111 protein-coding genes and 5 pseudogenes (2 of these 116 cut by a window edge) are annotated in these 111,468 nt (G+C 70.0%); 62 read left to right on the top strand and 54 right to left on the bottom strand.

The genetic code is table 11. The features are described 5' to 3' along the window. Positions 1-500: the 5' portion of a D-alanyl-D-alanine carboxypeptidase family protein gene (locus OG700_RS18985; protein ID WP_405615091.1), read on the bottom strand. Its footprint begins 445 nt before the window's first position; only the first 500 of its 945 coding nucleotides appear in the window; its start codon is at positions 498-500; the stop codon falls past the left edge of the window. 253 nt (positions 501-753) lie between these two features. Between OG700_RS18985 and OG700_RS18980 the strand changes: the two genes are divergently transcribed. Together OG700_RS18980 and OG700_RS18975 are read left to right on the top strand one after the other, a co-directional pair. Next, the gene (locus tag OG700_RS18980; protein ID WP_405615089.1) at positions 754-1,416 is read left to right on the top strand and encodes a GntR family transcriptional regulator; all 663 of its coding nucleotides are present in this window, start codon (positions 754-756) and stop codon (positions 1,414-1,416) included. A gap of 212 nt (positions 1,417-1,628) precedes the next feature. Continuing rightward, a complete protein-coding gene (locus tag OG700_RS18975; protein WP_405615087.1) occupies positions 1,629-2,870 on the top strand; it encodes a nitrate/nitrite transporter in 1,242 nt (413 codons plus the stop codon). A gap of 21 nt (positions 2,871-2,891) precedes the next feature. On the opposite strand, the gene OG700_RS18970 is transcribed toward OG700_RS18975, so the two are convergent. After that, positions 2,892-3,716: a maleylpyruvate isomerase family mycothiol-dependent enzyme gene (locus OG700_RS18970; protein ID WP_405615085.1), complete on the bottom strand. Its 825-nt coding sequence runs from the start codon at positions 3,714-3,716 to the stop codon at positions 2,892-2,894. 177 nt (positions 3,717-3,893) lie between these two features. Between OG700_RS18970 and OG700_RS18965 the strand changes: the two genes are divergently transcribed. Further along, complete coding sequence (locus tag OG700_RS18965) at positions 3,894-4,706, top strand: carbon-nitrogen family hydrolase (protein ID WP_405615083.1); 813 nt, start codon at positions 3,894-3,896, stop codon at positions 4,704-4,706. Between the two features lie 85 nt (positions 4,707-4,791). Here the strand turns inward: OG700_RS18965 and OG700_RS18960 are convergent, their stop codons facing one another. Beyond that, the gene (locus tag OG700_RS18960) at positions 4,792-5,286 is read right to left on the bottom strand and encodes an LURP-one-related/scramblase family protein (protein ID WP_405615081.1); all 495 of its coding nucleotides are present in this window, start codon (positions 5,284-5,286) and stop codon (positions 4,792-4,794) included. Further along, positions 5,283-6,539 (bottom strand): MFS transporter, encoded by a 1,257-nt coding sequence (locus OG700_RS18955; RefSeq protein ID WP_405615079.1) that lies wholly within the window; start codon positions 6,537-6,539, stop codon positions 5,283-5,285. Before OG700_RS18955 ends, OG700_RS18960 begins: the two co-directional genes overlap by 4 nt. 81 nt (positions 6,540-6,620) lie before the next feature. On the opposite strand from OG700_RS18955, the gene OG700_RS18950 reads away from it, so the two are divergent. Further along, on the top strand, positions 6,621-7,628 hold the full coding sequence (locus OG700_RS18950) for an ArsR/SmtB family transcription factor (RefSeq protein ID WP_405615077.1): 1,008 nt from the start codon (positions 6,621-6,623) through the stop codon (positions 7,626-7,628). A 34-nt stretch (positions 7,629-7,662) separates the two neighbouring features. Here OG700_RS18950 and OG700_RS18945 read toward each other — a convergent pair whose 3' ends face one another. Beyond that, positions 7,663-8,391 (bottom strand): hypothetical protein, encoded by a 729-nt coding sequence (locus OG700_RS18945; RefSeq protein ID WP_405615075.1) that lies wholly within the window; start codon positions 8,389-8,391, stop codon positions 7,663-7,665. A gap of 74 nt (positions 8,392-8,465) precedes the next feature. Here OG700_RS18945 and OG700_RS18940 point away from each other — a divergent pair, with 74 nt between their 5' ends. Continuing rightward, positions 8,466-10,346, top strand: coding sequence for an NHL domain-containing thioredoxin family protein (locus tag OG700_RS18940; protein ID WP_405615073.1), 1,881 nt, complete (start codon positions 8,466-8,468; stop codon positions 10,344-10,346). Between the two features lie 54 nt (positions 10,347-10,400). Continuing rightward, positions 10,401-11,426 carry a DUF6301 family protein gene (locus tag OG700_RS18935; protein ID WP_405615071.1) on the top strand — a complete coding sequence of 342 codons (1,026 nt, stop codon included), beginning with the start codon at positions 10,401-10,403 and terminating at the stop codon, positions 11,424-11,426. Between the two features lie 35 nt (positions 11,427-11,461). Here OG700_RS18935 and OG700_RS18930 read toward each other — a convergent pair whose 3' ends face one another. From OG700_RS18930 to OG700_RS18920, 3 genes are all read right to left on the bottom strand, one after another. Next, positions 11,462-11,671 (bottom strand): DUF6458 family protein, encoded by a 210-nt coding sequence (locus OG700_RS18930; protein WP_405615069.1) that lies wholly within the window; start codon positions 11,669-11,671, stop codon positions 11,462-11,464. An 88-nt stretch (positions 11,672-11,759) separates the two neighbouring features. Beyond that, positions 11,760-13,070, bottom strand: coding sequence for a M18 family aminopeptidase (locus OG700_RS18925; protein WP_405615067.1), 1,311 nt, complete (start codon positions 13,068-13,070; stop codon positions 11,760-11,762). A gap of 135 nt (positions 13,071-13,205) precedes the next feature. After that, complete coding sequence (locus tag OG700_RS18920; RefSeq protein ID WP_405615065.1) at positions 13,206-15,032, bottom strand: acyl-CoA dehydrogenase; 1,827 nt, start codon at positions 15,030-15,032, stop codon at positions 13,206-13,208. A gap of 223 nt (positions 15,033-15,255) precedes the next feature. Here OG700_RS18920 and OG700_RS18915 point away from each other — a divergent pair, with 223 nt between their 5' ends. The 3 genes from OG700_RS18915 (at position 15,256) to OG700_RS18905 (ending at position 18,147) form a co-directional block, all read left to right on the top strand. After that, positions 15,256-15,720 (top strand): SseB family protein, encoded by a 465-nt coding sequence (locus OG700_RS18915; protein WP_242575068.1) that lies wholly within the window; start codon positions 15,256-15,258, stop codon positions 15,718-15,720. Positions 15,721-15,901: 181 nt separating this feature from the next. After that, entirely contained in the window at positions 15,902-16,855 is a 954-nt protein-coding gene (locus OG700_RS18910) for a pirin family protein (protein WP_405615063.1), read from the top strand. A gap of 155 nt (positions 16,856-17,010) precedes the next feature. Further along, entirely contained in the window at positions 17,011-18,147 is a 1,137-nt protein-coding gene (locus OG700_RS18905; protein WP_405615060.1) for an AI-2E family transporter, read from the top strand. Here the strand turns inward: OG700_RS18905 and OG700_RS18900 are convergent. Continuing rightward, positions 18,123-20,267, bottom strand: a complete 2,145-nt coding sequence (locus tag OG700_RS18900) for a SpoIIE family protein phosphatase (RefSeq protein ID WP_405615058.1) — start codon at positions 20,265-20,267, stop codon at positions 18,123-18,125. The two genes, OG700_RS18905 and OG700_RS18900, sit on opposite strands and share 25 nt — an antisense overlap. Before the next feature lie 196 nt (positions 20,268-20,463). Between OG700_RS18900 and aspS the strand changes: the two genes are divergently transcribed. Next, complete coding sequence (gene aspS / locus OG700_RS18895) at positions 20,464-22,227, top strand: aspartate--tRNA ligase (RefSeq protein WP_405615056.1); 1,764 nt, start codon at positions 20,464-20,466, stop codon at positions 22,225-22,227. A 247-nt stretch (positions 22,228-22,474) separates the two neighbouring features. On the opposite strand, the gene metG is transcribed toward aspS, so the two are convergent. After that, the gene (metG, locus tag OG700_RS18890; protein ID WP_405615054.1) at positions 22,475-24,088 is read right to left on the bottom strand and encodes a methionine--tRNA ligase; all 1,614 of its coding nucleotides are present in this window, start codon (positions 24,086-24,088) and stop codon (positions 22,475-22,477) included. A gap of 213 nt (positions 24,089-24,301) precedes the next feature. Between metG and OG700_RS18885 the strand changes: the two genes are divergently transcribed. The 3 genes from OG700_RS18885 to OG700_RS18875 all read left to right on the top strand — a co-directional run bounded on the left by OG700_RS18885 (position 24,302) and on the right by OG700_RS18875 (position 26,703). Next, complete coding sequence (locus tag OG700_RS18885) at positions 24,302-24,961, top strand: response regulator transcription factor (protein WP_405615052.1); 660 nt, start codon at positions 24,302-24,304, stop codon at positions 24,959-24,961. Further along, entirely contained in the window at positions 24,958-26,091 is a 1,134-nt protein-coding gene (locus OG700_RS18880; RefSeq protein ID WP_405615050.1) for a sensor histidine kinase, read from the top strand. Before OG700_RS18885 ends, OG700_RS18880 begins: the two co-directional genes overlap by 4 nt. A gap of 93 nt (positions 26,092-26,184) precedes the next feature. Next, positions 26,185-26,703: a hypothetical protein gene (locus tag OG700_RS18875; protein WP_405615048.1), complete on the top strand. Its 519-nt coding sequence runs from the start codon at positions 26,185-26,187 to the stop codon at positions 26,701-26,703. Between the two features lie 142 nt (positions 26,704-26,845). Here OG700_RS18875 and OG700_RS18870 read toward each other — a convergent pair whose 3' ends face one another. Then, positions 26,846-27,577: an Eco29kI family restriction endonuclease gene (locus OG700_RS18870; protein ID WP_405615046.1), complete on the bottom strand. Its 732-nt coding sequence runs from the start codon at positions 27,575-27,577 to the stop codon at positions 26,846-26,848. Between the two features lie 112 nt (positions 27,578-27,689). Beyond that, positions 27,690-28,469, bottom strand: coding sequence for an Eco29kI family restriction endonuclease (locus OG700_RS18865; protein WP_405615044.1), 780 nt, complete (start codon positions 28,467-28,469; stop codon positions 27,690-27,692). A gap of 123 nt (positions 28,470-28,592) precedes the next feature. On the opposite strand from OG700_RS18865, the gene OG700_RS18860 reads away from it, so the two are divergent. Continuing rightward, positions 28,593-29,888 (top strand): DNA cytosine methyltransferase, encoded by a 1,296-nt coding sequence (locus OG700_RS18860; RefSeq protein ID WP_405615042.1) that lies wholly within the window; start codon positions 28,593-28,595, stop codon positions 29,886-29,888. Next, positions 29,885-30,679, top strand: a complete 795-nt coding sequence (locus OG700_RS18855; protein WP_405615040.1) for a very short patch repair endonuclease — start codon at positions 29,885-29,887, stop codon at positions 30,677-30,679. The genes OG700_RS18860 and OG700_RS18855 overlap by 4 nt, the downstream gene beginning before the upstream one ends. A gap of 5 nt (positions 30,680-30,684) precedes the next feature. On the opposite strand, the gene OG700_RS18850 is transcribed toward OG700_RS18855, so the two are convergent. Continuing rightward, a complete protein-coding gene (locus tag OG700_RS18850; protein ID WP_405615038.1) occupies positions 30,685-31,041 on the bottom strand; it encodes a MazG nucleotide pyrophosphohydrolase domain-containing protein in 357 nt (118 codons plus the stop codon). A 163-nt stretch (positions 31,042-31,204) separates the two neighbouring features. On the opposite strand from OG700_RS18850, the gene OG700_RS18845 reads away from it, so the two are divergent. Beyond that, positions 31,205-32,140 (top strand): aldo/keto reductase family oxidoreductase, encoded by a 936-nt coding sequence (locus OG700_RS18845; RefSeq protein ID WP_405621805.1) that lies wholly within the window; start codon positions 31,205-31,207, stop codon positions 32,138-32,140. A gap of 34 nt (positions 32,141-32,174) precedes the next feature. On the opposite strand, the gene OG700_RS18840 is transcribed toward OG700_RS18845, so the two are convergent. The 3 genes from OG700_RS18840 to OG700_RS18830 are packed head-to-tail and all read right to left on the bottom strand — an operon-like array spanning position 32,175 to position 33,666. Further along, complete coding sequence (locus OG700_RS18840) at positions 32,175-32,642, bottom strand: NUDIX hydrolase (protein ID WP_405615036.1); 468 nt, start codon at positions 32,640-32,642, stop codon at positions 32,175-32,177. Further along, positions 32,639-32,842, bottom strand: a complete 204-nt coding sequence (locus tag OG700_RS18835) for a DUF397 domain-containing protein (protein ID WP_405615034.1) — start codon at positions 32,840-32,842, stop codon at positions 32,639-32,641. The genes OG700_RS18840 and OG700_RS18835 overlap by 4 nt, the downstream gene beginning before the upstream one ends. Next, the gene (locus OG700_RS18830; protein WP_405615032.1) at positions 32,821-33,666 is read right to left on the bottom strand and encodes a helix-turn-helix domain-containing protein; all 846 of its coding nucleotides are present in this window, start codon (positions 33,664-33,666) and stop codon (positions 32,821-32,823) included. The genes OG700_RS18835 and OG700_RS18830 overlap by 22 nt, the downstream gene beginning before the upstream one ends. Before the next feature lie 122 nt (positions 33,667-33,788). Between OG700_RS18830 and OG700_RS18825 the strand changes: the two genes are divergently transcribed. The 5 genes from OG700_RS18825 to OG700_RS18805 all read left to right on the top strand — a co-directional run bounded on the left by OG700_RS18825 (position 33,789) and on the right by OG700_RS18805 (position 35,923). Continuing rightward, positions 33,789-33,998, top strand: a complete 210-nt coding sequence (locus OG700_RS18825) for a hypothetical protein (protein WP_405615030.1) — start codon at positions 33,789-33,791, stop codon at positions 33,996-33,998. After that, positions 33,995-34,273: a hypothetical protein gene (locus OG700_RS18820; RefSeq protein ID WP_405615028.1), complete on the top strand. Its 279-nt coding sequence runs from the start codon at positions 33,995-33,997 to the stop codon at positions 34,271-34,273. The genes OG700_RS18825 and OG700_RS18820 overlap by 4 nt, the downstream gene beginning before the upstream one ends. Positions 34,274-34,354: 81 nt before the next feature. Next, entirely contained in the window at positions 34,355-34,825 is a 471-nt protein-coding gene (locus tag OG700_RS18815; protein WP_405615026.1) for a hypothetical protein, read from the top strand. 40 nt (positions 34,826-34,865) lie between these two features. Further along, positions 34,866-35,309 carry a hypothetical protein gene (locus OG700_RS18810; RefSeq protein WP_405615024.1) on the top strand — a complete coding sequence of 148 codons (444 nt, stop codon included), beginning with the start codon at positions 34,866-34,868 and terminating at the stop codon, positions 35,307-35,309. Beyond that, the gene (locus OG700_RS18805) at positions 35,306-35,923 is read left to right on the top strand and encodes an RraA family protein (protein ID WP_405615022.1); all 618 of its coding nucleotides are present in this window, start codon (positions 35,306-35,308) and stop codon (positions 35,921-35,923) included. The genes OG700_RS18810 and OG700_RS18805 overlap by 4 nt, the downstream gene beginning before the upstream one ends. 26 nt (positions 35,924-35,949) lie before the next feature. Here OG700_RS18805 and OG700_RS18800 read toward each other — a convergent pair whose 3' ends face one another. Then, entirely contained in the window at positions 35,950-36,207 is a 258-nt protein-coding gene (locus OG700_RS18800) for a hypothetical protein (RefSeq protein WP_405615020.1), read from the bottom strand. A 9-nt stretch (positions 36,208-36,216) separates the two neighbouring features. Further along, complete coding sequence (locus OG700_RS18795) at positions 36,217-36,624, bottom strand: MerR family transcriptional regulator (RefSeq protein WP_405615018.1); 408 nt, start codon at positions 36,622-36,624, stop codon at positions 36,217-36,219. A gap of 59 nt (positions 36,625-36,683) precedes the next feature. Between OG700_RS18795 and OG700_RS18790 the strand changes: the two genes are divergently transcribed. Next, positions 36,684-37,616 carry an NAD(P)-dependent oxidoreductase gene (locus OG700_RS18790; RefSeq protein ID WP_405615016.1) on the top strand — a complete coding sequence of 311 codons (933 nt, stop codon included), beginning with the start codon at positions 36,684-36,686 and terminating at the stop codon, positions 37,614-37,616. An 83-nt stretch (positions 37,617-37,699) separates the two neighbouring features. On the opposite strand, the gene OG700_RS18785 is transcribed toward OG700_RS18790, so the two are convergent. Beyond that, complete coding sequence (locus tag OG700_RS18785; RefSeq protein WP_405615014.1) at positions 37,700-39,052, bottom strand: VWA domain-containing protein; 1,353 nt, start codon at positions 39,050-39,052, stop codon at positions 37,700-37,702. Between the two features lie 371 nt (positions 39,053-39,423). On the opposite strand from OG700_RS18785, the gene OG700_RS18780 reads away from it, so the two are divergent. Next, complete coding sequence (locus tag OG700_RS18780) at positions 39,424-41,496, top strand: PhoX family protein (RefSeq protein ID WP_405615012.1); 2,073 nt, start codon at positions 39,424-39,426, stop codon at positions 41,494-41,496. A 95-nt stretch (positions 41,497-41,591) separates the two neighbouring features. Here the strand turns inward: OG700_RS18780 and OG700_RS18775 are convergent, their stop codons facing one another. Both OG700_RS18775 and OG700_RS18770 read right to left on the bottom strand, forming a co-directional pair. Beyond that, positions 41,592-42,263: a response regulator gene (locus OG700_RS18775; RefSeq protein WP_405615009.1), complete on the bottom strand. Its 672-nt coding sequence runs from the start codon at positions 42,261-42,263 to the stop codon at positions 41,592-41,594. Continuing rightward, entirely contained in the window at positions 42,260-43,609 is a 1,350-nt protein-coding gene (locus OG700_RS18770; protein ID WP_405615007.1) for a histidine kinase, read from the bottom strand. The genes OG700_RS18775 and OG700_RS18770 overlap by 4 nt, the downstream gene beginning before the upstream one ends. Positions 43,610-43,722: 113 nt before the next feature. Here OG700_RS18770 and OG700_RS18765 point away from each other — a divergent pair, with 113 nt between their 5' ends. The 6 genes and pseudogenes from OG700_RS18765 (at position 43,723) to OG700_RS18740 (ending at position 49,452) form a co-directional block, all read left to right on the top strand. After that, complete coding sequence (locus OG700_RS18765) at positions 43,723-44,520, top strand: ABC transporter ATP-binding protein (RefSeq protein WP_405621803.1); 798 nt, start codon at positions 43,723-43,725, stop codon at positions 44,518-44,520. Next, a complete protein-coding gene (locus tag OG700_RS18760; RefSeq protein ID WP_405615004.1) occupies positions 44,505-46,289 on the top strand; it encodes a hypothetical protein in 1,785 nt (594 codons plus the stop codon). Before OG700_RS18765 ends, OG700_RS18760 begins: the two co-directional genes overlap by 16 nt. A 336-nt stretch (positions 46,290-46,625) precedes the next feature. Further along, positions 46,626-47,207, top strand: a pseudogene (locus OG700_RS18755) (ATP-binding cassette domain-containing protein); the annotation flags it as partial. A gap of 24 nt (positions 47,208-47,231) precedes the next feature. Then, on the top strand, positions 47,232-48,332 hold the full coding sequence (locus OG700_RS18750; protein WP_405621801.1) for an ATP-binding cassette domain-containing protein: 1,101 nt from the start codon (positions 47,232-47,234) through the stop codon (positions 48,330-48,332). Between the two features lie 10 nt (positions 48,333-48,342). Beyond that, entirely contained in the window at positions 48,343-48,741 is a 399-nt protein-coding gene (locus OG700_RS18745; RefSeq protein WP_405615002.1) for an RNA-binding S4 domain-containing protein, read from the top strand. Positions 48,742-49,023: 282 nt separating this feature from the next. Next, on the top strand, positions 49,024-49,452 hold the full coding sequence (locus tag OG700_RS18740) for an ATP-binding protein (RefSeq protein ID WP_405614999.1): 429 nt from the start codon (positions 49,024-49,026) through the stop codon (positions 49,450-49,452). Between the two features lie 43 nt (positions 49,453-49,495). On the opposite strand, the gene OG700_RS18735 is transcribed toward OG700_RS18740, so the two are convergent. Together OG700_RS18735 and OG700_RS18730 are read right to left on the bottom strand one after the other, a co-directional pair. Then, complete coding sequence (locus OG700_RS18735) at positions 49,496-51,529, bottom strand: FUSC family protein (RefSeq protein ID WP_405614997.1); 2,034 nt, start codon at positions 51,527-51,529, stop codon at positions 49,496-49,498. A gap of 33 nt (positions 51,530-51,562) precedes the next feature. Continuing rightward, on the bottom strand, positions 51,563-51,835 hold the full coding sequence (locus OG700_RS18730) for a hypothetical protein (protein WP_405614995.1): 273 nt from the start codon (positions 51,833-51,835) through the stop codon (positions 51,563-51,565). Between OG700_RS18730 and OG700_RS18725 the strand changes: the two genes are divergently transcribed. Together OG700_RS18725 and OG700_RS18720 are read left to right on the top strand one after the other, a co-directional pair. Continuing rightward, complete coding sequence (locus OG700_RS18725) at positions 51,825-52,148, top strand: hypothetical protein (RefSeq protein WP_405614993.1); 324 nt, start codon at positions 51,825-51,827, stop codon at positions 52,146-52,148. The two genes, OG700_RS18730 and OG700_RS18725, sit on opposite strands and share 11 nt — an antisense overlap. Positions 52,149-52,276: 128 nt before the next feature. After that, positions 52,277-52,918, top strand: coding sequence for a histidine phosphatase family protein (locus OG700_RS18720; protein WP_405614990.1), 642 nt, complete (start codon positions 52,277-52,279; stop codon positions 52,916-52,918). Between the two features lie 273 nt (positions 52,919-53,191). Here the strand turns inward: OG700_RS18720 and OG700_RS18715 are convergent, their stop codons facing one another. After that, positions 53,192-53,770, bottom strand: coding sequence for a DinB family protein (locus OG700_RS18715; protein WP_405614988.1), 579 nt, complete (start codon positions 53,768-53,770; stop codon positions 53,192-53,194). 186 nt (positions 53,771-53,956) lie between these two features. On the opposite strand from OG700_RS18715, the gene OG700_RS18710 reads away from it, so the two are divergent. Next, a complete protein-coding gene (locus tag OG700_RS18710) occupies positions 53,957-54,352 on the top strand; it encodes a PPOX class F420-dependent oxidoreductase (RefSeq protein WP_405614986.1) in 396 nt (131 codons plus the stop codon). 225 nt (positions 54,353-54,577) lie between these two features. On the opposite strand, the gene OG700_RS18705 is transcribed toward OG700_RS18710, so the two are convergent. The 6 genes from OG700_RS18705 to OG700_RS18680 form a co-directional block, all read right to left on the bottom strand. Further along, complete coding sequence (locus tag OG700_RS18705) at positions 54,578-55,981, bottom strand: ankyrin repeat domain-containing protein (protein WP_405614984.1); 1,404 nt, start codon at positions 55,979-55,981, stop codon at positions 54,578-54,580. A gap of 72 nt (positions 55,982-56,053) precedes the next feature. Continuing rightward, positions 56,054-56,443, bottom strand: a complete 390-nt coding sequence (locus tag OG700_RS18700; RefSeq protein WP_405614982.1) for a hypothetical protein — start codon at positions 56,441-56,443, stop codon at positions 56,054-56,056. A gap of 44 nt (positions 56,444-56,487) precedes the next feature. Next, positions 56,488-57,480: a CehA/McbA family metallohydrolase gene (locus OG700_RS18695; RefSeq protein WP_405614980.1), complete on the bottom strand. Its 993-nt coding sequence runs from the start codon at positions 57,478-57,480 to the stop codon at positions 56,488-56,490. A gap of 64 nt (positions 57,481-57,544) precedes the next feature. Further along, positions 57,545-57,757, bottom strand: coding sequence for a DUF397 domain-containing protein (locus tag OG700_RS18690; protein ID WP_405614978.1), 213 nt, complete (start codon positions 57,755-57,757; stop codon positions 57,545-57,547). Positions 57,758-57,826: 69 nt separating this feature from the next. Then, on the bottom strand, positions 57,827-58,039 hold the full coding sequence (locus tag OG700_RS18685; protein ID WP_405614976.1) for a DUF397 domain-containing protein: 213 nt from the start codon (positions 58,037-58,039) through the stop codon (positions 57,827-57,829). Then, a complete protein-coding gene (locus OG700_RS18680) occupies positions 58,036-58,887 on the bottom strand; it encodes a helix-turn-helix domain-containing protein (protein WP_405614974.1) in 852 nt (283 codons plus the stop codon). Before OG700_RS18680 ends, OG700_RS18685 begins: the two co-directional genes overlap by 4 nt. Positions 58,888-59,088: 201 nt before the next feature. On the opposite strand from OG700_RS18680, the gene OG700_RS18675 reads away from it, so the two are divergent. From OG700_RS18675 to OG700_RS18650, 6 genes are all read left to right on the top strand, one after another. Beyond that, positions 59,089-59,277, top strand: a complete 189-nt coding sequence (locus tag OG700_RS18675; RefSeq protein WP_405614972.1) for a hypothetical protein — start codon at positions 59,089-59,091, stop codon at positions 59,275-59,277. 380 nt (positions 59,278-59,657) lie between these two features. Continuing rightward, on the top strand, positions 59,658-60,167 hold the full coding sequence (locus OG700_RS18670) for an SDR family NAD(P)-dependent oxidoreductase (protein ID WP_405614970.1): 510 nt from the start codon (positions 59,658-59,660) through the stop codon (positions 60,165-60,167). Positions 60,168-60,273: 106 nt separating this feature from the next. Continuing rightward, a complete protein-coding gene (locus tag OG700_RS18665; RefSeq protein ID WP_405614968.1) occupies positions 60,274-60,891 on the top strand; it encodes an NADPH-dependent FMN reductase in 618 nt (205 codons plus the stop codon). Between the two features lie 113 nt (positions 60,892-61,004). Further along, complete coding sequence (locus OG700_RS18660; protein WP_405614966.1) at positions 61,005-62,033, top strand: ATP-binding cassette domain-containing protein; 1,029 nt, start codon at positions 61,005-61,007, stop codon at positions 62,031-62,033. Then, entirely contained in the window at positions 62,030-62,899 is an 870-nt protein-coding gene (locus tag OG700_RS18655) for an ABC transporter permease (RefSeq protein WP_405614964.1), read from the top strand. Before OG700_RS18660 ends, OG700_RS18655 begins: the two co-directional genes overlap by 4 nt. Positions 62,900-63,121: 222 nt before the next feature. Continuing rightward, a complete protein-coding gene (locus tag OG700_RS18650) occupies positions 63,122-64,225 on the top strand; it encodes a MerR family transcriptional regulator (RefSeq protein ID WP_405614962.1) in 1,104 nt (367 codons plus the stop codon). A 141-nt stretch (positions 64,226-64,366) separates the two neighbouring features. Here the strand turns inward: OG700_RS18650 and OG700_RS18645 are convergent, their stop codons facing one another. The 3 genes from OG700_RS18645 to OG700_RS18635 all read right to left on the bottom strand — a co-directional run bounded on the left by OG700_RS18645 (position 64,367) and on the right by OG700_RS18635 (position 70,237). Beyond that, entirely contained in the window at positions 64,367-65,797 is a 1,431-nt protein-coding gene (locus OG700_RS18645; protein WP_405614960.1) for a WD40 repeat domain-containing protein, read from the bottom strand. A 135-nt stretch (positions 65,798-65,932) separates the two neighbouring features. Next, positions 65,933-66,706 (bottom strand): hypothetical protein, encoded by a 774-nt coding sequence (locus OG700_RS18640; RefSeq protein ID WP_405614958.1) that lies wholly within the window; start codon positions 66,704-66,706, stop codon positions 65,933-65,935. Positions 66,707-66,751: 45 nt separating this feature from the next. Further along, positions 66,752-70,237: an ATP-binding protein gene (locus OG700_RS18635; RefSeq protein ID WP_405614955.1), complete on the bottom strand. Its 3,486-nt coding sequence runs from the start codon at positions 70,235-70,237 to the stop codon at positions 66,752-66,754. Between the two features lie 279 nt (positions 70,238-70,516). On the opposite strand from OG700_RS18635, the gene OG700_RS18630 reads away from it, so the two are divergent. The 7 genes and pseudogenes from OG700_RS18630 to OG700_RS18600 all read left to right on the top strand — a co-directional run bounded on the left by OG700_RS18630 (position 70,517) and on the right by OG700_RS18600 (position 76,539). Beyond that, positions 70,517-71,122 carry a GrpB family protein gene (locus OG700_RS18630; RefSeq protein WP_405614953.1) on the top strand — a complete coding sequence of 202 codons (606 nt, stop codon included), beginning with the start codon at positions 70,517-70,519 and terminating at the stop codon, positions 71,120-71,122. Between the two features lie 335 nt (positions 71,123-71,457). Further along, the gene (locus OG700_RS18625; protein ID WP_405614951.1) at positions 71,458-71,652 is read left to right on the top strand and encodes a hypothetical protein; all 195 of its coding nucleotides are present in this window, start codon (positions 71,458-71,460) and stop codon (positions 71,650-71,652) included. An 82-nt stretch (positions 71,653-71,734) separates the two neighbouring features. Next, positions 71,735-72,166, top strand: coding sequence for a nuclear transport factor 2 family protein (locus OG700_RS18620; protein ID WP_405614948.1), 432 nt, complete (start codon positions 71,735-71,737; stop codon positions 72,164-72,166). A gap of 231 nt (positions 72,167-72,397) precedes the next feature. Next, complete coding sequence (locus OG700_RS18615; RefSeq protein ID WP_405614946.1) at positions 72,398-72,538, top strand: hypothetical protein; 141 nt, start codon at positions 72,398-72,400, stop codon at positions 72,536-72,538. A gap of 212 nt (positions 72,539-72,750) precedes the next feature. Beyond that, positions 72,751-72,837 (top strand): annotated as a pseudogene (locus tag OG700_RS18610) (hypothetical protein); the annotation flags it as partial. Between the two features lie 424 nt (positions 72,838-73,261). Next, entirely contained in the window at positions 73,262-73,888 is a 627-nt protein-coding gene (locus OG700_RS18605; protein ID WP_405614944.1) for a tyrosine-type recombinase/integrase, read from the top strand. Continuing rightward, on the top strand, positions 73,885-76,539 hold the full coding sequence (locus tag OG700_RS18600; protein ID WP_405614942.1) for a site-specific integrase: 2,655 nt from the start codon (positions 73,885-73,887) through the stop codon (positions 76,537-76,539). The genes OG700_RS18605 and OG700_RS18600 overlap by 4 nt, the downstream gene beginning before the upstream one ends. Positions 76,540-76,655: 116 nt before the next feature. Here OG700_RS18600 and OG700_RS18595 read toward each other — a convergent pair whose 3' ends face one another. Next, entirely contained in the window at positions 76,656-77,285 is a 630-nt protein-coding gene (locus tag OG700_RS18595; protein ID WP_405614940.1) for a class I SAM-dependent methyltransferase, read from the bottom strand. A gap of 4 nt (positions 77,286-77,289) precedes the next feature. Between OG700_RS18595 and OG700_RS18590 the strand changes: the two genes are divergently transcribed. From OG700_RS18590 to OG700_RS18565, 6 genes are all read left to right on the top strand, one after another. Then, a complete protein-coding gene (locus OG700_RS18590) occupies positions 77,290-77,760 on the top strand; it encodes an alpha-lytic protease prodomain-containing protein (protein ID WP_405614938.1) in 471 nt (156 codons plus the stop codon). Between the two features lie 166 nt (positions 77,761-77,926). Beyond that, positions 77,927-78,154 carry a hypothetical protein gene (locus OG700_RS18585; RefSeq protein WP_405614936.1) on the top strand — a complete coding sequence of 76 codons (228 nt, stop codon included), beginning with the start codon at positions 77,927-77,929 and terminating at the stop codon, positions 78,152-78,154. A gap of 10 nt (positions 78,155-78,164) precedes the next feature. Continuing rightward, positions 78,165-79,574 carry a DUF2201 family putative metallopeptidase gene (locus tag OG700_RS18580; RefSeq protein ID WP_405614934.1) on the top strand — a complete coding sequence of 470 codons (1,410 nt, stop codon included), beginning with the start codon at positions 78,165-78,167 and terminating at the stop codon, positions 79,572-79,574. Between the two features lie 286 nt (positions 79,575-79,860). After that, positions 79,861-81,621 carry an AAA family ATPase gene (locus OG700_RS18575; protein ID WP_405621799.1) on the top strand — a complete coding sequence of 587 codons (1,761 nt, stop codon included), beginning with the start codon at positions 79,861-79,863 and terminating at the stop codon, positions 81,619-81,621. Positions 81,622-81,742: 121 nt separating this feature from the next. Further along, positions 81,743-84,301, top strand: a complete 2,559-nt coding sequence (locus tag OG700_RS18570) for a hypothetical protein (protein WP_405614932.1) — start codon at positions 81,743-81,745, stop codon at positions 84,299-84,301. A 90-nt stretch (positions 84,302-84,391) separates the two neighbouring features. Then, positions 84,392-86,905: a hypothetical protein gene (locus OG700_RS18565; RefSeq protein ID WP_405614930.1), complete on the top strand. Its 2,514-nt coding sequence runs from the start codon at positions 84,392-84,394 to the stop codon at positions 86,903-86,905. An 89-nt stretch (positions 86,906-86,994) separates the two neighbouring features. Here the strand turns inward: OG700_RS18565 and OG700_RS18560 are convergent, their stop codons facing one another. Next, the gene (locus OG700_RS18560; RefSeq protein WP_405614928.1) at positions 86,995-87,423 is read right to left on the bottom strand and encodes a protein-tyrosine phosphatase family protein; all 429 of its coding nucleotides are present in this window, start codon (positions 87,421-87,423) and stop codon (positions 86,995-86,997) included. A 125-nt stretch (positions 87,424-87,548) separates the two neighbouring features. On the opposite strand from OG700_RS18560, the pseudogene OG700_RS18555 reads away from it, so the two are divergent. Continuing rightward, positions 87,549-87,893 (top strand): annotated as a pseudogene (locus OG700_RS18555) (MFS transporter); the annotation flags it as partial. Between the two features lie 255 nt (positions 87,894-88,148). Beyond that, positions 88,149-88,946 (top strand): alpha/beta fold hydrolase, encoded by a 798-nt coding sequence (locus OG700_RS18550; RefSeq protein WP_405621797.1) that lies wholly within the window; start codon positions 88,149-88,151, stop codon positions 88,944-88,946. Here the strand turns inward: OG700_RS18550 and OG700_RS18545 are convergent. Then, positions 88,936-89,736 (bottom strand): SAM-dependent methyltransferase, encoded by an 801-nt coding sequence (locus OG700_RS18545; protein ID WP_405614926.1) that lies wholly within the window; start codon positions 89,734-89,736, stop codon positions 88,936-88,938. The genes OG700_RS18550 and OG700_RS18545 overlap by 11 nt on opposite strands. Continuing rightward, entirely contained in the window at positions 89,733-90,617 is an 885-nt protein-coding gene (locus OG700_RS18540; protein WP_405614924.1) for a helix-turn-helix transcriptional regulator, read from the bottom strand. The genes OG700_RS18545 and OG700_RS18540 overlap by 4 nt, the downstream gene beginning before the upstream one ends. Before the next feature lie 251 nt (positions 90,618-90,868). On the opposite strand from OG700_RS18540, the gene OG700_RS18535 reads away from it, so the two are divergent. Then, positions 90,869-91,387 (top strand): hypothetical protein, encoded by a 519-nt coding sequence (locus tag OG700_RS18535; protein WP_405614922.1) that lies wholly within the window; start codon positions 90,869-90,871, stop codon positions 91,385-91,387. A 151-nt stretch (positions 91,388-91,538) separates the two neighbouring features. Beyond that, positions 91,539-92,441: a hypothetical protein gene (locus tag OG700_RS18530; RefSeq protein WP_405614920.1), complete on the top strand. Its 903-nt coding sequence runs from the start codon at positions 91,539-91,541 to the stop codon at positions 92,439-92,441. 28 nt (positions 92,442-92,469) lie between these two features. On the opposite strand, the gene OG700_RS18525 is transcribed toward OG700_RS18530, so the two are convergent. From OG700_RS18525 to OG700_RS18510, 4 genes are all read right to left on the bottom strand, one after another. Continuing rightward, positions 92,470-94,173 (bottom strand): protein kinase domain-containing protein, encoded by a 1,704-nt coding sequence (locus tag OG700_RS18525; protein WP_405614918.1) that lies wholly within the window; start codon positions 94,171-94,173, stop codon positions 92,470-92,472. Between the two features lie 100 nt (positions 94,174-94,273). Continuing rightward, entirely contained in the window at positions 94,274-96,169 is a 1,896-nt protein-coding gene (locus OG700_RS18520; RefSeq protein WP_405614916.1) for a P-loop ATPase, Sll1717 family, read from the bottom strand. A 181-nt stretch (positions 96,170-96,350) separates the two neighbouring features. Then, positions 96,351-97,013, bottom strand: a complete 663-nt coding sequence (locus OG700_RS18515; protein ID WP_405614914.1) for a CatB-related O-acetyltransferase — start codon at positions 97,011-97,013, stop codon at positions 96,351-96,353. 17 nt (positions 97,014-97,030) lie between these two features. Next, positions 97,031-97,411 (bottom strand): hypothetical protein, encoded by a 381-nt coding sequence (locus OG700_RS18510; protein WP_405614912.1) that lies wholly within the window; start codon positions 97,409-97,411, stop codon positions 97,031-97,033. A 78-nt stretch (positions 97,412-97,489) separates the two neighbouring features. Between OG700_RS18510 and OG700_RS18505 the strand changes: the two genes are divergently transcribed. After that, complete coding sequence (locus tag OG700_RS18505) at positions 97,490-98,173, top strand: TetR/AcrR family transcriptional regulator (protein ID WP_405614910.1); 684 nt, start codon at positions 97,490-97,492, stop codon at positions 98,171-98,173. A 30-nt stretch (positions 98,174-98,203) separates the two neighbouring features. On the opposite strand, the gene OG700_RS18500 is transcribed toward OG700_RS18505, so the two are convergent. Together OG700_RS18500 and OG700_RS18495 are read right to left on the bottom strand one after the other, a co-directional pair. Further along, positions 98,204-98,815: a hypothetical protein gene (locus tag OG700_RS18500; protein WP_405614908.1), complete on the bottom strand. Its 612-nt coding sequence runs from the start codon at positions 98,813-98,815 to the stop codon at positions 98,204-98,206. A 200-nt stretch (positions 98,816-99,015) separates the two neighbouring features. Then, positions 99,016-99,969 (bottom strand): NADP-dependent oxidoreductase, encoded by a 954-nt coding sequence (locus OG700_RS18495; RefSeq protein ID WP_405614906.1) that lies wholly within the window; start codon positions 99,967-99,969, stop codon positions 99,016-99,018. 83 nt (positions 99,970-100,052) lie between these two features. Between OG700_RS18495 and OG700_RS18490 the strand changes: the two genes are divergently transcribed. Continuing rightward, positions 100,053-100,625, top strand: coding sequence for a TetR/AcrR family transcriptional regulator (locus tag OG700_RS18490; RefSeq protein ID WP_405614904.1), 573 nt, complete (start codon positions 100,053-100,055; stop codon positions 100,623-100,625). Between the two features lie 288 nt (positions 100,626-100,913). After that, the gene (locus OG700_RS18485) at positions 100,914-101,453 is read left to right on the top strand and encodes a VOC family protein (RefSeq protein WP_405614902.1); all 540 of its coding nucleotides are present in this window, start codon (positions 100,914-100,916) and stop codon (positions 101,451-101,453) included. Between the two features lie 114 nt (positions 101,454-101,567). On the opposite strand, the gene OG700_RS18480 is transcribed toward OG700_RS18485, so the two are convergent. Next, positions 101,568-102,680 (bottom strand): ABC transporter substrate-binding protein, encoded by a 1,113-nt coding sequence (locus tag OG700_RS18480; protein ID WP_405614900.1) that lies wholly within the window; start codon positions 102,678-102,680, stop codon positions 101,568-101,570. Between the two features lie 306 nt (positions 102,681-102,986). Here OG700_RS18480 and OG700_RS18475 point away from each other — a divergent pair, with 306 nt between their 5' ends. After that, a complete protein-coding gene (locus tag OG700_RS18475) occupies positions 102,987-103,745 on the top strand; it encodes a calcium-binding protein (protein ID WP_405614898.1) in 759 nt (252 codons plus the stop codon). Between the two features lie 25 nt (positions 103,746-103,770). Here the strand turns inward: OG700_RS18475 and OG700_RS18470 are convergent. Beyond that, positions 103,771-104,670, bottom strand: a pseudogene (locus OG700_RS18470) (IS481 family transposase); the annotation flags it as partial. Continuing rightward, on the bottom strand, positions 104,671-105,036 hold the full coding sequence (locus OG700_RS18465; protein ID WP_055548848.1) for a VOC family protein: 366 nt from the start codon (positions 105,034-105,036) through the stop codon (positions 104,671-104,673). It lies immediately after the preceding pseudogene. A gap of 95 nt (positions 105,037-105,131) precedes the next feature. On the opposite strand from OG700_RS18465, the gene OG700_RS18460 reads away from it, so the two are divergent. Then, a complete protein-coding gene (locus tag OG700_RS18460) occupies positions 105,132-106,097 on the top strand; it encodes a helix-turn-helix transcriptional regulator (RefSeq protein ID WP_405614896.1) in 966 nt (321 codons plus the stop codon). A 49-nt stretch (positions 106,098-106,146) separates the two neighbouring features. Here OG700_RS18460 and OG700_RS18455 read toward each other — a convergent pair whose 3' ends face one another. The 3 genes from OG700_RS18455 to OG700_RS18445 are packed head-to-tail and all read right to left on the bottom strand — an operon-like array spanning position 106,147 to position 106,927. Continuing rightward, entirely contained in the window at positions 106,147-106,359 is a 213-nt protein-coding gene (locus OG700_RS18455) for a DUF397 domain-containing protein (protein WP_405614894.1), read from the bottom strand. After that, a complete protein-coding gene (locus tag OG700_RS18450; protein ID WP_405614891.1) occupies positions 106,356-106,538 on the bottom strand; it encodes a hypothetical protein in 183 nt (60 codons plus the stop codon). The genes OG700_RS18455 and OG700_RS18450 overlap by 4 nt, the downstream gene beginning before the upstream one ends. Then, complete coding sequence (locus tag OG700_RS18445) at positions 106,538-106,927, bottom strand: DUF5753 domain-containing protein (protein ID WP_405614889.1); 390 nt, start codon at positions 106,925-106,927, stop codon at positions 106,538-106,540. Before OG700_RS18445 ends, OG700_RS18450 begins: the two co-directional genes overlap by 1 nt. Before the next feature lie 97 nt (positions 106,928-107,024). Between OG700_RS18445 and OG700_RS18440 the strand changes: the two genes are divergently transcribed. Continuing rightward, positions 107,025-107,810 carry a DUF1963 domain-containing protein gene (locus tag OG700_RS18440; RefSeq protein ID WP_405614886.1) on the top strand — a complete coding sequence of 262 codons (786 nt, stop codon included), beginning with the start codon at positions 107,025-107,027 and terminating at the stop codon, positions 107,808-107,810. A 93-nt stretch (positions 107,811-107,903) separates the two neighbouring features. Here the strand turns inward: OG700_RS18440 and OG700_RS18435 are convergent, their stop codons facing one another. The 3 genes and pseudogenes from OG700_RS18435 to OG700_RS18425 all read right to left on the bottom strand — a co-directional run bounded on the left by OG700_RS18435 (position 107,904) and on the right by OG700_RS18425 (position 109,635). Then, positions 107,904-108,656 (bottom strand): hypothetical protein, encoded by a 753-nt coding sequence (locus OG700_RS18435; RefSeq protein WP_405614884.1) that lies wholly within the window; start codon positions 108,654-108,656, stop codon positions 107,904-107,906. Between the two features lie 27 nt (positions 108,657-108,683). Further along, positions 108,684-108,899 carry a DUF397 domain-containing protein gene (locus OG700_RS18430; protein WP_405614882.1) on the bottom strand — a complete coding sequence of 72 codons (216 nt, stop codon included), beginning with the start codon at positions 108,897-108,899 and terminating at the stop codon, positions 108,684-108,686. After that, positions 108,896-109,635, bottom strand: a pseudogene (locus OG700_RS18425) (DUF5753 domain-containing protein). The gene OG700_RS18430 and the pseudogene OG700_RS18425 overlap by 4 nt, the downstream one beginning before the upstream one ends. A 172-nt stretch (positions 109,636-109,807) precedes the next feature. Here OG700_RS18425 and OG700_RS18420 point away from each other — a divergent pair. Then, entirely contained in the window at positions 109,808-110,005 is a 198-nt protein-coding gene (locus tag OG700_RS18420) for a hypothetical protein (protein ID WP_405614880.1), read from the top strand. Positions 110,006-110,324: 319 nt separating this feature from the next. Here OG700_RS18420 and OG700_RS18415 read toward each other — a convergent pair whose 3' ends face one another. Beyond that, a complete protein-coding gene (locus tag OG700_RS18415; RefSeq protein ID WP_405614878.1) occupies positions 110,325-110,777 on the bottom strand; it encodes a PPOX class F420-dependent oxidoreductase in 453 nt (150 codons plus the stop codon). Positions 110,778-110,807: 30 nt separating this feature from the next. After that, positions 110,808-111,468, bottom strand: partial view of an NAD(P)-dependent oxidoreductase gene (locus OG700_RS18410; RefSeq protein WP_405614876.1) — the 3' portion only. Its footprint extends 239 nt past the window's final position; 661 of the gene's 900 nt are visible here — the last part of the coding sequence; its start codon lies beyond the right edge, outside the window; the stop codon is at positions 110,808-110,810.

The raw sequence follows: 111,468 nt of genomic DNA, 5'->3' as shown, positions 1-111,468 counted from the left end.
TTGGCCTTCGTGTTCATCTTTCCGATGAACGACTTCGTGCGGGCCGCGACCGTCGAGCCGGTGCCGATCGCGTCCGCGAGGGCGTACGCCGCGTCGCAGCCGGACGGGAGCATCAGGCCGTAGAGGAGCTGGCGGATCGTCACCTTGTCGCCGGTGCGCAGGTCGGCGGTGCTCGCGCCTTCCCGGACGACGTAGTCGCGGTAGGTCTGTTTGATGGTGACCTTGCGGTTGAGGTCGATGCCCTTGGTGTTGAGCACGACGGCCGCGGTCATGATCTTCGTGGTGCTCGCCATCTGGCGGCGGATGTCCGCGCCCTTGCCGTACCGCTTGGCGCCGTTGGTGTCGTCCAGCAGGAAGGCGCCCTTGGCGGAGAGCGTCGGCAGTGCCGCGGCGGCCTTGGCGGCGGGCGCGGACTCGGCCGCGATGGTCGCGGGGGCGACCAGGACTGTGCCCGTCAGCAGGGCACCGGCGGTGAGGGCGACCACTGTGGTTCTACGCATGGTGCCGCGCACGGCCGGGAGACTGGTTATCAAAGGAACACTCCGATGTCGCGAATGCGTTGGTCTGAAGTGAATTGGACTCGCGCCCGTACAGGGGGAGTCGACTGAAAGACACGCGAGCGACCTGAAGGGATGTACGGGACGGCCGGGAAATCTGTCGTTCCTCGAAATCGTTCCGCGAAGTTGTTCCGTGGAGCCATTCCGCGATGTGGACGCATTCCCTTCGTATCTCTGTTGTATCTATGCTGTGCGCATGCCTGCCGCACCCACTGTCCCCCTGAAGCAGCCGCCCGCCGCCGACCGTGTCTACAGCCACATCAAGCAGGGCGTGCTCGACCGGCACTACCAGGGCGGGACCCTCCTTACGGAGGGTGAACTCGCCGAGGCCGTCGGGGTGTCGCGTACCCCCGTACGCGAGGCGCTGCTCAAGCTGGAGGTCGAGGGGCTGATCAAGCTCTATCCCAAGAAGGGCGCCCTCGTCCTCGCCGTCTCCGCGCAGGAGATCGCCGATGTCGTCGAAACGCGCCTGCTGGTCGAGGAGTTCACCGCCCGCAAGGCCGTCCCCGCGTCCGCGCGGCTCGTCGCCCGCCTGGAGGAGCTGCTCGAAGAGCAGCGCCGTCTCGCCGGTGAGGGAGACCTGGCCGCCGTCGCCGTCGCCGACCGGTGCTTCCACGCCGAGATCGTGCGCAACGCGGGAAACGAGATCCTGTCGAAGCTCTACGACCAGCTCAGGGACCGGCAGTTGAGGATGGGCGTCGCCGTCATGGAGGCGCACCCCGAGCGGGTCCGGACGAGCATCACCGAGCACGCCGAACTGCTCGACGCCATCCGGGCCGGTGACGCCGAAGCCGCCGCGCGGTGCGTGCGCGCCCACGTCAGCCGGGTCAAGGTGCTCATCCGGGGTGAGGCCAGGTGAGTACGGGCTCAGCGGGCTCAGCGGGTTCAGCCGGCTCATCGGGTTCATCAGGCCGCTCGGGCCGTTCAGGCGGCTCCGGACCCTCCGGACCCTCCGGACCCTCCGGACCCTCCGGACCCTCCGGACCCTCCGGACCCTCCGGACCGTCGTCCGGCCGTCGTCCCGCCCTTGCCCTTCCCGGTGATCCGCCCGGCGGCCGGCGCGCCGTCGCCGTGTGGAGCATCGGGGTCGCCGTCTACTTCGTCGCCGTCATCTTCCGTACGAGCCTGGGCGTCGCCGGGCTCGACGCCGCCGACCGCTTCGACGTCAACGCCTCCGCCCTCTCCACGTTCTCGATACTCCAACTCCTCGTCTACGCCGGGATGCAGATACCCGTCGGCCTCATGGTCGACCGGCTCGGCACCCGAAGGGTGCTCACCATCGGCGTGACGCTTTTCACCATCGGCCAGCTCAGCTTCGCCCTCGCCCCCACGTACGGCATAGCGCTCGCCGCCCGCGCCCTGCTCGGCTGCGGTGACGCGATGACCTTCATCGCCGTACTGCGCCTGGGCGCCCACTGGTTCCCCGCCCGACAGGGTCCGCTGATCGCACAGTTCACCGGGCTCTTCGGGATGGCGGGCAATCTGGTCTCCACCCTCGTCATCGCCCGGCTGCTGAGCGACCTCGGCTGGACCACGACGTTCGTCGGCAGTTCGATGGCCGGTGTCGTCGTCCTCGTACTGATGCTGTTCTTCCTCAAGGACCACCCCAAGGGCCACGAACCGCCGCCGGCCGAGCACGCCGGCGCGGCCTATGTACGGAAGCAGATCGCCGAGTCGTGGCGGGAGCCCGGCACCCGGCTGGGGCTCTGGGTGCACTTCACCACCCAGTTCCCCGCCATGGTCTTCCTGCTGCTGTGGGGCCTGCCGTTCCTGGTCGAGGCCCAGGGGCAGTCCCGGGCCACGGCGGGTGATCTGCTCACCCTGATCGTCCTCGTCAACATGGTGATCGGCCTCGTCTACGGGCAGATCATCGCCCGCCACCACGCCGCCAGGGCCCCGCTGGCCCTCGGCACGGTCGGGGTGACCGCGCTCGTGTGGGCGTCGACGCTCGCCTACCCCGGCCCCCAGGCGCCGATGTGGCTGCTCATCACGCTCTGCGTCGTCCTCGGCGCCTGCGGGCCCGCCTCGATGATCGGCTTCGACTTCGCGCGGCCCGCGAACCCGCCGGCCCGTCAGGGCACCGCCTCCGGCATCGTCAACATGGGCGGTTTCGTGGCCTCGATGACGACGCTGTTCGCGGTCGGCGTGCTGCTCGACGCGACCGGCGGCAACTACCGCGTGGCGTTCTCGTCCGTCTTCGTCCTCGAAGCGCTCGGGATCGTGCAGATCCTGCGGCTGCGGGCGCGCACGGCGCGGCGGGAGCGGGAGCGGCTGGTGGCGAGCCGGGTGGAGGCCGTGCACGTACCCGCATGAGCGCGGTGGATACGGGACCCGTTACGGCGTGACCGCGAACTCCCGCAGGATCGCCGCCGCCAGCTCCGCGTCCCCGTCCGTCTTGATCCGGTCCGGCACCGCGGCGGCCCGTACCCGCCCGCACGCCAGCCGGAAATACGTCTCCCAGTCCATCATCAGCGTCACCGCGGGGCCGAGTGAGGGCGAGCCGTCGATCGTGCCGCGGCCCTCCGCGTCGACCCGGATCGTCCGCAGGAATTCGAGGGGGCCGTGCACGTCGAGCACGATCGCCGTGTTCGGCGGCGCGCCCGCGTCCTTCGCGACGACCTTCGGGAGGGCTTCGAGGAGCACGTCACGGGTGACCTGCGCGCCGGCCGTGTCGAGGTTGCCGGGCTTGCTGAGGGTCGTACGCAGATCCTGCTCGTGCACCCAGATGTCGAACGCGCGGTTCCGCATGGCCTGTTCGAGCGTCTGCTCGGTGCCGAGCGGGGCGCGGACCATGGTGCTCGGCTGGCGGTTCTCGTTCCGCAGCTGGCGGTTGCGGCGGATGATCGTGTATTCCAGCTCGGAGGTCATCTCCGGCGCGGTGTGGTGGCGCCGTACGTCCACCTGCATCTCCATGTAGCGGGAGATCTCGCTCTGTACGTGGTACAGGTCGCGTGGCAGCGAGTGGATGGGGCGTGGGTCCCCGAGCATCTCGCACTCCAGACCGATGACGTGCGAGACGATGTCCCGCACCGACCAGCCGGGGCACGGCGTGCGCCGGTTCCACTCGCCCTCGACGAGTGGCTGTACCAGCTCGGCTATGGCTTCAATGGAGTGGGACCAGGCATCGGCGTAGGTTTGAAGGCTGGGATGGACGGTCACGGGACCCCTCGACGGTTCTGCGGTTAGCGGGCTGGGCTGCTGGCTGCGGGCGGCGGGCTGTGGGCTGCGTGGGAGGTTCGAGAGCCTAAGTTACGCTGCCCGTTGGCACCCCGGCAGTGCTTTCGTGTGACGATCGTAGGCCCGTGTAGACGGCTCGAATGCCAGGACGGTGGTAGTGTGCGCGCCTCCCTCATCCAGATCGCAGTAGACCCGGACGAATCGGTCAATTCCCGTAGGCAGCGCGCCGCTTCCTTGGTACGGCAGCAGCGCGGCGCCGACCTGGTGGTCCTGCCCGAGCTGTGGCCGGTGGGCGCTTTCGCGTACGAGTCGTTCGCCGCCGAGGCGGAGACGCTGGACGGCCCGACGTTCCGGGCGATGTCGGAGGCGGCGCGCGACGCGGGCGTCTGGCTGCACGCCGGATCCATTGTGGAACGCGCCCCCGAGGCCGTCCTGGACGGCGCGGCCGACCTCTACAACACCGCGCTCGTCATCGCGCCGGACGGCGCCCTCGTGCGCTCGTACCGCAAGATCCACCGCTTCGGCTTCGACAAGGGCGAGGCGACCCTGATGGGCGCGGGCGACGAACTGGTCACCGTCGCGCTGCCGGACGCGGTACTGGGCCTCGCCACCTGCTACGACCTGCGGTTCCCCGAGCTGTTCCGGGGGCTGCTCGACGAGGGCGCGCAGGTGTACGTGGTCCCGGCGGGCTGGCCGGCCCGCCGCCGCGCGCACTGGACGCTGCTGGCGCGGGCGCGCGCCGTGGAGAACCAGGCGTACGTACTCGCCTGCTCGACGGCCGGGACGCACGCCGGGGTGGAGCAGTCGGGGCACAGCGTCGTGGTCGACCCGTGGGGCGAGGTGCTGGCGGAGGCGGGGCCGGGCGAGGAGGTCCTGAGCGTCGAGTTCGACCCGGCGAAGGTGGCGACGACGCGCGAGCAGTTCCCGGTGCTGAAGGACCGCCTGCTGGGGGTGACGGCGCCCCGGCGCTGAGCCCGCCCGCGAGCCGGTGCGTCCCACGCCGGGCGGCCGGCCCCGGCGCTGAGCCCGGGGCCGCCGGGGTGAGCGGGGCCGCCGCTCAGTCCTCCTCGCGCTCCTTCTCCGCCATCCGGATCACGCACACCGCGACCGCGATCAGCAGCGACGGATCCGCGTCGTCCCTGATCACGTCCACGGCGTAGGTCTCCCGCACCCGGAACCACCGGCGCGAGACATGCGCCAGCAGTTCGCCGTCGTACTCGATCGCGAACTCGCGGTCCAGGATCCGCCCGCTCACATCCAGCTCGGTGCCCTCGGCCAGGGTGACCCGGTAGTGGTTACGGAGCAGCGACAGCTTCTTCTTACGGATGGTGGCCAGCGGCTCACCGTCCCGCTCGATCGTCATCGCGTCCCGCAGGCTGAGGAGCTTCTGGCGGAGCGTGACCAGGACGCGTCCCTGAGGGTCCTTCAGCTCCAGCGTGTCGCGCAGCCGCAACGCCTTTCCGTCGACGAGGAAGGCCTGGCGGCCCTGCTCGTCCTCGATCCAGTAGTCGTCGCCGATGGCGAAGATCTTGTCGCGCACCAAGTACTTCATGCCGTATCCGTACCCACCGGGCTGCCGGGGGACGGTGGTACGGCGTCAGCTGTACGCGTACGGACGACAGAGCCCGCCACGTCCGCCCCCACGTCCGCCCGCGCCCGCAGCCCGCGCGCCAGCGCGAGGGTGACCGTCATCGAGGCCGCCGCCAGCACCGCGATGCCCGTGGCCGGCGAGGTCAGCTCGGCGACGGCGCCCGCCAGGAGCGCGCACACGCCCTGCATGGCCATCATGCCCGCGGAGTGCAGCCCCAGCGCGTGCCCGCTCAGGTCCCCCGGGGTCAGCTCCATCAGGCGCTCCTGGAGCACCAGGCTCGCGGCGTAACCGACGGTGGCGACCATGACGGCGGCCAGGGCGAGCGGCAGCGGCGGCCCCAGGACGAAGAGCAGGTGCGGGGCGGCGAGCAGCAGCAGCATCGGGACGGCCAGGTGCGTGCGCCAACGGCGGGGCACGAAGCGGCCGATCAGGATGTCGCCCGTCAGCATGCCGGCCGCGCCGGCGGCGAACAGCAGGCCCGCGTGCTGCGGCGCGTACGGCACGTACAGGGACTCGCAGCCCACCACCAGCCCGTTGGGCACCCACAGGCCCAGGAACACGCGGCGGCGGGGCGGGGACGCCCACAGGAGCGCGTTGTTGCGCCATGTCGCGGCGATCGACGGGCGCCCGGCCGACCGCGGCGGCCTCCTGCCGAGGCCGAACCGCGCCACGACGGCGGAGGTGAGATACAGGGCGGCGCCGGTGAGCAGGGTGCCGCGCGGGGACAGGACCAGCAGCAGGACGCCGCCGGTCGCGAAGCCGCCGATCTGCATCAGGCCGCTCGACATGTTGAGGGTGGAGCGGCCGAGCAGATAGCCCTCCGTGGAAAGGATCTCGTTGAGGAGTCCGAGCCGCACCCCGCCGCCGAGCGCGGAGACCACGCCGAGGCCCAGGACGATCGCGAGGGCGGCGCCGATGGGCAGTCCGGGCAGGGCCGTGACGGCCGTACCGAGGGCGAAGACGAACGCGACGATGGTCAGGGTGGCGCGTGGCGGCAGCCGGTCGGCGGCCGAGAGCAGCGTCGTCGCGCCGACCACCTGTGCGAGGTTGGGGCCGAACATGGCGAGGGCGGAGAGCAGGGGCGAGCCGGTCGCGGTGAAGACGAGCGTGCCCAGGGCGAGTCCGCTCACGGTCTGGGCTGCGATGTGTGCGGCGGAGGTCAGGAAGAGCGGGGTGAACTCCTTCGTACGGAAGAGCTCGCGGTAGGTACGCATGTCGCGGAGTCTCGGCGGGGTCGCGGGCGGCGCGTTAGTGTTTCGCGGTGCGGCGAAACGTGAGGCCGCGAGGAGGGCCGCATGGGCTGGTGGCAGATCGACGCGGACACGCTGGCGGGCAGCCGGTTCGTGGTCTCACCCCTGGCCGAGACCATCGCGAGCCTGAAGGCGCTGGAGCGCGGCACGGCCGCGCACGCGGGCGCGCACCCCGGCGAGCGCGCCTGGCTCGACGCGCACCTGCCGGCCTACCGGGCCCGGCAGGCGGCCGACCCGGTCACGGCGCTGCTCGTACGGTCGGCCTTCGGCCGCGCCTGGAACGCGGACTTCATCACGCCGACGCCGTCGCCGCCCGGCGGCGGTGACAGTGATGGCCGGCCCGCTTTCGAGGACGAGATCGTACGGGTGCGGGAAACCCCGCCCGAGCGCGTCCGCGACGATCTGCTCCTCTCCTTGGAAGGCCCCGTCCCCGCCGCCCTCCACCGCTCGGACCTGGGGGAACGTGCCGCCACCGTCCTGGAGTGGGTGTGGACACAGGCCGTGCTGCCGTACTGGCCGCGCCGCCGCCGTCTCATCGAGGCCGATGTCGTCGCCCGCACCGCCCAGTTGAGCCAGGGCGGCTGGGCGAGCGCGCTGAGCGCCATGCGCCCCGGCATGCGCTGGCTCGGCGGCAGCCGCCTCCAGATCAACACGCACGGCGGCCGCTCGCAGGTGATCCCCGGCGTGCGGCTGATGTTCGTACCCGTCACGCCGCACACGGGCTGGGTGTCCTGGGACGCGAACCGATACGCCGTGGTGTACCCGTGCGCGGGCGCACTCGCCGACACGGGCCGGGCGCGGGTGCCCGAGCCGCTGCGCGCGCTGCTGGGTCCCGCGCGGGCGGGAGTCCTCGTCCTGCTCGGCGCCCCCAAGAGCACCACCCAGCTGGTGGCCCTGACGGGACAGGGCCTCGGCTCGGTGGGCCGCCACCTGAAGGTCCTGCTGGACGCGGGCCTGATCCGCCGCCGCCGCGCGGGGCGGTCGGTGCTGTACTTCCGTACGGAGGCGGGGGAGGCACTGGTACGGGCGGGCGGTCCGGAGACGGGTCCCTGACGGCGGCCCGGTCGCTGGGGTGCCCGCGGGGGGATCAGTCGCCGATCTGGTGTTCCACGCGGTGGCGGATGTATTCGTCGGGGTGGGACCGGGCGATCGCCACCGCCGCGTCCACCAGATCGCGCAACGCGGGCGGGTAGGCCGACCTGCGGAGCGCCAGACCCGGCAGGACGCAGCGCCGTACGTCCAGGTGCTCGTTGTTCACGAACGCGCGCAGCGCGGCCTCGTTCCACTCGGTCACGACGGTCGCCACATCCGAATCGCCGTCCGAATCGCGGTCCGAATCGCCGTCGCCGGCCTCCGCCGCCCGTACGAGAGGCATCCGCAGGGGCAGCGCCGACCAGTACCAGGCCCGCGCGGCGCCCGCCCGCTCAGGGTCGGTGCCCGTCCGCAGGTACCCGAGCAGCGCGGCTTGGACGCGACGGCGCCCGAACGCGTTCAGAGCGGGCTCGACGAACTGGCGGTTGAAGCTCGGATCGGGGTCGTGGACGGCCGCCCTGACGAGTGCGTCGAACGCTGCCCCGGACAGGTCCATGCCTCGGCGGCAAGCCTCACGCAGCGCCGCCCGAGCGCGGTGCTCCCAGGTCGGGGGGCCACCCGGCTGAGGTTCGGGAGCGACGGTGAGCCCGAGGATCCGGACGACCTCCGCCACACACCCGAGGAACGGCTCCCGCCGGTCCTCGGCGCGCCCTGGCAGCGCCATGAAGCTCCGCGCCGTCGCCGCCCCGCTCTCATTCCCGTCCCGGTCCTTGTCCGCAGCCATCCGTCGCTCCCCCGTCGTGGACCCCGCGGTACGCGTGTGATCCGCCGTTCATACCAGGATGGCAAGCTTGAAGCATGAACGATCCCGCCCCGGTGCCCGCCCCCGCACCCCGCCGCCGTGCCCGTCTCCGTGCCCCCGAGCTGATCGGCAAGGGTGGCTGGCTGAACACCGGTGGTAAAGAACTCACCCTCGCCGACTTGCGAGGTAAGTGCGTTGTTGTTGATTTCTGGACCTTCTGCTGCGTCAACTGCCTGCATGTCCTGGACGAGTTGCGTGAGCTGGAGCAGAAGCACAGCGACACCGTGGTGATCATCGGGGTCCACTCGCCGAAGTTCGTCCACGAGGCCGAGCACGCCGCCGTGGTCGACGCCGTCGAGCGGTACGAGGTGCACCACCCCGTCCTGGACGATCCGGAGCTGGCGACGTGGAAGCAGTACGCGGTACGGGCCTGGCCCACGCTCGTCGTCATCGACCCCGAGGGGTACGTCGTCGCCCAGCACGCGGGCGAGGGCCACGCGCACGCCATCGAGAAGCTGGTCGAGGAGTTGGAGGCCGAGCACGCCGCGAAGGGCACCCTGCGGCGCGGCGACGGCCCCTACGTCGCGCCCGAGCCCGTCGCCACCGACCTGCGCTTCCCCGGCAAGGTGCTCGCGCTGCCCTCGGGGAACTTCCTGGTGTCCGACTCCACCCGGCATCAGCTGGTCGAGCTGGCGGCGGACGGCGAGAGCGTCGTACGGCGGATCGGCACCGGTGAGCGGGGTTTCGGTCCGGAGTCGTTCAACGAGCCGCAGGGGCTCGCCCCGCTGCCCGACGGCCGGATCGCGGTCGCCGACACCGTCAACCACGCGGTCCGCGCGTACGACCCGGCGACCGGCGCCGTCGAAACCCTCGCAGGCACCGGCCGGCAGTGGTGGCAGGGCTCACCGGCCCACGGGCCGGCGCTCGACGTGGCGCTCTCCTCGCCGTGGGACGTGGCCTGGTGGCAGGACCGGCTGTGGATCGCGATGGCCGGGGTGCACCAGCTGTGGACGTACGACCCGGCGACCGGCACCGTCGCGGTCGCGGCCGGAACCAGCAACGAGGGCCTGGTCGACGGCCCCGCCGCCGAGGCGTGGTTCGCGCAGCCGTCCGGGCTCGCCGCGAGCGGGGACCGGCTGTGGGTCGCCGACTCCGAGACCAGCGCGCTGCGTTACGTGGAGCGCGACGGGGACGGCGGCGGGGACGGCGACGAGGACGGCGACGAGGACGGCGACGAGGACGGCTTCGCCGTACGGACCGCCGTGGGCACCGGGCTCTTCGACTTCGGCCACCGCGACGGCCCCGCCGCACAGGCCCTGCTCCAGCACCCGCTCGGTGTGACCGCGCTGCCGGACGGCTCGGTGGCCGTGTCGGACACGTACAACCACGCCCTGCGCCGCTACGACCCCGCGACCGGGGAGGTCACGACGCTCGCGACGGATCTGCGGGAGCCGTCCGACGCGGTGCTCGTCGGTGACGACATCGTCGTGATCGAGTCCGCGCGGCACCGGCTGACCCGGCTGCGGCTGCCGGATGAGGCCGTGCGCGTCGAGTCGGTCGCGCACCGCACGCGGCGCGCCGCGACCGATGTCGCACCGGGCGCGCTGCGGCTCGATGTCGTCTTCGAGGCGCCCAAGGGGCAGAAGCTGGACACCCGTTACGGTCCCTCGACCCGGCTCCTGGTCTCCGCCACCCCGCCGGAACTGCTGGCGGAGGGAGCCGGTGCCGGCACGGACCTGGGCCGGGACCTGGTGCTGGCGGACGGTGTCACCGAGGGGGTGCTGCACGTCTCGGCGATGGCGGCGTCCTGCGACGACGCGCCGGAGACCGAGTACCCGGTGTGCCATGTGCACCAGCAGGACTGGGGGGTGCCGGTGCGGGTTTCCGCGTCGGGGGTGGGGCGGCTGGGGCTGGTCCTGGCGGGGCTCGACGCGTAGGCGGAGAGACGTGCCCGGGCTGTGCCACCATGGCTCATGATCGTTTCCGCTCGTGTGTCCGACGCCCGCATAGGTGATCTGATCCGTTCGTTCTCGGCGCTCGACCTGGGAAGCTGGGAGCGTCCGGATATCGAGCGCGTTCTTGCCGAGTGCGGGTGGTCTCTCGTCGAGGAGCGCGGCGGGTCCCTGTCCTTCTCCACCGGGCTGCCGACGGGCGTCGGGTACGCCTCCACAGATCTGGACGACTCGCCCGCACTCACGCTCACACTGGCTCGCGGCCTGGGCCACGCGGAGGCGGCAGAGGTGTTCCACACCGCCGCGGGGCATGCCGAGGACGTGCTCGGCGTACCGCCGTTGCGGGGTGGGCCCGGACCGTGGCTGCGATGGCGTCGACCCGGTACGACACCTCGTCTGCGGTTCAGGCACGGATCCGCGAACGAGGCGACGGCCGGTGTCGTGCTCGAACTCCTGGCGACCGATCGCTACGAGAACCAGGAGACGCGGGCGGCCCAACACCTGGGCAAGCAGCCCTCCTCCTGGTTCCGGACCGTTCATACGGCCGCGACGGACGGCATGTTCACCCCGGGGAACGACGTCGCCGAAGACTGGGCGGACTTCGAACACCGTCTGGCCCGGACCCTTCACGCCCTGGTGCGCGATGTACCCATGCTCGGCGAACTCCCGCTGAGCCTGGTGATCGACGAGCGCGACGACGGGGAGCGTACGCCGGCGGAGATCCCCACGTGCTTCGTCAGACTGGCCGACGGCGTGCTGAGAGTCGAAAGCCCGGCCGACCCGAAGCCGGACCTGGTCCTGACGTTGACAGAGCTGGGATGGACACCGCCGAGCAAGGAGTGGATCACCGTACTGACGACCGATGACTGGAGCAACGCGCCGGACGACGGCAGCCCGAGCTTCTTCCGAGACTGGCCGATGACTTCCCGGACCGCCGCCGACGACGCCGCGCGGCTCGTGGTCGGAGCACTGCGCGCTGTCGGAGCGTCGCTGCCCGCGCTGACCTACTGGGTCGGCAGGAATGGCGACAACACGGGTGTCCGACTGCCCGAACTCGGCATCTGACAGCCACGTCGCTCCGCCGGCGGGCTCAACAAGGCCTACCGGTGGTCGCGTTCGATCACCGTCGGCGAGGTGACGACCGCGCGGCGGCGCTTCGCGATGCTCGTGAATGTCGCGATGCCGATGAGGCCGACGGCCATCAGGATCACCCCGACCAGGTCGAGGTTGACGCTCTCGGCCTCCCAGTCCGTCGCGAACGTGAGGATCGCCCCCACCGCGATGAGTGCGATGCATCCGCCAATGCCCATGAATCCCGCCTCCTGATATGGATGATGGCCATTCCCGGGCCGCTATGCGGGTACCCGGCCCGGGAACACCCATGCAGGAGAGGGGAGTTCAGCTTTCCAGGAACGCGGCCACCGCGTTCGCCAGCAGGAACGGGTCGTCCGCGCCGCACAGTTCACGCGCGCTGTGCATCGACACGATCGCCGCGCCGATGTCGACCGTCTTGATGCCGTGCCTGGCCGCCGTGATCGGGCCGATCGTCGTGCCGCAGGGCATCGAGTTGTTCGAGACGAACGTCTGCCACGGCACGCCCGCCCGCTCGCACGCCGCCGCGAACACCGCGCGCCCGCCGCCGTCCGTGGCGTACCGCATGTTCACGTTGACCTTGAGGATCGGGCCGCCGTTGGCGCGCGGGTGGTGCGTCGGGTCGTGGCGCTCCGCGTAGTTGGGGTGTACGGCGTGCCCGGTGTCGGAGGAGAGGCAGACCGTGCCCGCCAGCGCCCGCGCCCGGTCCTCGTACGAACCGCCGCGAGCCAGCACCGAGCGCTCCATCACCGTGCCCAGCAGCGGCCCGTCGGCGCCGGTGTCGGACTGGGAGCCGCTCTCCTCGTGGTCGAAGGCGGCGAGTACCGGGATGTACGGCAGGGCCGTGCCCGTGCCGGCGGATTCCGCGACGGCGGCCAGCGCGGCCGTACCGGCGTGCACCGACAGCAGGTTGTCCATCCGCGGCCCGGCCAGCAGTTCGCGGTCGCGTCCGAGGTAGGCGGGCGGCTCGACGGAGTGCGCCATCAGGTCCCAGCCCGTGATGTCGGACGCCTCAAGACCGCCCCCGGCCTCCTCGGCGACGAAGCGGATCAGGTCGCCCTCCTCGACCTCGCCGAGACCCCAGATCGGCTGCATGTGCCGCTGCGGGTTCAGCTTCAGACCGTCGGTGTTGACGCCCCGGTCCAGATGGACGGCGAGCTGCGGTACGCGCATCAGGGGCCGGTCCACGCTGACCAGCCGGTGTGTGCCGTCCCGCAGCGAGATACGGCCGGCCAGCCCGAGGTCCCGGTCCAGCCAGGTGTTGAGCAGCGGCCCGCCGTACACCTCGACGGCGACCTGCCGCCAGCCGTACGCGCCGGTGTCCGGCAGCGGCTTCACGCGGAGGTTGGGGGAGTCCGTGTGCGCGCCGACGATCCGGAACGGCGTGTGCGGCGTGGCCCCTTCGGGGACGTACCAGGCGATGAGCGCCCCACCGCGCAGGAGGTACTTGCCGCCGGTGGCCCCGTCCCACGCGTCGGTCTCCTGGACCTGCCGGAAGCCGGCCTTCTCCAGGCGCTGGGCCGCGTTCGCCACCGCGTGGTACGGCGTGGGGCTGGCCGCTAGGAAGGTCATCAGGTCGTCGGTGTGGCCGCGGTCGAAGCGGGCGGATGTGGTCATGAGATCACCATAACGAGCCATAACGAGTCACGGTTTGGCCTGTCCTCGGTGAGGCCTGTCCTCGGTTGTGCCCGTCCGGCGAACGAGGACGAACCGGCCACCGGACGGACCCGGTGACCAGCTCCGGTCACCGCGTCAGAACGCCGCCTCGTCCAGCTCCATCAGGGAGTTGTCCACCGACTCGGCGACCGCGAGCTCCGCCGAGACCCCCGGCAGGACGCTCGCCGCGAAGAACTTCGCCGCCGCGATCTTGCCTTCGTAGAAGGGCACGTCCTTCGCGGAGGCCGTCTCCAGCTTCTCCACGGCCACCGCCGCGCCGCGCAGCAGCAGATAGCCGACGACGACGTCGCCCGAAGCCATCAGCAGGCGGGTGGTGTTGAGGCCCACCTTGTAGATGTTCTTGACGTCCTCGGCGGTGGCGGTGAGGTCGGTCAGCATCTTCCCGACGATCGCCTCCAGGTCGACGGCCGCCTTGGCGAGCGCGTCGCGGGCCGGGGCCAGTTCGGCGCCGCCGGTGGCGACGGCGAGGAACTGCTTGATCTCCTCGGAGAGGGTGTTCAGCGCCTGGCCCTGGTCGCGGACGATCTTCCGGAAGAAGAAGTCCTGGCCCTGGATGGCGGTGGTGCCCTCGTACAGGGTGTCGATCTTGGCGTCCCGGATGTACTGCTCGATCGGGTACTCCTGGAGGTACCCCGAGCCGCCGAGCGTCTGGAGCGACTGGGCGAGCTGTTCGTACGACTTCTCGGAGCCGTAGCCCTTCACGATCGGCAGCAGCAGGTCGTTCAGCGCGTGCCCCGCCTTGGCGTCCTCGCCCTCCGCCTCGTTCTTGGCGATCTCGTCCTGGACGGAGGCGGTGTAGAGCACCAGCGCGCGCATGCCCTCCGCGTACGCCTTCTGCGTCATGAGCGAGCGGCGTACGTCCGGGTGGTGCGTGATGGTGACCTTGGGCGCGCTCTTGTCCATGAACTGCGACAGGTCCGGGCCCTGGACGCGCTCCTTGGCGTACTGAAGCGCGTTCAGATACCCCGTCGAGAGCGCGGCGATGGCCTTCGTGCCGACCATCATCCGCGCGAACTCGATGATCATGAACATCTGGCGGATGCCCTCGTGCTTGTCACCGACCAGCCAGCCCTTGGCGGGGTGCCGGTCGCCGAAGGTCAGCTCGCACGTGTTGGACGCCTTGAGGCCCATCTTGTGCTCGACGTTCGTCGCGTAGACGCCGTTGCGCTCGCCCAGTTCGCCGGTCTCCCAGTCGAACTCGTACTTCGGTACGAGGAAGAGCGACAGGCCCTTGGTGCCCGGTCCGGCGCCCTCGGGGCGGGCCAGCACGTAATGGAGGATGTTCTCGGACATGTCGTGCTCACCGGAGGTGATGAAGCGCTTCACGCCCTCGATGTGCCAGGAGCCGTCCTCCTGCTTCACGGCCTTCGACCGGCCCGCGCCCACGTCGGAGCCCGCGTCGGGCTCGGTGAGCACCATCGTGGAGCCCCACTGCTTCTCGACGGCGATCTCGGCGATCTTCTTCTGCGCCTCGTTGCCCTCCTCGAAGAGGATGCCGGCGAATGCCGGGCCCGAGGTGTACATCCAGATCGCCGGGTTGGCGCCCAGCAGCAGCTCCGCGTAGGCCCAGATCAGGGAGCGCGGGGAGGTGGTGCCGCCGATCTCCTCGGGGAGGCCGAGGCGCCAGTACTCCGAGTCCATGAAGGCCTGGTAGCTCTTCTTGAAGGAGGCGGGCACGGGAGCGGTGTTCGTCTCCGGGTCGAAGACGGGCGGATTGCGGTCCGCGTCGGCGTAGGAGGCGGCCAGCTCCGCCTCGGCGAGCTTGCTGACCTCGGAAAGGATGGTCCTGGCGGTCTCGACGTCCATCTCCGCGAACGGGCCCGTGCCGTACAGCTTGTCGCGCCCGAGGACCTCGAAGAGGTTGAACTCGATGTCGCGGAGATTCGACTTGTAGTGCCCCATGGCGACGGCTCCGTAAGCGGTAGGGAGGCAAATTCCTCGTACGCGGGTCAGCAGCGCGTATCGGTCGCGCGTATCTGTAGTAGCTCCGATGATGCTACCCGTCGGTAATAAGATGCAACCCCCACCGGACATCTGTGACGAGGACGACGGCGAGGACGACGGCGAGGGCGGCGAGGCGCGCATGCGTCCCATCGGCGGGCCTTTCCTCAGTAGTCTTGGGGCCATGTACGGCTACGACCAGAACGCTGGCGCCCAGCAGCAGTACGCACCCCCGCAGCAGCCGATGGGCGGCGGCGGATACGGGGAGCAGCCGCTGTACCCCGAGCCGTCCCCTCCGTCGCTGGCGGACGCGGTGCGGGCGTTCACGACCGGGTCGCTCTCCGCCGAGGACTTCCAGCAGATCTTCGCGACGTCGAAGGTCTACTGCCCGCGCGGCGACAACCCCGGTTTTCTGGCCCTGCACAACACCCAGCAGCCGGTCATCCCGATGTTCAGCACGCTCAAGGAGCTGCGGCGGTACGCGGGCAAGGAGTCGAAGTACTTCGTGATCACGGGCGCGGAGGTGATCGATCTGCTGCCGACGGGGTACGGCTTCGTGATCGACATGGAGGGCGACCACCGCATGGTCTTCGACGCGAAGGCCGTGGAGCAGATGGTGGACTTCGCGATGCGCCGGATGTACGGCTGAGCCCGACCTTCCGGGCAGTCCGAAGAGATCGCCGGAGGGGCCGCACACGCGGCCCCTCCGGCGATCTCTTTATGAGGGGGGCGGTTCCGCGCCGCGGCCGTTCCCAGGCCCGGGAATACCTCGCCGCTTGCAAGATGTTCACCATTCAACTAAATTGGAGCCAAAGCCGAGGAGGCCCCCGATGCCCGCTGTGACCGTCGAAAACCCGCTGACCCTGCCCCGCGTCGCGGCGACCGACGACGCCGTCGCCCGCCCCGTGCTCGCCGTGTCCACCGCGCCGGGCGGCTTCGAGGGCGAGGGATTCCCGGTGCGCCGGGCGTTCGCGGGGATCAACTACCAGTACCTCGACCCGTTCATCATGATGGACCAGATGGGCGAGGTGGAGTACGCGCCGGGCGAGCCCAAGGGCACTCCCTGGCACCCGCACCGCGGCTTCGAGACCGTGACGTACCTGATCGACGGCACCTTCATCCACCAGGACAGCAACGGTGGCGGCGGCACGATCGGCAACGGCGACACGCAGTGGATGACGGCGGGCTCCGGCCTGCTGCACATCGAGGCGCCGCCGGAGTCGCTCGTCACGTCGGGCGGCCTCTTCCACGGCCTCCAGCTCTGGGTCAACCTGCCCGCCGCCGACAAGATGATGGACCCGCGCTACCAGGACATCCGCGGCGGCCAGGTGCAGCTCCTGACGTCGCACGACGGCGGCGCGCTGCTGCGGGTGATCGCGGGCTCGCTGGACGGGCACGAGGGTCCCGGCATCACGCACACGCCGATCACGATGATCCACGCGACGCTGCGGCCGGGTGCCGAGGTCACGCTGCCGTGGCGCGAGGACTTCAACGGCCTCGCGTACGTCCTGGCGGGACGCGGCACGGTCGGCACCGACCGGCGGCCCGTCCACACCGGGCAGAGCGCGGTCTTCGGGGACGGGTCGTCGCTGACGGTCCGCGCGGACGAGTCCCAGGACTCGAACACACCGGACCTGGAGGTCGTCCTGCTGGGCGGGCGTCCGATCCGCGAACCGATGGCGCACTACGGGCCGTTCGTGATGAACAGCCACGCCGAGCTGAAGCAGGCCTTCGAGGACTTCCAGGCCGGCCGGCTGGGCACGGTGCCGGCGGGCGCGGCGTAAGTCGGGGCCGGGCCGGAGGTGGGGCCGCAGCCGCCCCACCCCGCCCCGCCCGGGCCTCACCCCACCCCGCCCGGCTCCCCCTCTGAGTGACACCCCGTCACCCACCCGGCCCCTTCCGTGGGACAGCGGCGTGAACGCCGTGGTCGGGTGGGTGGATGGAGAACTCGCGCGGGGGGACGCCGGGGAGCACGCCAGCGGAATCGTCCGCGGATTCGTCCGCGTTGCTGCCCCGTGAGGTGCGGCGGGTCGGGGCCTGGTGCGCGGTACTGCTGCTCGCCGCCGGGGTCGTCGGCGTCGGGGTGTGGATCGTCATCACCTTCAAGACCGCCGTCACCCCCGTCCTGCTCGCCATCCTCGGCACCGCGCTGCTCGGCCCGCTCCACCAGCGGCTCGTCGCGATGAAGGTGCCGAAGTCCCTGGCCGCCGGGCTGACCTGTCTGGCCGTGGTCGCCGTCGTCGGCGGCGCCGGGTACATCGTCGTCAGCGCGCTCATCGAGACCGGCGACCAGATCGTCTCCTCGCTCAAGCAGGCGGGGCGGGATCTCAGCAAGCACCTCGGGGCGGCCGGGACCTCCCTGGACGATCTCGCGACGAACGCGAAGAGCCTGCTCGACAAGTTCGGCGGCACCGCGGCGTCCGGGGTGATCACCGGGATCAGTGTCGTCGGCGAGATGATCGCCACCGCCGTCCTCGCGCTGCTGCTGATCTTCTTCTTCCTCAAGGACTCCGACCGGGTCGCCGGCGCCCTGCGCTCCGTAGCGCCGCGCCGTACCGGTGACATCGTCGAGGCGATGGCGCGGCGCGCGTACGGGGCCGTCGAGGGGTTCATGCGCGGGACGACCTTCATCGCGCTCATCGACGCGATCTGCATCACGGTGGGCCTGCTGATCCTGCGCGTGCCGGGCGCCGTGGGGCTCGGGGCGCTGGTGTTCGTGGGGGCGTACATCCCGTACCTGGGCGCGTTCCTGTCCGGCGCGGTCGCGGTGCTCGTCGCGCTCGCCGACCGGGGGGTGGTGATCGCGCTGTGGGCGCTCGGGGTCGTACTGGCCGTGCAGGTGCTGGAGGGGCATGTGCTCCAGCCGATGATCCAGAGCCGTACGGTGCAGATGCATCCGGCCGTGGTGATGCTGGCGATCACGGCGGGGGCGAGTGTGGCGGGGATCCTGGGGATGCTGCTGGCGGTGCCGCTGACGGCGGCGGCGTTCGGGGTGGTGGCGGAGGTCCGGGAGCGGTACGAGGTGGGTGCGCCGGACGGCACACAGCCGGATCAGCCCGCGTCGCCCTCCTCGTAGATCTCGAACCAGATCGACTTTCCCTCCCCCCTCGGGTCCACCCCCCACGCGTCCGCCAGCATCTCCATCAGCAGCAGGCCCCGGCCGCTCGACGCCAGTTCCCCCGGGCGGCGCTTGTGGGGGAGTTCGTCGCTCGCGTCCGCGACCTCCACACGCAGGCGGCGTCTGCCGCGCTCGCCCGCCGCCTCGGCGAGCAGCACCGCGTCGCCGTCCGTGTGGACGAGTACGTTCGTGGCCATCTCGGAGAGCATCAGCACCGCGGAGTCGACCTGTTCCTCGTCCGCCCAGTCGTGCAGCAGGTCCCGCAGTTGCCGCCGGGCGTCCGCGACCTGTTCGGGCTCGGCCTGGGCGATCGTCAGGACCGTACGGCGCGGGGGCCGGCGTGCCGGTGTGCTGTCGCGGGAGAGCAGCAGCAGCGCGATGTCGTCCTCGCGGCGGTCGGCGAGCGGGCCGGTCGTGTGGTGCGAGTAGGGGCCGTGGACGGCCTCGATCAGTGCGTCGGCCAGCTTCTCCAGCGACGCGCCCACGGTGTCCTCCAGTACGGGCCGCAGCCGAGTCCAGCCGCTCAGCATGTCGTGCCCGCCGGTCTCGATCAGCCCGTCGGTGCAGAGCATCAGCGTGTCGCCCGGCTCCAGGACGACGCGGGTCGTCGGGTAGTCCGAGTCCGCCTCGATGCCCAGGGGCAGCCCGCCCGCCGTCTGCCGGATGAGGGCCGTGCCGTCCGCCGAGCGGATCACCGGGTCGGGGTGGCCGGCGCGTGCGATGTCGAGGGTGCCGGAGTCCGGGTCGACCTCCATGTACAGGCAGGTCGCGAAGCGCGGCACGGTGTACGCGTCGTGGTCGGGGGCCTCCTCCTCGTCGCCCTGGTCGGGGTGCGTGCGACCCCGGGTGGTCGAGAACTCGTACATGCCGTGCAGGAAGCGCGAGGCGCGGGACAGTACGGCGTCGGGCCGGTGGCCCTCGGCGGCGTACGCGCGCAGGGCGATCCGCAGCTGTCCCATCAGGCCCGCGGCCCGTACGTCGTGCCCCTGGACGTCCCCGATGACCAGCGCCACCTTGCCGCTGCCGGGCAGCGGGATGATGTCGTACCAGTCGCCGCCCACCTGGAGCCCGCCGCCGGTCGGCACATAGCGCGCGGCGACGCTCATGCCGGGGATGTCCGGCCCCAGCGTCGGCATCATCGAGCGCTGGAGGCCAAGGGACAGCTCGCGCTCGGTCTCCGTGACCTCGGCGCGCGCCAGCGCCTGCGCGAGCATCCGGGCGACCGTCGTCAGTACGGAGCGCTCGTCGGGCGTGAAGGTCACCGGGTTCTTGAAGGCGGCCATCCAGGCGCCCATCGTGCGGCCGGCGACGATCAGCGGCACGTAGGCCCAGGACTGCCGGCCGAAGCCCTTCACCATCGACCAGGTGGCGGGGTAGCGGTCCTGGTACTCCTCGGCCGTCGGCAGGTAGATGGCCCGGCCGGTCCGTGCGACCTCGGCCGCCGGGTAGTCCGTGTTCACGGACATGTCGGTGAACAGTTCCTCCGCGCCGTCCGGGTTCCCGTGGTGCCCGATGACCGTCAGCCGCTCGCCTTCGACGCCGAAGACGGCGAGCCCTTCGGGGGAGAAGCCCGGCATCGACAGCGACGCCGCGACCCGCAGCACCTCGGCGGTGGAGCGTGCTTCGGCGAGCGCCCGGCCGGCGTCCAGGAGGAACGCCTCGCGGGAGCGCCGCCAGTCGCCGGCGACGGGGCCGCGGCCGGTCAGCGCGTCCGCCCGCGGGTCGGTGATCTCCTGGATGGTGCCGATCAGCTCGTAGTCGTCGCCGTGCTCGTGGTGGGTGACGAGCGGCTTCGAGCGGGACCTGATGGTGCGGACGACCCGGCCGTCCTCGCTCACGACCCGTACGTGCGCCTCGGCGAGCGTCCCATCGGCGACGGCGAGGCGCACGATGCCGTAGGTCTCGTTCCAGTCGACCGGGTGCAGGCGTGCGCGCATGGCCGCCTCGCTGAGGACGGTGGGCTCGGCGGGCAGCCCGAGCAGCCGCGCCCCCTCCGCGTCGAGGGTGACGAGCCCGGCCGCGTTGTCCCAGCGCCACAGACCGGTCGCGATCGCGGCCAGTACGTCCTCGGTGCGCATTGCACCACTTTAGACCGGTACGGGCGGGGAGTGCGGTGTCAAGCGGGCGTGCGGGTGGCCGGGTGCGCGGACGGGGACCCCGTAAATACGGGGAAAGCGCCACCGGCCCTGCCGGTAACCTGGTGCGGGCCACGCACGGCCCAGGCCACCACACGGCCGAGCCCACCCGCCAAAAGCTAAGACTGGATGAACGACGATGCATCGGTACAGGTCCCACACCTGCGGCGAGCTCCGCGCCTCTGACGTCTCCACCGACGTCCGGCTGAGCGGCTGGCTGCACAATCGTCGAGACCTGGGCGGCATCCTCTTCATCGATCTCCGCGACCACTACGGTCTCGTCCAGCTCGTCGCCCGCCCCGGCACCCCCGCCAACGAGGAGCTGTCGAAGCTCACCAAGGAGACCGTCGTCCGGATCGACGGCAAGGTCTCCGCCCGTGGCGCGGACAACGTGAACCCGGAGCTGCCGACCGGCGAGATCGAGATCGAGGTCACCGACGTCGAAGTCCTCGGCGCCGCCGGGCCGCTGCCGTTCACGATCAACACCGAGGACGGCGTCAACGAGGAGCGGCGGCTCGAATACCGCTTCCTCGACCTGCGCCGCGAGCGCATGCACCGCAACATCCTGCTGCGTACGGCCGTCATCTCCGCCATCCGGCACAAGATGACCGCCCTGGGCTTCAACGAGATGGCGACCCCGATCCTGACGGCGACGTCCCCCGAGGGCGCCCGCGACTTCGTGGTCCCCTCCCGGCTGAACCCCGGCAAGTTCTACGCGCTGCCGCAGGCCCCGCAGCAGTTCAAGCAGCTGCTGATGATCTCCGGCTTCGACCGGTACTTCCAGATCGCGCCCTGCTTCCGCGACGAGGACGCCCGCGCCGACCGCTCGCCCGGCGAGTTCTACCAGCTCGACGTGGAGATGTCGTTCGTCGAGCAGGAGGACGTCTTCCGGCCGATCGAGAAGCTGATGACGGAGCTGTTCACCGAGTTCGGCGGTGGCCGCGAGGTCACGTCCCCCTTCCCGCGCATCCCGTTCCGCGAGTCGATGCTCAAGTACGGCAACGACAAGCCGGACCTGCGGGCCAAGCTGGAACTGGTCGACATCTCGGACGTCTTCGCGGGCTCCGAGTTCAAGGCCTTCGCGGGCAAGCACGTGCGCGCGCTGCCCGTGCCGGACACGGCCGGCCAGTCGCGGAAGTTCTTCGACGGCCTTGGTGACTACGCGGTCGAGCAGGGCGCCAAGGGCCTGGCCTGGGTGCGGGTCGGCGAGGACGGCGCGCTCGCGGGCCCGATCGCCAAGTTCCTCACCGAGGACAACGTCAAGGTGCTCACCGAGCGCCTGTCGCTCGTGCCCGGCCACGCGGTCTTCTTCGGCGCGGGCGAGTTCGGCGAGGTCTCGAAGATCATGAGCGCGGTCCGCGTCGAGGCGGCCAAGCGGGCCGGTCACTTCGAGGAGGGCGTGTTCCGGTTCTGCTGGATCGTGGACTTCCCGATGTACGAGAAGGACGAGGAGACCGGCAAGATCGACTTCTCGCACAACCCGTTCTCCATGCCGCAGGGCGGTCTTGAGGACCTTCAGACGAAGGACCCGCTGGACATCCTGGCGTGGCAGTACGACATCGTCTGCAACGGCATCGAGCTGTCGTCCGGCGCGATCAGGAACCACGAACCGGAGCTGATGCTCCAGGCGTTCGAGATCGCGGGCTACGACCGCGAGACCGTCGAGCACGAGTTCGCGGGCGTGCTGCGCGCGTTCCGCCTCGGCGCCCCGCCGCACGGCGGCATCGCGCCGGGCGTCGACCGCATCGTGATGCTGCTCGCGGACGAGCCCAACATCCGCGAGACGATCGCGTTCCCGCTCAACGGCAACGCGCAGGATCTGATGATGGGCGCGCCGACGGAGCTGGACGAGACGCGGCTGCGGGAGCTGAACATCCAGCTGCGCAAGCCGGTCGTGAAGTAGCCGGGTCGCTCCGACCGGGTCCGCCCGGTGGCCGGCTTCGTCCTCGATCGCCGGACGGGCTGGAAGTGCCGGCCGGACGGGCGGTGCCCGCCGGACGGGCTTGATCGCCGGCCCGGCAGGGTTGACGTAGCCGTGGGACGCGGTTGAAACGCCCGCAGGGCGGGCTTCGTATGAAGCCCGCCCCGCGATCGAGGACAAGCGCGGCCGCGAGCCGCGCGACGCCGTCGACGTCTGTCGCGCCAAGGGCTTACGCCGGCTTCTCCTCCAGGCGCGGGAACAGCACCGCGCCCTTCGTCACCGTCGTGCCCGCGGGCAGCAGCCCCCACGTGCCCGCGTCCCGCACCCGCTGGTCCGCCAGCGCGCCCAGCGCGGCGTCCGCGCCCAGCGAGTCCCACAGCTTCTGTGACGTGTCCGGCATCACCGGGTTGAGCAGCACCGCGACTCCGCGCAGCGCCTCCGCCGCCGTGTACAGGATCGTCGCGAGCGCCGCCCGGCCCTCCGGGGACGTGTCCTTCGCGACCTTCCAGGGCTCCCGCTCCGTGATGTAGCCGTTGACCTGCTTCACGAAGTCGAAGATCGCCAGGATGCCGCCCTGGAAGTCGACCTCCTCGCCGATCTTGCGGTCGGCCTCGGTGACGGCCTTCGCCAGCCCGTCCCGTACGGCCTGTTCGGCGGCCCCGCCGGGCGTCGCCTCCGGCAGCGTGCCGTCGTAGTACTTGCCGACCATCGCCGCGACGCGCGAGGCGAGGTTGCCGTAGTCGTTGGCCAGTTCGGAGGTGTACCGGGCGGTGAAGTCCTCCCAGGAGAACGAGCCGTCCTGGCCGAACGTGATGGCCCGCAGGAAGTACCAGCGGTACGCGTCCACGCCGAAGTGCGAGGTCAGATCCTGCGGCTTGATGCCGGTCAGGTTCGACTTGGACATCTTCTCGCCGCCGACCATCAGCCAGCCGTTCGCGGCGATCTTCCCGGGCAGCGGCAGGCCCTGCGCGAGCAGCATCGCCGGCCAGATGATCGCGTGGAAGCGCAGGATGTCCTTGCCGACGAGGTGGACGTCGGCGGGGAAGGTCTCCGCGAACTTCGCCGGGTTCTCGTTGTAGCCGACGGCGGTCGCGTAGTTCAGGAGCGCGTCGATCCACACGTAGATCACATGCTTCTCGTCCCACGGCACCGGCACGCCCCAGTCGAACGTCGACCGGGAGATGGACAGGTCCTGAAGGCCCTGCTTGACGAAGTTCACGACCTCGTTGCGCGCGGACTCCGGCTGGATGAAGCCGGGGTTGGCCTCGTAGTGCGCGAGGAGCTTGGGGCCGTACTCGCTGAGCTTGAAGAAGTAGTTCTCCTCCTTGAGGATCTCCACCGGCTTCTTGTGGATCGCGCAGATCTTCTGACCCGCGAACTCACCTTCGCCGTCGAGCAGTTCGCCCGGGAGTTTGTACTCCTCGCAGCCCACGCAGTACGGGCCCTCGTAGCCGCCCTTGTAGATCTCGTCCTTGTCGAACAGATCCTGGACGAACTCCTGGACGCGGTCGGTGTGCCGCTTCTCCGTCGTACGGATGAAATCGTCGTTCTTGATGTCCAGGTGTTCCCACAGAGGCCGCCACGCCTCGTCGACGAGCTTGTCCGCCCACTCCTGCGGGGTGACACCGTTCGCCTCGGCCGTGCGCATGATCTTCTGACCGTGCTCGTCCGTGCCGGTGAGGTACCACACCTTCTCGCCCCGCTGGCGGTGCCAGCGGGTGAGCACGTCGCCTGCGACGGTCGTGTAGGCGTGGCCCAGGTGAGGAGCGTCGTTGACGTAGTAAATGGGGGTGGTGACGTAGTACGCCCGCCCACCCTGCTCTTCGGATCCAGTGGCGGCCATGGCCGAAATCCTAACGGCCCGCCGCAGGTGTCTTCACACCGATAAAACCTGAGAGTGTGCTTAAAGAGTGTGGATTCGGCACAACCTCTGCCCCCGGTGCGCGCATCTTAAAGAGGAGAGGGGCGCAAGCCGTGCGCTCCTGGTACGGGTCGGGTCGGTCCGGACCGGGTAGATCGGTCGGACCGGGACAGTTCGGGGCGGGAAGGTTTCATCATGCGGGTGCTGGTCGCCGAGGACGAGGAAATCCTGGCCGAGCTGATCGCCACGGGGCTGCGGCGGGCCGGTTTCGCCGTCGACACCGTCTACAGCGGAGACGCCGCCCTCGCCTATCTGGGACTGCACGACTACGACGTGGTGGTCCTCGACCGCGACCTGCCCCGCGTGCACGGCGACGACGTCGCCCGCCGGCTCGTCGCGCAGGAGGCCCGCACCCGGATCCTGATGCTCACGGCGTCCACCTCCATGGAGGAGCGCGTCAAGGGGCTCGACCTGGGCGCGGACGACTATCTGGGCAAGCCCTTCGAGTTCCCCGAACTGGTCTCGCGGGTGAGGGCGTTGCGCCGGCGCAGCTCGCGGGCGTTACCGACGACGCTGGAGCGGCGCGGCGTGCGGCTGGACACCGTGGGCCGTACGGCGGTCCGTGACGGACAGGCCCTGGACCTGTCCGTGAAGGAGCTGACCGTGCTCCAGATACTGCTGGAGGCCGACGGCAAGGCGGTGACGGCCGAGCAGTTGCTGGAGCGGGCGTGGGACGCGCAGACCGACCCGTTCTCCGGTGTCGTACGGCTCTGTGTGGGGCAGCTCGGCGAGAAGCTGGGTGACCCGGCGCTGATCCGGACGGTGGACGCGGACGGCGGGGGCTACGTCTTGTGACGGGCGCGATCAGAACACGGATCGCCCTCGTCTACGGCGCGGTCTTCCTCGTCCTCGGCGGCTGTCTGCTCACCGTCGTCAACCTGCTGTCCAGTGCCGGTACGGAGACGGAGGCCGCCGAGATCGCGGCCCGCGTCGTACCGGCGTCCCCGCCGTCGTCGGGCAACGGCTACTTCCTTACGGAGGAGGGCCGCCGCGCGCCCGTCACCGTCTACCAGCTCACGGACAACGTCAGCGACGCCGCGTCGGACGAGCTGATGTTCTGGTCGGTGGGCGCGCTGCTGGTGACGGCGCTGTGCGCGGTCGGCGTCGGCTGGTGGACGGCGGAGCGGGTGCTGCGGCCTGTGCACGCCATGACGGCGAAGGCGCGGCTGCTGTCCGAGCACAACCTGCACGAGCGGATCGGGACCACCGGCCCCGACGACGAGTTGAAGGAGCTGGGCGACACCCTCGACGAACTGCTCGGCCGGCTCCAGAAGGCGTTCGACAGCCAGAGCCGTTTCATCGCGAACGCCTCGCACGAGCTGCGGACGCCGCTGGCCACGCAGCGCACGGCGATCCAGGTGGGCCTGGCGGGCGCCAACTCGCCCCAGGAGCTGGCCCGTACGAAGCAGATGCTGCTCGACAACAACCGGCGCAGCGAACGGCTCATCGAGGGTCTGCTGGTCCTGGCGCGCAGCGAGCGCGAGGTCGAGGACCAGGAGGAGATCCGGTGGGGCGAGCTGGTGACGGAGGAGGCGGCGCGGCACGGTCTGCCGGTGACGGTGACGGAGCCCGGCGGCATACGGGGCAACCGGGCGCTGCTGGACCGGCTGGTCGGCAATCTGCTGGCCAACGGGCAGGCGTACAACCTGGCCGACGGGACGGGGACGGTGGACGTGTCGGTGTCGGGGACGGTGCTGACCGTACGCAACACCGGCCCCCGGATCGCCCCGGAGGAGATACCGGCCTTCTTCGAACCGTTCCGGCGCGGTGAGGGCCGCGACCGGATGGGGCCGGGCGCGGGCCTGGGCCTGTCGATCGTCCGCTCGATCGTGACGGCGCACGGGGGCACGGTGACGGCGGTGCCGGGCGGGGAGGGCGGGGGATTGTCGGTACGGGTGGAGCTGCCGGCGTCGGCGGGGGTGTGAGCGGGGCCGTGAGCGGCGGGCGTCAGAACCGGTGGACCTGGTTCCCGGGTGGCCCCCAAGGGGCGCTCTGATTTGTACTGGACAATGAGGAGCATGAAGAGGAACAAGATCCTGATCGTCGTGGCCGGTGCGTGCGTCGTCCTGTGGGCCGTCGGTTCGCTGCTGACTCCGGTGCTCAAGAAGCACGACGAGCACTTCCCGGACGCGTTCAACGATGTCGTGCTCGGCGAGCGGGTGAAGACCTTCCCGACGGTGGCCGACGCGCCGGAATCGGGCGACGGCGAAGGGCTCTTCGTCCTGCCCGCGTGGGTCCCGGACGACGCCACGGACGTCACGGTCAAGGTGCGGACCACGGGCAACGCGAAGCTCGTCCGCTTCACCCTCGGAGACACCCCGCTGAAGCTGGGCGACGAAAAGGCTTGCACGGAGGGTGCGTTCACGGACGGCCCGAAGCTTGAGGCGAACTGGTTCGCGGACGACTCGGGCGACGCGGACGACGCGGCGAACTGGGACGGGGTACGGACGGACTGCTCGGAGCAGTACCAGTACCGGGTCGCGGTGAAGGACCGTGAGGTCTACGCGTGGAGCAACGGGGACCTCACGCAGGCGTAGACCTCACGGGCCCGCGTCCTGCTCCCCGGGCCGGTTCACGCGGACCAGATCCATCTCCACGGGCGGCGGCCTCACTTCGGGGAGAGCTGGGCGCTCCCGAAACGACGGGCAGACTCGGGCAGGCCTATTGGGTTGTGGATGTCTACTTGTCGTCAGCGTCGGTCTCGGCGTCGGATTCGATCTCGACCTCGATTGTCTCGATCTCCGACGCGGACAGCTTTCCTGAGAGAAGGTCGCGAACACGCTTCCGGGAGAGGCTCGCGGGAGTCTTGCTGGGTGTCGGCATGTTGTCCGGGTGGGACCACCAGCGTCCGGGATGCAGCTCGTCCCAAGCCGGCCGTTTGCTCTTCGGGCGGCGGTTGGCGCCGGGGTCGTGGTTCCCGAAGCCGTCGACGATACTGTTCCAAACCGGGTGATAGTGCTTGATTATCACGCGCTCGGCCAGGCTGACAAATGCTTCGATGGCCACGAGGTAGCGCACCTGGAAGTCGTCGACTTCGAGATCGTGCGCCTGGGAGATCGATCGGCGGTGCTCGTAGAGACGATCCCAAAGGACCACGCTGTCAGGGTTCTCAAGGGCCCTGCCCTTGCGAACTCCGGTCACGCGCGCCTGACCGACGTACACCGGGTGCTCGCAGTTCGGTGAACTGATCTCGGAGTACAGAGTGTTGGGGCCGGTGTAGTAGAGCGCGTAGATGCCGCTTCCGTATACCGGTCCTACATCGGCCAGTGACTCCGGAGTGCACAGCATGAGTTGAGCTTCCATGCTCCGTCCCAGACTCTCCAGTTCCAGAGGGTTGTACGGGAGGTGGCGGCCCGCTGCCGCCTTGGCGTGCCAGCTCTTCGTCTTCCCCGGCTTCTTGGGCGGTTTCACGGCGGCGGGCAGGGCGGTAGCGCTCGACGGCTGGGATTGAGCCGACAACTGTCCTCCGGTCGATCTGGTTCGTACGGCTGAGTGCGATGGTCCGTGAGTATGTTCCGCGGTTCTACTCGGTCACGTCTATTACGGCGTCCTCGCGGTAGTACCTACGGGCGCTGGGGTACTCCTCCTGCTTCCTGTACATGATCACGTATCCGGGAAGCGCCGTGATCTGCCAAGGGTTCGGCAGGTGCGAAGCCGCGATGCGGAGTACCTCGTCGGCGGTGATGCCCTCGTGAGGCCAGGGCACTCGGATGTCCTCGAACTCCTTTGAGGGCTCGTAGCGGAACACATAGGGGAGCGCGGTCTTCATCGATGACAGCAGCAAGGCGAGCGAGATGGTGTCGTCCATCGCCGGCTCCGTCCCCAGGAGCTCCGCGAGCTTGAATTCGAGGTCGATCGGATACGCACGGTCGAAGTGGGCGACGTCGACCTCGGTCGTGTCCCGTCGCTTGCCAGGGTCGTTGTTCCCGAACCCGTTGTAGTTCCATGGGACTTCGCCCAAGCCGCGGTGCTTGTTGATCAGGAGCCGTTCCGGTGCGACCGCGCCGAAATCCTCATCGACGTAGAGGCACGTGAACGCCATTTCGGCCATGTCTACGTTGGTGCGGCCGGAGAGCTTCCGAAGATGCCTCTCGATGCGGCGGGGCAGGGAACGTTCGGCCTTGCCGACGTATACGAGGTCTGTGCCCTTGTAGAGCTGGTACACGCCAGGTAGTTGGCGCAGCGACTGAATGTTCTCCATGGTCAGCGGCGCGGGTGTCAGATCCGCAAGTGCGGAGGCCAGCTGATCGCCGAGCGCCTTGGTGATGCTCAGTTTGAACTCGGCGTGGTTTTCCAGCGGCACGACCAGGGGCTCCCGACACGTAGCTAGTGATTGTCGTCACTCTATCCGGTGAAGCTGGGGAACACGGGGCCGGATTTACTTGGAGTGCTCCCACTATTGCAAACTCCGCGGTATGCTTTTACCATGTCTGAGCTGCGAGAGAAGCATCCCGAGGTGGGAACCTGCGTTGAGCTGTTCGCCGGCGGCGGTGGCCTCGCCATGGGAGTCCACAACGCGGGCTTCCGTCCGCTGCTGGTGAATGAGTACGCCAACTGGGCGGTTAAGACGCTCCAGACGAACCCGACACCCGGCGGCGGTGAGTGGCCGCTCAAGCCCGGGGACGTCCGCGGACTCGTCGACGACTTCAAGAAGCTGGAGGGTGAGGTCGACGTGCTCGCCGGCGGGCCGCCGTGCCAGCCCTTCAGCCTGGGCGGCGCCCACAAGGGCACCGAGGACGAGCGGAACATGTTCCCGCAGATGTTCCGCGCCATCCAGGAGATGAGACCGAAGGCCGTCATCTGCGAGAACGTCCGGGGCCTGCTCCGCAAGTCCTTCGAGCCGTACTTCCTCTACATCCTCAACGAGATGCGGCTCCCGTTCGTCGAGCGCGAGCCGGGCACCACGTGGGAGGAGCACAACGAGCTGCTGGAGAAACTGCTCGCCAACGACGCCGTGCCCGCCTCCGAGCGCTACGACGTCGTGCGTCACCAGGTCAACGCGGCTGACTACGGCGTCCCCCAGGTGCGCCACCGCGTCATCATCGTCGCCTTCCGCGCCGACCTCGGCGTGAAGTGGGACGACTTCGAGCCCAAGCGGAAGTTCTCCTGGGAGTCTCTGATCCACTCCATGCGTGAGGGTGGGGAGTACTGGGACCGACACGAAGAGGTCGACGACGAGGCGAAGAAGCGCACGATCGCGAACTTGCCCTCGCTCAACCTCGACAACACCGAGGTCAAGGAGAAGCTGAAGCTCCTTCCGTGGCGAACCCTGCGCGATGCCATCACCGGCATCGATGAGAACGAAGGCGTTCCCCTCCCCCCCGTGCCACTCGACGCCGTGGAGAACAAGGAGCAAGTCGGAAAGATCTCCGACCACTTCGGATGGCCCAGGGCTCGCATCTACGCCGGGCACACCCCGAACGTTCTCGATCGCCCGGCCAAGACCGTCAAGGCCGGTGTGCACGGCGTACCGGGTGGCGAGTCCGTGATCCAGCTCGATGACGTCGCCTTCGACGGGACCGGTGTCCGCTACATGACTGTCCGCGAGACGGCGCGTGTGATGACCTTCCCCGACAAGTGGCAGCTCGCTGGGCCACGAGGCGAGAAGATGCGCCAGCTCGGGAACGCCGTGCCGGTCAAGCTCGCCGAAACCTTCGCCAAGGCGGTGGGAGCCGCGCTCCGATCCGTGGACGCTTCCAAGGACTCAAGGAAGAAGCAGTGAGCGAAGCCGCTTCCGGGCGGCAGCGAGGCTGGAACGGCGAGATGCCGCCCGCTCGGGCCTACAAGGCCCGAGCCGGGACGACGAGAGCGGCCCAGTCAGCCGAGCAGGACCGGGCCGCCGGCGGACGATACCGCCGCGCGGTCCTGCTTGATGGTGGACGGTTCGCGAGAGCCTCCATCACTCTGCGGCTCTACCGCAAGACCCGGCGTCTCCGCGCCTATGTGCGCTGGTCCGACTCGGGAGAGACCAGGGAGAGGTACGCCGGGGACGTGGACGCCGCAACACGCTCGGCGAACCTGGCACTGGCCTGGAGCAAGGCACGCGCCGCCGGACTCGTCGCCGACGAACCCCTGCCACCCTCGTCGACCGCCTCGTCCACCGCCGTGCGCGCGGTCATGGCAGCCAACAAGAGCCGTGACACCAAGCCGGAACTCGCTCTGCGCTCGCTCCTTCACCGCAAGGGGCTCCGGTACCGCGTTGACACACGTCCACTGCCAGACCTCCGCCGCAAGGCCGACGTCGTATTCCCCAAGGCCAAGGTCGCGGTCTTCGTGGATGGTTGCTACTGGCACGGTTGCCCGGAGCACCACCGACCCGCGAAGCGGCACAGCGAGTTCTGGCAGGAGAAGATCCAAGGTAACCGCGATCGGGACGCTGCGACCAACCTTGCCCTGAGCGAATCGGGGTGGATCGTCGTGCGTGTCTGGGAGCACGACCCTCCGGAGGAGGCGGCTTCACGGGTTGCCGAGATCGTGAGAGAGCGTTCCGGAGGGCCGCTGAGCAACACGTGAGAAGCTCAGGAACGAGCGTCGGCCCCTCCGATACCCTCACTGCGGGGTAGTTGGGCGCTGATCCGGCTGTCGAGTTCGTCCATGGTCCGCCGGAAGGCGTGGTCGAGGTCGACGCCGTACCGGTGGGCGAGGATCAGGACGGACCACAGGCAGTCCGCCAGCTCGTGCTCCAGCGCCTCGTGCCCGCCGCCGGGGCGGGCGCCCTCCTGCGCCATGACGAGCTTCGCGAGGTCTCCCACGTCTCCGACGAAGCCGAGCATGAACTCCTCGCGCGTCCAGACCCGCCCGCGCGTGCGCTGGTTCAACTCGTCGTAGAGATCGTGGATCCGCAGCGCCCGCGTCTGCATCTCGTGTAGTTCCATGTGCGTTGACGCCCTCCGTCCACTCCAAGAGGCCGGAGACTGCGGTAGACACGCCGGGCTGGGATCCGCACCACGGCCTCCCACCCGTCGTGCTCCGACCCTAAAGTGCGGAGCGGCCCCCGTCTGTGCTGAGCAGACCAGAACCTCTGAAATGGAAACCCTCGTGAAGACCTTCACCATGCCCGGCACCGACATCCTCGCTCCGAACATCGTGCTCGGCCTGATGCGTATCGCCGACAAGACGGACGACGACATCCGCGAACTCGTCCGCACCGCTCGCGACGCGGGCATCGACTTCGTCGACCACGCCGACATCTACGGCGGTGAGCCGCACGCCTGTGAACGCCGCTTCGCCGAGGCGATGGCGCTGAGCCCGTCGCAGCGCGACAAGATCACGATCCAGACCAAAGCGGGAATCGTGACGGACGGGCCGTACTACGACTTCTCCTACGAGCACATCGTCAAATCGGTCGAGGGCTCCCTCGCCGCCCTGCGGACCGACCGCATCGACATCCTGCTCCTGCACCGCCCCGACGCGCTTGTCGAGCCCGAAGAGGTGGCCCGCGCGTTCGATGAGCTCGAATCCTCGGGCAAGGTGCGCGCCTTCGGCGTCTCGAACCACACCCCGCGCCAGATCGACCTGCTGCGCAAGCACGTGCGTCAGCCCATCGTGGCCAACCAGCTTCAGCTCTCGATCACCCACGCGCCGATCATCGCTCAGGGCGTCGCCGCGAACATGCTCGCGGAGCAGCAGGCGGCCGGCCTCGACGGCGGAGGGATCGTGGACTACTGCCGGCTGAACGACATCACCATCCAGGCGTGGTCCCCCTTCCAGGCCGGTTTCTTCACGGGCGTCTTCCTCGGCTCGCCGGACTACCCCGAACTCAACGCCGTCATCGACCGCCTCGCCGGTCAGTACGACGTCCCCGCCATCGCGATCGCGACTGCCTGGATCACGCGCCACCCCGCTCGGACGCAGGTCGTGCTCGGTACCACCAATCCGGAGCGCGTCGCGGGCGCCGCCCAGGGCTCCGACATCCGGCTCACCCGGGCCGAGTGGTACGAACTGTTCCGCGCCGGGGGCCACCTCGTTCCCTGAATCCGGAGGCGAAGAAGGGGAGTTCGGTACGGCTCTAGTGCTGGACCAGGCCGCCGACCGGGACCGAAGCGACGTGGCCGGTCGCCGGTACGGTCCTTGCCAGCTCAAGGCCGACATCGACCAGCGATGACCGGCGCAGGCCGGGGACATCGGCGATCGGCGTCCAGACGGACTCGGCGACCTCGCCGTTCGGCTCGGGCCGCGGTTGCCCGCCGGTGATACGGACGCGGTAGAAGACGCCGACATTCTGATGCTCGACCCCGGTACGCGCGGTGCACGCGGAGATCACCCGCGAGTCCACGCCCAGCAGGCGTTCAACCACCGCGCCGCAGCCGGTCTCCTCGGCAACCTCCCGGATCACCGCGTCGAACGGGTCCTCTCCGTGCTCGACCCCGCCGCCCGGAAGGGTCCAGTTGCTCTCGCCCGTCGCTGATACGTGACGGGCGAGCAGCACGCGCCCACCCACGATGGCCACGGCGTAAGCCGCGAGCCGGAAACTCATCCCTGGGCGCTGGCGAAGGCGACGAAGTCGCCCCAGGCGGTGGGGGTGAGGAGCAGGACCGGGCCGGTGGGGGTCTTGCTGTCGCGGACGGGGATGACGCCGGGGCAGCCGTCCGCCACCTCGACGCATTCCCCGCCGTCGCCGTTGCTGTAGCTGGACTTACGCCACTGGGCCGTGCTCAGGTCGGGTCGGGGGCGCATGGTGTGTACTCCTCGATCAGTCGCTCGATGAACGCCACGGAATCCCGAGGCGACAGGGCCAAGTCCCTGATTAGATCGTAGGACAGGCGTAGCTTTTCGACCTCTGACGGATCCTCGATCAACTCCCCCGAGTGAGCGTGCTCCGTGTACGCGACGGCCTTGCCGTCCGGAAGCCAGAGGATCGTGACCGACGTGCCCATCAGGCCGTGTGGTCCCGCATTGAAAGGCAACACCTGAAGCGTGACGTTTGGCAACTGGCTTGCCTCCAGCAGGTGTTCCAGTTGCCTCGTCCACTCCTTTGGGTCCCGAGCCTTGCGCCGCAGTACGGACTCGTCCAGGATCGCGCGGAAGTGTGGCGCGTTCTCGCGTTGTAGGAGTTCTTGTCGCCCCAACCGCGCCGCGATCTCCTCGGACATCTCGTGCTCGTCGCGCGGCCGGGTGGCCTCGAACACCTCGCGGGCGTACCCCTCGGTCTGGAGAAGACCGTGGATGGCACCTGCCGAGTACGTGTATCGGACGGTCGCTCTCGCCTCCAACTGCATGAACCGCTTGTACTTGTCCGCGAACGCGTCCTGCCGTGCCAACTGCCACAGCATCAACAACTGCTCACCCACCCCGTACACCGCGCTCAGCGCCGTGATGACCTCCGGTGACCCCACCCGCGCGCCCGTTTCGAGCTTGTGCAGATACGCGCGGTCGTACGTCGTCTCCTCGCCGAGCGTGGCCAAGGACTTCCCCGACTCTTCCCGCAGCCGCGCCAGTTCCTTCGCGAGCATCTGCCGTGCCGACGGCCTCTGACCTGCGTTCGACTTCCGTCCGCCCATGACAACTCCCCTGTGTCCAACGGCAACCGGGCCATGGCCAAGCCCTTTTGGACGCGGCCTCACATGCCGATTCTTGATGCACGGAACGTAATTGCGCAATGACGGAAAGGTGCGTCCCCCTCATGTTCGAATCACTCGAACCGGGCGCTCGAACAGCGCCCCGCGTCGCCCACGACCTGGCCGACCTGGCGGACCTGGCCGAGTTGGACGCCGTCGTGCACAGCGGCGGCTTCTGGCGGCTCGTGCCCGAGGCTGTCCCCCGTGTGTACGCATCGGTGACACCTGAGCTGCTTCGGCGCGTTGAACAAGGACTGAAGCGGGTCGCGGAGTGAGCGGCGGCAGCGAGGCGCGGCGGATTCTGTCCCGGTTGATGCGTGAGTTCGGTACGGATGGAGTGCTGGTGGTGCGGAAACTGGACGGCGACGACGACACGGAACGCCCTGTCGGGCCGGGCGCCGCGCTCGCGTGGCCCAAGTGCGAGTGCGGCAGCGCGAAGTGCCCGGACTACGTGGCGCCCGCGTCGCCCGCGTCGCCCACGACTCTCTCGGCGGAGCTGAGCGCGCGGCTGGCGGAGCGGAATCAGCACAGCCGGCGGGGGCGATTGTAGGGGTGCCGGGGCCGAACGCCCCGGTGACAAGGGGCAGTTGGTGTGCGAAGGTCAAAACCCTTCTTGTATCGGGGGTTCTGGATGGTCATCACCGCTGGGTTACCGCTGGTGCTCCTGTGGCTGATATTGGGCCTGTTGCCCGTCCGGAACCCCTCCGCGCGGCGGCTGTGGATCGGTATCTACATCGGCATTTCGTTGACCGCTCTGCTGATCGCGTACCTCTACGGCCAGGATCGCGAGACGGAATTCTGGAGTGATTCGGCCGATGAGGCGTACGTTCCGCTCCTGTTCACCGCCATATTGGTCGGGCCGGGGATGCTGGCGGCGATCATCCGGCTCGTGGTGTCCCGGCCGGACCCGCCGGTGCCGCCGCCGGTCGTGCAGTATCTGCCGCCGCCGTACCAGTACCCGTACCCGCCGCAGCAGTACCCGCCGCCGCAATATCCCGGCCCGCAGGCCAACCCGGCCCCTCCGCCGGTGAATCCACCACCGGCAACGCCGCCACCACCGGCAACCCCGCCGCCCCCGCCCGCCTCACCTCCCACCATCTGAGGGATCCGGCGCCGATCCGGCGCACGTAATCTGGCCGACCATGCAGATAGATCTTGGTGAGAAGCCGCCCGGGCGCAGGCTCATGCCGCTACGCATTCCGTCCCACTGGGCGGTCATGTTCAACATCTTTGTGGAGTTCCCGGCCGACGATCCGCCGACTCCGGCCGAGGTCGACGCGTACCTGTCGGACGACATCCTCTCGGTGGAGCAGGTCGGCCCCACCGGGAGGATCGAATACGACGACCCGACCCGGTGGGTCATCGACCTGGGCTGGTACCCCCCGGGAGACCCCGAAGGCACCTACCGGCTGTGTCTCGTACGGGACGGCTGGGACGATGTGCCGGTGCGGTTCGAGCACCGTGACTGCCACGTCGTACGGGAAGCCTTCGACACCCTCACGCGCATGCTGGCCGAGGGGAAGCGTCCGGACCTGATCGCGCGTGTGCTGGCCGACCCGCGGTTCCCGGACGAAGGACGCGTATGAACGACATCAGCGGTTTCAAGGACATCCCCCCGACCACGCTCGCGGACCTTCTGGGCCGCGAACAGGTCATGGACATCGGCATTCGTCCGCTCTGGCCCTCGACGCCGCGCATCGCCGGGCCGGCGTTCACGGTGCGGTGCCCGGCCGGTGACAACCTCATGCCGCACGCGGCGATCTACCGCGCGGAGCCGGGCTCGGTCGTCGTCGTACAGGCGGGTGACGTGGACTACGCGCTGGCCGGCGGGAACGTCTGCGCCGTCGCGCAGCGGCGCGGGATCGCGGGGTTCGTGCTCGACGGGGTGATCCGCGATCTGGCCGAGGTACGCGAGATGGGCTTTCCGGTCTTCGCGCGGGGCGTCATCCCGATCCCGGGGACGAAGGCGGCGGTCGCGCCGCTCAACGGTCAAGTGCGGTGCGGCGGGGTGGCGGTGAACGCGGGCGACATCGTGGTGGCCGACGAGGAAGGTGTCGTGGTGACGCCGGGCGCCCGCCGCGACGAGGTGCTTTCCGCGGCGCGGGCGAAGCCGGCCAAGGAGGCGGCCGAATCCCTGGACGAGTGGGAGGCGGCGCACCGCGCCCGTATCGACAAGACCCTCACCGAGAACGACTTCTGAACCTTCCCCGTCAGGGTCCTTCCCCGTCAGGGCCTTTCGGGCTTGCGGGCCAGCAGGCAGGCGCGCGGTCTGGCCACCCGCCCGCCGGGCTCCTGCTCCAGTCGCGCGGTGACGACGAGTCCGGCCCGCTCCAGCGGGCCGATCATGCGGTCCAGGGGCAGGAGATACGACTCGTACGACACCGGACGGCCGTAGCCGTGGGTCGGCCGCAGCCGTTCGTCGCCGACGTAGTCCCCCAGAGCAGGTGGCCGCCGCTCCGCGAGGGCGTCGGGATCGGCGACCACGAGGCACGCCTACGGTGCGGCACCGCCCGCGAAGCCGGTCTCCGGATCGTCGGTCGTGGTCGTGGTCGGCACCGGGGCGGCGATGATGGCGTCCAGCCTGTCGCGTGCGGCCAGGAGGCCGGCCACGGCCTCGTTGACGCGTTCCCGTTCCCGGTGCAGGTCGGGCAGCAGGCCGGAACAGCCCGGCGCCAGGATCTGCCCGTCGTCGACCATGCAGGGCAGCAGTTCGGCGATGGTGGCGGTGTTGAGACCGGCGCCGAGCAGCACGCGAATGCCCCGCACGGTGGCCATGTCCTCTTCCGCGTACTCGCGGTATCCGCTCGGCCGCCGCGACGGTGCGAGCAGCCCCTGCTCCTCGTAATAGCGCAACAGCCTTTGGCTGACCCCGGTCCGCCGGGAAAACTCCCCCATGCGCATGTGACGACCACCACGTTCAGTTGACTCTCACATCGGTGTGAGACAGCAGTCTATTGCGCATGACGAATCAGCGATCAGACCAGCGATCAGTTCAGCGATCAGCAACCCCGCAGCACGCACCCGTCACCGTCATCGGCCTCGGTCCCATGGGCCTCGCCCTCGCCCAGGCGCTTCTTGAACACGGCCACCCCACCACCGTCTGGAACCGCACCGCGGAGAGGGCCGACAGCCTCGTCGCCAAGGGCGCCCATCGTGCCGAGACCGTCGCCGACGCGGTGTCCGCGAGCCCTGTCACGATCGTGTGCCTCAAGGACTACGAGGCCATGTACGGGATCTTGGACTCCGCCGGCGACGCCCTGTCGGGCCGGGTGCTGGTGAACCTCAACTCCGGTACGCCGAACGAGGCGCACGCGGCGGTCGCGTGGGCGGCCGAGCGCGGTGTCGGATACCTCGACGGCGCGATCATGGTGCCGCCGCCGCTCGTCGGCCACCCCGAATCCGTCTTCCTGTACAGCGGTTCGCAGGACGTCTTCGACACGCACCGGGCGACGCTGGCGAGCCTGGGCGACGCCCGCCACCTTGGCTCCGACCCCAGCTTGGCGGTGCTGTACAACACGGCGCTGCTCAACATGATGTACGCGACCATGAACGGCTTCCTGCACTCCACCGCCCTGGTCGGCTCGGCGAACGTCTCGGCGGCGACGTTCGCCGACCTCGCCCTGAACTGGTTCATGCCCTCGGTGGTCGACTCGATCCTCGTCGAGCAGGCGCCCGACCTGGACAAGGGCAACTACCCGGGCGACGCCGGGACCATGGAGATGAACCGGAACGCGCTGGAGCACATCGTCCGCGCCTGTACGGAGCAGGGCGTCCACTCCGACCAGCCGCGGCTGATGAAGGAGATCGCCGAGCGGGCGATCGCCGAGGGGTACAGCGGCCAGAACTACCTGGCCGTGTTCGAGATCTTCAAGAAGGCGACACAGCCCTCGTGACCGTCACACGCCGGGTGGGTGGCCGCACATGCGGCCACCCACCCGGCGTGTGAGGACGGTGCGCGGCCCGAGAGCCGCGCGGTTCAGGACTCGCGGGCCGACCACCAGGCCGGCAGCGCCGCGAGCAGCTTGCCGTAGACCTCCGCGTCCGGGAGATCCTTCGGGGCCGGGCCCGCGTGGAAGAACGCCACGTTCGGCGCCTTCTCGTCCGCGCCCAGCTTGCGCGCGAAGTCGAAACCCTTCGCCTCGTGCTCGCCGAACGCCACGAACTGCCAGAACAGCGGCAGTTCCGCCACGTCCGCGAACGCCTTCTCCGCCGCCTGCTTGGCCGTCGGCGCGCCGTCCGTCTGGAAGATCACCAGCGCCGGGCCGGTGTTGCCCGACTTCTCGTGCAGGGCGACGACCTCTTCCACCGCGCGGTGGTAGTTGGTCCGGCCCATGTGGCCGAGCCCGGCGTGCAGTTCGTCCACCCGGCTCTCGTACGAGGTGAGGGAGATCTCCCCCGTACCGTCGATGTCGGTCGAGAAGAAGACGACCTGCACGGTCGCCCGCTTGTCCAGCTGCGCCGAGAGCGCGAGGGCCTGCTCGGCGAGGCGCTGGGCGCTGCCGTCCTTGAAGTACGGGCGCATGGAACCCGAACGGTCGAGCACGAGGTAGACGGTCGCGCGCTCCCCGGCGAGGCCGAGACCCTTGAGGGCGACGCCCGCCGCCTTGTACGCGTCGAGGAGACCGGGCGCGCTGGTCTTGACCCGGGCGGCGGAGTACGCGGGTTTACCGGTCACCGGTGCGGTCGTCGGCTTGTTCACCGGTGCGGTCGCCGGTTCGGCTGCCGGTTCACTCTTCAACGGCTCGGGGGTGGGGGCCGGTTCCGGCTCCGGTACGACCTCGGCGACGGGTTCCGGTACGGCGACCGGTTCCGGTACGACCTCCGCGATCACCGGCTCGGGCTCGGGCTCCGCGACCACCGGCTCCGTCGCCTTCACGGGCTCGGGCTCGGGCTCGGGAACGACCTCCGCGATCGGCTCGGGCGTCGGCTCGGGCGTCGGCTCCGGATCGGGCGTGGACTGGGGCTGGGCCTGGGCCGGGACCGTCGCGGTCTTCGGCTCCTCCCGCTTCGTCTGTGCCGGGACGCTGGGGTTGTCGAAGGCGGCGGCGACCAGATCCTCGGCCTTCTCCGCCTCCGTCCTCTCCGCCTTCTCTGTCTTCGTCGTCTTCGTTGTGGACTTCTCCGCCGTCACGTCGTCCGCGACGGGTGACGGCTCCTTCGCCGGTGCGGGTACCTTGGCGGTGGCCGTCGTGGCCGTCGTCGTGGCCGGCGTTGTCGGCTCTGGCTGATGCGTGCGTTCGGTCTGGGCCGGTACCGTCGCGGCCGCCGACTCGTCACTCTCCGCACGCTCGCGTCCAAACACCTTGCGCAGCAAGCTCCGAATGCCCATGGGCGAGGCCTTTCAGATGAGTTGGGTGCGGCATATATCCGCACTTGGGACAGGGGATCCGGGGACAGGCCCCGACCAGAACTCAGCATCCCTGGCCATGGCGGATACGTAAGGTTAGCGGCCACTCGGCGCCTGCCCCGGCAGGGGCGCCCCGCGACCTGGAATGTGGTCCCGCCGATGTTGCGCCGATGTTCCGCCGACGACCGGCCGATGCCCGGCCGAAGCCCCGCCGATGCCGGTCGACTCGCATTCATTCCGCGTTCACCCTCAGGCCGCCGAACCGGGTGCCTACGCGCATAGCGTCACCGCCGTACATATCCCGACACATTGTCGGCGCAGGGCGCGCCGAGCAAAGCCCATCGGAGGGGAAAGTGCGCAAACCGCTGCCGCTGCTGAACTCGCACCCGGGCGGACGTTCCGCCATGACCTGCCGTTACCGCTGTGGTGACGCGTGTTTCCACGAGACGCCCAACACCAGTGACAACGAGTACGTCGGTGACGTCATAGCCGGTGCCCTCTCGCGGCGTTCCGTCATGCGCGGCGCCGCCGTGGTGACCGTCGCCGCCGCTGCGGGAACCGCCTTCGTCGCCGGCCCCGGCAACTCCCCGGCCGCCGCCGCCCCCCTCTCCGGCGACAACGGCGACAACGCCCACAGCAAGGGCGGCAAGAAGCCCGACGGTGCTCGTGGCCTGCGCTTCGCGCCCGTCGCGCCCAACACCGCCGACAAGGTGACCGTCCCCGACGGCTACACCCAGAATCTCGTCATCCGCTGGGGCGACCCGATCCTGCGCGGCGCACCGGAGTTCAGCGCCAACAAGCAGACCGCCAAGGCACAGGCCGGCCAGTTCGGCTACAACAACGACTTCCTGAGCCTTCTCCCGCTCAAGAACGAGCGCGGAAAGCAGCTCCTCGTGGCCAACCACGAGTACACCGACGAAGTCCTGATGTTCAAGGACTACGACCCCGACAACCCCACCCGCGAGCAGGTCGAGATCGCCTGGGCCGCGCACGGCCTGTCGGTCGTCGTGGTGGACGAGCAGCCCCGCAGCGGCAAGCTCACCGCCGTATCGAGGCACGAGCTGAACCGCCGTATCACCGTCACGACCGAATTCCGCCTCACCGGACCGGCGGCGGGCGGCGCGCTGCTGCGTACCTCCGCCGACCGTACGGGCAAGAAGGTCTACGGCACGCTCAACAACTGCGCCGGCGGCACCACTCCGTGGGGCACGATCCTGTCGGGCGAGGAGAACTTCAACCAGTACTTCGCCAACGGATCGAGCGCCACCGACAAGCGTTACGGCATCGGCACCGCCGCCACCGAGCGCAAGTGGGAGCAGTTCGACAAGCGCTTCGACCTGAAGCGGGAGCCCAACGAGGCGCACCGGTTCGGCTGGGTCGTCGAGCTGGACCCGTACGACCCCGGCTTCACGCCGCGCAAGCGCACCGCGCTCGGCCGCTTCAAGCACGAGGCCGCGCAGCCGCGCCTCACCCCAGACGGCAGGGCCGTCGTCTACATGGGCGACGACGAGAAGTTCGACTACTTCTACAAGTTCGTGTCGTCCAAGTCGATGAAGAAGGGCAGCGGCCGCGCCGCCCACGAGCACAACCTCAGGCTGCTGGACGAGGGCACGCTGTACGTCGCGAAGCTGACCGGTGACAGCCCCGTCGAGGACATCGACGGCAGCGGCAAGCTGCCCAAGGACGGCGAGTTCGACGGTTCCGGCGTGTGGATCCCGCTCGCCACCGGCGATGTCTCGCACGTGCCCGGCATGACCGCCGAGGAGGTGTACGTCTTCACGCGCCTCGCCGGTGACAAGGTCGGCGCCACGAAGATGGACCGCCCCGAGGACGTCGAGCCCTCGCCACGCACCGGCCGGGTGTACGTCGCGCTGACCAACAACAGCGACCGAGGCGCCGCGGGCAAGGCGGGCGTGGACGAGGCCAACCCGCGCAAGGCCAACAAGCACGGTCAGATCCTGGAGTTGGCGGAGAACTGGGACGACGCGGCGGGCGACGGCTTCGCCTGGCGGCTGTTCCTGGTCGCGGGCGACCCGAAGGACCCGGCGACGTACTTCGCGGGCTTCCCGAAGGACAAGGTCAGCCAGATCTCCTGCCCGGACAACGTGGCCTTCGACGCGCACGGCAACCTGTGGATCTCCACGGACGGCGCGCAACTCGGCTCCCACGACGGGCTGTTCGGCGTGGCGACGCAGGGGGAGCGGCGCGGTGAGCTGAAGCAGTTCCTCACCGTCCCGAACGGCGCGGAGACCTGCGGCCCGATCGTCCAGGACCGGCGCGTGCTGGTGGCGGTGCAGCACCCGGGCGAGATCGACGGGGCGACGGTCGACAACCCGCTGAGCGCGTGGCCCGACGGGCGCGGCAAGATGGTCCGCCCTGCGGTGGTGGCGGTCTGGCGCAAGGACGGCGGCGACATCGGGGTTTGATGTTGTCCGCCCTCAATCGCCGGGCGGGCTACGTGTCTTGCCCTCAATCGCCGGGCGGGCTTGTTTCAGTAGCCCGCCCGGCGACTACCACGCCCCTACGCACGCGCGTCGTGCGCCAGGAGCGCGAGTTGGAGGCGGTTGTCCAGGCCCAGCTTGGCCAGCGCGCTGGAGATCGTCGCCTTCACCGTGCCGACGGAGACGTACAGCCGCTCGCTGATCTCGGTGTTGGACAGCCCCTCCGCCACCGCGCCCGCGATCTCCCGTTCGCGTTCCGTGAGCAGCGCGAGCCGGCGCGCCGCCTGCGCCGCGCCGGCCGTGCGGTCGTCGGGGCGGCCCGCCGCGTGGTCGATCAGGGCGCGGGCCGCCGAGGGGGAGAGGACCGGTTCGCCGCGTGCCGCGCGGTAGACCGCCTCGACGATCTCCTCCGGTTCGGTGTGCTTGAGCAGATACCCGGCGGCTCCGGCGCGCATGGCGCGCAGCACCGTACTGTCCGAGTCGAAGGTCGTCAGCACGATCACCCGGGGGGCGGGCTCCGCGTCACTCGCGGCACCCGCGGCGGTCAGCTCGCGGGTCGCCGTGATGCCGTCCATGACGGGCATCCGGATGTCCATCAGGACGACGTCGGGTGCGGTGTCCCGTACGGCGGCGGCGACTTGGGCGCCGTCGGCTACCTCGGCGACGATCTCGATGCCGTCCGCCCCGCGCAGCATCATCCGCAGTCCGGCACGGACGAGGGCGTCGTCGTCGGCCAGCAGTACGCGGATCATCGGTCCTCCTTGGGAGCCGGGGCCGGGGCCGGGCCGGGGGCCGGGGGTGAGTGCCACGGCAGCCGTGCCCGTAGCGTGAACGTGCCGTCCACGGAGCCGTGTTGGAGTGTGCCACCGTCCAGCTCGACGCGTTCGTGCAGGCCGGTGAGGCCCGCGCCCGCGCCGGGGATCTCCGACTCGGTGACGCCGATCGGCAGCGGGTTGCCGACCTCGACCGTCACTTCGGTACGCGGCGGGCCGGCGTACACCCTGACCGTCACGCGCGAACCGGGCGCGTGCTTGCGGGCGTTGGTCAGGCCCTCCTGGACCACGCGGTACGCGGTGCGCTGGAGCTGCGGCCGTGGTGCGGGGGAGTCGGTGCCCTCCGTACGGAAGTCCACCGGCTGGCCCGCCGCCCGCGCCTCCTCCACGAGGGATTTGAGGTCGGCCATCTTCGGCTGCGGCGGGGCCGTCTCATCCCCCTCCGTATCGACGCCGTCGATGCTGTCGGTGCGGAGCACATACAGAACGTCGCGCAGTTCGTCCAGCGCCTGGTGCGCGTTGTCGCGGATGACCTGCGCGCTCTCCGCGATCTCGGCGCCGCTCAGCTGGGGGCCGACGCCCGCGTCGGCCCGCCGCGTGCGGTACGCGAGCGCCCCGGCGTGCACGGAGAGCAGCGAGATGCGGTGGGCGAGGACGTCGTGCATCTCGCGGGCGATGGCGGTGCGTTCGGCGCGACGGGTGTCGGTGAGGCGGCGGGCGTGTTCCGTACGCTCGCGTTCGGCGTCCTCGCGCAGCCTCAGCACCAGCAGCCGGCGGGCCCGGACCGCGCTGCCCCAGGTGAAGAAGGCCACGTAATAGGCGAGGACGATGCCGGCGGCCAGCCAGCCGCCCTCGTGCGGGACGGTGTAGATCAGTAGGTACGGCACGGCCGTGGCGATCATCATGCCCAGCACCGGCAGCGAGCGCTGCCAGGGGACGCGCAGCCCCAGGTTGAGGATGATCACCATGCCGGCGCCGACGGCGCTGTTGGCCATGGCGCCGGCGAGCGCCAGGACGAGGGCCATGAGGACCGGGAAGCGGCGGCGGCCCCAAAGGGCGAGGCAGGCGAGTGCGCCCAGGGGCGCGTCCAGAGCGACGAGCCAGTCCGGGAGGTATTGGTAGGTGGGGAGCTGGGTCAGCATCAGGGCCCAGCAGCCCACGGCCCAGGCGAAGACGAGACAGTCGACGGTCCAGTCGCGGGCGGTGCGGCGGACGGGGCCGTCGCGAGGCCCGAGTTGGTCTTCTCCGTGGAAGAGCAGCGCGCCGGGCAGCAGCGACCGTGGTACGTGGCCGGGCCGGCGGCTGTCCTCGCGCGGATGGGTCATCCTCCGACCCTAAGCGGGCATCCCCGCACTTCTCTTGGCCGACCGGCCACAAGTCCTGGCCGGTCGGCCAATGGCCCTCGCGGCGACGCGGCGTACACCCTCGGACCATGACCATGACCACGAGTGAGAGTACGGGCGCCGCCGACGCGGCCACCCCCGCCTTCGAGATGGCCGGGCTGACGAAGATCTTCAACGAGAAACGGGCCGCCGACACGGTGAACCTCTCCGTGCCGCGTGGCTGTCTGATGGGCCTGGTCGGCCCGAACGGCGCGGGCAAGACCACCTCCCTGTCGATGGCGGTCGGGCTGCTGCGCCCGACCAGCGGCACCGCGCGGGTGCTCGGTGTCGACGTATGGGAACGCCCCGAGGAGGCGAAACGCCTGCTCGGCGTCCTGCCGGACGGCCTCGCGCTGCCCGAACGACTGACGGGCGGTGAACTGCTCACGTACTGGGGCCAGTTGCGCGGCATGGACCGCGCGACGGTCCGCACGCGCACCACCGAGCTGCTGCGGGTCATGGAGCTGACGGAGGCCGAGGAGGCCGGGACGCTCGTCATCGAGTACTCGACCGGCATGCGTAAGAAGATCGGCCTTGCGACGGCGCTGCTGCACGCGCCGAAGATGCTGGTGCTCGACGAGCCGTACGAGGCCGTCGACCCGGTCTCGGCGCGCGTCCTGACCGGCATCCTGCGCCGTTTCACCGCCGCCGGCGGCTCGGTGATCATCTCCAGCCATGTGATGCCCCTGGTGGAGCGGATCTGTGAGCGGGTCGCGGTGATCGCCGACGGCCGCGTCCGCGCGGACGGCACGCTGGCGGAGGTCAGCGGTGAGGGGACGCTGGACGACGCCTTCGTACGGCTGGTGGGGCGCGACAGCCTGGACGAGGAGGAGCTGACATGGCTGGGAGCGTGACCCCAAGTGGCGCGGGTGGCGCGGCCGGTCCGGGCGGTGTGGCCGGTCCGGGTGGCGCGGGCGGTCCGGGTGGCGCGGGCGGGATGGCCCTGGCCCCCACCGTCAACGCCCTCGTCCGCCTCAAGCTCACCATCCTCGGCCACTCCTCCGAGGGCCTGAAGCTGAGCCGGGTCGTCTTCTGGCCGCTGTCCGCCGTCGCCACCTGGGCGGCCGTCGTCCTCGCCGACGGGGCCGCCGCGCGGCGCGACGTCCTGCTGCTCACCCTGGCCGTGTGGGGCGTCGGCTGGATGCTCGGACCGGTGCTCGCCTCCGGCGCGGGCGTCCTGCGGCCCGCGTACTTCTCGCTGCTGCCGCTGCACCGCCGCAAGCTCGGTCTCGCGCTGCTCGCGGCGGCCTGCGTCGGCTACGGCCCCGTCGTCAGCGTCCTGTCGCTCGCCTCGACCGCCGTGCACGCCGTCGACCTGGCCCCCGCAGCTGTGCCGGTCGCGCTGCTCTCCGTCGTACCGACGCTGCTGTTCATGGTCGCGCTGTCCCGCATCGTGTACGCGCTGATGGGCTCGGCCATGGGGTCGCGGCTCGGCGTCGCGATCTCGGCCGTCCAGTACGGGCTGCTCGTCGCCGCGCTGTTCGTCGGCTGGCTCGCGGTCGCCGGCACGTCGGACGGCGTCGTCAAGGTCGTACAGGAGGGCCTGCCCGGCCGGACGGCGGCCCGGGTGCTCGAAGCGTCCCCGACGTCGTGGCCGGTGCTGGCCGTCGAGGCGGCGGCCGACGGACGGCCCGCCGTCGCCGCCGGGTGGCTGCTGGCGCTGACCGCCGCGGCCGGTGTCCTGGCCGGGCTGTGCGCGCTGCTGCTGACGCCCAGGGCGCCGGCCCGGATCGCCCGGCGCCGCTTCCGCCCGCTGGGCAGCGACGTACTGACCGGCCGGCCCGTGCTGCCCGCCACTCCGCTCGGCGCCGTCACGGGCAAGGAGCTGCGGCAGTGGTGGCGCGACCCGTGGCGGTCGCTGGAGTTGCAGTGCGGCATCTGGACGGGCGTGTTCGTCGCCGTGATCTCCCTGATCGCCGACAGGCCGGAGATCCTGCCGTTCGCCGGGCTGACGATGGTGATGCTGACGGCGCTGGTCAGCTGCAATCTGCTCGGTCAGGACGGCACCTCCGTATGGATGACGGTGGTCGGCGCCGAGAAGGGCACGGTCCGCGCGGACATCAGGGGCCGGCAGGCGGCCCTGCTGATCCTCTTCGGACCGCTGTCGGTCGTCATGACCGCGGTGTTCATCCTGCTCTCGGGCGAGCACTGGGCGTGGCCGCTGGTGCTCTCGCTGCTGCTGTCGCTGTTCGGCGCGGCGGTCGGCGTCGCCGTACTGCTGTCGGTCGTCGCGGTGACGCCGGGCGTCGACCCCAAGTACCGGGTGGGGCCCAACGACTCCGGGGACACCTCGTACCAGATCTGGATCGGCGTCTACGGCACGCTGATCCCGGCTCTTCCCACGGCGGCGGTCGCGCTCACCGGCCAACTGACCGGCACCACCTGGCTGACCTGGACGGCGGTCCCGCTCGGCCTGGTCAACGGTGTGCTCGCCTACTGGTGGCTCGGCCGCGTCGCGTACCGCCGCCTGGAGGCGCGACTCCCGGAGACGTTCGTGCGCCTGCGCTACGGCAAGACGATCGCCGCCCAGCAGTCGGCGGCGACGGAGGCCAGGGGCTGGCTGGACGAGCTGGAACGGGGCTCGATCAAGAACAACCAGGAGCGGAAACCGGTGGGGACGTAAGGGGGCGGGGCGGGTGCCGGCGGGGGTGACGGAAGTCCGTTGCCTCCGCCGCCCCGGTCGCCTACCGTAGGCAGCGTCCTTGTCGTCTCCGATAGAGGTGGACGTTGCGCATCTGAGGTTCGCGATCATCACGCCGTACGGCCGCACAGCTCCGTGCCGTACGCCCGCGTGGCAGCGACCTCGATGCGGGTGCCGTCCCCGGCCTCTCGGACAGCCGCATTCCCTCCTTGAGCCCCTGGCTTCCTTGTGCTCAAGCCCCCGGCCCGCACGGGCCGAGTCGCCGCGTGGTGCTCGCCTACGACGCCCCCATCCCACCGCGCCAGCGAGGACACCACCATGGCTCTTCCCAGCGACCCCACCAACCCCACCACCCTCAGCGCCTCCCTGACCTGCTCCGCGCTCTCCTTCCGGTGGGCGGACGGCACGCCCGTCTTCGACGGGCTCTCGCTCAGCGTCGGCCGGGGCCGCACCGGTCTCGTCGGCGCCAACGGCACCGGCAAGACCACCCTCCTGCACCTGCTGGCGGGCCAACTGACGCCCTCCGGCGGGTCGGTCAACGTCGGCGGCAGCCTCGCCTACCTGCCGCAGAACATCACCCTCGACACCGCCCTGCGCGTCGATCAGGCCCTGGGCATCGCCGAGCGGCGCGACGCGCTGCGCGCCATCGAGAACGGAGACGTACGCGAAGAGCACTTCGAGACGGTCGGCGAGGACTGGGACGTCGAGGAACGCGCGATCGCCACGCTCGGCTCCCTCGGGCTCGGCGCCATCGACCTCGACCGCACCGTCGGCGAGATCTCCGGCGGCGAGACGGTCCTGCTGCGCCTGGCCGCGCTGCTCCTGGAACGTCCCGACGTCCTGCTGCTGGACGAGCCGACGAACAACCTGGACCTGCCGGCCCGCCGCAGGCTCTACGAAGCCGTCGACTCCTGGCGCTCCGGCGTGCTCGTCGTGGTCAGCCACGACCGTGAGCTGCTGGAGCGCGTCGACCGCATCGCGGAGCTGCGGTCCGGCTCGGTGAGCTGGTACGGCGGCGGCTGGTCCGCGTACCAGGAGGCGCTGGCCACCGAGCAGGAGGCGGCGGGCCGGACGCTGCGCGCCGCCGACGCCGACGTACGCCGGCAGAAGCGGGAACTGGCGGAGGCGCAGGTCAAGAACGCCCGCCGGGAGCGGCACGACAAGAAACTCAACGCCCAGCGCAAGGCACCGAGAATCGTCGCGGGCGAACGCAAACGCTCCGCCCAGGAGTCGGCGGGCAAGCTGCGCGTGCTCCAGGAGGAGCGGTTGAGCGAGGCGCGCGAGCGGCGCGAGGAGGCGGCGGACGCGATCCGCGAGGACGCCGAGATCCGGGTGAACCTGCCCCGTACGGCCGTGCCCGCGGGCCGTACGGTGCTGACCCTGCGCGCGGTACGCCCCCGCTACGGCAGGCTCCGCGAGGGCAACCTCGACGTACGCGGGCCGGAACGCGTCGCCCTCGTCGGACGCAACGGCTCCGGCAAGACGACCCTGCTGCGCACGCTCACCGGGGCACTCGCGCCGCTGTCGGGCGAGGCCAGGACCTTCGTACCGCTGCGGTTCCTGCCGCAGCGGCTCGACGTGCTCGACCCGGAGCTGAGCATCGCGGCGAACGCCGCGCGCCTGGCCCCCGGCGTCACCGACAACCACATCCGCTCGCAGCTCGCGCGCTTCCTCTTCAAGGGCGCGCGGGCCGAGCAGCCGGCCGGCACGCTCTCGGGCGGCGAACGTTTCCGCGCGACCCTCGCCGCGCTGCTGCTCGCCGCGCCCGCCCCGCAACTGCTGATGCTGGACGAGCCGACGAACAGCCTCGATGTCGGCGGCGTACGGCAGTTGACGGGCGCGCTGGAGTCGTACGAGGGTGCGCTGCTGGTCGCGAGCCATGATGTGCCTTTCCTCGAATCGGTGGGGATCACGCGCTGGCTGGTGGTCGGGGACGAGCTTCGCGAGACATCGGCGGACGAGGTGCGCCAGGCGCTGGAGGAGCCGTCCGAAATGGCCGAGCCGCCGGAGGCGGACACGCTCTAAGCTCGGGAGCATGGCTGCTGCTGAAGCTCATGCCGGGAACGGGGACCAGGGGTCGGTACGCGCGGACGTCTGGATCTGGTCCGTACGGCTGACGAAGACCCGCTCCCAGGCGGCGTCCGCCTGCCGCGCGGGCCACGTCCGCGTCAACGGCGAGCGGGTGAAGCCCGCCCATCCGGTGAAGGCGGGCGACGAGGTCCGGGTCCGGCAGGGGGGTCACGAACGGGTCGTCGTGCTCAAGCGGGTCGTACGGAAGCGGGTGGGCGCGCCGGTGGCCGTGCAGTGCTACGTGGACAACAGCCCCCCGCCCCCGCCCCGCGAGTTCGCCGGCCCGGTGGCCGTCCGGGAGCGCGGCGCGGGCCGTCCGACGAAGCGCGAGCGGCGTGTACTGGACGAACTCCAGGGCCACTAGGGCGTGTTTCCGGGACGTCCGGGACCTCCGGGACCTCCGGGACCTCCGGGACCTCCGGGACCGGGATCCGGTGCTCGCGTGTCAGCCTTCGGCCGCCGACTGTCCACAGGCAGATGGCGGCCATGGGGACGAGGGACAAAGGACGCCTCGGTGACGCCGCGCTCACCGGCCGTGAGACCGAGAATCCGCCGCTCTCCAGCAGGACGATGAAGCGACGATCACCCCGGTGAAGTGCGACTCTGTACGGTCACCTTCCGTGCACGGAAAGTAAAAGTCCCCGTCGTGGGGAAGGTCATCTTCATGAACCACGACTGCGACCAGCACGGTGACCAGCACATGAGGCTACGGCTCCCCCGCCACCCCCGCAGCGTCGGCCGTGCGAGGGAGGCGCTGGCCGGGCTCATTGGCCTGACGGGGGAGTTGGGGGAGACAGCGGCGCTGCTGTTGTCGGAGTTGGTCACCAACGCGTTGCGGCACGGGTCGCCGCCGGGGCGCGAGATCGTGGTGAGCGTGTGGCGGGGTGATGGGCTGCTCCGGCTGGAGGTCGAGGACGCGGGGGACGCGCTGCCCCGGCCGCGTACGCCCGACCCCGTCGACGAGTGCGGGCGCGGTCTCGCGCTGGTCGTCGCGCTCGCCGACGACTGGGGTGTGGCGCCGAGGCAGGGGCCGGGGAAGCGGGTCTGGGTGACGATGAAGGCACCCGACTACTGAAGGCGCCCGGTTGATGACGGTGGCCACGGGGTCCGTACGGCGATCACCCGCGATGCGACGTGATCGCCTGCGCCGCCCGCAACTCCCGCCGCAGCGGCGCCAGCACCCCCTCGTCGTCGGCCGCCGACCACCCAGCGCGTACGTCCACCAGGACGACACTGGAGCGCACCCGCGCCGCGAGTTCCCGCAACTGTCGCTCCGCGTCCGCGATTTCGGCCGCGCCGGGCGGCGGCGCCCCGTGGTTGACGCGGACCCGCGCCGCCGTCGTCGCGTCGATGATCCGTTCCAGCGCGACGACCAGCGGCCACCAGGCGGCGGCGCGCGTGCCGGTGGGCGGCGGTTCGGTGAGCGCGCGCTGGAACTCGGTGCGTACGACGGACAGATCGCGGTAGATGACGCGCCTGCGCCGCACCCGCTCGGCCTGGGTCGCCGCCGTCCGCGCCTCGGTCAACGCCTCCGTCGACGTCTTCGTACCGCCGGTGGTCGGGCCGAACGCGTACGCCAGGTAGTCCGCCGTGTCCTCGACGGCGTCCGCCAGGCGGTCGCCGATCCGGGTGTGCCAGCTCTCCGGCCAGAGCAGATAGCCCGCGACCAGCGCGATCGCGCAGCCCATGAGACTGTCCACCAGACGCGGCACGACCAGCGCGAACCCCTCGCGGTTGAGCACGTCGGACAGCAGCAGGATCACCGGCGTGATGGCCGCTGTCTGGAAGCCGTAACTCTTCGCCGAGACCGCCGGGATGAACGCGGCGAGCACCACCATCACCGGCACGTCCCACCAGCCGCGCGGTACCTGCGACAGCACGGCCGCGGCGACGACGAGACCGGCCGCCGTACCGAGCGCGCGCAGCACGGCGCGCGAGAAGACCGAGCCGAAGTCCGGCTTGAGGACGAAGGTGACGGTGAGGGCGACCCAGTACGAGCGCGGTACGTCGATCACCGACACCAGGGTCTGGGCGAGACCGATACAGAGCGCGAGGCGCAGCCCGTAGCGCCAGGACGTCCCGCTGAACAGCATGTCGCGCCCGGCGCGCCGGATCCGGACGCCGAGGGCGGCGGGGCGGCCGAGGCGGTCGTCCACGTTGTACGGGTCGGGGTCGGCCTTGTGCACGACGGACGCGGCGTGCCGCAGCGCGACGTCGACGGCCCGCTCGGAGGGGGTGCCGGGCGCCGGCAGGTCGAGATCGGCGCCGCCGAGCCTGCTCTCCTCGACCGCCCGCGCCAACTCCCTTACGGCGGCCGGGATCTCGGCGGGCAGCGGGCGGCGCGGCAGATGGGCGGCGGGCGCGGCCTCGACGAGCGGGATGAGCACGTTGAGCTGCGCGAGCAGCCGTACGAGCGGGCCGCGCCTGCCGTGGTCGCGGGCGCGGCGGGCGAGGACGAGGTCGTACGCCTGGTTCAGCGCCGCGGTGACGGCCTGCCGCTTCGCGTCGTAGTCCGCGTCCGCGTCCGCGTTCTCGTCCGTGTCCTGTCGGCCCGCCGACTCCAGGAGGTCGGCGCAGGCGCGGTACGCGTCGGCGACGGCGGTCCGCTCGGCGATACGGCCCCGGAAGGGCCAGCCGAGCAGGGACAGCACGAGTACGAAGAGCCCGCCGCAGGAGAGCAGCAGCGGGGGCAGCCACCAGGGGGTGGGCATCGGGAGACCGGCGCCGACGACGGCGTTGAGCAGCAGGAGCAGCCCGGAGACGGAGGCCACCGCGCCGATCGAGGAGATCATCCCGGAGACGAGCGCCACCAGTGTCAGAGCGGCGACGGCGAGCCAGCCATGGCCGAAGACGAGGGTGCCGAGGGTGACGCCGATCGCGCCGAGGAGCTGGGGGATCGCGATGTTCAGTATCCGCAGCCGGTAGGCGTCGGCGGTGTCGCTGATGACGCCGGACAGGGCGCCCATGGCGGCGAGGGCGCCGTAGGTGGGCCGGTCGACGGCGAGCCCCACGGCGAGCGGCGTGGCGAGCGCGACGGAGGCACGGACGACGGCCGCCCAGGGGATGGGCGCGGGCGTCGGCCGCAGGCCGCTGAGCAGCCACTCGGGAGGCGCGAGCCGGGCGGTCGGCCGGCCGGGGCGGGGAGAGGTCACGGTCGCCACAGTGGCGTATGGAGGTGGCGGCTGTCAGCTCCGGGGCGGTGCGCGGTGCGTGGTGCCCGGTGCGTGGTGCGTGGGTCCGAGTTGCCGGGGGGCGTCGGCGGGTGTGCCCTGGAAGAGGGACGAGTGGGAGGAGTTCTCCGCCATGGCCACACAGGCACCGACGTCCACGTCCACGCCCAGGCCCACGTCCGGCCCCCGGCACGCACGCCCGACGCGCTTCTCGCGGCTCTCGGGGCGGCGCTCCCCGGACCGGGGCAGGCGCCGTATCCCCCTCCACACCGTGGCGGTGCCGGTCACGCTGGGCATCCTCTACGGCATCTGGGCCCCGTTCATCCAGCGCGACGGCTCCCCGCTCAACGCCCTTCAGATCACCCTCGGCGTGGTCTCCGGCCTCGCGGTGGCCGGGCTCGTCTTCCTGCTGATGCGGCTTCCGAGGACGATGGCGCCCGAGCTGCGGGCCATCGCCTTCGGCGCGGTGGCGGGCGTGTCCGTCGGGTTCCTGCACAGCCTCACGTACGCGAGCGTGCTGCGGTCGTCCGGGATCGGGCTGGCGGTGGGCGTGGCGAGCGCGGTGGCGACGTTCTACTACTTCCACACACGGGAGAACTGAGCCTCCTGAGCCCCCCAGCCCATCCGCTTCGGAAGAACTCGCTTGATGATTCTGATCCGTCGCCTCCATAGTTGCGGACTGCGATCACGCGCGATCACGCGGACGCCATCCACAGGAGGCAGGCACCGATGCGCACTCTTCACGTCGTCACCCATCCCGAGGCGACGCACCACGTCGAGGGGGTCGTCGGCGGTTGGCACGACTCGCGGTTGACGCCCGCCGGCGTCCGCGCGGCGTTCGCCATCGCCCGAGCGCTGCGGGACCGGATCCCGCACGGCACCGAGGTGGAGTTGTTCTCCTCGGACCTGCGGCGCACCTCGCGGACGGCCGACGAGGTGGGCGAACTGCTCGGTGTGAAGCCGGTCCTGGATCCCCGGCTGCGGGAGAAGTCCTACGGCGAGGCGGGAGGAAAGCCGCAGGAATGGCTCGACCGGCGGTTCGTCCCACCGCCGGCTGTCGGGGAGCGGATGGATCACGACGAAGGCGTGGCGGGCGCGGAGACCAAGGCGGAGTGGGCACGGCGCGTCTACGCGGCGATGGACGAGATCCTGCGGAGCCCCTGCGAGCAGCAGATCATCGTGACGCACGGCGGCTCCCTGACGTACGTCGTGGCGTCCTGGATCAGAATGCCGATCGAGTCGGCCGGCTATGCCAGTTTCCGGGCTCCCTCCGGGAGCATCACCACGCTCCGCGAAGACGACTTCTTCCACAACCGCCAAGTCGCCGGCCTCGGTGACACCCGCCATCTCGACTCCGCCCAAGCCGGCTGACCTCACCCCGCCGCGCCCCGCCCGACAGCCCGCAAGATCTGGCCCTTCAGATGCCGGACGCCTACTGCGCCACCGGCTCCACCCGCACCACAGCGGCGTTGCCCGCCGGCTCGAACGGATCGGCAAGACCCCGGACATCGAACTCACCGAGCCCACCGGCTTGATACGAGCCGGGCTCGCCCTCACCCCATGGCGGCTGCTCAACAACTGAGGAGGACCCGCCTTCTTGGGAGCATCCGCCTTCTCACGACGGATGTCGACGCCGGATGCCCCTTACTGGCCCACCCGCCCGTCGATGCACTCGCGCAACAGGTCGGCCTGCCCGCAGTGCCGGGCGTACTCCTCGATCCTGTGCACCATCAGCTCCCGAACCGCGATCCCGTCCTTCCCCAGCCGCTCCCCCAGATCCGGGTGCCCGGCCAACGCGGCGTCGGTCGCGGCCTGTTCGCGCTCCAGCGCGGCGTACGCGGCGTCGACCTCGGCCTGTTCGCCGACCGCTCCGTCGAAGTCCGCGTCGCGCACGCCGTACAGCTTCGGCAGCGGATCACCGTCACTGATCCAGTTCCGCCAGTCCAGCTCCACCTCGGCGAGATGCCGCAGCAGCCCGAGCAGCGACATGGTCGACGGCGGCACCGACCGCCGGGCCAACTGCTCCGCGTCCAGGCCCTCGCACTTCATCCGCAGGGTGATGCGGTAGTTGGTGAGGAAGTCCCGCAACGTGGCGAGTTCGCCGTCCGGACTGTTCCCTTCGCTGTTACGGGGGTCGTCGTCCGGGTCGGTCCACATGTCGGGGTAGACGGTCGCCCTGCTCCAGCGTGCGGGCCGGTCGCTCAAGTCGCTCAAGTCGCTCATGCGGTCCATGTTGGGCGTGCGGGGCCGGGCCCGCTACCGTTTTGTGTTCGCGGTGCCCCGCAGTACCCCGCTGCGGCCCCGTGGAGGAATGATCCAGCCGTCGCGTCTGTTCGGCGTAGGAAGCGATTCCAAGCAGTGGTCGCAGGAATGCCGAACAGCCGAACAGCCGAACAGGGGGACGAGACTGTGTCAGTAACGTTCAACGAGGAGACGCGCGAGCTGCTGGACGGGAGGAACTTCGCCACCGTCGCGACGCTGAACCGGGACGGCGGGCCGCAGACCTCGGTGGTCTGGATCGTCAGGGAGGGGGACACGGTGCTGTTCTCCACGACGACCGGGCGCCAGAAGGCGCGGAATCTCGCCCGGGACCCACGGGTCAGCCTCACGGTTTTCGACACCGCGAACCCGTACCGGTCCATTGACATCCGCGGCACTGTCGAACTGATCGACGACCCGGAGAAATCGCTGCCACCCAGGCTCTCGCAGAGGTACCTGGGCGAGGACCCGCCGGCCGATCCCGAGGGGGTGTTCCGGCTGATCGTCCGGGTGACCCCGCAGAAGGTCACCGGCTTCTCCGTCTGAGGCTCGCGAAGCCTTGTTGCCCATGGTGCTGCCGGGCACCGTGGGCAACAACCGTGCGGATCAGCCTCGCAGGGCACTGGAGAACGGCGAGACCGCCGGCGGCGGCGAGGGTGGCGGCGGTCTGCACCGGACAGCGGACGTACTTCCCGTACGGGCCACCGGCGCTTCCTTCCGACACCGCACTCGGGGCACGCGTCGGCACCAGGGACGCGGCCCCTGACCGGGTCAGGCTGCCCCGGCCCGTACGAGCACATCGGCGATCGCGTCGTGGCCCTTCTCCCGGGCGATGCCGAGTGGCGTGTCGCTGTCGACCCTGAGCCCGGAGGGGTCGGCGATCCGGGCATTGACGTCGGCCCCGGCGGCGATGAGCATCTCGATGATGCCGGTCTCGGCCTCCCGCCACACCGCGTAGTGCAGGGGCGTCGCGCCCGCCGTCGTACGCGGGTCGGGATCGCCGACGCGGTCGAGCATCAGCCGGAGCGCGTCCTGGGCACTGTCGCCCGCGGCGGCGTGCAGGGCGGAGACGCCCTCGATCCCGTACGCGTCCTCGCGAGCGCCGCGCCGCGTCGGGTCCGCGCCGGCGTCGAGCAGCGCGGCGACGAACTCCGGCGCGTCGATCGCCACCAGCAGCGGCGTCAGACCGACCCCGTCCTCGGCGTCGACGTCCGCGCCGGCGTCGACAAGGCCGCGCAGGATCTCCAGCCGCTCGGCGACCGGCCGCTCGCGCTCCCAGCTGAAACGGCTCTCGGTCACGACGCGCAGCGGCGTCATGTCGATGCGGTTGGTCGCCCGTGGGTCGGCGCCGGCGTCGAGCAGCGCCCGCACCACCTCCACCGAGGGGCCGGGCCGGCCGGGCCGGTCGGTGCGGTCGGGCCGGCTGGTGCGGTCGGTGCGGAACGGTCCTTGGACGGCCATCCAGAGCGGTGTCACATCGCGCTCGATCCGCTCCCCCCCGAAGTCGGCGGGGTGCAGACCGAGTTCCAGGAGGAGGCTGTCGTGGCCGGTCCGCGCCTCGGCGTCGGCGCCCGCGGCCAGCAGCGCCCGTACCGTCTCGGCCGAGCCCGACATCACCGCGAAGTGCAACGGGGTCATCGCCGAGCGGTCGTCCTCGGCCGGCCCCAGCGAGACACCCGCGGCGATCGCGGCGGCCACGGTCTCCAGCTCGCCGCGGGCACAGGCGTTGGCCAGCCGGGCGGAGTCCGGGGGCGCGTAGACGGTCAGTTCGGCCAGCATCCGCGACAACCGCCGCGGAGAAGCGAAGGCGTCCTCCACGTCGGATCCGTCGTGGTCCATCCGGTAGACGTCGGGATCGCCGGGCCTAGGATCGTCGAGGTCGACAACCCAGTAGTACTGCGTCGTCTCGTTGAACCCGATCACGAAGCACGGCCGGTCCATGTCGAACGGAGCGCCCCCCACCATCCCCTGCGGAAGGCTCACCCGGTAACCGTCCTCGTCGGTGACCAGCAACGTACGCGGCGGCCAGGTGATCGCCATCAGCGTCTCGATCTCCAACGGCAGCGGTCTGGGCGCATCGGTCCAGTTCACGCCGACTTCGATCGTCCCGGGTATGGTCCCGCCCAGCCGCTTGATCTGACGCAGCACATCGTTGTGCACACCATCGCTTCGCATCGGGTCAAGTTAGCAATGGATCAACCGACTTGTTGTCCCGGCCCCACGAGCACGAGGAAGCCGACGCGTTGGTCAGTAGGTGCTCATGTACCAGACCGCGCCACCGAGGAAGACCGGAAGAGTGAGCGCCATTTGCAGCATCCAGGGGACCCCCGGCCCCTCCTCGTCGGGCTTGCCCGGGTTCTCCGCACGCCACGTCATGAAGTCGCGCATCGCCTTCGAGTGGCCCACGGCAGCCAGGCCGATGCCCAGGATGATCCCGCAGTAGGCGGGAAGTATCTCGGTCGGAGGCGAGTCGTAGGTGGCGCTGTACGCCAGGAGCGACAGGAAGCCCGCCACCGGACCGCACGACACCCAGATCTTCTGCCGCCGGTTCACCATGCCGGGGAACATCGCGGCGAGATACACGGCCACACTGATCGCCGCGAACAGCCACCACAGCGGAGAGGACTTCTCCGGCATCACCATTCTCCCCTCCCTCCCCACCCTCGCGACCACCTTTTGGTTCAGATCAGGATAATCGGGTTGCTGAGCGCGGCCATGTGCCCTTCGGCATGACGTACCTCGACACGGACGAACGCCGAATCCGCCGCGCTGATGTGCCACTCCACGGCATCCGATCCCGAGCGGGGAAGCGGCGCGCGATGCGCCTGTCCTTGTTCCGTGTGGAAGCTGACCGTGCCCGACGGCACACCGCGTACGTTCACCCTTGCCACGGCAGGCTCGTCGCCGACCGCCAGGCGTTCACCGATCCCCGCGCTCCGATCGCCGACGGAGACCGTGAACGACAGCTCGACCGCGGCCGATTCGGCGATCCAGCTCCGGCCCGCACGGATCCCGGCGAGGATCGCGTCGGTGCTCAGATCGTCGGCCGGTACGACGGTGTGCGGGACGCCGATCTGGCCCTCAAGGTGGGTGTCGCTGTTCCCCATCGCCGGCCGCCACCGCCCCTGGTGGACGTCCGCGGCCAGGCTCCGCCCCCATTCGGCCAGGGCCGCCTCGTTGTCCGCCTGCCAGGGCACGTCCGAAGTCCACGGCCCGTTCCACACCTCGACCACGTCGAACCCGTCGTACGGGTACATGAAGGTGCCCGAGGGGTACGGCGCGTGCGGATGGGCCGCGACGCAGAGCCCACCGGCCCGGTGGACCTCGGTCAGGTGCCGGCCGATCACGTCGTCCCGCAGGCCGTAACGCCAGTCGACCACCTGCCCCGGGAGGACCCCCAGAGCGAGCCAGTGCCCGGTCCGGGTGGTGACCTCCTGCCCCAGGATCACCAGCAGATCGTCACTGCCGTGCCGACGCCAGGCGCCGTGCGTCTCGGCCGTGTTGTGCTCGGTGACCGCGAGAAAGTCGAGCCCCGCCGCGCGGGCACGGATCACCAGTTGCCCCGGCGTCAACTCGCCACCGCTTGAGACGGTGGAGTGCACATGGCAGTCCCCTCGGTACCAGCCGGGTCCCTGGTGGTCCACCGGGAGCGGCGGAGATTCCAACGCTGACATGCGCTCCCTCAGCTGCCGTGCCTCCGGCGGGGTTGCCGCCGGAGGCGCGTTCGGTGTTCGGTGGTCAGCGGAGTTCGTCGCTCTTCACGCTGGTGACGAAGGCGGTCCAGGCGGCGCCGGGGATGGTGAGGACGGGGCCGGTGGGGCGCTTGGAGTCGCGGACGGGGAGGGCGTGGCGGGTGCCGTGAGCGACCTCTACGCAGTCGCTCTGTCCCCCGCTGTAGGAGGACTTGGTCCAGGCGAGTCCGGCGGCGGAAGAGTTCGAGTCGTTGGTCATCTGATGGTGTCCTTTTTCTGCCGTGCCTCCGGCGGGGTTGCCGCCGGAGGCGCTTGCGGTGTTCGGTGGTCAGCGGAGTTCGTCGCTCTTCACGCTGGTGACGAAGGCGGTCCAGGCGGCGCCGGGGATGGTGAGGACGGGGCCGGTGGGGCGCTTGGAGTCGCGTATGGGGAGGGCGTCCTCTAGACCGTGGGCGACCTCCAGACAGTTGTTGTTGCCTCCGCTGTAGGAGGACTTCGTCCATGTGGGAACAGGGCAGGAAGTGTGCGAGATGGTGGTCATTTGATGCGGTCCTTCAGTTGCTCAATGAGGTCGGCCGACTTGTCGAACGGCAGCGCAGCTGCCTGAAGCCGCTCGAACGCGCTGCCAAAGATCGACACCTCCGCAGGATCCTCGATATACAAGGCGCTCGTCAGGTTTTCGAGCAGGACGACATCGAAGTCCGATGTCTCCGGGAAGCCGACGAGGGTAAATGAGCCCGCCATTCCTGGATGCGCCGTGGCGTCCATCGGAAGCACTTGTATCGAGACATGTGGCAGCTCGGAGAGGTCCCGGAGCCGCTGAAGTTGGTCTCTCATGACGTGAGGGCTCACGAAGTGCGGGTGGAGCACCGCTTCGTGGACGATCGCCCAGAACTGAAGTGGTTCGGGCCGGGTGAGTACGGCCTGACGTTGGATGCGTACCTCTACCAGCGCGTTCACGCGGTCTTGTGTCGACGTCATGTTGATGGCGTCGATCGTGGCGCGGGCGTAACTGGCGGTCTGGAGAAGGCCGGGTACGAGAGACGCCTCGTAAGACCGCATGCTCTTCGCGTCCGCCTCCAGGCTGATCAGGTCGGCGTACGCCGGTGAGATCGCGTCGCGATACGTCTGCCACCATCCGCGCTTGCTGCCGTCCCGGGCCAAGTTGTGCAAGGCCGTGCGCTTCGCCGCGTCGTCCACTCCGTAGAGATCGAGGAGTTGGTCCAAGTCCTGGGGCTTGACGCCGATGCGAGCTGCCTCGATGCGGGACAGCTTCGACGTGTCCAGCCCCGTGCGCCCTGCGGCGTCGGCCAGCTTCATGCTGACGGCCTCACGCATGCGCCGAAGTTCCGCTCCGAGCCGTCGTCGGCGGACTGTTGGATCGCTCATGTTGCCTCCTTGTCACGCCTGTTGGCGACCCTATCGGGCTCGTTACAGCCTGCCACAGCCGTTTACTCGACATCCCACCGTGTGTGCAAATTTGTGATTTCTTCGATCCGGCTTGTATTTTGCGAGAAGTCGAGTGCACACTAAACGTGCCGGTTAATGCACGTTGAGTGATCGTGCGCTTCGATCAGGGAGGCGGCTGCCATGCCATGTGAACGGGAGTCCCCCGAGCCAACTCGCGCCGCTGTGACGGAGCTTGAGGCCACCATCCACGCCGGCGGCTTCTGGCGGCTGGTGCCTGACTGCGTACCCCGGACGTACGACCCGGTCACGGACGAACTCATGGAGCGAGTGCTCCACGGACTGAGGCGGTTGGCGAATGACGAACAGTAGTGCGCGGCTATTGCTGTCCCGGCTGATCGAGCGGCACGGCACGGACGGCGTCCTCGTCGTCCGGAAGCTCGCCCCCGGGGAGGACGTGAGGAACGCCGCTCTGGTCCCCAACTCCCCGCTCCACCTGCCCCCTTGCACATGCGGACACTCGCTGTGTCCCGACGCGAGCCCCCCGGCTCCCCCGGACCCCCCGCGTGCGGACCGTCCCTGACGGTCCCGGCGGGGAAGAGGCGGGCAGGGCAACGGAGTCGTTGAGGTCGGCCTCCGTGTGCCCTGCCCGTCTTTGGCGAGGGGATACGACTACGGCCGCGTGCGGCGAGCCGCTACCCGGCACCGTGGGAGAGCAGACCGCGTAGCAGAATGCCCGCGTTCTTCCTGGCATGGAGGACGGGATCGCCGGCGCTCGTCTCCTGAACCATGTCCACCAATGCGTCCCACGGCAGATACCCGGTCGCCACGACGACGGGCTGCCTGATTCCGGGGTCTTCACCACTTCCGTCGCCGACAGCGCGGGCACTCCCGGCATGGGCGTGTACTCGGGCATCAAGGCGGCCCTGTGGTCGTTCGCGCAGACGCTGGCCGCCGAGCTGGTGTCGCGGGGGGTCCGGGTCAACGCCGTGGCACCGGGCTTCATCGACACCCCGGGGTCGGGGATCCAGGGGCTGCCGCCGGAGGTCGTGGAGGCGTTCGGGAAGAGCGGTGACGAGAAGACGCCGATGAAGCGGCACGGCACCGCGGACGAGCGCGAAGGCGGCGCTGTTCCTCGCGACGGACGCGACCTTCACGACCGGGCTGAAGCTGTCGGTCGACGGCGGTCTCGGCAAGCGGATCGCCACGCCGGAGAGCACCTGACCAGCGGCTTCCTCATCTCGCGCGCCCGCCAGATCTGATCTGGCGGGTGCGCGGTCGCGTCTAGCGCCTTACCGGTGACGGCAGTGACGACGAGGTCGACGGCGAGTGGGATCGACGGTGAACGAGGGAGGGGGCAGCGCATACATGCGACAGCACCGCGAGGGGGAGCAGGGACCGGAGCCGGACGGCGCGGCGTTGCCGCTGCGCGTCGCGGTCATTATCGGGAGCACCCGTGAGGGGCGCCTCGGTGACGCGATCGGTCGGTGGTTCGTCGAGCGGGCGGCCAAGCGGGACGAGTTGATGCTGTCAGTGGTCGACCTGGCCGACTTCGACTTCCCCGCGCGCTATCCCGACCGGCCCACGGCACCGGTGGCGCGCTTCACGGCCGAGGTCGATCGCGCGGAGGCGTTCGTGGTGGTGACACCGGAGTACAACCGCTCGTTTCCCGCCTCCCTCAAGCAGGCCGTCGACTTCGCGTACGACGAGTGGCACACGAAGCCGGTCGCGTTCGTCAGCTACGGCCACGGGTCGGGCGGGCTGTACGCGGTGGAGGCGCTGCGCGCGGTCTTCACGGAGTTGCACACGGTCACCCTGCGTAACGGGGTATCGGTCAACCTCTTCGACTGCGGCGACGACGTGCTCGACGTCGACGCGGCGACGGAGGAGCACCGGGACCGCGAGGCGAGCGTGCTGCTCGACCAGCTCGGGTGGTGGGGGCTGGCCCTCCGCGAGGCGCGGGCGGCCCGTCCGTACATCTGCTGAGGGGACCGGGCTGATGAGTTCCCGGCGCCGGCGGAGTCATAGGGGACAACGTGCTCAACGGCTGCCGTTGCCGGCCCACAACGACCAGAAAAAGAACCGACTAAGGAATGACGATGAGTAATGATCTCGCGATCGAGACCACAGGGCTGGTGAAAGTCTTCGGCTCGAACCGAGCTGTGGACGGAGTCGATCTCGCCGTGCCGACGGGCACGGTCTACGGAGTGCTGGGTCCGAACGGCGCGGGCAAGACCACCGTCGTACGGATGCTCGCGACGCTGCTCCGCCCGGACGGCGGCGAGGCCCGTATCTTCGGCAAGGACGTGGTGAAGGACGCCGAGGCGGTCCGCAACCGGGTCGCGCTGACCGGGCAGTACGCGTCGGTGGACGAGGACCTGACCGGTACGGAGAATCTGGTCCTGCTCGGCCGGCTGCTCGGGCACACCAAGCGCGACGCCCGCGACCGGGCCGGGCAGCTGCTGGACGCGTTCGGTCTTACGGAGGCGGCCGGCCGGCAGGTCAAGAACTACTCGGGTGGTATGCGGCGCCGTATCGACATCGCCGCCTCCATCCTGAACACCCCGGATCTGCTGTTCCTGGACGAGCCGACGACCGGCCTCGACCCGCGCAGCCGCAACCAGGTGTGGGACATCGTGCGGGCCGTGGTCTCGCAGGGGACGACGGTGTTGCTGACGACCCAGTATCTGGACGAGGCGGACCAACTGGCGTCCCGTATCGCGGTGATCGACCACGGCAAGGTGATCGCCGAGGGCACGAAGGGCGACCTGAAGGCGTCGGTCGGTTCCGGCGCCGTGCATCTGCGGCTGCGTGACGCGGCCCAGCGGTCGGACGCCCGGCGGGTGCTGGCCGCCTCGCTGCGCGCGGAGATCGTGCTGGACGCGGACCCGCTCGCGCTGACCGCCACGATCAGCGGGGGCGGCACCGACCAGGGCGCGGCCGAGCAGGCCGGGCGGGCGCTCGCCGAGCTGGCGCACGAGGGGATCGTCGTGGACAACTTCTCCCTCGGCCAGCCCAGCCTGGACGAGGTCTTCCTCGCCCTCACCGACAAGAAGAAGCCGTCCGGCGACGCGTCCCGTACGCCGCTCGGGCAGAACAACGACGTGAAGGAGGGGGCGGCGGCATGACCACCGTAGCCACGAAGACCCAGGGCCATGACGACCTCGACGACCTCGAACTCGCCACGCCCTCGGCGGACGACCTCGCCGCGCTGCTCGTGAAGAAGGAGCGGCCACCGCGGCCCAGCGCGCTCTCCGCGTCGCTGACCTTCGGCTGGCGGGCGATGCTGAAGATCAAGCATGTGCCCGAGCAGCTTTTCGACGTGACCGTCTTCCCGGTCATGATGGTGCTGATGTACGCGTATCTCTTCGGCGGTGCGCTGGCGGGGTCGGTCTCCGAGTACATCCAGTTCCTGCTGCCCGGCGTCATGGTGATGAGCGTCGTGATGATCACGATGTACACGGGCGTCGCGGTCAACACCGATATCGCCAAGGGCGTCTTCGACCGGTTCCGTACGCTCCCGATCTGGCGCCCGGCCCCGATGGTCGGCTATCTGCTCGGCGACGTGATCCGCTACGTGATCGCCTCGATCGTGATCCTCGGCGTGGGTCTGGCCATCGGATACCGCCCTGACGGCGGCGTGCTCGGCATCGTGGCGGGAGTGGTGCTGCTGCTCGTCTTCTCCTTCTCCTTCTCGTGGATCTGGACGATGTTCGGGCTGATGCTGCGCACCGAGAAGTCGGTGATGGGCGTCAGCATGATGGTGATCATGCCGCTGACGTTCCTGAGCAACGTCTTCGTCGACCCGAAGACGATGCCCGGCTGGCTCCAGGCCTTCGTCAACAACAGCCCGGTCTCCGAACTCGCCAGCGCGGTACGGGGGTTGATGGCCGGTGACTGGCCGGCCCAGGACATCGCGGTGACGCTCGGCTGGTCGGTCGGGCTGATGATCATCTTCGGTACGTGGACGATGCGGCTCTACAACCGCAAGTGACCGCGTGACTCCGACTGCCTGTGGCCTGCGACTCTCCGGGGGAGAGCCGCAGGCCACAGGCGCGTGCGGGCTGTGCGCCCGCCCCGTGCCGGGCGGTGTGTTGACCTTGCCCAAGGGGCAAGCCCCAGCATCGGTCGTACCGGGCGAGGCGCCCGGTACGAGGAGAGGGACGGCGGTGAGGGCGAGATGGCAGGCACGGGTGACCTGGCAGGCGCAGGAGACATGACAAGCACGGGAGACTCGGAGTACGCGGGTGACATGGCTTACGCGGGCGAACTGACCATCGGCGCGTTCGCCCGCGCGTCCCGGCTGTCGCCGAAGGCGCTGCGCCTCTACGACGAGCTGGGGCTGCTGGCACCGGCTCGCGTGGACGGGACAACCGGCTACCGCTACTACACCGGGGCACAGTTGGAGCGGGCCCGGCTGGTGGCGTGGCTGCGGCGCATCGGGATGCCGCTGGCCCGGATCGCGGACGTCTGCGATCTGTGCGAGACGGATCCGCCGGCCGCCGGCCAGGACATCGGGGCGTACTGGGCGCGGGTGGAGACGGAGACCGCCGCGCGCAGGGACCTGGTGACCTTCCTCGTCGACCAACTGTCGGGGAATCCGGCGGGGAAGGGCGTCGAAGAGATGTCTGACATGAGGATGCGTTTTGCGGCCGGATCGGACCGGGGGCTGGTCCGGGCGGTCAACCAGGACACGGCGTACGCCGGTTCGCGGCTGCTCGCGGTCGCGGACGGGTACGGGGACGGCGGCGCGCGGGTGAGCGGGGCGGCGGTCGAGGCGCTGGCGGAGCTGGAGCAGTCGGTCCGGGGCGGCGATGTGCTCAACGGGCTCGCGGACGCGGTGGACCGGGTGAACCGGACGGCGAACGGCGAGTCCGGGACCACGCTCACGGCGATGCTGTGGACCGGATCACGGCTGGCGCTCGTGCACGTCGGCGACACCCGCGCGTATCTGCTGCGGGGCGGTGACCTGTCCCGGATCACGCACGACCACACCCTCGTCCAGTCCATGATCGACGCGGGCGGTCTCACCGCTGAGGAGGCGCAGTCGCATCCCCAACGGGCGCTGCTGCTGCGTGCGGTGGGCGGCTCGGAGGAGCATGCCCGGCCCGATCTGCGGCTGCACGACGTGGCGCCGGGCGACCGCTATCTGCTCTGCTCCGACGGCCTGTTCACGGTCGTACGGCCCGACGACCTCCGGCGCGTGCTCAGTACGGCGGCGGAACCGGCGGACGCCGTACGGGATTTGATCGCACTGGCCCTCGCGGCGGGCGGACCGGACAACGTGGCGTGTGCGGTGGCCTACGCCGTCACGGTGTGACGGCGCCGGGCGACGCCCTGCACCTTCGGCTGCACCGGATACGGGCCGAACAACTCGCCCGCGAGGCGGTCGAGGTGGTCGACGCGGCCGGTGCGGCCGGTGCGGCCGAGGGGCGGGTGCGAATCGCGAGGACGACTCGGATCAGCTGGGCTCGTTGGCGAATTCCGTGGGGAGGCCGACGGGGAAGATGCGGGTCTCACCACCCTTCGACTCCCAGTCACTCCGAGCGGTCACGAACTTCAGATTGGCGGCCAGCCAACGGCCGTCGGGAGACCAGGCCATCTCGTACTTCTGCAAGGGGTACCAGTCACCGCCGATGTGGTGGCTGGTGACCGCCCGGTGGTCGCTGACCCGACGGATGATCACCTTCAGCTCTCCCGAGTAGCCCGAGATCGCCAGATAGTCGCCGTCCGGGCTCACTCGCAGGGACCGGATCTCGATTCCCTCGTTCTCGATCACCTCCAGGGTGCGGCCGTCGGCCGGGTCCATCACATGCACCCGCGACCCGCTCGCGACGAACATCTTCGACTCGTCGGCGGAGAACGCGACGCCTTCGTACGGATCCACACGCTCCGTGTCGTCACCGCCCTCGCCCACGGGCACCAACGGCACCACCCGATCGTCGCCGCTCTGCGACAGCAGGGCGACGGCGGGGCCGGACGCGTACGAGGTACGGTAGCGGCCGGTGGCCGAACGCACGCGGCCCGTCTGCGCGGGTGCCTCGACCGGGGCGCCCGACACCGCGTCATAGGCCAACTGCGGGAGCATTTCCTCGTGGTGGCGGAGGGTGATCACCGGTTCGCCGGGCACCCACATCAGCCAGGGCGAGGTGTAGTCGTCGCCGTGACTGGCGCGCAGGCATTCGCGCCGGTCGAAGGTGTCGTAGACCACCAGCTCGCCCGGAGACTCGCAGGTGACGGCCAGGAAGCGACCGTCGTCGGAGAACGCCAGATGGTAAGGCGCGTTGTCCCCGCTGAAGGGCTTCAGCACGGCGGCCGGGTGTCGCAGATCGGGGATGGCGGGGGCCTCACCGGCGAGCAGTTGATCGGCGCGAGTGTCGTAGGACGCCGTGCGCCACCATGAGCCGGCCGTCAGATGCTCGATCCACCGGGGATCGGTGACCGTCACGTCGTAGTCGGCCCCCATACGAGATTCCTCGGCGCGGAGCAGCTCCGCGGCGGCCTTCGGGGGCATCTCATCGAACCGCAACCCATTTTCCCAGGGATACCCGACGATGTACTCCTCGTCATCATCCGGATCGTCTTCGTCTTCCTTCGTGTCCTCCGTTTCCTTCGTTTCCTCCGCGACGGAGTAGTTGCGCGTCGCTATCCGCTCCACGCTCTCCACGAACCACCGGGTGTTGGTGTCCACCCATGCCTCGTCGAGACACCGATCCTGGGTGACCGCGAGGCCCAGTGGGGCGTCATCGCGGGCGATCTCGCTGAAGACGCGGAGAAAAAAGCTCGCGTCGTCGGCGAGTGAGACGTCGGGGTGGATGACGGTCACGCGCATGCGGACGCGCCGGTGCGGTGGATCGATCGCCAGCACCCGGACGCCGTAGAGGTCTGACATCGCGCTTTCCTTCGGTGGTTCTCGGATTTCCCGCCCGTGCGAGAAACTGACACCGGCAACGTTCGCATGCGCCACTGACAACGGGCCGCCGACCTTGGTGCTCGCAGTACGTTCATGGTCAACGCACCGGAGCCGCTACTCGTCGCGGACCCGCAGATGCGCGTCCCATCTGGCCCGCAGCCCGGAGAAGTCGTCGTGGGGGAAGGTCCGTTCCAGGAAGTCGAGATCCGGTCCCAGCCTCGGACGGCAATAGCCGAATCCTGGGTCGCGCGGATCGGCGTAGAGGTACTGCCAGCCGAGCAGTCCGCGGGTAAGCAACAGCGTTTCCAGATACTCGGGATAGGTGATGTCGAGCCGCAGGAGGGTCCCGTCCGTGTTGACGGAATACCAGATCTCGGGGTGCCCCGGATTTCCGTCGACGGTGGCGAATTTCTCGTCACCGACAGCGAAGCCGGCGATCCCGCCGGTCCCGGTGAGGAACTGTTGGTCGAACGCGTGAAGCATGCCCTCCTCCTCGTTCGGGCCGTCTACTTCGGCGCTGTAGCACAGGTACCGGTAGCCACCGTGTCTCCCGGTCGGCCACTCCTCGGTCGCCCACTCCGTGTCGGAAAGCCCCTCGGGAACCTCGTCCACGCAGACGTTGACCAGATGGTTGAGGCAGAACTCGCCGCCGATGGTGCTGTCCGCCGTGCCTCTCCAGTAGCACCTCAGACCGTCGTACCGGTGGAAACTGTCGGCCATGACCGGGGCGAGATGAACACCCGCGACTTTCCGGATCACTTCGAGTGCGTGCCCCGGTCCGGTGATCCATGTGGCGAGGGAACCCTCCTCCGCTTCGTCCACCGTGATTTCCTCGGTCGAGCGAAGCTCGTCGAGCATGGCCATCAGCCGGCCCTCGAAGTCAGTCACGCGATTCACGTCCTTGGTGCGGTACTTGAGGGTGTGGTACTTGAGTCATGAACGCAGTCGCCAGGTGAGCGGGCCGGAGATGGCGTTCTCCGTGCGGTCCGGGCGGTAGGCGCAGGTCGCGCCCGTGGTCACCGACTTCCGCAGATGCGCGGCCAGTTCGGGGTGGAGCGCGTCGAGCTTGCGCAGGGTGTCGCGGATCCGGGCCGTGACCGTCTTACGGGCCCGCTCGGCCTCGTCGCCCAGCCGACGGGTGCGCCCGCCGAGACCGGCGGCCGTGCGGAGTTCGGCGAGGAGGGCCTGGCGCTCCCTGTCGTACGCGGCGGCGCGGGCGTCGTCGCCGCGCTCGCCCGCGCGGTCGATCTCCTGGTCCAGCTGGTCGAGCCGCCGCCGGTACTCGGCCTTGGCCCGGTCGTCCAACACCGGGTCGCCGCCCATGGCGTGCGCGGCCACGGCCGTCCTGCCCGCGTCGGGGGCGAGCAGCCGGACGGCGGGGAAGTCGGTGCCCGGGTGTGAGAGCAGCGTGTGCAGATCGCGTAGCCCCTTGGCGTCGGGCACATGGACCGCCCGCCCACCGAAGACGAGCGCCCATACGGCCCCGTCCCGTCTGAACTCCGCTTCGGACGGGACCAGTTGAGTCTCCTCGGCCTCCACAGCCTCCTCGGCCTCCACAGCCTCCACGCCCGTATCAGCGCCGGCGCCCGCGCCCGTGTCCCCGCCCGTACGGCCTCCGGCGTCCCCGCCCGTCCCCGCGCCCGGCCCGCTCGGTCCCGCGTCGTCCGCCCACGGGCCGTTCACCCACGGCCCCCGCCGCGTCCCCGCGTCCGGCGGGGCGGGTGGGTCAGGTGGGTCAGGTGGGTCAGGTGGTGGGGCGGGCTCGACGGCCACCCCCGGTCCTGCCTGCCGTCGTACCTCCCGCCCCTCCAGATGCCGCAGCCCCATCGCCCTCGCCGACCGCGCGCACTCCGTGCGCAACGCCGCCTCCGCGGTGGCGTCCCCGTCCTCGCCGCGAGCCCGCAGCGCGTCCGCCAGCGCCAGGCTCGCGCGCAGGGACCACGGTCTCGCCTGGAGACGGTCGGCGGAGTCGCGCGCCGCGGTGAACGCGGCCACCGCCGCGTCCCAGCGCCCCTCCGCCGCGTCCAGCAGACCGAGCCAGAGGTCGACGGGTCCGCTGATGTCGCAGCCGAACAGCGCGACGAGCCAGCGGCCGCGGTGCGCGCCGAGCGCGCCCCGCGCCTCGGCGATCAGCGCGGGATCGCCCGACGCGGCGGCCGTGTGCGCCAGGAACCGGAACCACAGCGGCGCGAAGATGCGTGTCACCGGCTCCGGGCGGTCCGTCACCTCCCGGAGCAGCCGAAGCGCCCGCGCCGTGTCGCCGCGCTCGATCGCGGTGATGCCGCCGAGCAGCGCCGGGAACGGGTAGTCCTCGACGCCGAGGGTGCGCGTGATGGCTTCGGCCTCGTCGTAGCGGCCCCGCATCATGTGCAGGCCCCAGCGCAGATGGGGGCCGAGAAACCCGAACGCCGCGTGTTCGGGCACCGATTCGAGCGAGCCCGCGTACCACTTCTCGGCCTGCTCGAAGTCGCCGGTGAGTGCGGCGACGATGCCCAGGTCGACGGCCTTGCCCAGCTCGTGCCTGCGCTTGCCCGCCCGGTCGGCCAGCCCCCGGTACGTACGCACCTGGTCCAGATAGCGCGGATCGCCCAGCTCCAGGAGCGACACCCAGCGCATCGCCGCGGCGTGCACCTCCATGTCGGGATTCTGGGTGCGGCGGGCGACGGTCAGCATCTCGGTGGTGAGGGCCAGCCGTTCGTCGGAGGTCCCGAGGCCCCAGATGGTGTCGTGCCGTGCCCAGAGGGAGAAGGCGAGCGCTTCGTCGTCCTCGTCCTGCCGGGCGAGGTCCGTGGCGCGGACGGCGAGATCCTGCGCCATCCGCTCCCGCTCCTGACCGTTGGAGCCGCCCACGTCCGCATCGGCCCCCGAGCCCGAGCCACTGCCCGAGCCTCTGTCCGCGCCCCCGTCCCCGAACAGCGCGCGGTACGCCTCGTGCAGCAGCTCCGCCGCCTGCGGTCCGTGGCCCGGGATGTCCTGCTGCTGGTGGAGCGTGAGCGCGACGCGCGTCAGCAGCTCGGGATCGCCCAGCTCGCGCGCCGGTGTCACCGCGCGGTCGAAATACCACTGGGCCTCCTCCTCCGCGCCGTGGTTCCGCAGCTCGCCGGCCAGGTCGAGCGCGACGATGATCGCGCGGCGCGGATCGCCCTCGCCGTGTGTCTCCGCCACCTCCAGCGCGCGCCGGTAGTGACCGATGGCCTCGTCGGCCGCGAGCCTGCTCGACGCGTCCCGCGCCGCCGCGAGCAGCAGATCGATGCGGCAGTCGCGGTCCACCGTGTCACCGGCCAGATGGGCGTGCCGGGCCAGATCGGCGGGGACGATCTTCTCGCTCAGCGCCGGGGCGGTGTCCAGGGCCCGTACGACCGCGCCGTGCAGACGGGCCGCGTCCGCCTCCTCCAGCGAGTCGTAGAGCGTCTCGCGGACGAGATCGTGGGCGAATGCGAACAGGCCCCCCGTGCGCGTCACCACGAGCCGGGCCGCCACGGCCCGGTCCAGCAGCCGGTCCACGTGCGCCACGGGCGCAGACGTGACGCCGGCGAGCACCTGGCGGTGGAACTCCCGGCCCAGCACGCTCGCCGCGACCAGCAGGTGGCCGACCGGCTTCGGCAGCATCGACAGGCGCCGCCGCACGGCCTCGCGCACGCCGGGCGGGATCGTGCTGACCGGGCTGCCGCCGTGCCAGAGCCGGGCGGTCTGCTCGACGAAGAACGGATTGCCGCCCGTGCGGCTGTGCACCTCGTCCACCAGCGCGGGCTCCGGCTCCCGCCCGGTGGTGAGCGCCAGGAGCGCGCCCACGTCGTCCCTGTCGAGCCCGGTCAGCGTCACGGCCGTGGTGGCGCGGGCGACCAGCGGCAGGATGAGCTTCTGGAGCGGGTGGCCGGGCGCCTCCACCTCCACGTCGCGGTACGTCCCGATGAGCAGCAGCCGCTCGAACCAGGCGTGCTGGGCGGCGAATTCGAGGAGTCTGAGCGATGCGGTGTCCGCCCAGTGCAGATCGTCCAGGACGACGACGACCGGGCGGTCCTGGGAGACCGTGACGAGGGCGGTCGTCACCGCGTCGTACACGGAGAAGGCGTCCTTGGCCTCGTCGTCCCCCGGGGTCTCGCCCAGCAGCACCGCGAGCCGTCCGCCCGCCGCCTCCTCGGCCTTCGCCCACTCCCGCTCACCGAGGCCGCGCCGCATGCCGCGCACGACCTGCACCCACGGCCAGTAGCCGGGGGCGCTGCCCTCCCAGCAGGAGCCGCCGAGCACCAGCGCCCCGCGCTGCCGGGCCTCCAGGGCGGCGGCGGTGACGAGCGTGGTCTTGCCGATGCCCGCCTCGCCCGCGACCAGCACGAGACCCCCGTGGCTCTCCGTCGCCCGGTCGATCTCCGCGCGAAGGACGCCTGCGGGGTGGTCACGCCCGATCAGTGCAGGGGTCATGACCAAAACCATAGAAGGCGCCACTGACAATCGGCATTGCAAATCTCTGCGACGTACAGAACCGCAGGTGAGATGGGGTGAGGTGCGATCCGCGCCCGCCGCCGGGCCTCCACCGTGCCTCCGCCGTGCCTCCGCCGCGCGGTGCGGCGCGTCGGCGCGGCACTCGTAGAGTGAACGATCGCCATTTTCCGGGCGAGGCCCCGGGTCCCCGGGCCACGACGGAGTCCGCCCCCGCGCCCACGCGCCAACCGAACACGCGCACAGGAGAGTTGAGGACTGATGGAGCACGACAACGGACGACACCGGATGACCGACGAGGAGATCGAGACCGCCCAGCTCGGTGCCGCCCAGCAGGTCAACGGGCAGGTCGCGCTCAGCGCGTACGACCCGCGCTGGCCGGCCGTCTTCGAGCGGGAGGCCGCCTTGATCGGGGCGCGGTTCGCCGAGGGCGCCGGCGCGTCCGGGTTCCGCCTCGAACACGTCGGCTCCACCTCGGTGCCCGGCCTCCCCGCGAAACCGGTCATCGACATGCTGCTGATCGTCCCCGACCCGGCGGACGAGGCGAGCTACGTGCCCGCCCTCGCCGCCCTCGGGTACGAGGTCGCCGTCCGCGAACCCGACTGGTTCGAGCACCGCTGCCTCAGGAAGCGGGATCTCGACCCCTCGGCCGGCTCGGCCAACCTGCATGTACTGCCGGTCGGTTGCCCCGAGAACGACCGCATGCTGCTCTTCCGGGACCGGCTGCGTACGCATCCCGGCGACCGCGAGCTGTACGCGGAGACGAAGCGGGAACTGGCGCTGCGGGAGTGGAAGTACACGCAGAACTACGCCGACGCGAAGACCGGGGTCGTCGAGGAGATCCTGGCGCGGGCCGCCAGAACCTAGGGCGTGTTGCGAAAGTCCCGCCTGGCCGACGACGCCTGGCACGCACACTCGCCGCGTTGTCGGACTCGTCCAAGTACGCCCAGTACGAGAACGATCCTCCGCCTTGCGATCGCACGCACCAGACGCCGTCGGCCCCGCCCTTCGGGCGGACGGCGCTACTTTCGCAACACGCCCTAGTTCCAGCGGTCCTGGTTGAGGAAACGGGCCACGGCGCGCCAGGAGTTGGGGCCCATCACCCCGTCCACCTGCCCCGTGTACCCGTAACCGCGGGCCAGTCGCTGGAGCGCCGCGTACGTCTGCGGGCCGGGGGCGCCGTCGATCGGGCCGGTGCAGCCGTGGTGGTCGCGCAGGTTGCGTTGCGGCGCGGCGTACGTCTGGGGGCCGGGCGCGCCGTCACGGTGAATCTCTCCGGCGATGGCGTGCCGGGCACGTTCGGCCGGAACGGGGAGGTGACGGTCACCGTGGCGCTGAAGGACATGAACAAGAACGGTGCGGTGCTGAAGATCACCTCGTCCCTACCTCCGGGGTAATCGCCACGACCCGCCCGCCCCGGCCAGGATGTGATCACACACCGCGCCGGCCGGGCGCGGGACAGAGGGGGGGCAGACAGTCATGTCGGAAGTCGCGAGCACGCAGACACGCCAGGTGGTCCAGGAGTTGCTGAGCAGGATCGGTGCGGGTGACCCCGCCCGTATCGCCGAGTTGTACGCCGACGGGGCCGACTGGCGGCTGGACTGGCCCGAGGCCGAGCACGGCCGGGCCGCGACGCCCTGGATCCGGCACCGGTCCAGCCGCGCGGACGCCGCGGCGCACTACCGCGAGATCGGCGAGCACCATGTGCCCGAGGAGGTCGGGACCGAGATCGAGCGGATCCTCGTCGACGGGAACGACGCCGTCGTGACGGGTGAGATCCGGCAGACGGCCCGCTCCACCGGGCGCGCGTACCGCTCGCGGTTCGCCCTGCACCTCACCGTCGAGAACGGCCTCGTCACCCGCCACCACGTGTACGAGGACAGCCTCGCCGTGGCCCAGGCGTTCGAGTGAGGGACCGAACCGACCGACGAGTCGCCTGACGGGCCTCTCTGCCAGCTTCCTCTCAACAGTTGTCCGCAACTCTGTTGAAAATAACTCCCCGGCCGGGCCTTGTCCGGAAAGGGAGCGTTCGGCGAGAGTTCATCCCGCGACGCCCCCCACACCCCCCATCCACGTCGCCGGACGAGCGCTCGCTCATGAACACGCGCGTCAGCGCTCCGCTCCGATACGAGAAGAAGCACCGTGCAGGTTTCCCGGAAGTACCTCGTCGCCGCCGTCACCGGCGTCCTGCTCTCGGCCTCCGCAGTGACCGGCGCGCAGGCCGCCGACCCCTCCGGCGCCGCGGGCCAGGCGCCCCGGTACCAGCCCGAGATGGCCTGTTAACCGAACTAACTCAACTGTCTTCGCAGGTCAGACCAGGTATCTGCTAGTTTCCCGAGGTGCTTGACGAGCAGCGGTCCGGAAGGGACCTGAGGAACTTTGTCCTGCCTGAGTTAGGCCAGTTACTGAAGACGGGAGATCCCTGGGAGCCGTACAGGGTGCTGGATGGACGCGGGAGGCCGGTTGCGCCCGTTGCGCTCTACCTCAAGGAGCTGATGGCGAGGGACAGCTCGCCGTTGACGCCACGTTCGTACGGCATGGATCTGCTGCGCTGGTTCCGGTTCCTCTGGGCGCTCGGGATCGAGTGGGACCGTGCGACCCGGGAAGACGCCCGGGACTTCGTGTTGTGGATGAAGGTGGCGGACAAGCCGAAGCGCATCCATTGGCGCCATCGCGGCAAGGCTCCCTCCAAGGTCCCGCCGCCTCGCAGTGACAGGCCAGCACCAGGTACGCCGAATCCGGTGACTGGAAAGCCCACGGTCGGGACCAAGTACTCGCCGGCAACCCGAGCTCATTGCGAGACGGTGCTGCGGGAGTTCTACAACTTCCATCTGGATGAAAACACCGGTTCGTTGCTGGTGAACCCCTTCCCGTTGGTCCGTGGGCGCCGCTTGTCCCAGCTCCGGACACAGCGTGATGGTGAGAAGAAGCACCGCAACCGACGCACGGGCCTCTACCGGCCCACCGTTCCGCAGCGGGTCAGTCCCGCGGCGGATTCCCGACGAGATGTACACCAAGGTTTTCGCCGGGCTCCGTTCTCATCGGGACCGCGCCTTGCTGGCCTTTTTGGTCGCCACTGGTGCCCGCGCCGAGGAGCTGCTCACGGTCAAGCAGGACGGCGCGGTTGTCGGCGAGCAGACCGTCAGTGTGATCCGCAAGGGCACCCGCGACTACCAGGACCTGGTCGCCACCCCGGACGCGTTCGTCTGGCTGCGGCTCTACCAAGAGTCCGCCTGGAAGAAAGGAGTCCCTCGAGGCCGTCACCATCCGCTGTGGTGGACGCTGCGGCGCCCATGGCGGCCGCTGGAGTACGACGCGGCGCGCATGATGTTCAACCGCGCCAACGATCTCCTGGGCGCTAACTGGACCCTTCACGATCTGCGGCACACGGCGACGTTCCTGATGCTCGATGACCCGAACATGCCGCCGGTCTACGTGCAGAAGATCCTCGGCCACAAGTACCTGTCGACCCTGGACATCTACAACCGTCCGACCAGGGACGACGTCATCAGAGCCGGCCTCGCCCACCACGCCCGCCAGGAGAAGCGACGCGAGGAGACCCCTGTGCCCGTTGACGAGCCGTCCTACAACCCCGACTCCTTGTCCATCCTCTTCGGCCGGGACGCGTCATGACGAGCACTGCGACGCACGTCGGCTCGAGCTTCGTTCCGCGGGTCACCAGCATGGTGGGCGCCGAAGAGCTCAAGCTGATGAACCGATTCCCGCATCGGGAAAGACCAAGCATGTGGGAAGCGACCGCGGTCACACGTGAAGAGGTCCTTGAGCGGCTGGCTCGCCCACCGCTACGAGCTGTGGAACCCAGCGCCCAGGCGAATCGGATGTTCGGGGCACGTCTCCTGCTCGACTGGCTGATGACCTTTCCTGGAGAAACCTGGCAGCAGCGCTGGCAGGAGAGCCCTGCCCACGGCCAGCACATTGCGTCGCAGGGGTGGAGGGATGCCTTCGCAGCCTGGGCCCGCCCGGAAGGGCGAGTATCCCGCCGTGAAACGCTCCTCGTCGGGGTGCTGGCGCCGCTCTGCGCGGATGCCGTCAGACCCGACCCGGAGTTCCTCATCGGGTCAAGATCGCGGCATCTTCGGCCGGCCCTGGAGACCACACGCGACCCCGAGGGGTTCGCCCGCTTGAGGGCTTCACTGCCGACCAACATCTCGGCTGCGAATATCTCGTCCGGGCTGAAGACCATCGCGGAGATCATGGCCTGCCGAGGCGGCGCCATCGAGGACATCGTCGTCGGCGACCTGCTGCTCTGGCAAAGCAAGAATCCGCGCAACAGCAATGGCCGGATCCAGCTCGCCTACACCTGGCTACGCGACTTGGGTCTCTTTCCAGCAGACGCACCGCACACGCTGTTCCGGATCTCGAACCGTACGGGGCAACTCACCCCGGCGGACCTTGTCGACCGCTACGAACTGCAGTGCCGTCCGATCCGCGATCTCTTGGTCGCCTACCTCTCCCATCGGTCCGTAGGGCTCGACTTCACGACGCTGCAGGCGCTCACGATCTCGCTGGCGCTTCGGTTCTGGGACGACCTGGAGCGGCACCATCCGGGCATCGACTCTCTTCGGCTGCCTGCCGAGGTGATCACTGCCTGGAAGGTCCGCCTGGCTACGAAGACCATCCGCAAGCGCCTGCCCGATGGATCATTTCGGGAGTTCACAGAGCCACGCCGAGGTGCAATCGGGATCAAAACCCAGGTCAGAGCCTTCTACCTGGACCTGGCGGAGTGGGCAGTGGAGGACCCCGGCCAGTGGGCCGCCTGGGTGGCACCCTGCCCGATCAGCGAAGCCGAGTGCTCGGGAAGAAAGGCTGACAAGCAGCTCAAGGCCCGCATGGACCAACGTACTCGCGAGCGCCTCCCGGCCCTGCCCACGCTGGTGAAGACGGCTCATCGCCTGCTGAAAGAGGCCACCATGCGCCTCGATGCACTCAACGCTGCCCCGCTCGGTTCGGATTTCAGCGTGCTTGGTGAAACCTTCAGAGTCCCGCGCTTCAGCAAATGCGCTGACGGGCGCCCGATCCATGCCTGGGACGCGAAGGGCACCCGGCGCTCATTCGCGGGTGAGGAACGCAGCGCATTCTGGGGGTGGGCTGCCATCGAGATCTTGCGGCACACCGGCATCCGCATCGAGGAACTCCTCGAGCTGGGGCACCACAGCATCGTCAGCTACAAGCTCCCCACCACCGGACAGACGGTTCCGCTCTTGCAGATCGCCCCGTCGAAGACCGACCAAGAGCGACTTGTCCTAGGGCGTGTTGCGAAAGTAGCGCCGTCCGCCCGAAGGGCGGGGCCGACGGCGTCTGGTGCGTGCGATCGCAAGGCGGAGGATCGTTCTCGTACTGGACGTACTTGGATGATTCCGACAACGCGGCGAGTGCGCGTGCCAGGCGTCGTCGGCCAGGCGGGACTTTCGAAACACGCCCTAGTCACGCCGGAGCTGGCGGACGTGTTGAGCACGGTCGTCTCTCGAGTCCGAGGCTCGGACGGGAGAGTCCCCGTTCTCCGTAACTACGACCACTACGAACGGGTCTGGAACCCGCCGATGCCTCTCCTGTTCCAGGATCGCTCTGGCGGCTACCTGCGTCCGCTGTCACGAGCGACGATCCGGCGGGGACTCGACGTCACCTTGTTGGCCTCAGGCCTGACGGACAGCGCGGGTGACCCCCTCATCTTCCAGCCCCACGACTTCCGCCGGATCTTCATCACGGACTCCATCCTCAACGGCCTGCCCCCTCACATCGCACAGGTCATCGCTGGTCACGACCACATCGGAACAACGATGGGATACGCCGCGATCTACCCCACTGACGCCATCGAGGCACACCGAGCGTTCATCGCCCGGCGCCGGGCTCTGCGGCCTGCCGACGAATACCGCACCGTCACCCCTGCGGAATGGGGAGAGTTCCTCGGACACTTTGAGCGCCGCAAGCTCGCCCTGGGCGACTGCGGCCGCGCATACGGAACTGACTGTGCTCACGAACACGCTTGCGTCCGATGCCCCGCCCTGATCGTCCACGCGACAGAACGTCCCCGGCTTGTCGAAATCCGCGACAACCTCCATACGCGCATCTCGGAAGCCGAAAGGGAAGGCTGGCTCGGCGAGATCGAAGGGCTGCAGAGCAGCCTGACCCACGCCGAGGAGAAGCTAGCCCAACTCGACGCCCAGATCTCCCGGAAGCAGGAGTCTGTCGACCTGGGAATTCCTACCTTCCGGGAGATCGTTGCTCGCACCACTGCGGCGGCCACCCCGCCGGGGCCTGCGTGACTGCACGGCTGTCAATCCGGCGTGCTCAGCGGACACCGTCACAGAACGCGGCGCTTGGAGGAGCTTCCTCCACGCGGATGATCTACACCACCCCGACCCCGGCCACGGGCCACGTTCTACGGGCGGCGGGCCAGCAGGTGGGTGTCGAGGAAGCCCCGCTCGGACGCTGGGTCGTGGAGCAACCGAGCCACCGTGACGAGTCCGGCCCCGGCCAGCAACTCGGCAAACTGCTCCGCCGGCCAGCTATAGGCAGGCGCCACCTTGTGGTCGAAGCGGACAGGCTCCGGCCCCTCGGCTCCGAAGAAGGACGCCAGGAGCAGGCCCCCTGGTGCCAAGACACGCACCTGCTCAGCGAGAAGCGCGGGCAATTCTTCAGGTGGGGTATGGATCATCGAGTAGTGGGCCAGCACTCCGCCGAGCGCGCCGTCCTCGACCGGCAGGGCCTCCATTCGTGCTTCGTCGAACCGCAGCGCCGGATGGGCCCGCCGGGCGTGGGCGACCATAGCCGGGGAGAGGTCGAGCCCGAAGGCGTCCAACCCCAAGTCGTGCAGCATGGCGGTCAAATGGCCGGGCCCGCACCCGACGTCGGCTGCTCGCAGGTTCCCCGTGCCACGCACGAGCTCGGCGAAGGTGCCGATCATGTTCCGCCCGAACGGCTGCGTCTCCAACCGATTAGCGAACATCGACGCATACAGTTCGACGACCCCGTCGTAGGCCGCCCTGGTCTCATCCTGGTGTTTTAGCACGGGAGTGAAGCTAACACCCGCGTCGTTCACAGCAGTTCCCCGGCCCCATACCGGCCCCTTCCCCGCAGGACTGATCGTCCTGTCACCGACCACGGGATGCCCCGGTAGTTCGGAGAAGGTCTCGGCGCTCGCCAAGACGCTCGGTGGCAGTGAGCAGGAGGCTGTCGACCGGCTCGACCACGAGGCCGCGCAGCAGCGCGAGTTGGCCGCGGCCGACGAACAGGGCATCACGACGGACGGCGCCTTCTTCACGAAGGCGGGCACGCTGACGGTGAACGCGCCGGACGCGAAGGCCGTCAAGCAGGCCCGCGTAGGTGTCTCGTCGTGGTCGGTCGACCTCGCCTCCGACACCGTGACGGTCGAGGTGAACAGCGACAGCGGCACCGCCGCCCGCTCGTTCATCAAGGCCGCGGCCAAGCACGACGACGCCGTGCGCGTCGTGCGCGGCCAGGAGCGCCTCAACACCACCAGCTGATTCGATCCGGCCCGAACCGGTCCCATTCGGTCCGGTCGGATTCGGTTTCTTCCTCTCCGATGCCCCCGGAGAGACGCGGCGGAGCCGTCCACTCCTACCGGTGGGCGGCTTCCGCCGTCCGCGTAACATCCGAACACCACCGGGCGGAGAAATCGGAGTCGCTGCCATGACCGACGCGGAAACGGACATGGACGTGACCTTCGCCGATGTCTTCCGCGCGGCCCTGCGCCGCCGCGGTCTCTCCCTGGAGCGCGTACGCGACCGGCTCGAAGCCCAGGGCATGGGAATGGCCCGCCTGACAGCCTCCCTCGGGGACACCTGGCGGTGCGCCTGGCGGTGCGCCTGGCAGTGCGCCCGGCAGGACGCCCGGTGGGATGTCAGACCCCGGCGCTAAGGTTTTTCGTATGACCGAGGTGTCCGCGATCACGACCACCCACGCCCCCGATCTCCGGGACTGGCGGCGGCTGTTGGACGATCCGCCCGACCCGGAGACCACGGAGCGGGGCAGACGCCTGAAGGAAGCGGCGATGCTCGACTTCGGGGTGCGCGAGAGCGCGATCGCCTCCTGGCTGTACACGAAGTGCCATCAGCAGATCCCCACCCTGGCCGTCGAGACGGCGGCGGTGGTCGCCGCCGGGGACGGCAGTTGCGTGCTGCTGTACAACCCGGAGTTCTTCGTGGAGATCGGCGCGGACGGCGTGCGGTTCGTGCTCTTCCACGAGGCGCGCCATCTCATCCACCGGCATCTGTATGTGGAGGCGGAGCTGCGCGAGGACGCCGTGTTCACGCTGGCCGCCGAGGTCTCCATCAACCATGTCGTCATGCGGCGGCTGCGCGCCAAGCTGCCCACGCGCCTGGCGGAGGGTGTACGGGAACGGGTCGGGATCGATCCGTACGAGATCCACGGCCGGTACGAGGCGGATCTGCGCGCCCAGGGCCTACAGCCGCTGTCGTACAAGCACTTCACCGAGACCGACATGACCGTCTACGGCGAGCTGAAGCGCATGAGCGAGCCGCCCGTCCCCACCGGGGCGGCCTGCCCGCATCTGGTCATCGGCGGTGTCCCGCTGGACGGCGAGACGGTGACCGAGGTCGTGGAGGGCGTCCTGGCGGACGTGGTGCGGGCCGCCCTGCGCGGCGAGGGTCCCGCCCGCGACGAGATCCTGCACCTCGCGGACCGTTCCGAGGGGGGCAGCGACCGGGTCGCCAAGATGTGGGGCCGACTCGGACTCGGCGCGCTGCGCGGCCGGACCGATGCCACCCGCCGCGTCGAGTGGTGGAAGCGTTGGCTCACCGACACGCTCGCCTCCAAACTCCGCGACGGCGAACGGCTCATCTACCCCAGAAAGCACGGCGCGGTGCTGCTCGCGCTCGGACACGATCCGATGCTGTCGCGGCGCGGGAAGGAGCGTACGAAAGTCGTCGTGGTCGCCATCGACACCTCCGGCTCCATGTCCCAGCGGGTGATCGACTGGCTGATGACGCTGATCGGCAGAACCGACGGCGTCGAGACGCACTGGCTGAGCTTCGACGGCGAGGTCATGCCGTTCGTAAGGGGAGAGCGCGTGAGGGGCGGCGGCGGGACCGACTTCGGTGTGGTCGTGGAGTACGTGGAGGGGCGCCGGGAAGTCGGCGGCAAGCGGTGCGATGTGGAGCCGGACGCGGTGATCATGGTCACCGACGGCTACGCGGCGCCCGTGACCCCGGCCCGTCCGGACAACTGGATATGGCTGATCACCGACAACGGGGACGACTGGCCGGAGAGACACAACCCGCCGATGGCCTGCCACCGCGTCACGACCGGCGACAGCTGAGCGCGCGGGTCTCCCACGCAGGTCATGTGCGTCATGTACGTCGGTGCGCGCCTGCGCGCGCCCGGCCACCCCGCACGCATCGCGCACCCCGCGCACGCACGCACGAGGACTGGACCCCATCACCGTGATCAAGACCGCCCCCGCCCGCGCGGCACGCACCCCCGCCCGTAACGCCCGTAACAGCCGTGATGCCCGTGACGACACTCCGTGGCCCGTCACCGCCACCTACCCGAAGCGGCCCGGTGGCCGTCAACCGGGCGGGCGGCTGGCCGAGTTCATCGACGCCATGATCGCCATGGGCCAGACCGGCCAGGTCTTCGGCGAGCACGGCATCGGCAAGACGTCCACCTTCCTCAGCCACATACCGCAGGCCCACCCCGGCACCCGCGTCGTCCTCGTCCCGGCGGCCAACCTCACGCCCGACGACCTGCTGATGAACGCCCCCGTGCGGGACGGCGCGACAGGCGAGCTGGTCCTCACTCAGCTGATCATGAGTCAACTCGCCCTCGGTGAGCCCTTCGTGCTGCTGATCGACGACTCGTTGCAGGCCGGCGAGATGATCCAGTCCCAGCTCATGCAGATCGCCTGCAACTGGACCCTCGGCGAACACGACCTGCGCGCCCTCGGCTGCGTCGGTGTCTTCCTCTCCGACAACGAGTCCCTGACCGAGACCGGCTCCGCCCGCAGCGACCTCGCCGTGCTCGACCGCATGGTCACCCTGCGCCTCACGGCCAACGACACCGCCTGGCGCCACACCCTCGCCGGCCGGTATGCGGACTGGGACCTCGGCGATGTCTTCCGGCTCTGGAACGGACTCTCGCCCCGGCTGCGCTCCCTGCTCTCCCCGCGCACCCTGGAGCACGTCCTGGACTGCGCCCGCGCCGGCCTGCCGCTGAGCTGGGGGCTGCCGCTGGTGGGCGGGGTGCGGATGCGGCTGCGCGACCTGCGGAAGGACGGCGCGCAGGGCACCGACCGTACGGCGGAGATCCTGGACGCGATCGCGACCGCCGTGGGCGCGGCAAACCCGGCGACCGTGGCCGATCCCGTACACCGCATCCTGCGCACCGCCCTGCGCGAGAACTGGGCGGTGCTGCTGCAAGGGCCGCCCGGCTGCGGAAAGACGGAGATCACCAAGAGCGTCGTCCGGGACGAACTCGGCGCGGAGCCGGTCTACTTCTCGCTCCCGGTGACCAACGTGGAGGATCTGTGCGTGCCGGTGCCCACCCCTGACGGGCGGCTGGACACCCTGCTGACCCGGGCGCTGTCGGGTCCCGGCGAGAAGGTGATCGTCTGGGACGAGTACAACCGGCCCAAGGACAAGGCCGCGTTCGCGAAGCTGATGGAGATCACCCAGGAGTGGACGCTGGCGGGGCGGCCGGTGGAGGGCCTGCGCGCCCAGATCGCGCTCCAGAACCCGCCGTACCACCTGGGCAGAAAACTCCAGGTCAGTCGGAACAACGTGGCGCAGGCCAGCCGCTTCACGGTCAGTTACGAGGTGCGGCCCGAGGACATCCCGGCGAACGAGTGGCTGATCGCGGCGTACGGCGAGGTGGCCGAGACCGTCCTCGAATGGTGGAAGAACGACATCGACGACGAGGCCCGCGACTGGATCACCAAGCGCACGCTGGAGCGCCTGATCAAACTGCACCTGGCCGGTCAGCCGCTGATGTCCGGCCTGATCTACCTCGGAGCGGGCGAGTTCGCGCCGGTGCCGCTGACCGGTCTCGAAGCCAGACTCGACGGCATGGGGCAGGAAGTGGCCCTTGGATTCCGGGAGTTGGTGCGGGACGTCGACCTGTGGGAGAAGCGTCTCGCCGTCGCCTCGGAGGTCTCGACGGAGGGGACGAACGACACCGACGTGGTGCACCGGGTGCTGGCCAACGCCGAACTGTCCCAGCTCAAGCGGCAGACGGAGACTGTGGCACGGTTGCTGCGCCATATGCCGCCGAAGCTGCGCGCCACCCATCTGGTCGGGCAGACACCGGCCCGGCAGAAGTACTGGGTGGGGGTGCTCGCCCGGATGAAGGAACTCGCGGCCTCGCCGTGAGCGTCGCCGTGGGCGTCGTCCTGGGGGGGTGTTCCTGGGGTGTCGTCGTGGGGCGGGCGCCCCCGGCCCGCACCGTCTCATCCTTCCCCTGTCCGTCACTTCGAAAGAACCTGAGCCTGCGATGAAGTTCGCCGACAACCTCGCCGTATCCGCCGTCTACGCCCTCGCCGACCGGGAACTGACTCGTGCGCTGATTCCGCGCATCCGGGAGGAGACCGTCGCACTGCTGGCCAACGGCAGCGGGACCCCGGTGCCGCGGTTCCTGGTGGAAGAGGTGATCGCCGAACGGGACCCGCAGTTGGTCAGGGCGCTCCTGTCGTCCGCCGTGCTCAGTGGGGATGTGTTCGACCGGTTGGCGGCGCTGGGTGATCCGACGCTGGCCGTCAGTCTCTACGGTCAGCGTGAGTGGGAGCGCACGCCTGCCCAGCGTGCGGCGGTGTGGGCGGGTGCGGTGGCCACGGCCGACGACCCCGGCTGGCAGGCGAAGGACGGCCTGCCGGCCAGGCTGCTGTCGTCGCAACAACCGGAGTTTCAGCGTCCGGAACTACTGGAACCGGCCCTGCTGGCGCCCTTCCCCGAGGTGGCGGCGCACGCGCGGCAAGTCATCGACCGCAGGGCCGAGGGCACGCGGAAGGGCGCGGTTCGCGGCAAGCGCACCACCACCGGGGCGGCGGCCACCGGCCCGGCGAACAGCAACCCCCGTAAGGACAGCGACCCCCGGAAGAAGAACACCCCGTGGCAACGTCACCCCGAGACGATGGTGGAGCTGGTCCGAGACTTCAGGGACAAGGACTTCCGCGGCACGGTCGAGCTGCCGACGACTCCGGGCGCCCTGGACTGGGACGTACTGGCCGCCGAGCACCGTGCGGAGCCGTTCTTCGAGTCGGGGCTGGCGTCCCTGTGGGCGCACCCGGACTGTCCGGAAGAGCTTGCCCTGGCCGCCTTCGAGAGGAACAGGAACAGCCAGGGGCCCAGCAGCGCCATCTACTGGTCGATGCTGACGAGCCCCCATTTCGACGGCGTCGACGTGGAGCAGATGACCAGGCTCCTGCACCACGGTGTCCCCTCCGGCTCCCTTCCGATCGACCGCGTCCTGCGGGAAGTCGGTCCGGCCCGTAATGTCCTGTGCGGCCTGCCGCACGAGCGTGAAGAGGTACGAGCCGCGCTCGTCGCCGAAGTGGCCCGGTTGGGGGCGGACTTCGCGCCGTGGCGTGCGGTGTACGCGCTGCTGCCGCGTTTCTCCGGCAGCGTCACGGACCTTGTCGACGCGGCGCTCGCGGAGACGCCGAAGCACCGGGGGAAGAAGTGGCCGAAGCCGCTGGGGGCGGAATTCCCGAGCCGCAGGCTGCCGGGCGGTCGGCAGGCGTGGCTGCGGCTGTACGACGCGGCTGATCGTCCGACGCGGTACGCGCTCATCGAGCACATGGACCCGCGCGCCATCCAGCAGTTGTTGCTCTGGCATCAGCCCTCCGCCGAACTACGCGCACACATAGTCGAGTCGCTGGGTGCGTCCGCCCTCGCGGGCATCGCGTCGACCTGGCACACCGGGCCGGAGGTGATCGAGGAGCTGATTGCGTACAACGACCCCGAGGTCAATGCCGCGCTTTTCATGAACACCGATCTCACCCCCGCCCAGCGCCGCCATGCGCTGTCCGGCCGGCGCTGGCAGGGCGGGACGTCCGCCGACACACCCACCGCCGACCGGCTTCCGCTGACGCGGGACCTGGTCGAGGGCCTGCGGGAGAGCGCGCGGCGGCAGTGGCTGCTGGCGTGCGCCGATTCGGGTGACCCGCTGCTGTGCCGCATTCTGCTGGGCAGCCCCCGGGTGAAGGTCCACACGCCGGCGCTGGAGCTGCACATGCTGATACGTCTCTGGGAGCGCCACGGGCCGGACAGCGTAAGGGAGTTGCTGGACGAGACTGACTTCCCGGGCCGGAAGAAGCAGCCCAAGCATCCGATGTCGCCGGGGACTCTGGCGGCGGGGCGTGCGGCGCTGGACGCGGCGGCGGGGCCGGGTGGACCGGCTCTGCTGCGCGCCGCGTACGGGGCTGCCGCAGGTCCGGTGGGGTTTGCGGAGTTCCTGCACACGAAGGGGGCCGGCGAGGACGGCGACGTGGCGAAGGCCGTCGAGCTCTTCGCCGAGGAGGTCGGTCCGGGGCCGTTCCCGTGGGCCGAACTGGTGGCGGAGCACGCCGCGAGGCCCCTGCACGACCGGTTCCTCGTCCTGCTGGCCGCACTGGACGGCTGCCCGCCCGTGCTCGCCGAGGAGTCGGCCACGGCCCGTCTGCGCCTGGAGCACCCGCACTACCGGCCCCGGCGGGGAGCCAAGCCGCCCACGGCTTCCGAGTTGCTGAAGAAGTATCCGCTGTGGACGGCGTATTCCGGGTCCCACACCAACTGGCTGGACATGGCGTACGAGCGCGGTCACCTCACCTTGTCCGAGGTGGTGCGGACCGCCTTCCCGGCGCGGACGACCGTGGTCTTCCTGGCGCGGGCGCTGGCCCCCGGTGACTCACCCGCCACCGAGGAAGTACGGGAGACCCGCGACGTGGTCGCCGCCCTCGCCGCCGAGCACCTGGGCGCCGACCCGGAGGGCTGGGCGCTCGCGCTGCGCCTGATGCCGGACTTCGAGGGCACGCTGCCGGATCTGCTGCTGGCGTCGGGTGCGGTGGTCAGCTGACGCGGGCGCCCCCGGCCCGTACCGTTTCATCCTTTCTCCGTCCGTCTTTCCCTGTCCGTCACTTCGAAAGAATCTGAGCTGAGCACTGCGATGAAGTTCACCGATCACCTCGCCGTATCGGCCGCGTACGCCCTCGCCGACAGGGAACTGACCCGTGCGCTGATACCGCGCATCCGGGAGGAGACCGTCGCGCTGCTGGGCGATGGTGGTGCTCCGTTGCCGCCCTTGCTGGTGGAAGAGGTGATCGCCGCACGGGACCCGGAGTTGGTCGCCGCGCTCGTCTCGACCGCCGTGCTCAGTGGGGATGTGTTCGACCGGTTGGCGGCGCTGGGTGATCCGACGCTGGCCGTCAGCCTTTACGGTCAGCGTGAGTGGGAGCGCACGCCCGCTCAGCGTGCGGCGGTGTGGGCGGGTGCGGTGGCCACGGCCGACGACGTCCGCTGGCAGGCGGCGGACGGCCTGCCGGCCAGGCTGCTGTCGTCGCAGCAACCGGAGTTTCAGCGTCCGGACCTGCTGGAACCGGCCCTGCTGGCGCCCTTCCCCGAGGTGGCGGCGCACGCGCGGCGCGTGATCGGCAAGGGTTCAGCCGCCGGGGCGTCGGCCACCGCCCCGGCGGACAGTCCGCCCCCGGGGAGCTGGCGCACCGGCACGAGTCACCCCAAGACGACGAAGGAACTTGTCGAGGAGTGCAGGGACAGGGACTTCTACGGCTCGATAGAGCTGCCGACGACTCCGGGGGCCCTGGACTGGGACGTACTGGTCGCCGAACAGCGTGGGGAGCCGTTCTCCGGTAGAGGGCTGTTGACCCTGTGGGCTCACCCGGACTGTCCGGAAGAGCTGGCCCTGGCCGCCTTCGAGAAGAACGGGACCGTCCCCGGGCACACAGGCGCCGCCCACTGGTCGATGCTGACGAGCCCCGCGTTCGGCAGACTTGAGGACCACGAGGTCTCCCAACTGCTGCGCGTCGGTTTCGAATCCGGCACTTACCCTGCCGACCGTGTCGTGCGGGAGATCGGCCCGGCCCGCAAGGTTCTGTGCGCACTGCCGCCCGACGACGAAGGGATACAGGCCACCCTCGTCGCCGAAGTGGCCCGGTTGGGGGCGGACTTCGCGCCGTGGCGTGCGGTGTACGCGCTGCTGCCGCGTTTCTCCGGCAGCGTCACGGACCTTGTCGACGCGGCGCTCGCGGAGACGCCGAAGCACCGGGGGAAGACGTGGCCGAAGCCGCTGGCGGCGGAGTTCCCGGTCCGTAGGCTGCCGGGCGGCCGATGGGCGTGGCTGCGGCTGTGCGACGCGGCGGACCACCCGACGCGGTGCGCGCTTGTCGAGCACATGGACGCGCGCACCTTGCAACAGCTGCTGGTCTGGCACCAGACGTCCCCCGAACTGCGGTCACACATAGTCCAGGTGCTGGGTCTGCCTGACTTCACGAGCATCGTGTCGACGTGGCAGACCGGGCCGGAGGTGATCGAGTGGCTGATTGCGTACAACGACCCCGAGGTCAATGCCGCGCTTTTCATGAACACCGATCTCACCCCCGCCCAGCGCCGCCATGCGCTGTCCGGCCGGCGCTGGCAGGGCGGGGTGTCCGCCGACACACCCACCGCCGACCGGCTTCCGCTGACGCGGGGCCTGGTCGAGGGCCTGCGGGAAACCTCGTGGCGGCAGTGGCTGCTGGCGTGCGCCGATTCGGGCGATCCGCTGCTGTGCCGCATCCTGCTGGGCAGCCCCCGGGCGAAGATGCACACGCCGGCGCTGGAGCTGCACATGCTGATACGTCTCTGGGAGCGCCACGGGCCGGACAGCGTAAGGGAGTTGCTGGACGAGACTGACTTCCCGGGCCGGAAGAAGCAGCCCAAGCATCCGATGTCGCCGGGGACTCTGGAGGTGGGCCGTGCGGCGCTGGACGCGGCGGCGGGGCCGGGTGGACCGGCTCTGCTACGCGCCGCGTACGAGGCCGCCGCAGGTCCGGTGGGGTTTGCGGAGTTCCTGCACACGAAGGGGGCCGGCGAGGACGGCGACGTGGCGAAGGCCGTCGAGCTCTTCGCCGAGGAGGTCGGTCCGGGGCCGTTCCCGTGGGCCGAACTGGTGGCGGAGCACGCCGCGAGGCCCCTGCACGACCGGTTCCTCGTCCGGCTCGAAAAGTTCGTCCGGCGGACCGAACTGGTGGGATTCCCCTTCGTGTTCGCCGAGGAGTTGGCCGCGGCCGAACTGCGCCTGGAGCACCCCTATTACCGGCCGCGCCGGGGGGCGGAGCCGCCCACGGCGTCCGAGATGCTGAAGAAGTATCCGATAGCGAGGGCGGACGACGGGCCCACCGACTGGCTGGACATGGCGTACGAGCGCGGTCACCTCACCTTGTCCGAGGTGGTGCGGACCGGCTACCCGGCGAAGATGACCGTGGCGTTTCTGGGCCGGGTGCTGGCTCCGGGTGATGCGCCCGCCACCGAGGAGGTGCGGGAGACCCGCCGTATGGTCGCCGCACTGGTCGCTGAACACCTGGGCGCCGACCCGGAGGGCTGGGCGCTCGCGCTGCGCCTGATGCCGGACTTCGAGGGCACCCTGCCGGACCTGCTGCTGGCGTCGGGCGCGGTGGTCAGCTGACGCGGCTCGGTGCCGCGGCCCGCGCTCGGCCTCGATCGCCGGGCGGGCTGGGCATGCCGTCCGGCGATCGGCTCGCCCATGAAAGGTGTCTACGCGAAGCGCGACACGTAGCGCTTCTGCCAGGGCGTCTCCACCGCGTGCCGCGAGTAGTGCTCGCGGACGTAGGCGACGGCCTCCGCGTTCGGCACGCCGTCCAGGATGGCGAGACAGGCCAGGGCCGTACCTGTACGGCCCCGGCCTCCGCCGCAGGCGACCTCGACTCGCTCGTCCCCGGCCCGTGCCAGCGCCTCGCGCAGCGCCTCCGTGGCGCCGGCCCGGTCGGTCGGCAGCCGGAAGTCGGGCCAGCGGACCCAGCGGGCCGTCCACTCGACGGCGGGCGGCTCCTTGCCGAGCAGATAGAGGGCGAAGTCGGGCGTCGGCCCTGCGGGAAGGGGGTGCCGGAGCCCCCGCCCGCGTACGAGCCGTCCGGACGGCAGTCGCAGCACACCCGCCGCGGTGGGCTCCCAAGTAGTGATCACAGAGCCAAGATTAGGCCGGGCGGACCGCGCAGGTCCGGCGATTGACGGCAGAGCTGACGACAGATCCGCGGACAGGGCCGGAGACAGGGCCGCCCTATGCCGAAGCCCGTTGCGGGGAGGCGAGCATGGCGGACACGGCGTCGAGTAGTGATCAACAGGAGGACGCGGGCGAGGGAGCGGCGGCGGGTGACCGGCCCGATCCACGGCGCTGGTGGCCGCTGATGGTGATCGCGCTCGCCCAGCTCATGATCGTCCTGGACGGCACGATCGTGAACATCGCGCTGCCCTCCATGCAGAGCGAGCTGGGCATGTCGGACGGCGACCGGCAGTGGGCGATCATCGCCTACGTCCTGCCGTTCGGCGGGCTGCTCCTGCTCGGCGGCCGGATCAGCGGGCTCGTCGGCCACCGCCGTACGTTCTTGATCTCCCTGGTCGGCTTCGCCGCGGCGTCCGCGCTCGTGGGCCGCGCCTGTCCTCAGTCGCCGGACGGGCTGTCCATGCGGCCCGTACGGCGATGAGGACGGGGCGGACCCGGTGACTCGCCCCCCGTACGCTGGACAGCGCGTCCGCCGTGCCGCCCCCCCCGAAGTGAAAGAGGCCCTGTCGTGCACCCAGAGTCCACGAGTCCCGTGGAGCCCGTGGAGTCCTTCGTCCAACTCGGCGGTGGCGGCGGTGACGGCGGTGACGGTGACGGCGGTGACGGTGGCGGTCGTCGTTTCGCGTATGTGGACTTCCAGGGTCCCGGCCCCGTCGTGCTCGCGCTGCACGGCCACTTCGGGCGGGGGCGGATCTTCGCCCCGCTGGCCGCCGCGCTCGCCGGTCACTACCGGGTGGTCGCGCTCGACCAGCGCGGCCACGGGCTGTCCGACAACGGCGGCGAGTTCACCGCCGACGCCTACGTCACGGACGCGGCCGAGTTCCTGCGCGCCCTGGATCTGGCTCCCGCCGCCGTCCTCGGCCACTCCATGGGCGGCCTCGTCGGCTACCTGCTCGCGCGGCGCCACCCCGAGCTGGTCCGGGCGCTCGTCGTCGCCGACATGACGGTGCTGAACGAGGAGCCCGAGACACACCCCGTTCTGGACGTCTCCACCTGGCCCCGGCGCTCGCCCTCGCGGGCGGCGCTCAAAGACGCCATCGAGGAGCGGGGCATCCCCGACGCGGGCTACTTCCTCGACAGCGCGGTCGAGTTCGACGACGGGTGGGGGCTGCTCTTCGACACCGCCGACATGATGGTGTCCCAGAAGGCCCTGATCGGTGACTTCTCCGACAGCTGGACCGCCTCCCAGCAGCCGGCACTGCTGCTGAGGGGCGGTGACAGCTTCATCCTCACCGCGGTGACGGCGGAGCGTATGGCGCGTGAGCGGCCCCGTACCGACCTGGTGGAACTCGCCGGTTGCGGGCACTGGTTGTACGCCGACGCCCCCGAGGTGTTCGCCCGCGAGGTCCGCTCGTTCCTCGACCGGACCCGCACGGACAACCGCACGGACAGCCCCGTGGACAGCCGCGCGGAAACTACGGCTTGACCGCCAGGAATCCCCACTGCACGCACTCCTCGGCCCCGGCGGGAGCCGTGGTCCCGGCCGGCAGGACCAGTTCCGGCACCGGGCGGACGCCCGGCGGGAGCAGGGTCAGGCCGCGGGCGCAGTCGGCGATCTGCTCGGCCGTACGGGCGAGGTAGGCCCCCTCGGGGTCGGCCTGTACGTAGTGCGCCTGCATCCTGAGCACGCCCGGCGTCTCGATCGTGTCGCACACCGCCAGGTAGGACCCGGAGGCGAAGCGGCTCGTGTACTTCTCCGCGAGCTCGGCCGCCTCGGCGGGCGGGAAGTGCCCGAGGGTGGAGAGCACCAGCAGGGCGACCGGCTCGTCCAGATTCAGCGTCTTCGACGCGCCCTCCAGAACGGCGTCCACGTCCCGGAAGTCCTGGAGGAAGTAGTGGATCTTGCCTTCGGGTGAACTCCGCAGCGAACTCACGTGGTTCAGCACGACCGGGTCGTTGTCGACGTACACGACGCGCGACTCCGGAGCCGCCTTCTGCGCCACGCCGTGGGTGCCGATCCCGGTGGGGATGCCCGTACCCAGGTCCAGGAGCTGGCGGACGCCGCCCTCCCGGACCACGTAGTCCGCCACCCGGTCCTGGAAGGCCCGCGACTCCATGGCCGCCGCCTTGATCTCGGGGAAGGCGCCCAGCATCACATCGGCGAGATCCCGGTCGACCTGGTAGTTGTCCTGGCCGCCCTGGCCGTAGTTCCAGATCCGCGCGGAGTTGGGGATGGTGGGCATGACATTGGTGCCGGGCCGTACGGAGTCGCTCATCCGAAGTCCTTACTCGTCAGGGGCAGAGGAGTGAAACGAGGTGATGCGATCCCACTGGTCACGTCCACCGCCATCCGGTAGTTCTCCACCGCGTCGGAGTCGTCGGTGATGAGCGTCATGGCCGGGTGGAGGCCGATCTGGATCAGTCTCTCCCCCATCCCGAACTCCCGGAAGCGGAGAATTTCGAGATGGCCGCAGAGGCTGATGGCCAGCGGGTGCGGTACGCGCGGCGGAATGACCTGGATGGCCACCGATGAACGTACGTCGGCGATACGGGTTTCAAGGTAGTCGAGTTGACGGGCCATCACCCCGGGACCGCCCACCCCGCGCCGCAGTGTGGCCTCCTCCAGCAGCACCCACAGACTGGCCCGGTCCTCGCCGTTCCTGTCGTCGTGCGCGCCGCCGATGGTGTGCTCCTTGCGGGCCTCCAGCAGCTCCAGCCGCAGGCGCCGTACGGCGGCGTCCTCGTACGGATTGCGCAGGCTCATCAGGGCTTCCGCGTACTCCGTGGTCTGGAGCAGATCCGGCAGCACGCCGGGCGCGTAGGCGCGGATGCCGGCCGCCGCGGACTCCAGGTCGATGACACCGACCTCCGCGACCTCGCGCCAGGGGTGCCACCATCCCGGCTTCTTCGCCTCGTCCAGCGCGCGCAGGACCGCTGTCCGCTCGTCGGCGGGCGTCTCGTAGAGGTCCAGCAGCACGCCGACCATGCGCGGGTTCGGCACCGTTTCCGCGTTCTCCCAGCGCGCCGGCGTGGCCCGGTCCTTCTTGATCCGGTCCGCCACGCTCTGCAGCGTCATACCCGCCGCTTCGCGTCTTCGGCGCAGATCCGCCCCGAAGAGCCGCAGGGCGACGGTGGGGCCGGATCGTGGCTGACTCACCGGTGGCCCTCCTCGCGTCCGTGGGTGGCGAGGGTCGGTTCCTCCCCGTTCGGTCCTTCCGTTCGGCCCGAGCCACGATACCCGCCGAAAGAACTCTGTCACGTTGCAGAGTGCCCGGTGCGGTGGATATGGTGGGGTCTGGAGTTCCCCTACGCGGCACCCCCCAGCCCGCCGCGCCAGGGTCGGGAACCGACCCCGCTGGACACGCCCGCAAGGCGTGTCAGGGCGGGGGGTCACGGAGAACCGATGCCATGCACGTCTCACTACCGGCCGTTCCGGAACAGATCCAGGTCGCGCGCCGCATTGTCCGCAAGGAGCTGGCCGGTCTCGGCTGGCCGCCCGCGAAAATCGCCGCCTGCGAGGAGATAGCGGTCCAGCTGGCCCGGCACGCCATCAGCGTCGTGGGCGTGAGCGGCTACTACCTCGGAGTGACGAAGCGCCCCGGGCCGGAGGACGCCGTCGCCGTCAGGGTCAGCGTCACCATCCTGGACGCACCCACCGAGCCGGTTACGGTGCCGCCGCAAGGCCGTCCGAACGGACATGCCGCAGGCAGCTCGTACGGTGACACCTTGCACGACAGCACGTCGCGCGACAGCACGTCGTACGAAGGCACCTCGCACCAAGACACCTCGCACCAAGACACCTCGCGCCTGGCCGAAGTCCTGACGAAGCGATGCGGGACCGAGGTCAACATCGTCGCGCAACAAGGCAGTTGGGCGGCCTCGGCCACCCTTCCCGCCGAGGCGCCGTGCCTCAGCGCGCGGCCGTGAGCGGCCGGCCGACCTCCGGACCGGCTCGCGGGCCGGCTCCCGGAACGCCGCCCGATGAGCACTGCCCGATTGGGTCTGACCAACCCGTCCTGGAGAGGCTGCTGTGGACGCACTGAGCGGTGTCGCATCCAATGACCCCACGTGGGACGCCGTGCGCGAGCCCACGCCGGCGCACGCCGGAGCACGGCACGCGAGCAGATCCCCCGCCGGGCAGCCGCCGCCGCCCGCGTACGCGGCGGGCCTCGCCGCCGGACACCGGCTGCCGCGGCCTCCGCGCGCCCGCAGATGGACGGCCTGGTACCGGCCGACCAGCGCGAAGCCGAAGGCGTCGGTGCGCGACCGGGCAGTCACGCACAGTGGGGGAGTGGCCGACGTGAGCCGTTCGGTGCTGGTCGTCAGCGGAGCCAGCGGGAGCGCCGGGAGCGTTGCCGCCGCGTACGCCCGCCAGGACGACTGGGTCGGGTTCCTCTACGAGCGCGGGACACCGCCCGACGAGTTGTACAACGTGCGGTGCGATGTGAGCGACGGGCTCCAACTGGACGCCGCCGTATCGGAGTTCGAAACCGGGCACGGCATCGTGGACGTACTCGTCGTGGACGCCGACCGCAACGACGGTCACGGCGAGGAACCCTCCGTCACCGCGGCGGCCGGGACCCGGGCCCGCGCGAACGCGATCATCGGCCGCACGCTCCCCGGCATGCGCGAGGCCGGGCACGGACGGATCGTGCTGATCGCGTCCACGAAGGGCCTCGGCCGCGGCTCGGCCCTGTCCGGCGGCGCCCCGCACGCCGACCTGATGAGCCTGGCCTGGCACCTCGTCCACGAGTGCCGGGGCTCGGACGTCACCGTCAACGTCATCACGTACGGCTCCGCCAACGGGACGACCCACCAGAGCCGCGCCCACCGCGCCGAGCAGATCGCGAACCTCGCGGTCCATCTGACGCGCCCGGAGGCCACCGACACCGGCGCGGTGATCCCGATCGAGGTGCTGGGCGCGATCCCCGTCCTCGGCGGCCCGGCCCGGACGGACGGAGCGTTCTACCAGGGCCGCTGACGGTCATGCCTCTTCGCGCCTCGCCCGGTCACGGGTACATCTCCTCGACCCGCCGTGCCAAATGGGCGATACGGGTCAGGGCGTGGTCACGGTCGGCCATGAGTTTGGTGATGTGCTGGTCCACCTGCCCGCGGTCGTAGCCCCTGCGTACCAGCTCGAAGCCGAAGGGCGACCCCACCGCACTCTCACCGAGCGGGTCGGCAGGGGTCGTGGCCATTCGCCCGCGGGATCTGGCCTCCGCGACGATGTCGGCGGCCCGGCGCCGGGCTTGGCCGGCGTCCACCCCCATGTCCGTCGACGCGCGTTGCAGCTCGTCGATGAGCCTGTTCAGTTTGGCCAGGAGTGACAGCGCGAAGTCGCGGTCGGCAACGAACTGGGCGATGTGCTCGTCCACTTGCCGGCGATCGTAGCCCCTGCGTACCAGCTCGAATTCGACGGCAGAACTCCCCGTGTTGATCCATGCGGCGGTGACGTCGGCGGCGGCGGCGTCGGCGATGTCGTCCGCCTGGCGCCGCGCGGCCTCCACGGTCCGGTGGGCCTGCCGTTCGGCGTCGGTACGAAGTTGCTCGGCCTCAACCCGGAACTGTTCGGTCTGGTGCTCGATCTCGGCCAGCCTCTTCTCGGCCTTGGCCTGCCGGGCTGCGAGGTGGCGCTCGGCCTGCTCGCGGCGTTTGGCGAAGTTGGTCTCGAACTCGTTGGCGGCCCGTGCGGCCTTGGCGCGGGCCGCCTCGAACACGGCGTCGGCCTCTTCGCGCCTGGACGTGCTGTACGTCTGCGTCCGCAGCCAGACCTGCCACGCCTTCTCCAGAAGCCGCCCGGCCAGCAAGTGGCCATGCCCCGGTTGGGCGATGTCCGGAAGGGCCGCCCCGCCGGGCAGCGTGACGATGTGCTCGACCAGCACCGTGCTCAAGGCGTCGTGGACATCGGCGGCGTCCGCCGGGCGGTCCTCGGGCCGTTTGGCGAGCAGGCTCATCATCAGGTCGTTCAGCGCCGCGGGAAGGTTCTCGACAAGGGCGCCGGGCTCCGTCGGGGTGTCCTCCATGTGCATGCGCAGCACCGCCAGGTGGCTGGTGCCGCTGAAGGGCGGGCGGCCGGTCACCGCGTGGTAGAGAAGGCAGCCCAGGGAGTAGAGGTCGGTGCGGTGATCGATCTTCCGGACGCCCTCGGCCTGCTCCGGAGACATGTACGGCGGGGAGCCGAGCACGGCACCGGTGGCGGTGAGGTCGTGGACGGCCATCGTGTCGCCCACGAACTTCGCCAGACCGAAGTCGAGAACCTTGACCGTGCCTTCGGGGGTGAGCAGGACATTGCCCGGCTTGATGTCCCGATGGATCACACCGAGGCCGTGCGAGGCCCGCAGAGCCAGGGCGATCTGCGCCGCCCATCCGACGGCGAGCGGCCAGGAGGGCGCGGACTCCTTCAGCCGCTGCTGGAGGGAGACACCGGGGACAAGCTCCATCACGAGATAGAGGGTCTCGTGCCCACGGACCGGCACTTCGCCCCAGTCGTGCACGGTGACGATGTTCTGGTGGCAGAGCTGGCCCGCCAGCTGCACCTCGCGCCGGAATCTGGCCTTCGATTCCGCCTCGTTCATACGAGGCAGCGCATGGACGAGTTTGACCGCCACGACGCGCCGCATCCGCTCGTCCTGTGCGGACCAGACCTCGCCCATGCCCCCTACGCCAAGCCGCCCCTTGATCCGGAACCGATCAGCGAGCAGTACGCCCTGCACTCATGGCCTCCCCGTTGGTGGGTTGCCGCCGCTCGCGACGGCCGTCCCCAATTCTGTTGTCCGGTAATTCTGTTGTCCGGTCTCGCTTGCCGCGTGCGGTTCAGGTTCCCGCCGAGTCACCCGAGCTTCCGTAGGAGCCGCCCGCCAGGCGGCGCAGCCGCCGGGCCTCCTCCTCGATGCGGTGCGCGACACCTCCGGCGCCCGCGGTGTCGTCCAGCCCACTGGCGAGGAACTGCGCGGCGAGGGTGGTGAAGTAGTGGGCTGTGGCGAGGAGATGGTCGTCCGCGTCGAGGGAGCCGTCACTCGTGGAGACGCGGTTGGCGTCGGTGAGTACGAGGCTGATCCGCTGGGTGATCTCGTCCCGCGCGTCCTGCGCCAGCCCCACCGCCCGGCCGACCTGCGCGAGGATGGAGTGGCAGGAACGGGCCAGCTCCCGCAGCAGCCGGTGATCACGGTCGGGGACGGTCACCGCCGCGGGGCTGAAGCTCCCCTGGACGATGCGGTGGTCCGCCAGAAGCGGCTCGTAGCGGCGCAGGTCGATCGCGCTGGTGGCGCCCAGCGCCTCGCGGAAGCAGGGGTGGACGTGGAACTCCGGCTCGTGCGGCTGCACCGGCAGGTCGTCGTCGCCCGCGAACACCACGTCGCTGCCGCGCCGTACTCCGAGGAAGCCCACCCCGTACAGGACGTCGATCACTCCGGAGAGCGTCAGCGCGTCGGCGTACGCGGGGAACAGCCGGTGGAGCGTTTCGGCCGCGGCGTCGAAGCGACTGCTGAGCGCCGAGCGGGTGACCAGGTATCCGGTGTTCTGGAAGAGGGGGAAGAGATGCTTGAGGAAGGGATGCGCGACCAGATACTCCAGGGCCAGATCCTTGAGCTTCCACGCGGAGAACTGCCGGCTCGCCTGGAGGACGTCCGCCTCGGTGATCCGGTCCCGGCCATGGACCAGAGAGGCCGTCTCCTGGCAGAGGTTGAGGAACTGGATGGCATCGCGTGGCCGTGGCAGACAGCGGCTGAAGAGATACGTCGCGGTCTCTTCGTCCTGGACACGCTCGGGGAAGATCTCCAGCCACAGTTGCCGCGCGGTCAGTTCGGCCCCGGCGGAGGCTCGCGCACGGGCCAGGGCGAGGTCCCGCAGGGCCTGTTCCGTCCAGGCGATCCGCAGTTCGTCACCGTGGAACTTGTCGCCTTCCCCGAACGACAGGGCGTCGTAGATGTCCGAGCGCAGGAACAGCGACAGCCGCACATGGCGCCCGTAGACGCCGGTGGCGTGCTTCGCCGCCAGCAGCAATCCGATCACCATCGAGTTGCTGTCCGGCTCCGCGGACCACACCTGCTCCAACTGGTCGACCATCAGGAGCAGAGGTGCGTGAGCGCCGTCGCAGCCCAGATCGGTGAAGGCCCTCGCCACTCCCTGCTCGACGACCTCCAGTTGCCGGGCGGCCCGCGCGCCCTCGGACGGCGAATGCGCCATGTCCAGGCTGGCCTTGACTCCGAACGCCTCCAGGGACATGGACGTCTGCAAGGCCGTCGCGCCCTGCGCCAGGCGCTCTCCCAGCCACCCACCGGACAGCTCGCCGTTCTGCTTCAGGAACCGGTCCAGTGCCTTCACCGAGCCCGGCTTCCGGCCGTGCCTGGCTCTGGCGTGGGTCACGATGTGGCGCGCGGCATGCACGGCGAACACGTATCGCCACATCAACGCCTTCGCGGAGTCCCCGGGCAGCCCCTGCAACTCGAAGCGGCGGATCTCTTCCCCCGCCGCTTCGTCCGGAGTGACCAGGACCTTGCCCTCGCGCACACCCTCCGCCATCAGTTGCATGCAGATGGCGCTCTTGCCGGAGCCTTTACGGCCGATGATCAACATCTTTCGCCCGGTCCCCGCCGCGCGGTACGCGGCGGTGGACAGGAAGCCGCCCCGCAGCAGCAGCCCGTCCATCACGTCACGCTCGGCGTCCTCCCGCCCGAAGTGCAAGTCCGCGAGAACCGATCCCTCAGTCATCCCGTCCCCCTGATGTCGTTCCGTCGATCCGCACCCATCCGGCCGGTGCACAGCTCACACCGTATCCGTGCAGGTCGACACCGACGCCGTGAACTCCCGCTGTGGGGACGTCAGATGGTCAGTTGGTCGGTTCGGTCGGTGACGGTCAGCGGCGGTCGGCGGCGGCGGTCGGCGGTGACGGTCAGCGGTGACGGGGGCGCGGGGCGGCTGCCTCCAGCTCGGCGACCGAGCCCGACATGATCGTCCGTACGTGCTCGGTGATGTGCTGCGCGGACCAGTCCCACCAGGCGACGGCGAGGAGGCGGGCGACGTCCTCGGCGCCGTAGCGGGTGCGGATGAGCCGGGCGGGGTTGCCGCCGACGATGCCGTAGTCGGGTACGTCGCCGGTGACCACGGCGCCGGAGGCGATGATCGCGCCGTGGCCGATCCGGACGCCGGACATGACCGTCGTGCCGTGGCCGAACCAGACGTCGTTGCCGACGACGGTGTCGCCCCGGCCGGGCAGGTCGGTGATCAGGTCGAAGTGGTCGGCCCACGAGCCGCCCATGGTGGGGAAGGGGAACGTCGAGGGGCCGTCCATCCGGTGGTTGGCGCCGTTCATGATGAACCGTGTTCCGGTGCCGAGCGCGCAGAATTTGCCGATGACGAGTCTCTCGGGGCCGTAGTGGTAGAGGACGTTGCGCGTCTCGAACGCGGTCGGGTCGTCCGGGTCGTCGTAGTAGGAGTACGCGCCGACGTCGATCAGCGGCGACGTCACGAGGGGTTTGAGCTGCACCACCCGCGGCTGGTCGGGCATCGGGTGCAGGACGGTGGGGTCGGCGGGAACGGCGGGGTGGGTCGGCATCGTGAGTCGATTCCTCTCTATGGGGCGGAAGGGGCGGAGGGATTCTCAGCCCCTGACCGCGGGCGCTCGGGTGGCGCGCACAGCCGCCGGCCGCAGCCGGACCTGTTCGCCCCCGGCGAGGGCGCCCATGGTCGAGGCGCGGTCCACGTGCGGCAGGCCGAGACGGCCTCGCCGTACGCGTCGAGCGCCGCCCCGTCACCGCCGGCCATCGCTGCCTCCGGGCGGCGCATCCGCGCTTCGGTCGCGCGAAGATCGCCCAGCGCCCCCTCGATGACCCGCTGGGCCGTGGTCTCCGGGGGCAGGCCGCCGTCCTGGGCGAGGCAGCCGACGACGCCGTCGGCCCGCGGGATGATCCGCCCCTGGCCGGGGCGCTCCCGCCCGGCGAGCAACCGCAGCATCGACAACTCCACTAGTGCGACAACTGTTGCGTTAGCATGGTCCCACGCCCCAGCCCCGCCGAGCAACGGGAATTCCCGATGACAGAGCCACCGGACCCCCCACCGCGACGCGCCCACCCCACCGCACCACCCGACCGCCGGCCGGGCGGTCGCACCGCCCGTATCCGCGCCCAAGTGATCGACGCGGTACGCGCCGAGCTCGGTGAACACGGTTACGAGGGGCTCACGGTCGAGGGCGTCGCGGCCCGCGCCGGCGTGCACCGCACCACGGTCTACCGGCGCTGGCAGGACGTCGGCGGCCTGCTCGCCGATGTCCTCGACGCCGCGGGCGAGGACGACTGGCAGCCCCCGGACACCGGTTCCCTGCGCGGCGATCTGAGAGCCCTCAACGACGAGATCCAGGACTCCTTGGTCGCGCGACCGTCGATCCCCGAGGCCCTGATGGCCGCCTCGTTCCGCTCCGCGCAGGCCGCCGACGCCCAGCGGCGGCTGTGGGAGGACCGGTACGCGCGCTGCGAGGCGGTCGTCGAGCGCGCCGTCGAACGCGGCGAACTCCCGCCGCGCACGGACGCGCGGCGTCTGCTGATCGCCGCGACCGCGCCGCTCTACCACCAGTTGGTACTCCTGCGGACCGTCCCTGACCCGCGGTTGCCCGCCCACGCCGCCAACACGGCGACCCTGGCAGCCGCCGCCGGAGCGTTCACCCTCCCCGCGCCGGACGCCCCCGGCCCGTCCCGCGACGCGAACGGCCGGTCCGGGTGACCGGTCACGTCCCCACCAGGACGTGACCGGTCACGTCCTGGTGGGGAACGCCTGGTCCAGCGTGGGTACGACGACCCGGCCGGTGTCGAGCCCCTGCCGGACGTCGTCCATCCGCAGGTACCGACCCTGCTGGACCGGCGGCTTGACCGTCTCGATCCTGCCGAATCCCCTGAGGTAGAAGACGGTCCACGGCGTCCGCCAGTCCTCCAGCGCCTTCTCGTCCCGCACGATCCGCCGGGTCTCCGCGCTGGTGGGCCGGGTGCCGGGGATCTTCTGCCGTACGGTCTCCACCGCCGTGACATCGAAGACGGAGCCCTCACCCCCCGGCCGGTACATCACCAGCCGCCGGGGCCGGGCGAGCGAGACATGACTGCTGCTGGACGGGCACAAGTACGCCTGGTACGTGGCGAGTTCCCGCTGCGCCAGGGCGTTCGCGGGCACGATCACCGCGTGCTCGTGCAACGTCCGGAACCAGTCCACCACGACGTCCTCCTCCCACACCCACTTCCCCCGATTGCGATGCGTCGGCCCGGCGACGAGCCCCCGGGCGGCCATCGACTCGACGCTGCGCGGCTCGCGTCCCACCAGCGAGCCGAAGTCGATCCGGGTCAGGACTTCCGGCAATTCCTCGAACGAGGACATGTAACGGCTCTTCCGTGAGGGGGAGTTGAGGGAGCTTGGGCTCCTCTTCCACGAAGGTAGCAGTTGCAGGAAACGAGGATACGTTTCTCCGAAACCTCGTTCGACGGCTCTGTTGGCGCCGGGTTGTCGAGGGATTTGTCAGGGAGTTGTACGGACTCCTGAAGATCGTGCGGTGGCCTCTGATCAGTTCGGTAACCCGATCACGGGACGAGCACGAGTTTGCCGCCGGGCCGACGGGACTGGCTGAGCTTGGCCGCCTCCTGGATCTGGTCGAGCGTGTAGGTGCGGGCGACCGATACGGCCAGGACGCCTTCGCCGGCCAGCCGGGCGAATTCGGTCATCCGGTCGTAGCGCATCTCGATCTGGGTGATCCGGGTGCCCAGCTCGGCCGCGGCGGCGAAGTCCGAGACGGTGAGGACGCGGTCGGGGTCCCCGGTCAGCTCGATCAGGGTCGGCAGCGAGCCGCCGCCCGGGCCGGCCTGGTGGGCGCGGTCGATCCGGCCGCCGGTCGGGGCCGTGTCCAGGGCGCGGTCGACGCGGCCTGCGGCCAGTGCGGCGACGCGTGCGGCCATGCCGTCGCCGTAACCGGTCACCCGGGCGCCGATCTCTTCCAGGGCTGCGGCCCGCGTCGGCCCGGCGGTGGCGATCACCCGGACACCCCGGTGCAGCGCCAAGCGCACCGCCGCCTCACCCACCGTGGAGCCCGCGCCATGGACGAGCAGCAGCTCACCCGGCTGGACACCGAGGTCGTCGAGCGCGTGCCATGCCGTCTCGGCCGCCATCGGCAGCGCGGCGGCCTGCTCGGCGGTGATGTCCACGGGCATGTGAGCCCAGACCGCCATCAGCGCATACTCGGCGGCCCCGGCCGTCGGGCCGTCGATGGCCGCCGGGCCGAACACACGGTCGCCGATCTCGACGCCGACGACGCCCTCACCGAGCGCGTCGACGGTGCCCGCGACCTCGACGCCGAGCCCGCGCGGCAGTGGCGGCAACCGGTCGGCGAGCAGGCCGTCGACCACCGCCCAGTCGCCCGGCGTCAGCCCGCACGCCCGCACGGCGATCCGGATCCGGCCGGGTCCCGGCTCCGGCTTCGGGACCTCGCGGAGCACGATCACGTCCGGGGATCCGAACCGGTCGAACTGAAGAGCCTTCATGACAATCTCCTGATGATGACAGCATCTGCTGTCATCAAGCATAGCGGCGTGACGACAGTCTCTGCTGTCATATCCTGGCGGGTATGCCGAGATGGGAGTCAGACGCACAGGGGCGGCTCGAACGCGCGGCGCTCGAATTGTTCGAGACGCAGGGGTTCGAGCGCACCACCGTCGCGCAGATCGCACGCACCGCCGGTCTGACCGAGCGCTCCTTCTACCGCTACTTCCCCGACAAGCGGGAAGTCCTCTTCGCCGGCAACGAACTCGAAGCCCACCTTGCCGCCCGGGTCGAGGCGGCCGACCCCGGCCGCACGCCGATCGAGGCGCTGCTGACCGCGCTGGGGACCGCCGACGAGGTCTTTCACTCGCGCGAGTTCCTGCTGCGCCGCGTCAGGGTGATCGCCGCCAGCCCGGCACTGGCCGAGCGCGATCTGATCAAGCTCGCCGCCATCGCCGACGCGCTGGCGCGGGCGCTCGAACACCGCGGCGTCGAGCCCGGCCAGGCACGCTTCATCATCGACGTGGCGATAGCCGTCTCCCGGCGCGCCACGTCCCGCTGGCTGGCCGACCCGGACGCGACCCTCTCCGAGCTCGTCACCCGGACCGCCGCCGAACTGCGTGAGGCGGTCGCACCGCCGGCCCGGCCGGTCGGCTGAGCACGCCCTGGGGCCTCTCGTTTGGATCTTGCCGGGCTCGCGGTCCCTGGCACGCACGCTCTCGCCCGTAGCCTCCGAGGGGCCACGGGAGGTGCCCCTCCGTTGACGGCGGAAGGGGAGGCACGGCTCCCGCCACGCCTCCCTCCTCCGCCTTGCGATCGCACGCACCAGACGCCGTCGGCCCCGCCCTTCGGGCGGACGGCGCTACTTTCGCAACACGCCCTAGGACAAACTCTGTCCTAGACGGCCTCTAGGTTGCTGACAGCAGACGCCTTCGAAGGGACCGCTATGCCTGAGCAGACCAACACAAGCGCCGCTCCGCAGGGTTACACGACCATCGCGCCCTGGGTGGTCACCGATGACACAGGAGGATTCCTCGACTTCGTCACCCAGGTGTTCGGCGGGGAGGAACTGTCGCGGGTGGCGACCGAGGACGGCTTGATCGGGCACGCTGAGATCCGAGTCGGCGACACCATTGTGATGGCCTTCGACCGACACGCTGACTGGCCCGCCATGCCGAGTCTGCTGAACGTGTTCGTGGCCGACGTGGACAAGACGTTCTCGCAGGCCCTCGAAGCCGGCGGCCGGCTCGTCACTTCCCCGGCCGATGACGCGTTCGGGCAGCGAGGAGGACGCATGCGGGACCCCTTCGGCAACATCTGGTGGGTCACCAGCCACGTGGAGGACCTCTCTGAAAGTCAGATGTGGCAGCGGTTGCAGGATCCCGTATACGCCGAGGCCATGCGCGCTGCCCAGCAGACACTGGACGCCGAGCTCAGCGGCCGACACCGTGGACGCAGCAGCACCCCGGTGAAAGGCGCCGGCTGACTTCTGCGCCCTCCCACCCGCTCGCGTCCTCGAACGGCGAGTCGAACTCGGCGCACACGTGGCTGTCCGCGGGACAGGGAGACGGCGCCGCATTTGCTACCGCGTCACGTTGTGTCAGCCGGCGTGCAGGACCCGGAAGCGGTCGGGTGCCGCCGGGTCGCGGTCAACGACCTGGATGGGCGCCCACGTCCACTGCCACACGCTGATCCCCGGCGTGCGGGAGAACCGGATCCGCCCGCGGGTGCCGTCGACCGCGACGCGCGGCCAGGCTTCGGCGGTGCGCGCCCGGTCGTACGCCTGGTCCGTACCGTGCGAGCGCAGCACGTCCGCCAGGACGGCGATGGTGTCGTAGCCCTCGAAGGCGACGAAGGAGGGCGCTCTGCCCAGCCGTTCGCGCAGGGCCGTCCCGACTCGTACGCCGAGTGGGGTGAGGCGCTCGGGCAGGTAGCGCAGGAACGGGATCGCGGCGCCGTCGTCGCCCAGCAGCGTCGCCCATTCGGTGAACTCCGGCTGCCCGGCGGGAGCACCGATCAGCATCTCGGCGAGGCGCGCGTCGCGGCGGACGGCCTTGACGATCGGTACCGCCGGCTCCGGGGTGCCGGCCAGGAGGAGGAGGGCGGTGGCGCCGCTGGCGACGAGTTCGTCGCACACGGCCGTGGGGTCGAGCGTGCGCGTGTCGAGTTCGGTGACGGTGCCACCGCGTGCGGCGAGGTGGTCCCGCAGAATGCCGGTCCCGGCCGCCCAGTAGACACTCGGCGCCGTTGCTACGGCGATGCGGCTGTGGCCCGCGCCGAGAAGGAAGTCCGCGTATGTCCGCCAGCCGCGCGACTGCGGCGGGGACAGGCGCGCGACCCACCGCGTCGGCTGTTCGGTGAGCGCGTCGAGCACCGACGACGAGCAGAGGTACGGCAGCCCGGCGGCATCGGCTCGGGCGGCGGCGGCGCGGGCGACGACGCTGTGGTACTCGCCCGCGACGGCGGCCACGCCCAGGCCGGCCAGTTCGTCCACCGCCGCCTCGGCCTTCAGCGGATCGGCGGCGGTGTCCCGGACCACCAGCTCCAGCGGCCTTCCGCCGATCCCACCGGCGTCATTGACCTCGCCGACGGCCAACTCAAGCCCGGCGAGCAGGTGTTGGCCCGCCTCGACCCAGCCGGGCGGAGTCAGCGGAACGAGAGCGCCGATCTGGACGGATTCATCTCGCCGCGGTGAGCGTGCCTGGGTGACCATCCGGACATTGCATCCACCGCCGTCGCCGACAGGCAACCGAATATCGGCTTGCCGGGCCGCCGGTCCAGGAACCCGCGAGCGACATCGCCGTTGCTGCCCCGGCCCCGGGGCGGGCAGCACCATCACCGGAACCGGACCGTGTGCCTCCACGGTACGTGCAGAAATTTCTCACATCTTCTGCAACCTTTCGCCCTCATCTCTTGTCCCATCTCAACGAGATCACTTGATCCAGCAAACGTGAACGAGAAGAAGAGCGCGGCCCGCCAGCGAGCCGTGGGCCGCGTTCTTCGAACGAGGGGAAGACTCATGCGCATCCGCGCCTCTGTCGCTGTCATAACCGGCGCGCTGGCCCTGTCCACCATCGCTGTCCCGGCCGCGCAGGCCGATGGCGGAATCGGGGACACCAAGATCACCAAGGTTGTCGTCGACGGTGACAACAAGGTGGCCATCAGCACATCCGGGACGAACACCATCAAGGTCAGCGTGACAGCGAGTGACGATTCGGGCATCAAGGGTGCCGAAGCGTTCACCCTCATCGGCCCGGGCTACGGCATCGAGGTCACCGGCAAGCCCAGTTGCACCGTCGTGAGCGCCACCACCTCGACCTGCACCGCCTCGGTCAAGATCGACCCCAAGACCGACTACCTCAGCAACTCCAACGCCGGTACCTGGTACGTCGACGCCTGGATCACCGCCAACGACGACGACTTCGTATGGAAGGAGAAGGCGGGCTCCTTCTCGTTCCAGCGGACCGCGAAGCTCACTGCCAACGCCGCGCCGGAGCCGGTGGTGAAGGGCAGGACCATCACCGCCACCGGCGCGCTCACCCGCGCCAACTGGGAGACGCTGAAGTTCGGCGCCTACGGCTCCCAGTCGGTGAAGCTCCAGTTCCGCAAGAAGAACTCCGACACCTACAGCACGGTGAAGACCGTGAAGGCCGACTCGCGGGGCAACATCAAGACCACGACGAAGGCCACGGCCGACGGCTACTACCGCTTCTCCTTCGCGGGCAACTCGACGACTTCGGCGGTCAACGCCGCGGGTGACTACATCGACGTCCGATAGGACCGCGTGCCGGTTCCCCGCGACCTCACTGAGGGGACGGGGAGCCGGCCTCGTCCTCGGTCATCGCGGCCTGACGACGGCACTGGGCGCGGGCCCTGGCCAACAGACGGGCGTGCGCCCTGCTGTACTGGTCGGGGAGGTTGATCAACCGTGAGAACGGGGGCTGGTTGCCGCAAGCGCTGTGCGGACGGTGCTGGTGCAGCCACGGTGGCAGAGCGTCTCGGCGTTGTTGCTCGCTGGTGTAGCAGCGGGCGTAGGCCCAGCCGTCGGCCATGGTGCGGTGGAAGCGTCCGACCTTGCGGTTGGTCTGCGGACGGTAAGGGCGCGTGTACTTCGGTGTAATCGAGAGGGTGTCGCACGTGTCGCGCCACAGGTAGGACCGGTAGGCGCCGCCGTTGTCGGAGAGAATCCTTTCGATGGTGACGCCGCGCTCGGCGAACCACTCCACCACGCGATGCGGCACGCCGACTGCGGTCACGGCCGTCTCGCCATCGTGGACCTCGGTGTAGGCGACGCGGGAGTGGTCGTCGATGACGGTGTGCACGAACGCGTATCCGAGCGTCGGGCCGCCGTAGGCGTTGCGTGACTTACGCGGTGTCGCGACGCGGTGCTTCTCGCCTTGGCGGCGACCGACGTACCGCCAACCGCCTCCATCGGGGATGTTCCCGAGCTTCTTCACGTCCACGTGCACGAGCGATCCCGGGTGGTCGTGCTCGTACCGGCGGACGGGTTCACCTGTCGCTCGATCGACGTAGGCGAGTCGGTTCGGTCGGACCGATCGCAGGATTCGGTGCACTGTCGACGGGGCGATGTCGAGTCTCGCGGCGAGCTGGACCGGCCCTTCTCGCAGGCGCAGTCGCAGGCTGACGCACCGCTTCGTCACGGTCTTGGGTGTTTTGGTGGGTGATCTCCGGGGTCGTGAAGATCAGTCCACCGGGGAAACCCGGATGAGGTTGCCGTCGGGGTCCGTGATGACGAACGTGCGACCGAAGACAGCGTCGTGTGGCTCCTCCGCGACATGGACTCCCTTCGAGACCCAGCTCGTGAAGATCTCGTCGATCGCGGTCGCTCCTCCTGGGACCATCAGTCCGACTTCGCTCGTTCGAGGGGTGCTCGGGACCGCATGCTCGCTGTAGCCCGTCCACAGCGCGAACAGGACGCCGGGGGCAACCTCGAAAGCTACGTAGTGGGGACTGATGAAGGTCGGTTCGATCTCGAACAGGTCGCTGTAGAAGGCAGTAGCGGTCTCGGCGTCGCGGACGCCGATCAGGAACAGGTTGGGTGCGGGCATAGTGCGCTCCTCAGATCGTTGAATTCTCGGTACTGCTCCAGTTGATCGCCGCATCGCGACAGAACCTGTCACCTTTTCCGCAAAGGCTGGTCCGTATGAAGGCTTCGAGGCTGTTGCATCTCTTGCTGCTCCTGCAGACCCGTCAGCGCATCACCACCACCGAGCTCGCCGGGCGTCTGGAAGTGTCTCGGCGGACCGTGCTGCGGGATGTCGAGGCGCTCTCGACAGCAGGTGTGCCTGTCTATGCCGAGCGCGGGCGGAACGGGGGGATCTTCTTGCTCCCCAGTGCACGGCTCAACGCATCGCATCTGGAACCATCAGAGCTGGAGGCACTCTCCGTAGCCGGTTTGGACAGCGCGCAACTTGAGCGTATGGGCCTGTCTGCGGTGTGGGAGTCGGCCGCGCGCAAGATCGCCGCTCGGCAGGCTGCAGCACCTGGGTCGCCGAGCCTGCTGCAACTGGCGGACCTGGTGCTGGTAGACAGCACCGCGTGGTTTGCTGACTCAGAGGCAGCGGTCGACGTATCGGATCTGGCCTCGGCACTGCGACACCGCCGCCGACTGCGAATCCAATACCGGCGCAGCGCCGAGAATCAGGCCTCAACGCGGGTGGTCGACCCGTACGGGATCGTCGCGAAATCCGGTCGCTGGTATCTCATCGCCGATGACCAGGGGAACGGTCGGCTGTTCGCTCTGGAACGACTCTCGTCCTACGAACAACTCGACGCGCCAGCTGCTCTCCGACGAGGCGAAACCCTCCGCACCAGATGGGCCGCGTTGAAGGAACGCACAGAGGGGCAAGGTCGCGTGAGCGTGACCGTCCGCCTGCCAGAAAACGGACTCGACCTGGCGCGGCGCATCCTCGGCAACCGCATCCACGACGTCTCCGACGCGGAAAACGGCTGGTGCACCGTCGTCGTCCGCTACCCCGACATCGAGTCAGTGCGTCAGCTCCTCCAGTTCGGCGACCACATCGAGATACTCACCCCAGAGACAGCCCGCGAACGCATCAGTCAGCTCGCCAGAGACCTGGTTGAAAGACACTCAACCCCGGCCTCGTGACTGCCGAGCGGAACGCCCTGCTCTCAATCAACGTCTCCGGTCAGTACACCTAGCGGGTGGCGCCGGTGCTGACGGCGGTGTACGCGACGAAGGTGGCCCACGCGGTGGGGGTGAGGGTGAGGACGGGGCCGGCGGGATCCTTGGAGTCGCGGACGGGGACGGTGCCGGTGGTGGGGATGTGGGCGGGAGCCCATTCGAGGCAGTTGTTGCCGCCGGTACCGCTGTAGCTGGACTTCACCCAGGTCGTGCGGGTGGTGCTCATGATGTCAACGCCTCCATTACGGACCGGATCATCGCCGTTGTTTCGTGCGGCGGCAGGGCGCACGCCCTGAGCAGATCGTATGTCCGGCTGCGTGCCACGACGGCAGTCCTTTCTTCGATCATTGTCCCGACGACACTGCCCTCCTCCCAGGCCATCTGGGTGCCGTTCGGCAGAGTCATCAGCTTCGTGGATCCGCCCGCCATGGCATGTCCCCCTGAGAATGGGGGAGAACCTGGATCACGGTTGTCGGGGTGAGCGTCATCTCCAGCAGGAACTCCAACTGGGCGCGCATCACGGCTGGTCCGCCAAAGGAACGCAGCAGGACCGCCTCGTCGAGGATCGCGAAGAAGTCCGGCGCCGGGTCGGCGCGCAACGCGGCTTGGCGGCCCAAACGGGCGCTCACCAGGTTTTCGATCTCACCCGGTGTCGCCCTTGGCTCGTGCAACTGGAACAGCGCGCGTGCGTACTCCTCCTCGACCCAGCCGGGCGGAGTCAGCGGAACGAGCGCGCCGATCTGGACGGATTCATCTCGCCGCGGCGAGCCTGCCTGGGTGACCATGCCGGACATCGCATCCACCCCTCGTTGCCAACGGCAACCGGATATTCGCCCGCCGAGCCTGTCGGCTGGTCGTTCGGCTGTCATAGGTGAGTGGTTCGATGCTCACATGAACGTGGACGAACTGATCGCGAAGATGGAGCGGCACTGCGCCGAGGTGCTGGGGGAGCACGGCGGACGGAACATGGCGGCGCTGGCCCGACATAGCCACCGGATCGCCGCCGCCGGAGACCGACCCACGGGCCGGTGCCGGCTGGGCGGGGCGGCCCTGCTGGACCCCGGCACGCCCTGGCCGGAGGCCGACGGCATACCGCTCAGCCTGCTGGCCGTACTGGACGTCGACGCCCTGGCGCCGTGGCTGGGTGACCAGCTCCGAACCAGTCCCGGACTGCTCAACTTCTTCCACATCCAGCCCTACGTGGACTACGAGCAGTACGAAGGCATCAACCCGTTCAGCGACGCGCGGTCCTGGCGGGTCATCGCCGCGGATCCGGAGAAGGCGGTGGAGACACCCGCGCCGACGCCCGCGTACGTCTTCGGCCAGCTTCCGGCACAGGCCGATCCCGTCATCACACTGCCGGGACACGAGGAGTCCGTCGTCGGTTCGCTCGACCTCGGCCCCGGCAACGAGCACCGGATCCCGGTGGTCGAGGCGGCCGACATCCACACGACCTGGCCGCCGGGCACGGACGGATACGCCCACGGCCATCGCGCTTTCGGCTGGCCGTATCCCCAACAGGGGAACCTCACAGGGAAGGACGAGATCCTGCTCCTCCAACTCAGCGGCGGCGGCGGGTTCGAGTGGGGTGACGGCGGGCTCATGTACTACCTGATACCGGCAGAGGCGCTACACGCGGGCGACTTCAGCCAGGTGCGTGTCCAACGGGGCGAGTGACCCTCGCGGAGCCTCAGACGCGCTGATCGCTACACCGCTGCCGCAGAGGACGCCGTGACCGAAGGCACTTCGCAGCCCACAGACCCCGCGCCTTCAGGATCTGCCGCCCGTCGCGGTAGTGCGGGACGACCGGCCTTGCTCTGCTGCCCAGGTGTGCAGTGCGGCTTCGGCTTCCTCGCGGGACAGCGGGCCGTGGTCGAGGTGGAGTTGCTGGAGGTGGCGAATGGCCGCCCCTACCGTCCTGCCCTGGGGTATGCCGAGCAGGGTGATGATTTCCCTGCCGTTGAGGGGCACCGTGACCCCGGGCAGCCGTTCATAGACGGCCCGTTCGGCTGCGGCACGCTCCTCGGACTCCCGCTCGGCCTGCTCCCTGGCGTACCACGCGTCGTAGTCGGCCACGCCGTACGCCTTCATGGCGGCCCGGCGCCAGTCCTCCTCGTCCCGCCCCTGGCCGAGGCCCACTTCCACGAACAGATCGCGGTACTCCGGGGCGCCGGGGCCGGCCGGCACCACGCCGAGTCGGGCGAGCGCCGCGTTGACAGGCCAGTTCTCCCGGGGGCCGGCGAATTGCGAGGTGTGCACCGGACCCCACTCCCGTACACCGGCCCGCCACACGGCTGCGCCCTGTTCCCCGTCGCCGCCCCAGAAGTCCGCCCGCACATGGGCGACCGGTCCGTCCTGGGACAGCTCGCACAGCGTGCGCGGCAGATCATCACGGATCGCGGCGGGCAGTGGCACCAACCCCATGCGCTGCGCGAGCGGGGCGACCAGTGCCCCCGGTACCTTTTCGGCCCAGCTTCGCAACCGGCCGAAATCACCTATGAAGGCGTCGAGTTGGTACGACATCCGCGCACAGTAGCCGCACTCGCGGCGTCAGCCACTTGATTTCGGCGCTGCGGTGTACGCGACGAAGGTGGCCCACGCGGTGGGGGTGAGGGTGAGGACGGGGCCGGCGGGGTCCTTGGAGTCGCGGACGGGGACGGTGCCGGTGGTGGGGATGTGGGCGGGAGCCCATTCGACGCAGCCGCCGCCGTTGCCGTTGCTGTACGTGGACTTGACCCACTGAGCGTGGGCCTGGCTGCTGCTCATGACGGAAGTGCCTCCATGACTGCTCGGATGAACGCCGCTGAGTCCTTCGGCGACAGGACATTGGCCCTGAGCAGATCGTAGGCGCGATGCTTGGCCCTGACGAGTGTCTTTTCCTCCAGGAGGGTGCCGGTGGAAATGCTTTCCTCGTAGGCGACTTGGGTGCCTTTTTCGAGCGTCATCAACGTCAGTGATCCGTTGGCCAGGGCATGTCCCCCGTGCGCGAATGGGAGAACCTGGATCATGCTGGTCGGTGTGAGCGTCAGGTCGAGCAGTCGGGTCAGTTGAGCCGCATGACGGCGGGGCCGCCGTACGAACGCAGCAGTACCGCCTCATCCAGGATGGCGGAGAAATCGGGCGCCGGGTCGGCGACAAGCAGTCCCTGCCTGCCCATTCGCGCCGCGACCAGTTCATCGATCTCGTGCTGCGTGGCCTTCGGGTTGTGGATCTCGAAGAGCGCGCGGGCGTACGGCTCCGTCTGGACGATTCCCGGTACGAGCTGGCTGGCGTACTCCTGGATGACGCGCGCCCGCGCTTCCAGGTCCATCCGTCGCTGGTACTGATCCGGGTGGATCTCCTTCCGCGCCAGCGCGTACAGCTTCCCGAAGATCCCGCCCGTTCCGAACACCTCGTCCAAGCGGTCCGGAAGGTCCTCCGGGATCATCGTTTCGGCCGTTTCGAAGCGGGCCAGGGAGCTTTTCGCGTATCTGACCACCGTCGCCAGGCTTTCCAGGCTCATGCCCGCCGCCTCGCGGTAGCGCCGCATTAGACCCCGGAACGGCGGAACTTGAAGCCGTCATCCATGCCGGAGGCTTCTGGCGGCTCGTGCCCGAGTGTGTGCCGCGCGTCTATGACCCCGTCACCCGAGAGCTGTTGGAGCGCGTGCTCCACCGACTGAGGCGAGGTGCGCAATGACGCAGAGCAACGCCCGGGGAATCCTGTCGCGGCTGACCGAGCGGTTCGGCACGGACGGCGTGCTGGTGGTGCGTACGGACGGCCGCCGTTCCGATCAACCCCTGCTTCCCGAGGACGCCGTGCACCGCTGGCCGCCGTGCCGGTGCGGGCACTCGCTGTGCCCGGACTACCGGCCGCCGGGCGAGCGGGCGTAGCCCGGTCGGCCGAGGCCCGCCGCCTGCTCTACGGGAGAGGGGTCGGACTGCTCCTGTGTCGGCTCGTACTGCGGGTACATGACGAACGACCACTCACGCACAGTTGCCGTGTCGGCCTTCTCCGCCCGCCGCGGAGCCGCTTCGGCATCCGACTTCGGGTGCCGATCACCCTTCATACGGCAACCACCTCCAGGCATCCGCAACGAGTGGCAGCGCAGCAGGACACCGGCGCCCACCGGTGTACGCGGTGGGGCTCCCCCCGGGGGAGCCCCACCGCGCGCCGGAACGGACCGGCCGGGCCGGTGGAACGGCCGTACCGTCAGGCGATCTTGGCGCCGTACACGTGGTCCACCGTCATCGTCATCAGCACCCGGCGGTCGGTCACCATCACCGAGCGGTACTCGTCCCAGTCCGGGTGCTCACCGGAGGCGCGGCGGTAGTAGTCCACCAGGGCGTCGACCTCCGGGCCGTCCGGGTCGGTGCCTGGTCCGGTGAGGGTGACCGGGCCCTCGGCCGTCGCCCAGGACCAGCCGTCGGGGCCGGTGACCTCCAGGGCGGCGCGGGGGTCCCGGCGCAGGTTCGCCGTTTTGGCCCGGCCCTCGGTCATCGATACGTACAGGACGCCGGCCTCCTCGTCGTAGAACGGCATGACGGGGGAGAGCTGGGGGCGGCCGTCCGACTTGATGGTGGCGAGGACGCCCAGGCGGCTCCGCGTCAGCAGCGTGCGCGGGTTGAAGGGTGCGGAGGGCGTGGCTGGTGTGGTGGTGGTCATGTTCGGCTCCAAGTCGTGGCGGACTGTGGACTATTCCCGCGTCCCCGAGGGCTTGCGGAACAGTTCGATCATCGACGTGTAGTCGTCGTCGCCGCGACCGTCCGCCACGCCCCGTTCGGCGAGGGCCTTCAGGAACGCCGGGAATTCGGTGTTGACGCCGAGGGATTCACTCTCATGGAGGAGGTGGTTCATCGAGGCCAGATGGGTGTTCAGGCTGGCGTCGACGGCCGGATGCTCACCCTTGTCAATCTGCTCCGCGTATCCCGTGACCCAGCTCGCCACCAGTTTGATGCTCTCGGTCGCGAGCGGCGCGAACGCCGAGGCGTTCACCCCCGCCGCGCCGAGTACGGCGGTGCCCTGGAGGAAGCTGTTCAGGATGCCCCACATCAGGCCCAGCACCGCCACGTCGTACAGCGACGACAGGCCGTGGTCGTCGCCGAGGTGGGCCGTGGCCCCGCCGAGAAGCCTGAGGGTCGGCTCGTGGGCCTCGAAGGTCGCCCGCGGTCCGCTGTAGAGGACGACGGCTTCCGCCGTACCGACGCCGTCCGGGTCGGTCAGGATCGCGCCGTCGAGGTACGAGGCGCCGTGCCCGGCCGCCCACTCGGCCGTCTCGCGGGCTCCCTGGGACGTGCCCGACGTCAGGTTCACCAGGACCCGGCCATTGAGGCCGTCGCCCACCGGGTCGAGGAAC

This window comes from Streptomyces sp. NBC_01508, assembly GCF_045040315.1.
Classification (GTDB): Bacteria; Actinomycetota; Actinomycetes; order Streptomycetales; family Streptomycetaceae; genus Streptomyces.
Note: the sequence above shows the minus strand (reverse complement) of the source record. Positions and strands in the feature narration are given on the sequence as shown.

Excerpts from the sequence above, each read along its gene's own strand:
- OG700_RS18450 (WP_405614891.1), bottom strand. The coding sequence starts at position 106,538 with ATGACTCTGCCGAACGGCACCCAGATGGCCTGGGAGGAGGGCAGTGTC.
- OG700_RS18655 (WP_405614964.1), top strand. The coding sequence starts at position 62,030 with ATGACCACCGTAGCCACGAAGACCCAGGGCCATGACGACCTCGACGAC.
- OG700_RS18445 (WP_405614889.1), bottom strand. The coding sequence starts at position 106,927 with ATGTCCGGCATGGTCACCCAGGCAGGCTCGCCGCGGCGAGATGAATCC.
- OG700_RS18705 (WP_405614984.1), bottom strand. The coding sequence starts at position 55,981 with ATGCGAAGCGATGGTGTGCACAACGATGTGCTGCGTCAGATCAAGCGG.
- OG700_RS18480 (WP_405614900.1), bottom strand. The coding sequence starts at position 102,680 with ATGGTCACCCAGGCACGCTCACCGCGGCGAGATGAATCCGTCCAGATC.
- OG700_RS18630 (WP_405614953.1), top strand. The coding sequence starts at position 70,517 with ATGGAGCACGACAACGGACGACACCGGATGACCGACGAGGAGATCGAG.
- OG700_RS18515 (WP_405614914.1), bottom strand. The coding sequence starts at position 97,013 with ATGCCGACCCACCCCGCCGTTCCCGCCGACCCCACCGTCCTGCACCCG.
- OG700_RS18810 (WP_405615024.1), top strand. The coding sequence starts at position 34,866 with ATGCAGATAGATCTTGGTGAGAAGCCGCCCGGGCGCAGGCTCATGCCG.
- OG700_RS18420 (WP_405614880.1), top strand. The coding sequence starts at position 109,808 with ATGACGCAGAGCAACGCCCGGGGAATCCTGTCGCGGCTGACCGAGCGG.
- OG700_RS18905 (WP_405615060.1), top strand. The coding sequence starts at position 17,011 with ATGGAGAACTCGCGCGGGGGGACGCCGGGGAGCACGCCAGCGGAATCG.
- OG700_RS18460 (WP_405614896.1), top strand. The coding sequence starts at position 105,132 with ATGAAGGCTTCGAGGCTGTTGCATCTCTTGCTGCTCCTGCAGACCCGT.
- OG700_RS18940 (WP_405615073.1), top strand. The coding sequence starts at position 8,466 with ATGAACGATCCCGCCCCGGTGCCCGCCCCCGCACCCCGCCGCCGTGCC.
- OG700_RS18825 (WP_405615030.1), top strand. The coding sequence starts at position 33,789 with ATGTTCGAATCACTCGAACCGGGCGCTCGAACAGCGCCCCGCGTCGCC.
- OG700_RS18685 (WP_405614976.1), bottom strand. The coding sequence starts at position 58,039 with ATGACCACCATCTCGCACACTTCCTGCCCTGTTCCCACATGGACGAAG.
- OG700_RS18920 (WP_405615065.1), bottom strand. The coding sequence starts at position 15,032 with ATGGGGCACTACAAGTCGAATCTCCGCGACATCGAGTTCAACCTCTTC.
- OG700_RS18835 (WP_405615034.1), bottom strand. The coding sequence starts at position 32,842 with ATGCGCCCCCGACCCGACCTGAGCACGGCCCAGTGGCGTAAGTCCAGC.
- OG700_RS18575 (WP_405621799.1), top strand. The coding sequence starts at position 79,861 with ATGATCGCCATGGGCCAGACCGGCCAGGTCTTCGGCGAGCACGGCATC.
- OG700_RS18720 (WP_405614990.1), top strand. The coding sequence starts at position 52,277 with ATGCGCACTCTTCACGTCGTCACCCATCCCGAGGCGACGCACCACGTC.
- OG700_RS18475 (WP_405614898.1), top strand. The coding sequence starts at position 102,987 with ATGCGCATCCGCGCCTCTGTCGCTGTCATAACCGGCGCGCTGGCCCTG.
- OG700_RS18585 (WP_405614936.1), top strand. The coding sequence starts at position 77,927 with ATGACCGACGCGGAAACGGACATGGACGTGACCTTCGCCGATGTCTTC.
- OG700_RS18650 (WP_405614962.1), top strand. The coding sequence starts at position 63,122 with ATGACAAGCACGGGAGACTCGGAGTACGCGGGTGACATGGCTTACGCG.
- OG700_RS18785 (WP_405615014.1), bottom strand. The coding sequence starts at position 39,052 with ATGGGCATTCGGAGCTTGCTGCGCAAGGTGTTTGGACGCGAGCGTGCG.
- OG700_RS18765 (WP_405621803.1), top strand. The coding sequence starts at position 43,723 with ATGACCACGAGTGAGAGTACGGGCGCCGCCGACGCGGCCACCCCCGCC.
- OG700_RS18955 (WP_405615079.1), bottom strand. The coding sequence starts at position 6,539 with ATGCGTACCTACCGCGAGCTCTTCCGTACGAAGGAGTTCACCCCGCTC.
- OG700_RS18775 (WP_405615009.1), bottom strand. The coding sequence starts at position 42,263 with ATGATCCGCGTACTGCTGGCCGACGACGACGCCCTCGTCCGTGCCGGA.
- OG700_RS18795 (WP_405615018.1), bottom strand. The coding sequence starts at position 36,624 with ATGCGCATGGGGGAGTTTTCCCGGCGGACCGGGGTCAGCCAAAGGCTG.
- OG700_RS18430 (WP_405614882.1), bottom strand. The coding sequence starts at position 108,899 with ATGAGCAGCAGCCAGGCCCACGCTCAGTGGGTCAAGTCCACGTACAGC.
- OG700_RS18745 (WP_405615002.1), top strand. The coding sequence starts at position 48,343 with ATGGCTGCTGCTGAAGCTCATGCCGGGAACGGGGACCAGGGGTCGGTA.
- OG700_RS18945 (WP_405615075.1), bottom strand. The coding sequence starts at position 8,391 with ATGGCTGCGGACAAGGACCGGGACGGGAATGAGAGCGGGGCGGCGACG.
- OG700_RS18830 (WP_405615032.1), bottom strand. The coding sequence starts at position 33,666 with ATGGGCGGACGGAAGTCGAACGCAGGTCAGAGGCCGTCGGCACGGCAG.
- OG700_RS18980 (WP_405615089.1), top strand. The coding sequence starts at position 754 with ATGCCTGCCGCACCCACTGTCCCCCTGAAGCAGCCGCCCGCCGCCGAC.
- OG700_RS18465 (WP_055548848.1), bottom strand. The coding sequence starts at position 105,036 with ATGCCCGCACCCAACCTGTTCCTGATCGGCGTCCGCGACGCCGAGACC.
- OG700_RS18925 (WP_405615067.1), bottom strand. The coding sequence starts at position 13,070 with ATGACCACATCCGCCCGCTTCGACCGCGGCCACACCGACGACCTGATG.
- OG700_RS18715 (WP_405614988.1), bottom strand. The coding sequence starts at position 53,770 with ATGAGCGACTTGAGCGACTTGAGCGACCGGCCCGCACGCTGGAGCAGG.
- OG700_RS18815 (WP_405615026.1), top strand. The coding sequence starts at position 34,355 with ATGGTCATCACCGCTGGGTTACCGCTGGTGCTCCTGTGGCTGATATTG.
- OG700_RS18950 (WP_405615077.1), top strand. The coding sequence starts at position 6,621 with ATGGGCTGGTGGCAGATCGACGCGGACACGCTGGCGGGCAGCCGGTTC.
- OG700_RS18875 (WP_405615048.1), top strand. The coding sequence starts at position 26,185 with ATGAAGAGGAACAAGATCCTGATCGTCGTGGCCGGTGCGTGCGTCGTC.
- OG700_RS18415 (WP_405614878.1), bottom strand. The coding sequence starts at position 110,777 with ATGACCACCACCACACCAGCCACGCCCTCCGCACCCTTCAACCCGCGC.
- OG700_RS18490 (WP_405614904.1), top strand. The coding sequence starts at position 100,053 with ATGCCGAGATGGGAGTCAGACGCACAGGGGCGGCTCGAACGCGCGGCG.
- OG700_RS18790 (WP_405615016.1), top strand. The coding sequence starts at position 36,684 with ATGACGAATCAGCGATCAGACCAGCGATCAGTTCAGCGATCAGCAACC.
- OG700_RS18900 (WP_405615058.1), bottom strand. The coding sequence starts at position 20,267 with ATGCGCACCGAGGACGTACTGGCCGCGATCGCGACCGGTCTGTGGCGC.
- OG700_RS18690 (WP_405614978.1), bottom strand. The coding sequence starts at position 57,757 with ATGACCAACGACTCGAACTCTTCCGCCGCCGGACTCGCCTGGACCAAG.
- OG700_RS18520 (WP_405614916.1), bottom strand. The coding sequence starts at position 96,169 with ATGACTGAGGGATCGGTTCTCGCGGACTTGCACTTCGGGCGGGAGGAC.
- OG700_RS18760 (WP_405615004.1), top strand. The coding sequence starts at position 44,505 with ATGGCTGGGAGCGTGACCCCAAGTGGCGCGGGTGGCGCGGCCGGTCCG.
- OG700_RS18600 (WP_405614942.1), top strand. The coding sequence starts at position 73,885 with ATGACGAGCACTGCGACGCACGTCGGCTCGAGCTTCGTTCCGCGGGTC.
- OG700_RS18660 (WP_405614966.1), top strand. The coding sequence starts at position 61,005 with ATGAGTAATGATCTCGCGATCGAGACCACAGGGCTGGTGAAAGTCTTC.
- OG700_RS18915 (WP_242575068.1), top strand. The coding sequence starts at position 15,256 with ATGTACGGCTACGACCAGAACGCTGGCGCCCAGCAGCAGTACGCACCC.
- OG700_RS18505 (WP_405614910.1), top strand. The coding sequence starts at position 97,490 with ATGACAGAGCCACCGGACCCCCCACCGCGACGCGCCCACCCCACCGCA.
- OG700_RS18455 (WP_405614894.1), bottom strand. The coding sequence starts at position 106,359 with ATGAGCACCACCCGCACGACCTGGGTGAAGTCCAGCTACAGCGGTACC.
- OG700_RS18885 (WP_405615052.1), top strand. The coding sequence starts at position 24,302 with ATGCGGGTGCTGGTCGCCGAGGACGAGGAAATCCTGGCCGAGCTGATC.
- OG700_RS18635 (WP_405614955.1), bottom strand. The coding sequence starts at position 70,237 with ATGACCCCTGCACTGATCGGGCGTGACCACCCCGCAGGCGTCCTTCGC.
- OG700_RS18485 (WP_405614902.1), top strand. The coding sequence starts at position 100,914 with ATGCCTGAGCAGACCAACACAAGCGCCGCTCCGCAGGGTTACACGACC.
- OG700_RS18960 (WP_405615081.1), bottom strand. The coding sequence starts at position 5,286 with ATGAAGTACTTGGTGCGCGACAAGATCTTCGCCATCGGCGACGACTAC.
- OG700_RS18570 (WP_405614932.1), top strand. The coding sequence starts at position 81,743 with ATGAAGTTCGCCGACAACCTCGCCGTATCCGCCGTCTACGCCCTCGCC.
- OG700_RS18545 (WP_405614926.1), bottom strand. The coding sequence starts at position 89,736 with ATGAGCGACTCCGTACGGCCCGGCACCAATGTCATGCCCACCATCCCC.
- OG700_RS18770 (WP_405615007.1), bottom strand. The coding sequence starts at position 43,609 with ATGACCCATCCGCGCGAGGACAGCCGCCGGCCCGGCCACGTACCACGG.
- OG700_RS18605 (WP_405614944.1), top strand. The coding sequence starts at position 73,262 with ATGTACACCAAGGTTTTCGCCGGGCTCCGTTCTCATCGGGACCGCGCC.
- OG700_RS18860 (WP_405615042.1), top strand. The coding sequence starts at position 28,593 with ATGTCTGAGCTGCGAGAGAAGCATCCCGAGGTGGGAACCTGCGTTGAG.
- OG700_RS18850 (WP_405615038.1), bottom strand. The coding sequence starts at position 31,041 with ATGGAACTACACGAGATGCAGACGCGGGCGCTGCGGATCCACGATCTC.
- OG700_RS18645 (WP_405614960.1), bottom strand. The coding sequence starts at position 65,797 with ATGTCAGACCTCTACGGCGTCCGGGTGCTGGCGATCGATCCACCGCAC.
- OG700_RS18440 (WP_405614886.1), top strand. The coding sequence starts at position 107,025 with ATGAACGTGGACGAACTGATCGCGAAGATGGAGCGGCACTGCGCCGAG.
- OG700_RS18930 (WP_405615069.1), bottom strand. The coding sequence starts at position 11,671 with ATGGGCATTGGCGGATGCATCGCACTCATCGCGGTGGGGGCGATCCTC.
- metG (WP_405615054.1), bottom strand. The coding sequence starts at position 24,088 with ATGGCCGCCACTGGATCCGAAGAGCAGGGTGGGCGGGCGTACTACGTC.
- OG700_RS18565 (WP_405614930.1), top strand. The coding sequence starts at position 84,392 with ATGAAGTTCACCGATCACCTCGCCGTATCGGCCGCGTACGCCCTCGCC.
- OG700_RS18580 (WP_405614934.1), top strand. The coding sequence starts at position 78,165 with ATGACCGAGGTGTCCGCGATCACGACCACCCACGCCCCCGATCTCCGG.
- OG700_RS18680 (WP_405614974.1), bottom strand. The coding sequence starts at position 58,887 with ATGAGCGATCCAACAGTCCGCCGACGACGGCTCGGAGCGGAACTTCGG.
- OG700_RS18675 (WP_405614972.1), top strand. The coding sequence starts at position 59,089 with ATGCCATGTGAACGGGAGTCCCCCGAGCCAACTCGCGCCGCTGTGACG.
- OG700_RS18805 (WP_405615022.1), top strand. The coding sequence starts at position 35,306 with ATGAACGACATCAGCGGTTTCAAGGACATCCCCCCGACCACGCTCGCG.
- OG700_RS18910 (WP_405615063.1), top strand. The coding sequence starts at position 15,902 with ATGCCCGCTGTGACCGTCGAAAACCCGCTGACCCTGCCCCGCGTCGCG.
- OG700_RS18435 (WP_405614884.1), bottom strand. The coding sequence starts at position 108,656 with ATGTCGTACCAACTCGACGCCTTCATAGGTGATTTCGGCCGGTTGCGA.
- OG700_RS18495 (WP_405614906.1), bottom strand. The coding sequence starts at position 99,969 with ATGAAGGCTCTTCAGTTCGACCGGTTCGGATCCCCGGACGTGATCGTG.
- aspS (WP_405615056.1), top strand. The coding sequence starts at position 20,464 with ATGCATCGGTACAGGTCCCACACCTGCGGCGAGCTCCGCGCCTCTGAC.
- OG700_RS18695 (WP_405614980.1), bottom strand. The coding sequence starts at position 57,480 with ATGTCAGCGTTGGAATCTCCGCCGCTCCCGGTGGACCACCAGGGACCC.
- OG700_RS18620 (WP_405614948.1), top strand. The coding sequence starts at position 71,735 with ATGTCGGAAGTCGCGAGCACGCAGACACGCCAGGTGGTCCAGGAGTTG.
- OG700_RS18665 (WP_405614968.1), top strand. The coding sequence starts at position 60,274 with ATGCGACAGCACCGCGAGGGGGAGCAGGGACCGGAGCCGGACGGCGCG.
- OG700_RS18700 (WP_405614982.1), bottom strand. The coding sequence starts at position 56,443 with ATGCCGGAGAAGTCCTCTCCGCTGTGGTGGCTGTTCGCGGCGATCAGT.
- OG700_RS18840 (WP_405615036.1), bottom strand. The coding sequence starts at position 32,642 with ATGAGTTTCCGGCTCGCGGCTTACGCCGTGGCCATCGTGGGTGGGCGC.
- OG700_RS18500 (WP_405614908.1), bottom strand. The coding sequence starts at position 98,815 with ATGTCCTCGTTCGAGGAATTGCCGGAAGTCCTGACCCGGATCGACTTC.
- OG700_RS18535 (WP_405614922.1), top strand. The coding sequence starts at position 90,869 with ATGCACGTCTCACTACCGGCCGTTCCGGAACAGATCCAGGTCGCGCGC.
- OG700_RS18670 (WP_405614970.1), top strand. The coding sequence starts at position 59,658 with ATGGAGGACGGGATCGCCGGCGCTCGTCTCCTGAACCATGTCCACCAA.
- OG700_RS18510 (WP_405614912.1), bottom strand. The coding sequence starts at position 97,411 with ATGCTGCGGTTGCTCGCCGGGCGGGAGCGCCCCGGCCAGGGGCGGATC.